The sequence below is a fragment of the Streptomyces sp. SKN60 genome (assembly GCF_026236535.1).
In the GTDB taxonomy this organism is placed as follows: domain Bacteria; phylum Actinomycetota; class Actinomycetes; order Streptomycetales; family Streptomycetaceae; genus Streptomyces.
The window spans coordinates 223,312-336,952 of sequence record NZ_JAHTMW010000005.1 but is presented as its reverse complement, the minus strand read 5'-3'; the positions used below and the strand labels follow the sequence as shown (position 1 = coordinate 336,952).

The following is a 113,641-nucleotide window of genomic DNA, read 5'->3' as shown; positions in this document are numbered from 1 at the left end:
GCCCGGGGTGACGAGGAATTCGCCTCACCCTCCCGGTGGCCCCGCTGCTCGCCCGCCGAACTGGCCATGGACGACTGCCGGCTCGCCGCGTACGACCCCGCCGTGCCCATCCGCTGGACGCGCGCCTGGTCGCTCACCCGGCAGGTGCCGATACTCGTACCCGCGATCGCCGTCCATCTGCACATGCCCTACTTCTCGGAGTCCGAGAAGTTCGTGCGCGGCATCACCACCGGCGCCGCCGTCCACTCCGACGTACGCGCCGCCGTGCTCGGCGGGCTGCAGGAGGTCATCGAGCGGGACTCCATCGCACTGACCTGGCTGCAGCGGCTGCGCCTGCCCGAACTCGTCGTGGACCCCGCCCGGCTCGACGCCGGCACTCGCGAGCTCCACCGGGTCGGGACCTCGACCGATCTACGCGTACGGATCTTCGACGCGACCACCGACTTCGGCGTCCCCGTGCTGTACGCGGTGCAGCTCGCCGACGCCGATCCGCAGCTCGCCCAGGTCGTCGCCGCCACCTGCGACGTACGCCCGGAGCAGGCACTGGGCAAGATCTACCGCGAACTGACCTCGCTGCGGGTGGCGCTGCGCGGATATCTGGCGGCATACGAGGGCCGGACTCCCGAGGACGCCGAGGTGAGCGTGGTCGGCGGCGCCGTGTTCAACGGGACGCCCGAACGGCGCCCCGTCTTCGACTTCCTCCTGGCGGGCGAGCGCGCCTCGTACGGCATCGAGGGCCTGCCGGGCCTGCCCGACGGCGCGGACCCGCTCGACACCGTCGTCTCCCGGCTCGCCGAGCGCGGCGCCGAGGTGCTCGTCGCCGACATCACCACGGACGAAGCGCGCCAGGTGGGCATGCGGGCGGTGAAGGTGCTGGTCCCCGAGGCGATGCCGGTGTCGTTCGTGCACCGCGAGCGCTTCCTCGGCACCCCGCGGCTCTACGAGGCGCCCCGGGCGATGGGGCACCCGAGCCACCCCGAGGCGGACGTCAACCCCGAGCGCCAGCCGTTCGCATGAGCCCGGGCCGGGCCCGGACCCGGCCCGGAACCTGAGCCAGGCCCGGACCCGGAACCTGAGCCGGAGCCCGAGCGGGCACGAGCAGAAGAAGGAGCAGAACAGCATGTCGCCCACCCCGCGTCCCGAGTGCCTCTACCTCGTACGCGACACCTTCGGCGAACGGCTCACGGAGCACCGCGGTGTCGCTCCGGAGCTGCGGATGTCCTTCGAGGACTTCCTGGCCGGCCCGGCACCGCGCGCGGACGTGGTCGTCCCGGTGCACTCCGGCGCGGCCCCCGAGCTGCGCGACGAGGTGGACCGGATCTGCGCGGAACGGGGCACGCCCTCGGCGGGAGTCCAGTTGCTGCCGACGAAGCTCGTCTGCGGGCCGGCCGTCGTGCCGGGCCGGACCGCCTGTCACGCGTGCCAGCGGAAGCGGGCCGCGCAGCACGCGGGCACAGCGCATCCGTACGACCTGGACGCGGCGCTCTCCGGCCTGCTGGAGGGCTTCGGGCCGCAGCACGTGGCTGTCGCCTCCGGGCTGCTCGACCTCGCCCTGGCCGAGATCGCGGCGGAGGCGACCGGCGTCGGCGGCACCGTCCGCACGTTCAGCCTCGTCACCGGAGCCGTGTCGGCCGCGGCGACGGTGGCGGTGAACCGGTGCCCTCGGTGCGGCGACCGGTTCGCCGAGGACCGGGCCACCGGCTCGGTGCCGTTCCCGGAACTGCTGCGCTGAGGGGAGACCGATCATGGTTGCCGAGATGAAGGCCGAGCAGATCGGCCGGGCCGCACGCACGGACATGCAGCTGACGGTGCCGGTCCGGCCCGCGCTGCGCCGTGGGGTGCGGCTGCGCCGCTCCGGGGACGCGGTCGTCCTCGACGGGGCGGAGCGGGCCCAGGCGTTCTCGGGCGCGTTCGCCCGGGACAGCCTCATCCCGCTGGCCGGCGCGTGCGACGGCACCCGCGGGCACGCGGATCTGGCGCGTGAACTCGGCCTCGCCGAGTCCACGGTCTACAAGTCCCTGGCCCTGCTGTGGACGGCGGGCGCGATCGAGGAGGCGCCGCCCGGCGCGGAGCCGGACGTGGCCCCCGAGTGGGCCGTCTTCCTCTCCCGCCTCGGCAACGCCACCGGCGCGAACCCGTCCTGGACGGACGCCGTCACACGGCTGACCGCCCACACGGTACGGCTGACCGGCGACCCGGCCTTGGTCGAGGCCGCCGAGCGGGCGCTGCGGGACGTGTGCCGGGTGGTGACGGGCGCCGACACGACGCCGGGCGCGACGCCGGGCGCCGAGCCCTCCTCCCCCGAACTCACCGTCTTCTTCGAGACCGTCCGGTCGGCGGCGGACCTCGCCACCGTCGAGAAGCGGTGCCGGGAGCGCGGGCGCCCGCTGCTGCGCATCCGCGCCGACGTCGGGACCGTCGTCATCGGGCCGTACGTCGATCTCGCCCTCACCCCGTGCCTGGACTGCGGCGCCCACGGCGAGGCGGAGCTGTCCGGCGACGTGCCCGCGCATCTGCGGGACCTGGTCGCCGGTCTGGCCTCGCACCATGTGACGGCCCTGGTCGCACGGGCCACGATCTCGCATCTGCCGGCCGACCGCAGTGTGATCGACCTGGCGACCCTGCGCACCGAGTACCGGCCGTCGGCCGTCCGCCCGGGGTGTCCGCGGTGCTCCTCCACCCGGGGCCCGGTCGCCCCGCAGGCCCCGGCGGGGGCGGTCTACGAGGCCTCGGTCGCGATGCCGCCCCGCGCGTTCCTGTCCCCCAAGGACCACCAGGCGCACTACTACGCGGGCAATGTGCGGCTGCAGTCCCGCTTCAAGGACTGGCCGAGCCGCCCGCACACCGCGCTGCCCGAGCCCGAGCTGTCCGCGCTCGCCGCGTCCGGGCGCCACGACCCGGCCCTCGGGCCCGTACCGCTCACCCTGGACGCCCTGGGCCTGGTCCTGAAGATCGCCTTCGGTGTCAACGACGCCGAGAGCACGCCCGAGCGCGTCAGGCGCTGGACCGCGGCGTCCGGGAACATCGGCACCAGCAGCGCGTACGTCGTGGTGCGCGACAAGCAGATCCTGCCGCCAGGCATCTACGCGTACGCCCAGGCGGACCACACCCTGGCGGCAGTGTCCGGCGAGGTGCCGCCGGGGGACGCGCCCTGCGAGCTGATCATCACCGGCGATCTCAAGAAGGTCATGACCAAGTACGGCACGTTCGGCTTCCGGCTGGTCTTCCTGGACGCCGGCTGCAACCTGGCCGCCGCCCGCGAGGTCGCACAGCACCTCGGCCTGGGCTTCGCGCCGCACACCGACTGGGACGACACCGCGCTGGCGACGGCCCTCGGCATCGACACCGCCGACGAGCCGATCGCCGCCACCGCCACGCTGGGAGGCACGGCATGAGGAGCGACCTGACATCGATGACGGCCGTGCTCGACGGCTTCGGCACGCGTACGAGCACCTCGGACGGGCGGGCGGCGGAGCGCCGGCCGGTGCCGTTCCCGGACGCGGTGCCCGTACCCGTGCCGGAGGAGCCGGCGGACGCGGACCCGATCCCGGTCCACGACCTGGAGGGCACGCTGCGGCGGCGCCGCTCCACCCTGCACTACGGGCAGGAGCCGGTCCGTACGGGCGCGATCCTGTCGCTTGTGCGCGAGGCGCTCGGCCGGGACCGCGAGGACTGGGGGCTCGACGCCGAGGCCGGTGCGCTGGAGGCCTTCGTCTTCGCCTTCCGCAGCGAGGGCCTGGCGCCCGGGCTCTACCGGGTGGCCGGCGGGGAGAGCTTCCGGCTGGCCGGTCTCGACGAGCTCGGGCCGCTCGAGAACCTCGGCGTCCAGCGCGAGTTCTCCACCGCGGCCGGCATCGTCGCGCTCTACGCCGACCTGGACCGCTCGGACAGCTGGGCCGGGGCGCACGGCTACCGGATCAGCGCGAGCCGGGTCGCGATGGTGACGTACGACCTGAGCCTGCGGATCCAGGCGCTCGGCCTCGTCGGCACGCTGTTCGGCGGGTTCATCCCGTCGTCCGTCAGCCACCTGGTGCACAGCGACGGGGTGTCGCGCCACGCGCTGCTCGCGACCACGTACGCCCATCCGGCGAGCTGAGCCCGCCCCACCTCGCCCGGCCGGGCCGGGCGGGCCGGGCGGGCATGACGAAGGGCCCGTACGACTCGCGTCGTACGGGCCCTTCGCTTCGTGCTAGGTGCCCTGTGTCAGGGCGACCGGGTCAGCCCGGATCAGCCAAGTGGAATTACTTGGTGATCTTGACGACCTGGCCGGCGCCGACGGTCCGGCCACCCTCACGGATGGCGAACTTGAGGCCCTCCTCCATGGCGACGGGCTGGATCAGCGCGACGCTCATGGAGGTGTTGTCGCCCGGCATGACCATCTCGGTGCCCTCGGGGAGGGTCACGACGCCGGTCACGTCCGTGGTACGGAAGTAGAACTGCGGGCGGTAGTTGTTGAAGAACGGGGTGTGACGGCCACCCTCGTCCTTCGACAGGATGTAGGCCTGGGCCTCGAACTCGGTGTGCGGCGTGACCGAACCGGGCTTGATGATGACCTGGCCGCGCTCGACGTCCTCGCGCTTGATGCCACGGAGGAGCAGACCGACGTTCTCACCGGCCTGGCCCTCGTCGAGCAGCTTGCGGAACATCTCGATGCCGGTGACCGTGGTGGTGGTCTTCTCGGTCTTGATGCCGATGATGTCGACGGTCTCGTTGACCTTGAGGACACCACGCTCGATACGACCGGTGACGACGGTGCCACGACCGGTGATCGTGAAGACGTCCTCGATCGGCATCAGGAACGGCTTGTCGACGTCACGCTCGGGCTGCGGGATGGACTCGTCCACGGCCTTCATGAGGCCGAGGAGCTTCTCGCCCCACTCCTTGTCGCCCTCGAGCGCCTTGAGCGCCGAGACGCGGACGACCGGCAGGTCGTCGCCCGGGAACTCGTACTCGGTGAGGAGCTCACGGACCTCGAGCTCGACGAGCTCCAGGATCTCCTCGTCGTCCACCATGTCGGCCTTGTTCAGGGCGACGACGATGTACGGAACGCCGACCTGGCGGGCCAGGAGCACGTGCTCCTTGGTCTGCGGCATCGGGCCGTCGGTGGCGGCGACCACGAGGATGGCGCCGTCCATCTGCGCGGCACCGGTGATCATGTTCTTGATGTAGTCCGCGTGACCCGGGCAGTCGACGTGGGCGTAGTGACGCTGCTCGGTCTGGTACTCGACGTGCGCGATCGAGATCGTGATACCGCGCTGGCGCTCCTCGGGAGCCTTGTCGATCTGGTCGAAGGCCGAGGCCTCGTTCAGGTCCGGGTACGCGTCGTGCAGCACCTTGGTAATGGCGGCCGTGAGGGTCGTCTTACCGTGGTCGATGTGACCGATGGTGCCGATGTTGACGTGCGGCTTAGTCCGCTCGAACTTCGCCTTCGCCACTGGGGTCCTCCTGTGGAGTGGTTCTGTACGCCTTGGTTCATCGGCGCCAGGTGATCTTTGCTGGGGTGCCGTCCGCCGGGGGTCATTCCCTTGTCGGGTCCGACCCCCGGTGGTCGGTGTCAAGCCTAAAGCGTGTGAACGCGGTGCGTTACTCGCCCTTGGCCTTCGCGATGATCTCCTCGGCGACGTTCCGCGGAACCTCGGCGTAGGAGTCGAACTGCATCGAGTAGCTTGCGCGACCCGAGGTCTTGCTGCGGAGGTCGCCGACGTAGCCGAACATCTCCGACAGGGGCACGAGGCCCTTCACGATGCGGGCACCGTGACGCTCCTCCATGGCCTGGATCTGGCCACGGCGGGAGTTGATGTCGCCGACGACCTCACCCATGTAGTCCTCGGGCGTGGTGACCTCGACGGCCATCATCGGCTCGAGGAGCACGGGCGAAGCCTTGCGCGCGGCCTCCTTGAAGGCCTGCGAGCCGGCGATCTTGAAGGCGAGCTCGGAGGAGTCGACCTCGTGGTAGGCACCGTCGTGCAGGATCACACGGACGCCGGTCATCTCGTAGCCGGCGAGGATGCCGAACTGCATGGCCTCCTGCGCACCCGCGTCGACCGAGGGGATGTACTCGCGCGGGATGCGGCCACCGGTGACCTTGTTCACGAACTCGTACGAGGCCTCGCCGCCCTCGATCGGCTCGATGCCGATCTGGACCTTGGCGAACTGACCCGTACCACCGGTCTGCTTCTTGTGCGTGTAGTCCACGCGCTCGACGGCCTTGCGGATCGTCTCGCGGTAGGCCACCTGCGGCTTGCCGACGTTGGCCTCGACCTTGAACTCACGGCGCATGCGGTCGACCAGCACCTCGAGGTGCAGCTCGCCCATACCGCCGATGATGGTCTGGCCGGTCTCCTCGTCCGAGTGGACCTGGAAGGAGGGGTCCTCCTCCGCGAGACGCTGGATGGCGACACCCAGCTTCTCCTGGTCGCCCTTGGACTTCGGCTCGATGGCGACCTGGATGACCGGGGCCGGGAAGTCCATGGACTCCAGGATGACCGGGGCCTTGTCGTCACAGAGCGTCTCACCGGTGGTGGTCTGCTTGAGACCCATCACGGCGATGATGTCGCCGGCGCCCACCGACGCGATCTCCTCACGCTTGTTCGCGTGCATGCGGTAGATCTTGCCGATGCGCTCCTTCTTGCCCTTAACGGAGTTGAGGACAGAGGAACCGGACTCGAGGCGGCCGGAGTACACGCGGACGAAGGTGAGCTTGCCCAGGTGCGGGTCGCTCATGATCTTGAACGCGAGCGCCGACAGCGGCTCTTCGTCGGACGGCTTGCGCTTGACGACCTCCTCCGGGTTGCCGACCGCGTGGCCCTCGATGGCCTCGATGTCGAGCGGGGAGGGGAGGTAGCGCACGACCGCGTCGAGCAGGGGCTGGACGCCCTTGTTCTTGAACGCGGTGCCGCAGAACACCGGGGTGACCGTGGTGTTCTCCGGGTTGCCGGACTTGAGCGTGATGCGGCGGATGGCCTCGTACAGCTGCTCCTCGGTGGGCTCGGTGCCCTCGAGGAAGAGTTCCATCATCGCGTCGTCGTTCTCCGCGACGACCTCGACCAGCTTGCCGCGGTACTCCTCGGCGAGCTCGGTGTGGGTGTCGGGGATGTCGACGACGTCGTACATCTCACCCTTGCTGGCCTCGGCGGACCAGACGAGGGCCTTCATGCGGACGAGGTCGACGACGCCCTGGAAGTCGGCCTCGGCACCGATCGGGAGCTGCATCACGATCGGGACGGCGCCGAGGCGCTCCTCGATCATGTTGACGCAGCGGAAGAACTCGGCACCGGTGCGGTCGAGCTTGTTGACGAAGCAGATGCGCGGAACGCCGTAGCGGTCCGCCTGACGCCAGACGGTCTCGGACTGCGGCTCGACGCCGGCCACGCCGTCGAACACCGTCACAGCACCGTCGAGCACGCGCAGCGAACGCTCCACCTCGACGGTGAAGTCGACGTGACCCGGCGTGTCGATGATGTTGATCGTGTGATCGACGTCCTCGAGCGGCCAGTGGCAGGTCGTCGCGGCGGACGTGATGGTGATGCCGCGCTCCTGCTCCTGCTCCATCCAGTCCATCGTGGCAGCGCCGTCGTGGACCTCACCGATCTTGTACGAGACACCGGTGTAGAACAGGATCCGCTCGGTGGTGGTCGTCTTGCCCGCGTCGATGTGGGCCATGATGCCGATGTTGCGCACCTTGGCCAGGTCAAGCGAAGTGGTAGCCATAAGGCTTCAGTCTTCTCTCGGTCTCGATGTGGGTTGCGACTACCAGCGGTAGTGCGCGAAGGCCTTGTTGGACTCGGCCATCTTGTGCGTGTCCTCGCGCTTCTTGACCGAAGCACCGAGGCCGTTCGAGGCGTCGAGGAGCTCGTTCATGAGGCGCTCGGTCATGGTCTTCTCGCGACGGGCGCGGGAGTAGCCGACCAGCCAGCGCAGCGCCAGGGTGGACGCGCGACCGGGCTTGACCTCGATCGGCACCTGGTAGGTGGCGCCACCGACACGGCGGGACTTGACCTCGAGGGACGGCTTGACGTTCTCCAGCGCGCGCTTCAGCGTGACGACCGGGTCAGCACCGGTCTTCTCGCGGAGGCCTTCCATGGCGCCGTAGACGATGCGCTCGGCGGTGGAGCGCTTGCCGTCCAGCAGGATCTTGTTGATCAGCGAGGTGACAAGAGGAGAGTTGTAGACCGGGTCGATGATGACCGGGCGCTTCGGGGCGGGGCCCTTACGAGGCATTCTTACTTCTCCTTCTTGGCGCCGTAGCGGCTGCGAGCCTGCTTGCGGTTCTTGACACCCTGGGTGTCAAGCGAACCGCGGATGATCTTGTAACGAACACCCGGCAGGTCCTTCACACGGCCACCACGCACGAGCACGATGGAGTGCTCCTGCAGGTTGTGTCCCTCACCCGGAATGTAGGCCGTGACCTCGATGCCGCTGGTCAGACGCACACGCGCGACCTTACGGAGGGCCGAGTTCGGCTTCTTCGGGGTGGTCGTGAACACACGCGTGCAGACGCCGCGGCGCTGAGGCGAACCCTCGAGTGCGGGCGTCTTGTTCTTCTCGACCTTGTCCTGCCGGCCCTTGCGGACCAGCTGCTGGATCGTAGGCACTACTTCTCCGGTTTCTGTGTGCCGTTCGGTACAACTAACCTGGAACGTCGCCGACCCACGCGGTCGGGTGTGTCGAATCGCGCGGACCCCCGCCGTGGGCGGAAAGGGGCGCTGATTGCGGTGGCCGGTCTCGGATCCAGTGCGGTTGAGGACACGCACACGACTCCGGGCACACCCCAGGCACAAGGCTTGAGCGTACCTATCGCATGGACTCCGGTCAAAACAAATGCCCACGCGCGGAGCCGCCCGGCGGTCGCGGGCGGAGCAGGAGGCGCGGGCGGCGGGTGCGGCCGGAGTCGGGGTCGGCGGGCGGGACCGCGACCGCACCCGGCCGGTTCAGTCCTGGGCGGCGCGGCGGGCCTCGCCCGCGGGCCGGGTCTCGCCGGTCTCGGGCTCGGGCTCCAGGAACTGGTGGACGACCTTGACGAAGACGTCCATCCGCTCGTCGGGGACGCCGAGCCAGCGCGCGAAGTCCTCCATGGTCGGCTGCCAGTCGCCCGGCGGCAGCAGGTCCGCCGCGAGCGGCAGCTCCTCCGGGGTCACCCGGCCGGACCGGATGAGCATGTCGCGGACGGAGACCCCGAGGAGCGGGGCGATCCTGCGCATGGTCTCCAGGTCGGGCATGCTCTGGCGCTGCAGCAGCCGGGTCACGGCCGCGCGATGGACGCCGGCCTCGTCGGCGATCCGGGACTTCCCGCCGCCGCGGGGGCTGTCGATGTCGTAGCCGCGCGCCCGCATCAGGCCCTCGACCCAGCCCGCGAACTCGTCGAGCCCTTGAGTGCTCATGTGTACCGCTCTCCCTTTTACTCCCCCACCCTTCGGGACCCTCACTTTAGCGTGCTTGCGCGCACGGAATTACGTGCTTTCGGGCGCGCAATCGTGTCGAAACGGTAAAGGGATCTCCACACAGGTAGTTGCGAGCTCGCACGCAACATGTCTATGTTGCTGAGCGCCGCACTCGTCGGCCTCACGAGTCCCAAGGGCCCCACAGGTCCCAGGGGCAGCGGGGCCCGGAACGTGGAGACCACCCTTGCACCAGCCCGACACCACCCCATGGCAGGCCGCCGCCGCGTGCGCCGGCCTCTCCCCGTCCGTCGTCTTCTCCCGGCGCGGCAAGGAGGCGGCCCCGGCCCTGCGCGCCTGCGCCGTCTGCCCCGTCAGCCGGGAGTGCGAGACCGCGGTCGCCCCCGCCGAGAGCTGGTTCGACGGCGTCTGCGCGGGCCGGCTGTGGCGCAACGGACGCCCGGTGAAGCCGCGCCGGTCCCGCCGGGGCTCGGCGGCCGAGTTCGCCACCGAGTCGCCGGCCGACGCCCTGGACACGGCCGACGCCCTGGATGCGGCCGCCGCCCTGGACACGGCCGCCGCCTCGCTCGCACCCGCGCTCGCCGGTTCCGCCGCCGGAGGCACCCGTGGCTGAGCAGTCACCCGCGGGGAACGCGGAGGACGCCGGGGACGCGACCGCCAGCGCCGACGAGCGGGTGCTGCGCGACATCGTGCTCTGGGCCGCCTCTCTCGTACGCCAGTTCCCCGAGCTCGCCGAGGAGCTCGCGCCCGGCCGCGGGGCCCCCGCCGGCAGCGCGCCGCGCGCGCCCCACGCGGGCCGGGACGAGCTGATCCGCACCGAGCGGCGCGAGGCGCTGCTCCTCGAACAGTGGCACGGGCTGGCCGTCCCCGGCCACGGCGCCGCGCCGATCCGGCTGCACATCTCCGACGCGATCCGCGACATCACCGACGGCGTGGTGGAGCTGGAGGAGGCGGTCTGCGCCCGGCTCGCCCAGCCGCGCCCGCGCCGGGCCGGCGTGGTGGAGCGGCTGCGCCGGGTCGTGGGCCTGCTCGACGAGATCGCCGCCCACCCCGTGCTCGCCCGGCACGTACGGGACGAGGTCCGCCGGATGGCCCGCCGCTGCGCCCGCACGCTCGGCGAGGCGGAGACCGTGGTCCGGGTGTCCGGCCGCTGCCCGTGGTGCGACTCGGTCTCGCTGCGCGCCTTCCCGGACCGGCGCGCGGTGCTGTGCGTGAACCCGGCCTGCGTGTGCACGGACCCGGCCTGCGGCTGCCAGGACGACCCGGCCTACCGGCACCTGTGGCCGGAGGCGGAGTGGGACGAGCTCGCGGACGCCTCCGGGGCGCGCCCCGAGGAGATCGAGGCGGCGATGGACGACACCGAGGAGACCGCATGCTGAGCGCGACCGCCCTGTCCCTCCCCCTCCCGGCCCTCATCCCGGGCCCGCTCGCCGCCGAGGAGGCGGGCGTCGCCCCGGCGACCATCCGCAAGTGGGTCCAGCTGGGCCACCTGCGCGCCGCGGGCAAGGCCGGCCGCGCCCAGCTGTTCCGCCTGGAGGACGTCTTCGCGGCGGAACGCGCGGCCCGGCGGAAGCCCCGTACGGCCTGACGCACCTCACTCACGTAGAGGGCCCCGTGTCTCACCCGAGACACGGGGCCCTTCGTCATGCCTTCAGGAAGGCGTCGAGCGAGTCGCCCATCGCGTCGACGAAGCGGTCCCGGACGTCCTGGGGCACCCGGTCGAGGGAGAGGTACGGGTTGAGGTCCTCCAGCTCGACGAGGAGCAGTTCGCCGTCGGGGGCGCGGCAGGCGTCGACGCGCTGGATGCCGTGGTCGAGGGTGTTCCAGGCGATGAAGCGGCGCGCGAAGTCGAGGTCGGCGGCCGTGGGCTCGTACGGCTCCAGGACCCAGCGCTGCTCGGGGTCGGGGGCGTGGAGGGCGTACTGGAAGCGGTCGTCCACGAAGTAGAAGGAGACCTCGTAGCGGAAGTCGATCCGCGGCTGGACGAGGAGCCCGGCGCCCTCGGTGTAGTCGAGCGCGGCGAGTTCCTCGTACGGGAGGAAGCGCAGGCCTATGGAGTCGGCGCCGGCCTTGGGCTTGACGGCGTAGCGCGCCGCCTCGGGGAGCCGGTCGAGGTCGGCGGGGCGGTCGACGGTGGGGATGACGGGGAGCCCGGCGGCGGTGAGGTCGAGCAGGTACTGCTTGCCGGCCATGTCGCCGCGCCCGTGCAGCGGGTTGTAGACGCGGGTGCCGAGCGCGCGGGCCCGGGCGCGGAAGGCGTCGTACGCCTCCTGGTAGTGCAGCACGGGCCCGCTGTTGCGGACGACGACCGCGTCGAACGGCTCCATGAGCGCGGCCGCGTCGCGCGGGTGGCAGAGCGCGAGGTCGAAGCGCTCGCGCAGCCGGGCGGTGAGGGCGATGTCCTCGTCGCAGTAGCGGCGGCCGCGGGCCGGATAGGCGAGGTCGGTGACGTAGAGGAGACGGGGACGGGCGGCGGGCGCGGCGGGGGCGGCGGACACGGGTGGCTCCTCCTCGGGTTCGGGGAGCCCAACCTATCGGGCGTCGCCCGGTCCCGGAAGAGTGTTCTCCCAGGTCAGGGCGGGTGTGCCGAACCTTCCACCGACCGGCCCGGAAATCGATCACCGAACTAGTTGCGTGCGCGCACGCTCGTCTGTCACAGTTGGTGCAGCGGCGGAGCTGTGCCCGCGAGACGGGCCGCAGCTCCGCCGTCCGGCGCCGGGCTCGTCCGCGCCCCCGCCCCTTCCCCGCGTCGAGCGCCCCGGGCGGCCCCCGTACCACCCGCACCACCCGCACCACCCGCCACCACGCCCCCGTCTCCTGAGGAGCACCGTCATGACCACTCCCCCGAGTGCGTTCCCGGACGTCGAGAAGCTGGTCGTCGACGTCCTCAAGGCCGACCCGGCGCTGGCCGGCGTCACGGTCGCCGCCCAGGCCCCCGCCGGCTTCGACGGCACGCAGAGCGCCGTCCTGGTGAACCGCCGCGGCGGCGCCTGGATCGGTGATCTGCACCTGGACAAGCCGCTGGTCGAATTCGAGGTGTACGCGGCGACGAAGCCCGCCGCGCACCTCCTCGCCAACGCCGCCCGCAAGGCGCTGCTGGACAAGATCGGCAAGCCGCTCGGCAACAGTCTCGTCCAGGACGTGGAGGAGATGGACGGGCCGCGCTGGATGCCCGACTACCTCTACCGCGGCGCCAACCGCTACCTGGTCGTCATCCAGGTCTCCCTGACCGTCAACCCGTAAGGGTCACCACGGTCGCCCGCGCCCACCGCGCGCACCCCACAGACCAGGCCTCGCCGGACCGTCCGGCGGGGCCTTTGCCGTACCCGGCCCCCGGAAGCCCTCCGGACCGGGGCGGCGCCCCCACCCCTCTCATCAAGGAGAAGACCCACCATGGCAGGAAACAACTCCGCCGAGATCCGCGTCGCCGGTACCGGCAAGCTCTACATCGGTGCCGTCGGCGCCACCGCCCCGGTCTTCGGCACCGCCGAGCCGGCCGACAGCGACTGGGGCACCGGCTGGACCAACCTGGGCTACACGACCGGTGACGGCGTCACCTTCTCCAAGAAGGACAAGCTGGAGCCCATCGACTCGTGGCAGTCGGTCTCCCCGGTGCACTACATCTACTCGGCCCGTGACCTCTCGCTGAAGTTCTCCCTGCTCCAGTTCAACGAGGACACCCTGAAGCTCTTCATGGGCGGCGGCAAGGTCGAGGCGGACGGCACGCCGGCGGACTCCTACAAGTACGAGATCTCCGAGCGTCCGTTCGCGGACGTGCGCGCCCTCGGCCTGGAGTTCACCGACGCCAAGGCCGGCGCCACCGGCAACGTCGCGGTCACGTACCGCTTCATCATCCCGCGCGGCCAGGTGACCGCCACCGACGACATCAAGCTGGCCCGCAAGGCGGCGTCCACCCTGGGCATCACCTTCACGGCCATGTCGAACGGCGCCGGCCAGCCGCTGGCCACCTTCCACATGAAGGACACCAGCTACGCGGCCTGATCCACCCCCAGGGGCGGGACGGCACACCGCCGTCCCGCCCCACCCCCTCCTCTCTTCACCCCTTCGAACACAGGAGTACGCACACCATGGCCCGTTTCGACGTCAACGCCGCTCGCGCCCAGCGACTGGAGGCCCACGGCCGCACCTGGTCCTTCGAGCTGGACGGCGAGTCCTACACGCTCCCGACCGAGCTGTCCCGCAAGACCGCCAAGGCCCTGCGCAAGCTCGACGACAACGACGTGGACGGTCTGCTCGAACTCCTGATGGGTGAGGAGCAGTACGTCCGCTTCGAGGAGCACGACCTCACGATGCAGGACATCGCCGCGATCCTGGAGGCCTACGGCAAGGAGACCGGGCTCGGCCTGGGGGAAGACTGAGCCTCGTCGAGTTCGTCGACGAACACGCCGAGGCCCTTGAGGCGGACCTGCTCCGCTACTACCGGGTCGATCTTCTCGACTGGTATCGCGGGGAGCTGTCCAGCCGGCGCCTGATGGTGCTGGTCAAGAACCTTCCGCACGACTGTGCCGTGCAGCGGGAGCTGCACGGGGAGGCGGCGGAGTGGTCTCTCTCCGATCATCTCCTCGCCGCGGCGGTGGACCATCTGGCCGTCGCCAACTGGATGTTCCAGTGCGTCAACTCCGACGAGGACGACGATCAGCCCGATTTCCCCAAGCCGGTACCGCGTCCGGGCGTCAAGGACGAGGACGAGGACGGCGAGGGGGCGGGCGGTTCCGCGGCGGACGGGGGTGCCGAGGAGGCGATCTCGCCGCTCGCGCTCGCCCGTTTCTTCGGCTGACGCCGCCGCCCCGGTGTGCCCCCGTGTCGCACCCGTGTCACCCCCCACGGCCCCCGGAAGCCCGTTCCCGTCAGGGAGCGGGCTCCGGGGGCGCTTCCTGTGCTCGCTCGGCGGCCAGCTCCTCCTCCAGGGCCCTGGCCCGCTCGGAGAGCCGGCGCCCCCGCGCGCCCGCGCGCGCGTCCTGCGCGGGCACGTTGTCGAGCGGCGGCACGATGGGCCGCCCGCCCTTGCCGCGGACGACCTTGCGGACGGGCTGGGCGTTCCGCCGGGTGCGGCCCTGGTCCGCCTCGGGCCCGGGCCCGGGCCCGGGCTCGGTGTCGGTGTCGGGATCCGGTTCCGGTACGGGCAGGGGTACGAGGTCCGGCTCCGGCCCCGCCTCCGGCCCGGGCTCGGGCTCGGACCGCTGCTCGAACAGCTCACGCTCCCGGCGTACCCGTTCCTCGGCCTGGACCACCGCGGCCGGCGGTTCGAGCAGCCGGGCGAAGGGCAGCGGGATGACCCGGGCCCCGGCCCCGTCCGGCGCGTGCGCGTCGGTACGGCGCTGGGGCCGGCGGATGCCGCGCGCGTCGCCCTGCCCCTGGGCGTACGCGTCGGCCACGCGCTTCTCGTACTCCCGCCGTATGCGCGGGAGTTCGTCGGATACGGCCTCGGCCCACCCGGCGGTGAACGCGGCGGTCTCGCGGCGGTCCACCTCGGCTCGGGGCAGCACGACCAGGTCCTCGGGGGCGTAGCCGGCGACGTGGACGAGCTCGGCGAGCCACGCGAAGAGATGAGGCAGATCCGGATGGGATTCGAGCCAGTCGATGACCCGCTCCCGCCGGTTACCGCCCGGCTCCGTGTCCATGCGTCAACACTGCCTTCCAACCCCCTGGGGTTCCCCCGCGCGCCCCTCGCGCCCCGTCGCACCCCTGACTGTGTCAGGTCCGGGGAACGCGTCCTCCAGAGTACCCGGTCGAACACCAGCCCTTATCAAGGACCAACCCCAGCGGGGACCGGGCGAGAAGACACGCCGTCAGGGGTTTGCGGCTCGACAAGCTCGAACCTACGTTCGATAATACTTCGCACACCAGTTCGACAGCCGGAAGGCAGGGCACCATGACGTCTCAGACCGGGGGAAGCCACACCGAGAGCACGCTCCACGACCGCCTCAACGCGCTGCTCCGCGGCCCCGGTCCCCTCGACAAGCGCGCACTGCTCGCCACCCTCGACGCCGAGATCGCGGCTCGCGAGTTCCACGCGTACAAGGCCGGCTGGAACGACGCCATGGCCGAGCTGAGGCACGCCTCCTAGGATCGCGACATGACCAGTACGGGATGGCGCGTCGTTCTCGGTGCGTTGGCGTGGAGCGCGTTCTTCTGGGGAGTCGCGGGGGCGGTCGACCTGGGGCTCGCCAGGACCCGAAAGGGCTACACCCTTCCCGACGGGGGCGGCTGGTACGAACTCGCCCTGCTGGCCGGCTTCATCGTCGGGTACTTCGCCGTCGGTTCGCTCACCGACCGCATCGCTCCCCGGCACATGGCCCTGATCCCCGCAGTGGCGACGGGCGTCGGCGCCGCCTCCTGCCTCGTGTTCGGGCAGCAGACCCGCCACTGGCTCTCGGCGCTGGTACTGGTGGCGATCGGCGTCGCGCTGGTAGCCACCGTGCGACTCCGGGACCGGTCCCGGGTCACCCGCCGGCATCCGGGCCGACCGGCCACCTGAGCCCGGCCCGGCCACCTTCGCGCGACGAAGCCCCTGCCTACGGACGTAGGCAGGGGCTTCGTCGTTCCGCGGCACACACCGCCCCCGCATCCGGAATCGGAGGAACACGATGGGCGACAAAGACATCGAGAATCTGCAAGGCCAGATCAACACACTACGGGCCGGGCTGAACGGCAAAGCCGACGCATCGGTCCTTGCCCACTTCGCCCTGGTCTCGGAGATCAGGGAGGCGGCCCTCGCCAAGACCACGGGTGACGCACAGGTCGCCACCCAGGCCTGGGTGGCGAAGGAGACCGAGAGCAAGTGGTGGCAGTTCTGGAAGGACCCCGAGGTCGTCGGTGCGGCCTTCGCGTTCACCATCTTCAAGTTCGAGCTCATGTCCCTCATCAACTTCGACCCGGCCATCGAGAAGTTCTTCGCCAAGCACGGCTGGGAGCGCAACCGGTTCGGCATCCTCTGGAAGCTGTCGGAACGGGAGAAGCAACGGCGTGAGCGGGAGTCCCCCGAATACGCCATCCGGCGCCTCCAGGACATGCTCGTCAGCGCGCACACGAAGATCGGGAACTCCAACAAGCGCATCGGTGTGCTGGAGAAGAAGGTCGGACGGCTGACCACCCGGAGCAACACCTCGCGCCAGCAGATCCGTCACATGGAGTCCAACCCGGCGCTGCAGGGCACGACCGACCAGGTCACGCTGCTCCAGCGCCGTGTCGATCTGCTCGCCCAGGCCCTGTCCTGACCTCCGCCCCGCGCACCATCCCCATCCAGTAGCAGAGGTGGACAGTCATGTCCCTCGTCAGTTCACTGAAGAACGCCAACGGATCCCTGAAGCAGTTCAGATCAGCCACGTCCGACGCCGACCGCGCCGCGCAGACCCTCGGTCAGCGCGCCTCGTCGGCCGGAAAGAACATCAGCGGCATCAAGGGCGCCGCCCAGGGGTCCGCCAAAGAGCTCAAGAACCTCAAGACGGCTTCCGACCAGGCCGAGCGGTCCATGGCCAAGGCCGGCCAGACCGGACAGTCCGCCGGCGGCAAGCTCGGCAAGTACGAGTCCGGCGCCGGCAAGGCCGCGAAGGGCCAGGACAAGCTCAACAAGTCCATGAAGGGCAACTTCCTGGCCCGTCTGCTCGACCTCTTCATGCCGCTCATCGAGAAGGTCGTCGAAATGGCGACCCGCTCGAAGACCATGCAGACGATCATGAAGAAGGCCTTCAGCGCCATCAAGACCGTGATCAGCTCGGTCATGAAGGCGATCGGCCCGATCATGAAGAAGGCCGGCGCCCTGATCAAGACGGTGTGGAACGGCATCAAGAAGGCCGTCTCCACCGTCGTCAAGGCGGTGGCCACCGTCATCAAGACCTACGTGAAGATCTGGAAGACGGTCATCACCACGGTCATGAACGCGATCAAGACGGTGATCCGCACCGTCTGGAACGGCATCAAGGCCGTCATCACCCCGGTGGTCAACTGGATCAAGACGGCGATCCCGAACGCCTTCCGGGCCGTCAAGGACAAGATGTCGTCCATCTGGAACGGCCTCAAGGACATCGCGTCCCGCGCCTTCGAGGGCATCAAGAGCGGCGTGTCCGGCCCGATCAACGCCGTCATCGGCCTGATCAACCGGATGATCCGCGCCGTCAACGGCGTCAAGGTCAGCGTCCCCGGCTGGGTGCCGATCGTCGGCGGCAAGACCTTCGGCGTGAACATCCCGACCATCCCGATGCTCGCCACCGGTGGTGTCGTCATGCCGCGCTCCGGCGGTGTCCCGGCGATCCTCGCCGAGGCCGGCGAGGCCGAGGCCGTCCTGCCGCTCTCCAAGCTGGACCGGCTGCTCGCCCTCACCGCCCGCCGCGCCCGCATGTCGGGGCAGCTGCAGGGCGGCCGGGGCACCGGCGCCGGACTGCACATCGAGCACTACCACGCGGCCCGGGGCAGTGACCCGCAGTCCACGGCGGACGCGCTGATGTATCTGGCGAAGGCACGCGGATGAGTGCCGCCGCACTCCACCCGCTCGCCGGGTCGGCTCCCGGATTCACCGCTCTGGCCGGTGGAGCACGGCAGGCCGCGGAGTCGGTACAGCGGGTACTGAGCGCCGTGCGGCGCGCCGCCGCCGGCGCCGACCGGCTGCGGGACGCCGCCCGCACGGCGACCGGGCCGGTGCGCACCTTCGGCCAGAACGCCGGCTCCGCCGGCACCGCCGCGGCGAAGATCAGCCGGTCCCGCGCGGCCAACGGCGTCAAGTCGTTCGGCGACAAGGCCCGCAAGGCCAAGGCGGGATTCGGCAAGCTCGCCACGGGCGTCGGCGGCGTCCTCGCCATCCTCCTGCCGCTGCTCCCCATCACCGACGTCGTCACCGGCCTGATGGGCACCTTCGGCACCGTCATGACCGTCGCCTCCGTCGCCATGACCGGCGTCAACCTCGCCATGCGCGCCAACCCGATCGGCTTCCTCGTCGGCATCCTCGTGCCCGTCGCCGCCTGGCTCATCGAGTACGCGATGCAGACCGAGACCGGCCAGAAGATCATGAAGCAGGTCTTCCAGGCCGTGCTGAAGGGCTTCCAGTCCGTCTGGAAGTTCCTGCAGCCGATCATCAAGCTCATCGGCACGGCCGTCGGGACGTACGTCAAGGCGTACCTCGCCCTGTTCAAGGCCGCGCTCAAGGGCATCGGCTCCGCGATCGACGGCATCAGGAAGATCGGCAGTGCCGTCTCCTCCGCCGCCGGCGCCATGCGCGGGATCGCGTCGCGCACCATGGGCGCGATCAAGAGCGCGGTGAAGCCGGTCCTGAGCTTCGTCACGGACAAGATCCCCGGCTTCTTCCGGCATGCGAAGGACGCCGTCGGCAAGGCGCTGCGCGGTATGGGCGACCTCATCAAGGGCGCCCTGAGCGCGGTGCTCGGCGTCGTCAAGGGCCCCGTCAACGGGCTCATCGCCTTCGCCAACTGGATCATCGACGGCCTCGACAAGCTGAGCATCAACATCCTCGGCAAGAAGTTCGGCGTCGACATCGACAAGATCCCGATGCTCGCCGAGGGCGGTGTCGTCTTCCCCGGCGCCGACTCCGCGCCGCGCATCGACCCGCTCACCGTCCTGGAGGCCCGCCGGGTCCCGGCGGTCACCGAGGCGCCGCGGCCGCCGCACCGCATCCGGGACTTCCACGAGGACCCGGGGGCCGGCCCCCGTTCGACCGCCGAGGACCTGCTGTTCCTCGCCGGCGCCCACTGCTGACACCCCGCTCGCTCCCGAAACCCCCTCAGAAGTGAGGTGACGGCCCCATGGCCGAGACCACCACCGCATATGCCGGAAACACCTTCACCGCCGACCTCGCGCCCGGCTCGCTGATCACCCAGGACGGGCAGATCCAGTGGGCCGGGCTGCTCATCGGGCCCGGTACGCCGTTCGCCGTCGACCGGACCGGGCTCCAGGGCTGGGAGGACCTGCCCGAGTACGACTCCTCCGACGCCGAGCGGCCCACCTCGCACGGCGCCTGGCCGGGCTCCCGCTACGCCAAGCCGCGCAAGGTCGGCGGCACCATCGTGCTGGCGCCGGAGTACGACGGCCTGCCCGAGGCGCTGCGCGCGCTGCGCCAGGCCCTCGCGCTGCTCGACGAGGAGCGCTGGCTCACCGTCCGGCTGCACGGCGAACTCCTCGCCGTACGCGCCCGGATCGCCCAGCGGGTCGTCCCGGCCGACCAGGGCTTCGCCACCCAGGGCAGCTCCCGGATGTCCATCCAGTGGCTGGCCTCCGACCCGCGCCGCTACGCCGTCAACGAGCAGTCCGTCTCCACCGGCGCCCCGCAGCCCGAGAGCGGGCTGACCTGGCCGCTGACCTGGCCGCTCGACTGGGGGCAGGCCACCTCCACCGGCGACGCCGTCGCCGAGAACACCGGCTCGGCGGCCACCCACCCGGTGATCGTCTTCCGCGGCCCCTGCTCGATGCCGAGCATCACGGACCGCACCAGCCGGCGCCGGCTGCGGTACGCGATCGACCTGGCCGCCGGCGACCAGCTGACCGTCGACACCGCCAACGGCACGGTGACGCTCAACAACACCGCCTCCCGCCGGCACACCGCGATGGCCGACTCCAGCCCGGAGGAGCTGTTCACGCTCGAACCCGGGCGCAGCGAGCTGTCCTTCCGCCCCGACTCGGCGGCCCCGGAGGCCGTGATGAGCGTCCACTGGCGCAGCGCCGAGTGGTGACCCGGTCCCAGCGACAGACCCAGCAGCAGACCCCGTAACTCCCGTCCCCTTCCCCTCCCCACCGAGAGGCAAGAACCATGACCGTACGGGCCGCCTGGCTCCAGTCGACGGGCCAGACCCGCGAGGACACCCGGCTCACTCTCGCCGCCCTGCTCACCCCCAGTGGCCAGAGCGAGGCGGAGACCCCGTTGCGCTCCCGCCCGGGCATCCTGCCGGGCGGCTTCGTGCTCACCGGGTCGGCGCCGATGCAGTGCACGATCGGCACCGGCCGCGCGATCGTCCAGGGCAAGGACACCAACCAGGGCGCCTATCTGGTCGCCGCCGTCACGCCCGAGACCCTGACCTTCGAGGACGGCAACGCGCAGTACGACCGGATCGACCTCATCGAACTCGTCGTCCTGGACGACCAGTACGACAAGACCGGCGTCACCGAGGCCACGATCCGCCTGGTCAAGGGCGAACCGGCGGCCGTCCCGGTCGCGCCCGCCAGCCCCGACGGCAGCGCCCTGCCGCTCTACACCGTCACGGTGAAGAAGGGCACCTCCGCCGGCACCGGCGGCATCACCTGGACCGGCACCGGCACCCAGGTGACCACCCAGCACTGGCCGGTCGTCGCGCTCGGCGGCATCCTGCCCACCAGCGGGTTCAAGGGCGCGTACACCGGCCAGTACCGCGACGCCGGCGGCATGCTGCAGCGCTGGGACGGCACCACCTGGGTCTCGTACCCGAAGGCGCTCGGCGGCGTCGCCCCCACCGGCACCGCCACCGGCGGCTACACCGGCCAGTACCGCGACACCGCCACGGGCCTGCAGCGCTGGGACGGCGCGGCCTGGCAGTACGCCGAGGGCACGGCCAAGATCCTGTTCGGCGCCACCCAGTACCTGTCCACGCAGCAGCAGAGCGTGTCGCCCAACACCTGGACCGTGATCACCCTGCCGACCGTCGAGGTCGACGACACCGGCAGCTGGAACGGCACGAACACGTACACCGTCCCGCGCACCGGCTGGTGGCGCCTCGGCGGCCATGTGACCTGGCAGAACGACGCCCAGACCGGCATGCGCGGCGCCCGCATCCTGGTCAGCGGCTCCGGCCAGCCCCGGCTGACCTGGCTCGGTCCGGCCGGCAACGGCGCCATCACCATCGGCGGCCAGGGCCTGATCCGGCTCACCGCTGGCAACACCGTCCAGCTCCAGGGCTACCAGTCGCACACCGCCGCCGTGAAGACGCTCGGCGGCTCGGGCTACGGCTGCACGCTGCACGCCGAGTGGATCAAGGCCTGACCCGCCGGCCCACCACCGCCCCCTGACCCGCCCGCCCCTCCCGTAGCCCCTCCCGTACTCCCGAACGGAGAACCCCGTGAACCTGCGCAGCAGCTGGGTCGCCGAGACCGGCCAGACCCGCGAGGACACCCGCCTCAACCAGATCGGCGCGACCACCCCCGTCAACCCCGTCCAGGTCCGCTCCGGCGTCCTGCCCGGCTCGTACGACGGCAAGTACCGGCTCTCCGGCTTCTGGACCGAGGGCACCGCCGCCATGTCGGTCACCGTCCACGAGGGCCGCGCCGTCGTCCAGGGCGACATCTCCCAGGGCGTCTACCCGGTGGCCCTCACCACCCCCGAGGTGCTCACCTTCGCCCCGGGCACCGACCAGGCCCGCATCGACCTGATCGTCATCCGGATCTACGACAGCCTCTACGACGGCCAGCTCCGCCAGGAGGCGAAGGTCGAGATCATCCAGGGCGCCCCGGGCAGCCCGGACCGTCCGGTGGTCCCGGCGCGTTCCCTCCCGCTGTACGAGGTCAACGTCCCGGCCAACGCCAGTGCCGGCACCGGCGGCATCAACTGGGCGAACGCCCTGAAGGACCTGCGCACCCCGGTCGTGTCGATCGGCGGCATCCTGCCCGTGGAGGGCGCGGTGCTGCCGGGCGGCTACCCGGGCCAGTACCAGGACACCGCCAACAACCAGCTGCAGCGCTGGGACGGCGGCGCGTGGGTGCCGTACCCGGAGGCGATCGGCGGCGTCGTCCCGGCCAGCGCCGGCAATGTGACGGGCAGTTACGTCGGCCAGTACCGCGACACCGCGGGCGGCTGGCTGCAGCGCTGGGACGGCGCGACGTGGAAGACGGCCGTGCACCCGGGGCCGTACTTCAACGACAACAGCGACTTCGGCGACACCGCGTCGAGCACGTACACCTCGACGCTCGGCGGGCGCACCACCAACCCGTTCTCCCTCACCTTCACCGCCCCGCCGTCGAAGAACGTCCTCGTCACCTTCGGCGCGCGGATCAAGTCGCGCAGCGACCTGTACGCGTTCATGGCGCTCAAGCTCACCCAGGGCAACACCCTGATCCAGGACCTCGACGACGAGTGGGCCGCGATCTGCGCGAGCGACAACTCGGTCTCGACCTCCACCACGCGACGCCTGTCCGGGCTGACCCCGGGGCTGAGCTACACGCTCACCGCCTTCTTCCGGGTCGTCGCCAACACCGCCGGCGTCAAGGGCGGGTTCGACAACACCTTCATCCGCGTCGACCCGCAGTTCTGACCGGCCGCCCACCCCTCTGAGAGGAGACACCATGGCCCTGCGCAGCGGCTGGCTCCAGCCCACCGGCCAGACCCGGGCGACCACCCGGCTCACCGCCCTCGGCGCCACCACCCCGGTCGACCCGGTCACCTCCCGCTCCGGCATCCTGCCGGGCTCGCCGAACGGCACGTACCGGGTGAGCGGCTACTCGCTGACCCCGGTCGGTCCGATGACCGCGAACCTGTCCTACGGCCGCGCCGTCGTCCAGGGCCCGGGCGCCCAGGGCGCGTACCCCGTGAGCCTCGACGCGGACCTGCCCCTCACCTTCGCCGACGGAGACGCGTTCAACCCGCGCATCGACCTGGTCCTGCTGCGCGTGTACGACGCGGAGTTCGACGGCCAGACCCGCAGCGAGGCCGCCGTCGAGATCGTCCAGGGGCAGCCGAAGGCCGTGCCCGAGCCGCCGCCGGCGCCGGCCACCTCGCTCGTCCTGTTCCGCGTCCTCGTGCCGGCCGGGACGTCCGCCGGCAGCGGCGGCATCCCGTGGACGACCTCCCTGACCGACCTGCGCACCACGCTCGTCAGCGTCGGCGGCATCCTGCCGGTCTACAACAACGGCTCCGTGCCCGGCTCGTACCCCGGCCAGTACCAGGACGCCAACAACGCGCGCCAGCTCCAGCGCTGGGACGGCACCGCCTGGGTCGCGTACCCCAGGGACGTCGGCGGCATCGCCCCCAGCGGGTCCCTCTCCACCGGCAGCTACACCGGCCAGTACCGGGACAACAACGGGGTCCTCCAGCGCTGGAACGGCACGGCCTGGGCCGACTACCAGCCGCCCGTGAAGGTGGAGAGCACCACCACCGGGGCCACCCCGCTCGCCAACTGGACCATGGTGAGCTTCGAGGCCCGACGCAGCCACGGCATCGCCACCGTCTCGGTCACCCTCACCCGCACCAGCCAGGTCGACGCCAACAGCGCGGGCAACATCAACGACGACCCGATGTGCGTGCTTCCCACCGGCTGGCGCCCGGCGATCTACGTGGAGGCGCCGGCCTGCGACGGCTTCGGGGACGGCGGCGCGTACATCTCGACCGGCGGCCAGGTCACCCTGCGCACCTGGTCCTCGAACGGCTCCCTGGTCCCCGGCCGGAACGTCCGCGTCACCGCCACCTTCGTCCTGTAAGGGAGGGCCGTCATGGCCATCGACACGCCCTACCGGGCGATCTTCTGCGATCTGCTCACCGACCAGACCCTCGACATCCTGCCCCTGCGGGACGTCTCCATCGACGACTACATCGGCAAGGCCGGCTCGCTCTCCGGCACCATCCCGATCCCCAACAAGGAGATCGCCGACCGGGTCAAGAAGGTCCGCGAGGGCCGCACCGCAGTCTATCTGGAGCGCGGCGGCGACCTGTGGTGGGGCGGCATCGTGTGGACCACCACGCTGCAGTCCAGCGGCCGCGGGGTGCTGACCCTCGGCGTCCAGGCCGCGACCTTCGACTCGTACGCGAGCCGGCGCCGCATCCGTACCGACGCCATCTCCTTCACGACCCCGACCGACCAGCTGGACATCGCGCGCCGGCTGTGGGCGGAGCTCGACCTCCAGGACGACCCGTCCGTCCCGCCGGAGGAGGGCAAGGAGCCGCGCCGCCTCGGGATCACCTTCGGCAACGAGAAGTCCCCGCCGGAGACCCCGCTGCGGACCGCCTCCTGGCGCAACGGCGACGAGACCGTCTACCTGGACGCCATCGAGCAGCTCGCCTCGCTGGAGAAGGGCTTCGAGCACCAGATCCTGGTCTACCGCGACCCCAACGACGGGCGGCGGGTCCGGCAGCTCCGGCTCGGCTCACCCAAGATCAACAACGGTGCGGCCGACCTGGTCTTCGACCGGCCCGGCTCGATCCTGTCGTACTCGTTCCCGTACGACGCGACCCGCGGCGGCACCACCGCGCTGGCCCGCGGCGCGTCCACCAACGCCAACGCGGGCACCGAGTCCCGGCCGATCTACCCCGCCAAGCAGCAGCTCGCCACCGACCTGCTCGCGGACGGCTGGCCGCTGCTCGACCTGTCCTCGGACCACAACGAGGTCACCGACACCCTCACCCTCGACTCGCTGGCCTTCCGGGAACTCGACGACGCCCGCGGCACGGTCGTGATCCCGGCGATCAGCATCCACCTCGACGGGATCGTCCCGCCGGCGCTCCTCGGTCGGTTTGCCCGCGTCCGGATCACGGACGAATGGTTCTCCGAGGGCCTCGACACCCGTTACCGCATCATCGGCGTCAAGGTCACTCCCCCGGAGCGCGGCCGACCCGACACCGCCGAGCTCTACCTTGAGGAGGCCTGATGCCCAAGCTGCCCGAGGACATCATCGACCGGCTCAACGACATGGAACGCCGGCTGAAGGCCCTGTCCACCGCGGTCAACACCCGGCCGGCCGTCAACGAGATCCGCCCGCCCGCGCAGAGCGGCAGCGTCACGATCAACCGGCCGCTGTTCCGGATCTTCGACGGCTACAGCCACGAGATCTTCGCCGACGACATCATGACCGGCGGCCTCGCCCGGCCGTGGCTGCAGCTGATGCCGCCGCTGGCGAGCGACCCGGCCAAGTGGCCGTCCACCACCAGCACCGCCTTCACCACCATCGCCCGCTGCTCCAACCCCATCTGGCAGCCGAAGCTGCGGCTCGCCGTCAACACGGCGGCCTCGTCGGGCGCGAGCGGCCAGGTGCGGGTCCTCGTCGACGGCGTCCCGTTCGGTCCCACGGCCACCGCCGGCACCACCTACGACCACACCGGTCTGCTCCCCGGCGACATGAAGACCCGCTTCGGCCAGACGATGACCATCGAGATCCAGGCCGTCGTCACCACCACCAGCGGCACGGTCTACGCCCAGCCGGCCCTCATCCACGGCATGCAGACCTGATCCCCGCTCCGAGCCCAGATCCGTACGAGGAGTACGCCATGAACATCGATCCCACCCAGCCGTGGGGCGTGGCCATCGACTACGCGGGCCGCGCCGTCGTCGCCGAGGACGGCCACACCCTCACCATCCGCGTCCACGACAACAGCCTCGGCTACACCCTGGAGCGCGACCCGGTGACCGGGCAGTACCCGCCGGTGTACGTCACCGCCGAGCTGACCGAGAAGGGCACGGCCGACGTCACGCTGCGCGGCTCCGGCCTCGTCACCGTCCTGGGCGAGGGCGGCCTGCCGGTCGTGCCCGACCCGACCGCCGTGCAGCGCGCGGTGGCCGCCGCGCTCGCCGACTTCGAGACCCGCCGCGTCGCGTACGCCGCGCTGTGCGCCGTCTGGACCCCGGCCCCGCCGGAGCCGACCGAGCCGACGGAGCCGGCCCCCGCGCCGTAAAGCCTCCCCCACCCCGTACGCCCCGCGCCGACGCCGGCCGGGGTTTTTCCATGCCCGGAAACCCGGGAACCCTGCCCGGAATCCCTGCCCGGAGGTCACAGATGGCAGCCCCCCTCTCCGCGGACCGGTTCGTCGCCGCGCTCCGCGCCGAAGGCGTCACCGTCGTCGAGCACGACGGCTGGCGCAACCACAACCGCAACCAGGTCGGCACCTGGGGCCCGGTGGTCGGCGTGATGATCCACCACACCGTCTCCAGCGGCACCGCGAACAGCGTGTCCCTCTGCTACGACGGCTACGCCGGCCTGCCCGGCCCGCTGTGCCACGGCGTCATCGCCAAGGACGGCAGCGTGCACCTGGTCGGCTCCGGCCGCGCCAACCACGCCGGCGGCGGCGACCCGTCCGTGCTGCAGGCCGTGATCAGCGAGACGTACGGGGCGCGGCCGCCGGTGCCGCGCGAGCACCAGGGCAGCGCGGGCGCCGTCGACGGCAACTCCCGCTTCTACGGCTTCGAGTGCGTCAACCTCGGCAACGGCAGCGACCCGTGGCCGGCCGCCCAGCTCGACGCCATCGAGCGGGTGTCGGCGGCGCTCTGCCGCGCCCACGGCTGGGGCGCCAAGTCCGTCATCGGCCACTCCGAGTGGTCCGACTGGAAGAACGACCCGCGCGGCTTCGGCATGCCGGGCATGCGCGACCGGGTCCAGGGCCGTCTCGGCAAGGCCCCGGCGCCCCGCCCGACCGCCCCGGCGAAGCCGGCCAAGCCGCGCTACCAGCCCTTCCCGGGCACCGCCTTCTTCAAGACCACCCCGAGCTCCCCCGTCATCACCGCGATGGGCCGCCGGCTGGTCGCCGAGGGCTGCGCCCGCTACCAGGTCGGCCCCAGCCCCCGCTGGTCCGAGGCCGACCGCCAGTCCTACGCCGCCTGGCAGCGCAAGCTCGGCTTCTCCGGCTCCGACGCCGACGGCTGGCCGGGCGCCGCCTCCTGGAACGCGCTCAAGGTCCCGTACACCGCATAACCCCGCCCCCCCACGCAAGGAGAACCACCCATGTCCGAAGCCGCCAAGCGCACGGTCCGCACCGTGCTGCAGACCGCGGTCGGGATCGCCGTCGTGCTGCCGGCGATCGTCGACGCCGCCGGGCTGCCCGAGACGCTGCCCTGGGTCGCCGGGGCGCTCGCCGTCGCCGGGGCGCTCAGCCGGGTCATGGCCGTGCCCGCCGTACAGAACCTGCTGCCCTCCTGGCTGCGCACCACCCAGGAGGCGGCGGCCGATGACCGAGTCTGATCCGAACGACCCGGTCGCCGTCGCCCTGGAACTGGAGCGGCTGCGCGGCACCCTGGAGGCCGGCTTCGCGCGGGTCGACGGCTCGCTCGCCCTGCTGGTGCAGCGCAGCGACCAGACCGACAAGCAGCTCGCCGACCACGAGGCCCGGCTCGACGCCCTGGAGCGGTCCCGCTGGCCGCTCGCCAGCATCGGCGCCCTCGCCGCGGTGGCGACCGTGGCCGTCGCCGCCTGGGAGCTGACGGCGCGCTGAGCCCCGTACCGGCAGGAACGCCGAAGGGCGGCACCCCTCGCGGGGTGCCGCCCTTCTCTGCGTTTGTCGCTACTTACTGGTTGTACGGACCGTAGTCGTAGTCCTCCAGCGGAACGGCCTGGCCGGAGCCGGTGCCGAACGGCGAGTAGTCGATGTCGTCGTAGCCGACGGCCGAGTACATCGCGGCCTTGGCCTCCTCGGTCGGCTCGACCCGGATGTTGCGGTAGCGGGACAGACCCGTACCGGCCGGGATGAGCTTACCGATGATGACGTTCTCCTTGAGGCCGATGAGGCTGTCGGACTTGGCGTTGATCGCCGCATCCGTCAGGACTCGGGTCGTCTCCTGGAAGGAGGCGGCCGACAGCCAGGACTCCGTCGCCAGCGAGGCCTTGGTGATACCCATCAGCTGCGGACGGCCGGAGGCCGGGTGGCCGCCTTCCTGCACCACACGACGGTTCTCGGTCTCGAACTTCGAGCGCTCGACGAGCTCGCCCGGCAGCAGCTCCGCGTCGCCGGACTCGATGATCGTCACACGGCGCAGCATCTGCCGGATGATGATCTCGATGTGCTTGTCGTGGATCGACACGCCCTGCGAGTTGTAGACCTTCTGGACCTCGCCGACCAGGTGGACCTGGACCGCGCGCTGGCCGAGGATGCGCAGCACGTCGTGCGGGTTGGTGGCACCCACGGTGAGCTTCTGGCCCACCTCGACGTGGTCGCCCTCGCCCACGAGCAGACGGGCACGCTTCGAGATCGGGAACGCCGTCTCGTCGGTGCCGTCGTCCGGGGTGACGACGATCTTCTTGGTCTTCTCGGTCTCCTCGATGCGGACGCGACCGGCCGCCTCGGAGATCGGGGCGACACCCTTGGGCTGACGCGCCTCGAAGAGCTCGACGACACGCGGCAGACCCTGGGTGATGTCGTCACCGGCCACACCACCGGTGTGGAAGGTACGCATCGTCAGCTGGGTACCGGGCTCACCGATGGACTGGGCGGCGATGATGCCGACCGCCTCACCGATGTCGACCAGCTTGCCGGTGGCCAGCGAGCGGCCGTAGCAGAAGGCACAGGTGCCGACGGCGGACTCACAGGTCAGGACCGAACGGGTCTTGACCTCCTCGACGCCCGCCTTGACGAGGGCGTCGATGAGCACGTCACCCAGGTCGACGTTGGCCGGCGCGATGACCTTGCCGTCCACGACGACGTCCTCGGCGAGCATCCGCGCGTACACGGAGGTCTCGACGTCGTCGGCCTTCCGCAGCACGCCGGCCTCGTCCTTGGCCGCGATCCGCAGCTTCAGACCGCGCTCGGTGCCACAGTCCTCCTCGCGGATGATGACGTCCTGCGAGACGTCCACCAGACGACGGGTCAGGTAACCCGAGTCGGCGGTACGCAGGGCGGTGTCGGCGAGACCCTTACGGGCACCGTGGGTCGAGATGAAGTACTCGAGCACGGAGAGGCCCTCACGGAACGAGGCCTTGATCGGACGCGGGATGGTCTCGTTCTTCGCGTTCGACACCAGACCACGCATACCGGCGATCTGCCGCATCTGCATCATGTTTCCTCGGGCACCCGAGTCAACCATCATGAAGATGGGGTTCGTCTTGGGGAAGTTCGCGTTCATCGCCTCGGCGACCTCGTTGGTCGCCTTGGTCCAGATCGCGATGAGCTCCTGCGTGCGCTCTTCCTTGGTGATCAGACCGCGCTCGTACTGCTTCTGGACCTTCTCGTCCTGAGCCTCGTACCCGGCGACGATCTCCTTCTTCGCCTCCGGGACGACGACGTCCGAGATGGCGACGGTGACGCCGGAACGGGTGGCCCAGAAGAAGCCGGCCGCCTTCAGGTTGTCGAGCGTCGCCGCCACGATGACCTTGGGGTAGCGCTCGGCGAGGTCGTTGACGATCTCGGAGAGCTGCTTCTTGCCGACCGAGTAGTCGACGAACGGGTAGTCCTCGGGCAGCAGCTCGTTGAAGAGCGCACGGCCCAGCGTGGTCTTCAGACGGAAGCTGTCACCCTGCTGCCACTCCGGCTCGCCCTCCTCGGCGACCGGGGGAACCCAGCCGCGCGGCGGAACGGTGCCGATCGGGAAGCGGATGTCGATCTGCGACTGCAGCGACAGCTCGCCGGCGTCGAAGGCCATGATCGCCTCGGCCGTGGAGCCGAACGCGCGGCCCTCGCCCTTGACGTTCCGCAGCTCGCCGTCGGTGGTGAGGAAGAACAGACCGAGGACCATGTCCTGGGTCGGCATCGTCACCGGGCGGCCGTCGGCCGGCTTGAGGATGTTGTTCGAGGACAGCATCAGGATGCGGGCCTCGGCCTGCGCCTCCGCGGAGAGCGGCAGGTGGACGGCCATCTGGTCACCGTCGAAGTCCGCGTTGAACGCGGTGCAGACGAGCGGGTGGATCTGGATGGCCTTGCCCTCGACCAGCTGCGGCTCGAAGGCCTGGATGCCGAGGCGGTGCAGCGTGGGCGCACGGTTCAGCAGAACCGGGTGCTCGGCGATGACCTCTTCGAGGACGTCGTACACGACCGTGCGGCCGCGCTCGACCATCCGCTTGGCCGACTTGATGTTCTGCGCGTGGTTCAGGTCGACCAGGCGCTTCATCACGAACGGCTTGAAGAGCTCCAGCGCCATGGCCTTCGGCAGACCGCACTGGTGCAGCTTGAGCTGCGGGCCGACGACGATGACGGAACGCGCCGAGTAGTCGACACGCTTGCCGAGCAGGTTCTGACGGAAACGACCCTGCTTGCCCTTCAGCATGTCGCTGAGGGACTTCAGCGGACGGTTGCCGGGACCCGTCACCGGGCGACCACGACGGCCGTTGTCGAAGAGGGCGTCGACCGCCTCCTGGAGCATCCGCTTCTCGTTGTTCACGATGATCTCGGGGGCACCGAGGTCGAGCAGACGCTTCAGACGGTTGTTGCGGTTGATCACACGGCGGTACAGGTCGTTCAGGTCGGAGGTCGCGAAGCGGCCACCGTCCAGCTGCACCATCGGACGCAGGTCCGGCGGGATGACCGGCACGCAGTCGAGAACCATGCCCTTGGGGCTGTTCGCGGTCTGCAGGAACGCGGAGACGACCTTGAGGCGCTTGAGCGCACGGGTCTTCTTCTGGCCCTTGCCGGTACGGATGATCTCGCGGAGCTTCTCGGCCTCCTCCTCGAGGTCGAAGGACTCCAGGCGCTTCTGCAGCGCCGCGGCACCCATCGAGCCGTCGAAGTACGTGCCGAAGCGGTCACGCAGCTCGCGGTAGAGCAGCTCGTCGCCCTCCAGGTCCTGGACCTTGAGGTTCTTGAAGCGGTTCCACACCTCGTCGAGGCGGTCGATCTCGCGCTGCGCGCGGTCGCGGAGCTGCTTCATCTCGCGCTCGGCGCCCTCGCGCACCTTGCGGCGCACATCGGCCTTGGCGCCCTCGGCCTCGAGCTCGGCCAGGTCGGACTCGAGCTTCTTGGCGCGGTTCTCGAGGTCGGAGTCGCGGCGGTTCTCGATCTGCTGACGCTCCACGGAGACGTGCGCCTCCAGGGAGGGCAGGTCGCGGGTGCGGCGCTCCTCGTCGACGAACGTGATCATGTACGCCGCGAAGTAGATGACCTTCTCCAGGTCCTTCGGGGCGAGGTCGAGCAGGTAGCCAAGGCGCGACGGAACGCCCTTGAAGTACCAGATGTGGGTGACGGGGGCGGCCAGCTCGATGTGGCCCATCCGCTCACGGCGCACCTTGGCGCGGGTGACCTCGACGCCACACCGCTCACAGATGATGCCCTTGAAGCGGACACGCTTGTACTTGCCGCAGTAGCACTCCCAGTCCCGGGTCGGACCGAAGATCTTCTCGCAGAAGAGTCCGTCCTTCTCGGGCTTCAGGGTGCGGTAGTTGATGGTCTCCGGCTTCTTGACCTCGCCGTGGCTCCACTGGCGGATGTCGTCAGCGGTGGCCAGACCGATCCGGAGCTCGTCGAAGAAGTTGACGTCGAGCACTATGCGTCAATCCCTCTCAGGGTTGTTAAGGCTGTGGGTCTGATTCGGGGGTCCTGGGGCCGGCCGGGGGCTCAGTGGTTCGCACCGAGCCCCCGTACCGGACTCCCGTCAGACCTCTTCGACGCTGCTCGGCTCGCGCCGGGACAGGTCGATGCCGAGCTCCTCCGCTGCGCGGAAGACGTCCTCGTCGGTGTCGCGCATCTCGATGGACATGCCGTCCGAGGACAGCACCTCCACGTTGAGGCACAGGGACTGCATCTCCTTGATGAGCACCTTGAAGGACTCGGGGATGCCGGGCTCAGGGATGTTCTCGCCCTTGACGATGGCCTCGTAGACCTTCACGCGGCCGGTCACGTCGTCGGACTTGATCGTCAGCAGCTCCTGGAGGGCGTACGCGGCGCCGTAAGCCTCCAGCGCCCACACCTCCATCTCACCGAAGCGCTGGCCACCGAACTGGGCCTTACCACCCAGCGGCTGCTGGGTGATCATCGAGTACGGGCCGGTCGACCGGGCGTGCAGCTTGTCGTCGACCAGGTGGTGGAGCTTGAGGATGTACATGTACCCGACGGAGATCGGGTCCGGGAACGGCTCGCCGGAGCGGCCGTCGAACAGGCGCGCCTTGCCGGACGGGAGCACCATGCGCTCGCCGTCGCGGTTCGGGATGGTGTGCTGCAGCAGACCCGCGAGCTCGTCCTCACGCGCACCGTCGAACACCGGGGTGGCGACGTTGGTGCCGGCGGCGACCTGGTCGGCACCGATGGCCTGCAGGCGCTGCGCCCACTCGTCGGCGAGGCCGGAGACGTCCCAGCCGCGGCTGGCGAGCCAGCCGAGGTGGATCTCCAGGACCTGTCCCGGGTTCATTCGGGACGGGACGCCGAGCGGGTTGAGGATGATGTCGACCGGGGTGCCGTCCTCGAGGAAGGGCATGTCCTCGATCGGGAGGATCTTGGAGATGACACCCTTGTTGCCGTGACGGCCGGCGAGCTTGTCACCGTCGGTGATCTTGCGCTTCTGGGCGACGTAGACGCGGACCAGCTGGTTCACGCCCGGGGGAAGCTCGTCGCCCTCCTCGCGGTCGAAGACGCGGACACCGATGATCTTGCCGGTCTCGCCGTGCGGCACCTTCAGGGAGGTGTCGCGGACCTCGCGCGCCTTCTCACCGAAGATCGCACGGAGCAGGCGCTCCTCCGGGGTCAGCTCGGTCTCGCCCTTCGGGGTGACCTTGCCGACCAGGATGTCGCCCGCCGTGACCTCGGCACCGATGCGGATGATGCCGCGCTCGTCGAGGTCGGCCAGGACCTCCTCGGAGACGTTCGGGATGTCCCGGGTGATCTCCTCGGGGCCGAGCTTGGTGTCACGGGCGTCGACCTCGTGCTCCTCGATGTGGATCGAGGAGAGGACGTCGTCCTGCACGAGGCGCTGCGACAGGATGATCGCGTCCTCGTAGTTGTGGCCCTCCCACGGCATGAACGCCACGAGCAGGTTCTTGCCGAGCGCCATCTCACCGTTCTCGGTGGCGGGGCCGTCGGCGAGGACCTGGCCCTCGATGACGCGGTCGCCCTCGTCCACGACGACCTTCTGGTTCACAGAGGTGCCCTGGTTGGAGCGGGAGAACTTGTGCAGGCGGTACGTGATGTACGTGCCGTCGTCGTTGGCCACGGTGATGTAGTCCGCGGACAGCTCCTGGACGACACCGTCCTTCTCGGCCTTGAGCACGTCGCCGGCGTCGGTGGCGCAGCGGTACTCCATGCCGGTGCCGACGAGCGGGGCCTCCGACTTAATCAGCGGAACGGCCTGACGCATCATGTTCGCGCCCATGAGGGCACGGTTGGCGTCGTCGTGCTCGAGGAAGGGGATCATGGCGGTCGCGACCGACACCATCTGGCGCGGCGAGACGTCCATGTAGTCGACCTCGGACGGCTGGACGTAGTCGACCTCGCCGCCACGCTTACGGACCAGGACGCGGGGCTCGGTGAAGCGGAGCTCCTCGTTCAGGGTCGCGTTCGCCTGGGCGATGACGAACCGGTCCTCCTCGTCGGCGGTGACGTAGTCGACCTCGTCGGTGACCTGGCCGTCGACGACCTTGCGGTACGGCGTCTCGATGAAGCCGAAGGGGTTGATCCGGCCGTACGAGGCGAGCGAACCGATCAGACCGATGTTCGGGCCTTCGGGGGTCTCGATCGGGCACATGCGTCCGTAGTGGGACGGGTGCACGTCTCGGACCTCGAAGCCGGCCCGCTCACGGGACAGACCACCCGGGCCGAGCGCGGACAGACGACGCTTGTGCGTCAGCCCGGACAGCGGGTTGTTCTGGTCCATGAACTGCGACAGCTGGCTGGTGCCGAAGAACTCCTTGATGGAGGCGACGACCGGCCGGATGTTGATCAGGGTCTGCGGCGTGATCGCCTCGACGTCCTGGGTGGTCATGCGCTCGCGGACGACGCGCTCCATACGAGCCAGACCCGTGCGGACCTGGTTCTGGATGAGCTCGCCGACGTTGCGCAGACGCCGGTTGCCGAAGTGGTCGATGTCGTCGGGCTCGACGACGATCGAGTTGCCGTTGGCGCCGACCGTCTCGGTCTCGCCGGCGTGCAGCTGCACCAGGTACTTGATGGTCGCGATGATGTCGTCGGTGGTGAGGACACCCGCGTCCAGCGGCTCGTCGGCGCCGAGCTTCTTGTTGACCTTGTAGCGGCCGACCTTCGCGAGGTCGTAGCGCTTCGGGTTGAAGTACAGGTTCTCGAGCAGCGTCTGGGCGGCCTCGCGCGTCGGCGGCTCGCCCGGACGGAGCTTGCGGTAGATGTCGAGCAGCGCGTCGTCCTGGCCCTGGGTGTGGTCCTTCTCCAGGGTGGCGCGCATGGACTCGTACTCGCCGAACTCCTGCAGGATCTGCTCGGTGCTCCAGCCGAGGGCCTTCAGGAGGACGGTCACGGACTGCTTGCGCTTGCGGTCGATACGCACGCCGACCATGTCGCGCTTGTCGATCTCCATCTCCAGCCAGGCACCCCGGGACGGGATGATCTTGGCGGAGAAGATGTCCTTGTCGGACGTCTTGTCGATGGAGGAGTCGAAGTAGACACCGGGAGAACGCACGAGCTGCGACACGACGACACGCTCGGTGCCGTTGATGACGAAGGTGCCCTTGTTGGTCATGAGCGGGAAGTCGCCCATGAAGACCGTCTGGGACTTGATCTCGCCGGTCTCGTTGTTCGTGAACTCGGCGGTCACGAAGAGCGGGGCGCCGTACGTGAAGTCACGGTCCTTGCACTCGTCGATCGAGTTCTTCGGCGGCTCGAAGCGGTGGTCGCGGAAGGTCAGCGACATCGACCCGGAGAAGTCCTCGATCGGGGAGATCTCCTCGAAGATCTCCTCCAGACCGGACTTCGTGGGGACGTCGTAGCCCGACTCGAGGGCGGCCTCGACGCGAGCCTTCCACGCGGCGTTGCCGAGCAGCCAGTCGAAGCTCTCGGTCTGGAGCGCGAGGAGGTTCGGAACCTCGAGGGGCTCCTTGATCTTTGCAAAGGAGATGCGCAGCGGGGCGGTGCTGGCACCGGTGTTCATATTGGTCGAGGCGTTGCGCGAGGCGGCCAAGAGGGGGTCCTTCCGAGGGCTCGGACTCACTGCGCGCGTACCGGTCCCTAGCGGAGCTCCTTGGAAGACGATTACCCGATTGGTCAAAAGACCAGGTCAGAGTGGGTCGACCAGCGAAGCGGTTGCGAGGGTATGCCCCTGGTGACGGGCAGGGGACAGCTAACAGGCAGCGCAAAGGGTCAGTGTAGCCACTTGGCCCACTGATGTCCAGGGCGAGTTCTTCGCGACCCTCGTTGCTCTCAACTCCGCGATGCCTCGCGCCGTCCGGCGCACCTCGATACTGCCCGTTCGGTCGTCGATCCATGCCTCGGAATCGGATCGATGTGACGACGCGTCCTGAGAATTGCGCGGTCCGTGCTGTTCGTCAAGGCCCCTGCCTCTGACCGGCGCACGGCGAAGATCACCTTACTCCGCTTCCGCAGGCCCGTACGACCGCCGCCACGCCGTCTCAGGGAACGCCGAAGGGCGACCACCCAGATGGATGATCGCCCTTCACGCTGCGAGCGTTACACGCTCAACAAACGAGTCGCTGACGCGACGAGGTGTTACTTGACCTCGACAGCGGCACCGGCGCCCTTGAGGGCCTCGGCGGCCTTGTCAGCGGCCTCCTTGTTGACCTTCTCGAGGACCGGCTTCGGGGTGCCGTCGACGAGGTCCTTGGCCTCCTTCAGACCCAGGGAGGTCAGCTCACGCACGACCTTGATGACCTGGATCTTCTTGTCGCCGGCGCCGGTGAGGATGACGTCGAACTCGTCCTTCTCCTCGGCAACCTCGGCGGCCGGGCCACCCGCGACCGGGCCGGCAACGGCGACGGCCGCGGCGGCGGTGACGTCGAACTTCTCCTCGAAGGCCTTCACGAACTCGGAGAGCTCGATGAGGGTCATGCCTTCGAACTGCTCGAGGAGCTCGTCCTGGGTGAGCTTCGCCATGATGGGCGATCCTTCCACTAATTCGGCAGGTGCCGGATGTTCATGTGAGGCGGGCGTACTGTCGGCCCGCTGTGACCCGTTCCGCCCGTATGGCGGTACGGATCAATGCGCGAGCCGAATTACTCGGCACCGCCCTGCTCGGCCTGCTTGGCGCGCAGCGCGTCCACGGTGCGGACGAGCTTCGACGGCAGAGCCTGGAAGAGCTGAGCAGCCTGAGACTGCTTGCCCTTGAAGGCGCCGGCCAGCTTGCTGAGCAGAACCTCGCGGGACTCGAGGTCCGCAAGCTTCTTGATGTCGTCGGCGGAGAGAGCCTTACCGTCAAGGACACCAGCCTTGATGATGAGGTTCGGGTTCTCCTTGGCGAAGTCACGCAGAGCCTTCGCCGACTCCACCGGGTCACCGGTGACGAAGGCGACCGCCGTCGGACCAGCGAAGTGGTCGTCGAGCGCGGTGATCCCAGCCTGGTTGGCCGCAATCTTGGTCAGCGTGTTCTTCACCACGGCGTACTGGGCGTTCTCACCGAGCGAACGACGCAGCGTCTTGAGCTGCGCCACGGTGAGACCCCGGTACTCGGTCAGCACGGCGGCGGTGGAGCTCTGGAACGCGTCCGCGAGCTCGGCCACCGATGCAGCCTTGTTGGGCGTCGGCATAGTGCGTCAGCCTCCTTCCGGGTGATGAGGACCGCTCAGAAGGGGCTGAACAAACGAAAACGCCCCGGGCGCAGGCGCACGGGGCTCAGCTCGACCGAACCGGAGTGAACCGGACCGGGAACTCTTCCACTGTCACCTGCGCGGGTCGCTCGCATCTCTCAGCGAATCCTTCGGCCACCGCACCCTTGCAGGCACAGTGACGACCAGCGGTCTTTGGCTTCCTCGGAAGAGTACGTGAAGGTGTCGAGGAAAGGCAAATCGGGCCCCGCACCTTGGAAGGTGCGGGGCCCGATGACCGCCTAGCGAGCTTCAGAAGCTCAGACCGCGGCCGGGTCCTCCTCGACGAGGAGGTTGCGGGTGCGGTTCGAGTCGACCGGAATGCCGGGGCCCATCGTGGTGGCGATGGCGGCCTTCTTGATGTAGCGACCCTTGGCGGCGGACGGCTTCAGACGGAGGATCTCCTCCAGGGCCGCCGCGTAGTTCTCCACCAGCTTGGTGTCGTCGAAGGACACCTTGCCGATGATGAAGTGCAGGTTCGAGTGCTTGTCGACGCGGAACTCGATCTTGCCGCCCTTGATGTCGTTGACAGCCTTGGCGACGTCCATGGTCACGGTGCCGGTCTTGGGGTTCGGCATGAGACCACGCGGACCGAGCACGCGGCCGAGGCGGCCGACCTTGCCCATGAGGTCCGGGGTGGCGACGACGGCGTCGAACTCGTTCAGACGCTGGCCCTTGGCGATCTCGTCGATGAGCTCGTCGGAGCCGACGATGTCGGCGCCCGCGGCAGTCGCGGCCTCGGCACGGTCACCGGTCGCGAAGACCAGGACCCGGGCGGTCTTACCGGTGCCGTGCGGAAGGTTCACGGTGCCACGGACCATCTGGTCGGCCTTGCGCGGGTCGACGCCCAGACGGAAGGCCACCTCGACGGTGCCGTCGAACTTGGTGGAGGAGGTCTCCTTGGCCAGACGCACGGCCTCGAGCGGGGCGTACAGCTTCTCCCGGTCGATCTTGGCGTCGGCAGCCCGGAGGGACTTGCTGCGCTTCACTTCTGCTCCTGGGGGTTCAGGTATGGAGTCGTGGTGCGGGCCAGCGCCGGCCCTACCACTGGGGACTGCGAAGGACTGATCAGCCCTCGACCGTGATGCCCATGGAACGGGCGGTGCCGGCGATGATCTTCGCGGCGGCGTCCAGGTCGTTGGCGTTCAGGTCGGGCATCTTGGTGGTGGCGATCTCGCGGACCTGCGCCTCGGTGATCTTGGCGACCTTGGTCTTGTGCGGCTCGCCGGAGCCCTTCTCCACGCCCGCGGCCTTGAGGATCATCTTCGCGGCCGGCGGGGTCTTCGTGATGAAGGTGAAGGAACGGTCCTCGTAGACCGTGATCTCCACCGGGATGACCCAGCCACGCTGCGACTCGGTCGCGGCGTTGTAGGCCTTGCAGAACTCCATGATGTTGACGCCGTGCTGGCCGAGCGCGGGGCCGACCGGCGGGGCCGGGTTGGCCGCACCGGCGTTGATCTGGAGCTTGATAAGCCCCGTGACCTTCTTCTTCTTGGGAGGCATAGCTCTCTCCGGGTCCTAGTGAGAGTTTTCAGCCGATCCATCCGGTCATCCGGATGGAGGCATACCGCACAACGATAACGGGTATCCTCGCGCGTCCAAAAACCGAGCAGGTCAGAGCGGCTGTGGCAGCCCCTCTGACCTGTCCGGAAACTTGATTCGTCAGTTCTTCTGGATCTGGTCGAAGCTGAGCTCGACCGGGGTCTCGCGACCGAAGATCTCGACGAGGCCCTTGACCTTCTTCGAGTCGGCGTTGATCTCGTTGATCGTGGCCTGGAGGGTGGCGAAGGGGCCGTCGGTGACGGTGACCGAGTCGCCGACCTCGAAGTCGAGCACCTGGACCTCGACCTTGCGGGCCGGAGCCGGCTTGCCCTCGGCCTCGGCGGCCTCGCGGGCGGCCTTCTCCTCGGCCTCCGGGGCGAGCATCTTGACGATCTCGTCCAGGGTCAGCGGGTACGGGTCGTAGGCGTTGCCGACGAAGCCGGTGACACCGGGGGTGTTGCGGACGACGCCCCAGGACTCGTTCGTCAGGTCCATGCGGACGAGCACGTAACCGGGCAGCTTGTTCTGCCGGACGTTCTTGCGCTCGCCGTTCTTGATCTGGACGATCTCTTCCTCGGGGACCTCGGCCTGGTAGATGAAGTCCTCGACGTTCAGCGAGACGGCGCGCTGCTCCAGGTTGGCCTTCACGCGCTTCTCGTAGCCCGCGTAGGTGTGGATCACGTACCACTCGCCGGGCAGACCGCGCAGCTCGTCGCGGAGGGCGGCGATCGGGTCGACCGGGGCGGCGGGCTCGGCCTCGACCGCGTCCTCGGCCTCGGCGGCCTCCTCGGCCTCTTCCTCGGCGGCCTCGATCTCGGCGACCTCGGTGCCGTCCTCGTCCTCGACGTCCGCGGCCTCGGCGTCGACCTCGTCGACCGCTGCGGTCTCGGTGTCGGTCTCGCCGGCCTCGGCGTCCGCAGCTTCGGCCTGCTCCTCGTCGGCCGCCTCGACGATGTCCGTCTCGTCCTCGACGGACTCGGACTCGAAGGCGTCGTTCAGGTTCGCGTCAGACACGGTGGCTGCTTCTTCCTGCGCTACAGATGGGGTGGAACAAAAAGTCAGCCGAAGACGTACTTGACTGCTTCCTGGAAGCCATAGTCAATCACGGTCACAAGACCGATCATGATGACAACGAAGACAATCACCACAGTGGTGTACGTCGTCAGCTGGCTACGAGTGGGCCAGACAACCTTGCGGAGTTCCGCGATGACCTGGCGGTAGAACAGCGCGAGACGGCCGAGAGGGCCCTTCTTTCCGCGCTTGCCGCCCTTCCGGGTCTTCTTGGACTCCGGCGCGGCATCTTCGGCATCAGGCATGTCGATGGAGCCTACGGCATCCGTCACGATGTCTCACCTGATTCCGGGTCGTGGCCGTGCCGCGCCCGGAATTGGAGCCGCACGGCGGTGCAAGGAGTACGTACATGCGCACACAACCTGGCGGTGTGTGTAGCAGGGCCGGAGGGACTTGAACCCCCAACCGCCGGTTTTGGAGACCGGTGCTCTACCAATTGAGCTACGACCCTTTGTGGCTTCCCCAACCTACCGCATCGTGAGATGTGGTCGGTGCGGGCCAACGAGCAGTGAGTGTACGTGGTCATGGGCCCCTACGTCGAACAGGAACCGCGCCGACCTGCCGCGGCACCCCTCGCGGGGCGCCGCGGACCGTGCGTACGACCGGGAATGACCGTTCCTGTCCGCTCCGTGAAACCTGTGTGCCGGGCCGGAACGGGGTCTGGGACGATGGCCGCATGAGCGCTGCTACCCCTCCCACCGAGCGCCGGGTCTCCGCCCGGATCGGTGCGATCTCCGAGTCCGCCACCCTCGCCGTCGACGCCAAGGCCAAGGCCCTCAAGGCCGCCGGGCGCCCGGTCATCGGCTTCGGCGCGGGTGAGCCCGACTTCCCGACGCCGGACTACATCGTCGAGGCGGCCGTCGAGGCCTGCAAGAACCCCAAGTACCACCGCTACACGCCGGCCGGCGGTCTGCCCGAGCTCAAGGCCGCGATCGCCGCGAAGACGCTGCGCGACTCCGGCTACGAGGTCGACGCCTCCCAGGTGCTCGTGACCAACGGCGGCAAGCAGGCCATCTACGAGGCGTTCGCCGCGATCCTCGACCCGGGCGACGAGGTCATCGTCCCCGCCCCGTACTGGACGACCTACCCGGAGTCGATCCGCCTCGCCGGCGGTGTCCCGGTGGAGGTCGTGGCCGACGAGACCACGGGCTACCGGGTGAGCGTGGAGCAGCTGGAGGCCGCGCGCACGGAGAAGACCAAGGTCGTCCTCTTCGTCTCCCCCTCCAACCCGACCGGCGCCGTCTACAGCGAGGCCGAGACCGAGGCGATCGGCCGCTGGGCCGTCGAGCACGGTCTGTGGGTCCTCACCGACGAGATCTACGAGCACCTGGTCTACGGCGGCGCGTCGGCGGTCTCCCTGCCGTCGGTCATGCCGGAGCTGCGCGACAAGTGCATCGTCGTCAACGGCGTCGCCAAGACGTACGCGATGACCGGCTGGCGCGTGGGGTGGATCATCGGCCCGAAGGACGTCGTGAAGGCCGCGACCAACCTGCAGTCGCACGCCACCTCCAACGTGAGCAACGTGGCGCAGGTCGCCGCGCTGGCCGCCGTCTCGGGCGACCTGGAGGCGGTGGCCGAGATGGGCCGCGCCTTCGACCGGCGCCGCCAGACGATCGTGCGGATGCTCAACGAGATCGAGGGCGTCCTGTGCCCGACCCCGGAGGGCGCGTTCTACGTGTACCCGTCGGTGAAGGCGCTGCTCGGCAAGGAGATCCGCAGCAAGCGCCCGCAGAGCTCGGTCGAGCTGGCGGCGCTGATCCTGGACGAGGCCGAGGTCGCGGTCGTCCCGGGCGAGGCCTTCGGCACGCCGGGCTACCTGCGTCTGTCGTACGCGCTGGGCGACGAGGACCTGGTGGAGGGCGTGTCCCGGATCCAGAAGCTGCTCGCCGAGGCCCGCGACTGATCACCCGCGGATCTCCGTATCCGGCCCCCGCTTCTTCGGAAGCGGGGGCCGTTTTTACGTTCTAGCAAGGTCCCGATCGGGGAAACGGACTGTATTCGTCCATTCGGGTGCGGCAGGATCAGCCGATGGAGCACCTTCCTCATCGCGACCTCAGCCTGCTGCCCAAGGCCCATCTGCACCTGCACTTCACGGGTTCGATGCGGCCCTCGACCCTGATCGAACTGGCCGACAAGTACGGGGTGCACCTCCCCGAGGCCCTCAAGAGCGGCACGCCGCCGAAGCTGCGGGCCACGGACGAGCGCGGCTGGTTCCGTTTCCAGCGCCTGTACGACATGGCCCGCTCGTGTCTGCGCGAGCCGGAGGACATCCAGCGCCTGGTGCGGGAGGCCGCGCAGGAGGACGTCCGGGACGGCTCGGGCTGGCTGGAGCTCCAGGTCGACCCCACCTCGTACGCGCCGCTGCTCGGCGGTCTGATCCCGGCCCTGGAGATCATCCTGGACGCGGTCGACACGGCGTCCCGGGAGACCGGGCTCGGGATGCGGGTCCTGGTCGCCGCCAACCGGATGAAGCACCCGCTCGAGGCGCGCACCCTGGCCCGGCTCGCGGTGCGCTACGCGGACCGCGGCGTGGTGGGCTTCGGGCTCTCCAACGACGAGCGGCGCGGCATGGCCCGCGACTTCGACCGGGCCTTCGCGATCGCCCGCGAGGGCGGACTGCTCGCGGCCCCGCACGGCGGCGAGCTGACCGGCCCCTCCTCCGTACGGGACTGCCTGGACGATCTGCGGGCGGCCCGGGTCGGCCACGGCGTCCGCGCGGCGGAGGACCCGCGGCTGCTGCGCAAGCTCGCCGAGCGCGGGGTGACCTGCGAGGTGTGCCCGGCGTCCAATGTGGCGCTCGGCGTCTACGACAAGCACGAGGACGTCCCCCTGCGCACCCTCTTCGAGGCCGGCGTCCCGATGGCGCTCGGCGCGGACGATCCGCTGCTCTTCGGCTCGCGGCTCGCCGCGCAGTACGAGATCGCCCGCCGGCACCACGCCTTCACGGACGCCGAGCTGGCCGAACTGGCCCGGCAGTCGGTGCGGGGCTCGGCCGCGCCGGAGGACGTGCGGCAGAAGCTGCTGTCCGGGATCGACGACTGGCTGGCGGCCCCGGTCGGCTGAGTGTCGTATCAGCTGATCCCGGCCATCAGGGTGCGGGCGATCGAGCGGGCGAAGGCGTCCAGGTCCTGCGGGGGCTTCCCGCCCGGGGTCATCTCCCAGGCGAAGGCCCGGTGGACGCAGGCGCCGAGGAGGAGGGAGGCGGCGGCGAGCGGGTCGGCGTCCGCCGCGATCCGGCCGTGCTGCTGCTCGGCGCGCAGATACTCGGCGAGGCCCTCGATCGGCATGTGGGGGCCGCGGCCGAGGCCCCGCATGATCTCCTCGTGGCGCGCCTTGAGCTGCGGCTCGGCGTAGAGGGAGGCGGCCATCGGGAACGTCTGCTCGTAGAAGAGCGCGGCACGGCGGGCGATCTCGACCAGGTTCTCCTCGACCGTGCGGCCCTTGGGATCGACGGCGAGGGTGCCGAGGAGGTCGCCGAGCCGGGGCAGCCGTTCGTTGAGGACGGTGACGAACAGCTCCTCCTTACTGGAGAAGTACTTGTAGAGCGCCGCCTCCGAGCAGCCGGCCGCCCTGGCGATCTCCTTGGTGGTGGTCCGGGCCAGGCCGGCCGTGTGCATGAGGTCGCGGGCGGCGTCGATGATCCGGGTCCGGGTCGGCTGCTGCGGCTTCTGGTCCACGACGACTCCCGAGAACGGCTTGACGAGTGAGTGGGTGCTTACCCACTCTAGAGGTGAGTGAACACTTACCCACCCCCGTCCAGAAGGGTGCGCCATGAAGCTCACCGTCTTCGGTGCCACCGGTGGCATCGGCCAGGAGATCGTCCGCCAGGCCCTCGACGCGGGCCACGAGGTGACCGCGGTGGTCCGCGACCCGGCCCGCTTCACGGTCACCGGCCCCCGGCTCACCGTCTTCCGCTCCGACCTGTCCGACCCGGCGGCCCTGCACGCCGCCGTCGACGGCCGGGACGCGGTCCTCTCCGGCCTCGGCGCCCGCAACCGCGCCGACGCGGGCACCGGCGTCGCCGCCCGGCTGACCCGCGCCGTCCTGCGCGCCATGGAGCCGACCTCGACCCGCCGTCTCGTCGTGGTCAGCGCCGCGCCCGTGGGCCCGGTCCCGGAGGGTCAGGGCGTCGCCGACAAGGCGATGCTCGCGATCATCAACTCCGTCCTCAAGGACGTCTACACCGATCTGCGCGCCATGGAGGCCGAACTCGCGGCGAGCGCGACCGACTGGACCTCCGTCCGCCCGCCCAAACTGACCGACAAGCCGCTCACCGGCCGCTACCGCCGCGTCATCGGCGGCAACCCGCCCCGCGGCCGCACCCTCGCGCGCGCCGACGTGGCGCACGCGATGCTGGCCACGGTCGACGACCCGGCGACGGTGAAGCAGGGCGTGGGCGTCGCGTACTAAGAGGAGCTAGAGCTCCACGCCCACCGTCACGGGCTCGTTGACCAGCGTGATCCCGAACGCGTCCCGGACCCCGGCGACGACCTCGCGGGCGAGCGCCAGCAGGTCCTCGGTGGTCGCCTCGCCGCGGTTGGTCAGGGCGAGCGTGTGCTTGGTGGAGATCCGGGCAGGCCCGGAGCCGTAGCCCTTGGTGAAGCCCGCCTTGTCGATCAGCCAGGCCGCGGAGGTCTTCATCCGGCCCTCCTCGCCCGCCGGGTACGCGGGCGCGGCGACGTCCGGGCCGAGCCGCTCGGCGACGCGGCCGAGGAAGTCCTCGTACTCCCCCGCCGTGAGGATCGGGTTGGTGAAGAAGGAGCCCGCCGACCACGTGTCGTGGTCCTCCGGGTCCAGGACCATGCCCTTGCCGGAGCGCAGCCGCAGCACGGTCTCCCGGGCGACGGCCAGCGGCACCCGGTCGCCGGCCTCGACCCCGAGGGCGCGCGCCGTCTCCGGGTACGCGATCGGCGCGGACATCCCGTCGGCGTCGGCGAGCTCGAAGCGGACCCGCAGCACGACATAGCGGTCGGGCTGGTCCTTGAAGACGCTGTGCCGGTACGAGAAGGCGCACTCGGCGTTGCTGAGGGTGACCGTCTCCTCGGCCCTGCGGTCGTACGCGACGACCTCGGTGATGGTGGCGGAGACGTCCTGTCCGTAGGCGCCGACGTTCTGGATCGGGGTGGCGCCGGCCGAGCCGGGGATGCCGGCCAGGCACTCGATCCCGGCGAGCCCGGCCTCGACGGTCCGCGCGACGGCGTCCGTCCAGACCTCTCCGGCGGCCAGCTCCAGGCGGGTCCCGTCGAGGGAGAAGCCCTTGGTGGCGATGTGCAGGGCGGTGCCGTCGAAACCCTTGTCGCCGATGACCAGGTTGGAGCCGCCGCCGATGATCAACAGCGGGTCCCCGGCGAGGTCGGCCTCGCGGATCGCGGCGATCACCTCGTCGTCGGTGGTCGCCGTGACGAGCCGGGCGGCGGGCCCGCCGAGCCGGAAGGTGGTCAGGGGCGCGAGGGGGGCGTCGTTGAGGAGCTGCACGGCACAAGGGTACGGGCCCCTCCCGCCGGGGAGGGGCCCGTGTCGCTCGTCACACGACGGCCGTCAGGCGAGCCGGACCACGGCCCGGCTCATCCCGAGCACCTTCTGACCGGCGGAGGTCGCGGTGAGGTCAACCCGCACCTGACCGTCGTCCAGCTTGGCCGCCACCTTGGCGGAGACCTCGATCACGGCGCCCTGGTCGTCGTTGGGGACGACGACGGGCTTGGTGAAGCGGACGCCGTACTCGACGACGGCGGCCGGGTCGCCGGCCCAGTCGGTCACGACGCGGATCGCCTCGGCCATGGTGAACATGCCGTGGGCGATGACGTCGGGCAGGCCGACCTCCTTGGCGAACTTCTCGTTCCAGTGGATCGGGTTGAAGTCACCGGAGGCGCCGGCGTACTGGACCAGCGTGGCGCGGGTCACGGGGAAGGTCTGCGCGGGCAGCTCGGTGCCGACCTCGACCTCGTCGTAGGCGATCTTCGCGGTCACGGTCAGGCCTCCTCGGGGGCGCGGGACACGAGCTTGATCCAGGCGGTCACGACGTGCTCGCCGCTCTCGTCGTGGACCTCGCCGCGGATGTCCATGATGTCGTTGCCGGCGAGCGACTTGATCGCCTCGATGGTGGTGGTCACCGTGAGGCGGTCACCGGCGCGCACCGGCCGGGTGTAGGCGAACTTCTGGTCGCCGTGCACCACGCGGCTGTAGTCCAGGCCCAGCTGCGGGTCCTCGATGACCTGGCCCGCGGCCTTGAAGGTGATCGCGAAGGGGAAGGTCGGCGGGGCGACGACATCCGGGTGGCCGAGGGCCTTGGCGGCCTCCGGGTCGGTGTACGCGGGATTGGCGTCCCCGATCGCCTCGGCGAATTCGCGGATCTTCTCGCGGCCGACCTCGTACGGCGCGGTGGGCGGATAGGTCCGGCCCACGAAGGACTGGTCGAGCGCCATGGCCTCGATACCTCCTGCTGGATCTGGTGCGATGAACGAGTTGCGATAAACGACACGAGGCCGCCCCCTGGTGGGGGCGGCCTCGTGTACGAGCCTGATTAGCGCGTCTCGCGGTGCGCGGTGTGCGAGTTGCAGCGAGGGCAGTGCTTCTTCATCTCAAGACGGTCCGGGTTGTTACGCCGGTTCTTCTTGGTGATGTAGTTCCGCTCCTTGCACTCCACGCAGGCCAGCGTGATCTTCGGGCGGACGTCGGTGGCAGCCACGTGAGTGCTCCTTGACGGACGGATGGGATGGATGAACGCATAGAAGAGTAGCCGATCGCAGGACCGACCCCACAATCGGCTACCGTGTGTAGCGGTGACCGGACTTGAACCGGTGACACAGCGATTATGAGCCGCTTGCTCTACCGACTGAGCTACACCGCTTTGATGATCCGGACCCCGCCCGAAGGCGGGATCCCTCTCACCAGAGCCCCAATACGGAATCGAACCGTAGACCTTCTCCTTACCATGGAGACGCTCTACCGACTGAGCTATTGGGGCGAGCGAGGAAGACATTACACGGTCTCCGGCCCATCCCCCAAATCCGTTTCCCGCACCCTTTCCCGCGCCCTGCGCACAGCCTCCGCGCAGCCTCCGCACAGCGCCTTCCCGGCCGCTCACCTGCCGCCTCGTAGGCCACACGAGCAGTCATCAGTACGACTATTGCGCTCCTCCTCGAAGGCGGCCCGGACCGCCCCTAGGCTCGGGCCCACGCTGCGTGATCTTGATCTTGGCGAGCCGTGTGCCCGGACCCCGAGGAGCCCGATTGTCAGCCGACAGCCAGCAGCCCCAGCCGTCGCCCGACGACCGGGCCCCGGCCACCGCCGCCGACGCCACGTCGCTGCTGCTCTCGAACGCCCGGCTCACCGACGGCCGGACCGTCGACGTACGCCTCGGCCGCGGCCGGATCGAGGCCGTCGGTACGGCCGGCAGCCTGGCCGCCGTGGGCGCCCGCGTCGACCTGGCCGGCCATCTGCTGCTCCCCGCGCCCGCCGAACCCCACGCCCACCTCGACACCGCCCTCACCGCCGACGCGGCGGGCCCCGTCTCGTACGCCCCCGACGAGGTCCAGCGGCGGGTCACCGAGGCCGCCCTGCTCCAGCTCGGGCACGGCGCCACTGCGCTGCGCGCGCACGTACGGATCGGGGACGTGCACGGCCTCGGGCCGCTGGAGGCCGCCCTGCAGGCCCGGCGCTCGCTGCGCGGGCTCGCCGAACTCACGACGGTGGCCACGCCCCGGCTGCTCACCGGCGCGGCCGGCGCCGACGGGCTCGCGATGCTGCGGGACGCGGTGAAGATGGGCGCCGGGGTGGTCGGCGGCTGCCCCGACCTGGACCCGGACCCCACCGGCTACGTGGAGGCGCTCCTGGAGGTCGCGGCCGAGCACGGCTGCCCCGTGGACCTGCACACCGACGGCGACGACCCGGCGCGCCTGGCCCGGCTCGCCGCGATGGCCGGCGGGCTGCGGCCCGGGGTGACGATCGGCCCGTGCGCGGGACTCGCCCGGCTCCCCGCCGACCAGGCCCGCCGGGCGGCGGACCAGCTGGCGGCGGCCGGCGTCACGGTGGTCGCCCTGCCCCAGGGCGGCTGCGGCGCGACCGGACCGCGCGGCACGGCCCCCGTACGGCTCCTGCGGGCGGCCGGCGTCCGGGTCGCGGCGGGCGGCGGGGCGCTGCGGGACGTGTCCAACCCGGTGGGGCGCGGCGATCCGCTGGAGATCGCCTATCTGCTCGCCTCGCTCGGCGGCCTGCCCGCCCCCGAGGCGTACGCGGCGGTCAGCGCGGACGCGCGGGCGGCGATGGGCCTGTCGGAGGTACGGGTCGAGGCGGGCTTCCCGGCCGAGCTCCTCGCGGTGCGGGGCGAGCGGCTGACGGGCGTGCTCTCCCTCGCGTACAGCCGGATCGTGGTGCACCGCGGGCGGGTGGTGGCGCGGACCAGCGCGGTGCGCGAGTACTGCGACTCGGCGGCCGCCCTCGACCTGCCGCGACAGGCCCGGCCGACGCGGCCGGATTCGGGAGGCCCGGGCGGACCCGGCGTCGTACGGTCGTGAGTATGCGCGTAGTCATCGCTGGAGGACACGGACAGATCGCCCTGCGTCTGGAGCGGCTGCTCGCCGCGGGCGGACACCATCCGGTGGGCATCATCCGCCGCCCCGAACAGGCCGAGGACCTGCGCTCGGCCGGCGCCGAACCGGTCGTCCTGGACCTGGAGTCGGCCTCCCCCGGCGAGGTCGCCGCCGTCCTGCGGGGCGCCGACGCGGCCGTCTTCGCCGCCGGCGCGGGCCCCGGCAGCGGCACCGCCCGCAAGGACACCGTCGACCGCGGCGCCGCCGTCCTCTTCGCCGACGCGGCGGAGGCGGCGGGCGTACGGCGCTTCCTCATCGTCTCGTCCATGGGCGCCGACTCCGCCCACCCGGGCGACGAGACCTTCGACGCCTACCTCCGCGCCAAGGGCGCCGCCGACGACGACATCCGCTCCCGCGCCGGCCTCGACTGGACGGTCCTGCGCCCCGGCTCCCTGACGAACGACGCGGGCACCGGCCAGGTCCGCCTGGAGGCCCGCACCGGCCGCGGCCCCGTCCCCCGCGACGACGTGGCGGCCACCCTCGCCGAACTCCTCGACACCCCGGCCACCGCCGGCCTGACCCTGGAACTGATCTCGGGCGGCACCCCGCTGTCGGTCGCGGTGAAGGACATCGCGGGCAACTGACCGCCCGAACGACCGCCCGAGCGGGCCCCGGACATGCGAGAAGGTCCCCGGTGCGAACACCGGGGACCTTCTGCATCGCGTGGCGGCGCCAGGATTCGAACCTGGGTAGGCTAAGCCGACGGATTTACAGTCCGCTCCCATTGGCCACTCGGGCACACCGCCATGGGATCGCTGCCTCGGAGCCGCTTTTCGGCTGCGCTCCCTGGCAACGACGTAAACAATACCTGATCCCTGGGGGTGCTTCGCCACCGGATTGATCACGGGTCGGCGGCGGGCCCGGTGGCTACGCTTTGCGTTGTACCGAACGCATCCGAGCAAGGAGCCTCACCTCATGGCCGACTCCAGTTTCGACATCGTCTCCAAGGTCGAGCGGCAGGAGGTCGACAACGCCCTCAACCAGGCCGCGAAGGAGATCACGCAGCGCTACGACTTCAAGGGCACCAACGCCAAGATCGAGTGGTCGGGCGAGAAGATCCTGATGCAGGCGAACGGCGAGGAGCGGGTCAAGGCGATCCTCGACATCCTGCAGTCCAAGCTGATCAAGCGGGGCATCTCGCTGAAGTCGCTGGAGGTCGAGGGCGAGCCGCAGCTGTCCGGCAAGGAGTACAAGCTCTTCGCGTCCATCCAGGAGGGCATCTCCCAGGAGAACGCGAAGAAGGTCGCCAAGGTCATCCGCGACGAGGGTCCGAAGGGCGTCAAGGCGCAGGTGCAGGGCGACGAGCTGCGGGTCAGCTCGAAGAGCCGGGACGACCTGCAGGCCATCATCGCGCTGCTCAAGGGCAAGGACTTCGACTTCGCCCTGCAGTTCGTGAACTACCGCTGACGCGAGCCGCGAACCGCCCCTCCCCGTTCGTCGGCCGGAGGGGTGGGTCGGGCCGTGCCGTGCCGGCCCGCGTTGTCAGCACCGCCGCCTAGGCTTCCCGCATGACCACGAAGCGCAGCGCGGTGCCTCGCCCGTTGGCCCGGCAGCTTTTCGTCGAGGCCGGACACCGGTGTGCGATACCGACGTGCCGCGCGACCCCTCTGGAGATCGCGCACATCGTGCCGTGGGCCCGCGTCCGCAGGCACGAGTTCCACAACATGATCGTCCTGTGCCCGAACTGCCACACCCGGTTCGACCGCGGGGACATCGACCGGCAGGCCATGTTCCGGTACAAGGAGCTGCTGCGGCTGTCGGATCCCCACCACGTGGCACCCGACGACCCTTCGCCGCGGGCCGGTCTCATCCGGGCCTATCGGCACTTCCAGACGCAGATCGACGGATGGCGGAAGTCCATCTCCGATCTGAGCGCGGCGATCGCGCTGGGCTCCACCGGCTTCCCGGTCGGCAACGTCAAGAGGTGCGCCGGAAGGGCGTCGATCGCCCGCGCGGCCACCGACAAGCTGGGCGAACTCGGGGGCGGGGGCATCGTCGAGGCGGCGGACCACGTCTTCGACTGGCACCGGCGGTGGGCCGACGACGTCGTCGATCTGAAGCTCTCCGCCTTCAACAGGAGCCGGGCCGAGTACGAGCTCTGGGCGGAGGAGAGGTTCATGAGCTTCGTCGCCCTTCACGAGGAGGTCTGCGAGTCACTGGACCTCGATCCCACGGAGCTGGACTTCTTCGAGTCCGAGAGACCCGAGCGGGATCTCCCCGAGGTCTCCCTCGGCACCCTGGGCCTGTGGCCGACGGACGCCTGACCGCACGAGCGGCGCGTGCCGTCCGGGGCCTCCGGGGCCTCCAGGGCCGCGTCCGAAAACCGCCAGCCCCTCGCCCCGGCGGCCGCGCACACTGGAAGGCATGAACAGCACTCTTTACACCTGGGCCGACGGTCCCCTCGGCACGATGCTCCTGGTGGGGCGGGTCGCCGAAGGGGGGCGGGTCGCGTTGCGGTCGGTGTCGCTGGAGGGGCAGAAGGGCGCCGTGGAGGTCCGGGAGGGCTGGGTGCACGAGCCTGCCGGCTTCGGGGAGGTCGCCGGGCAGCTCGACGCGTACTTCGCCGGGCGGCGGGACGGGTTCGACCTGGTCTTCGAGGAGGCCGGGACGGAGTTCCAGCGGAAGGTGTGGCGGGCGCTTGAGGAGATTCCGTACGGGACGACCGTGTCGTACGGGGAGATCGCGCGGCGCGTCGGGGCGGAGGGGGCCGGGGTGCGGGCCGTGGGGACCGCGATCGGGCGGAATCCGCTGCTGGTGGTGCGGCCGTGCCACCGGGTGATCGGAGCCGACGGGAGCCTGCGGGGTTACGCGGCGGGGCTGGAGCGCAAGGAGCGGTTGCTGGCGCTCGAAGGGGCCCTGGGCCCGGCCCTGGAGAGCGAGAGCGGTGGCTGAGGGGCTGTTTCCGCGGGAGCGGAGCGAGCCGGCGCCGGGGGCGGTGCACGTGCCCGGGTGGCTGCCGTTCGCGCGCCAGCGGGAACTGGTGGCGGCGTGCCGGGAGTTCGGGCGGGGGCCGCTCTCGTACGAGGCGACGGTGCTGCCCGGCGGCGGGGTGATGTCGGTGCGCTCGCTCTGCCTGGGGCGGCGCTGGGAGCCGTACCGCTACCTGGGGAAGGAGGACATCCGCGTCGAACTGCCGGACTGGCTGGTGGACTTGGGGCGCGACGCACTGGTGGAGGCGTACGGGGAACACGGCGACTTCGCGCCGGACACCGCGCTCGTCAACTTCTACGGCGACGGCGCCCGGATGGGCATGCACCAGGACCGGGAGGAGCGCTCGCCCGCCCCGGTCGTGTCGCTGAGTCTCGGCGACACGTGCGTGTTCCGGCTGGGGAACACCGAGGACCGCGGACGGCCCTACACGGACGTGGAGTTGGTGTCCGGGGACCTGTTCGTCTTCGGCGGGCCGTCGCGTTTCGCGTACCACGGGGTGCCGAAGGTGTACGCCGGGACCGCCGCCCCTGGCCTGGGGCTCAGGGGGCGGCTGAACATCACGCTGCGGGAGACGGGCCTTTGAGCCGTCTCTAACGCTCGCGCGAGTGGCCGAAAAGAATGCGGTACGCGATCAGCAGCACCAGAGAGCCGCCGATCGCCGACAGCCAGGTCGCCCCGTCGTAGAAGTCCTGCGTGATCGGGCGGTCCAGGAAGCGGGCGGAGAGCCAGCCGCCGAGGAAGGCGCCGACGACGCCGATGAGGGTCGTGCCGATCAGGCCGCCCGGGTCGCGGCCCGGGAGCAGGACCTTGGCGATGACGCCGGCGAGCAGTCCGAGAACTATCCAGCTGATGATGCTCATGCCCTTGAGGACGCCCGCTGGTCCCGGGCGGTTGCCGGACCCCCTAATGTGCGGGGCATGACACAGGAATTGCGCCGCACCCTCGGGGTGTTCGACGCCGTCGTCATCGGGCTCGGCTCGATGGTCGGCGCCGGAATCTTCGCGGCGCTCGGGCCGGCGGCCCGAGCGGCGGGCCCCGGACTGCTCCCGGCGCTCGGCGTCGCCGCCGTCGTGGCCTACTGCAACGCCATGGCCTCGGCCCGGCTCGCCGCCCGCTACCCGGCCTCCGGCGGCACCTATGTCTACGGGCGGGAGCGGCTCGGCGCGTTCTGGGGCTATCTGGCCGGCTGGGCGTTCGTCGTGGGCAAGACGGCCTCGTGCGCGGCGATGGCGCTGACGGTCGGCTCGTATCTGTGGCCGGAGCAGGCGCACGCCGTGGCCGTGGCCTCCGTCGTCCTCCTGACCGCCGTCAACTACCGCGGCATGCAGAAGTCCGCACTGCTCACCCGGATCATCGTGGCGGTCGTCCTGGCCGTCCTGGCGGCCACCGTCGCGGCGATCGCCGGGGCCGGGGAGGCCGGGCGGCTCGCGCTCGCCGGGGACGTGCCGGCCGGCGGGGTGCTGCAGGCGGCCGGGCTGCTCTTCTTCGCCTTCGCCGGGTACGCGCGGATCACCACGCTCGGCGAGGAGGTGCGCGACCCGGAGCGGACCATTCCGCGGGCCGTGCCGCTCGCCCTCGGCATCACCCTCGTCGTCTACGCGGCCGTCGCCGTGTCCGTGCTCGCCGTCCTCGGGCCGCGCGCCCTGGCCGCCTCCCCCGCCCCGCTCGCGGACGCGGCGCGGGCGGCGGGGGCCGACTGGCTGGTGCCCGTGGTCACGGTGGGCGCGGCGGTCGCCGCGCTCGGCTCGCTGCTCTCGCTGATCCTCGGGGTGTCCCGTACCACCCTCGCCATGGCCAGGGACGGGCATCTGCCGGCCACGCTCGCGGCCGTCCACCCGCGGTTCCGGGTGCCGCACCACGCGGAGCTCGCGGTCGGCGCGGTGGTGGCCGTGGTGGCGGCGACCGTGGACGTACGGGGCGCGATCGGCTTCTCGTCCTTCGGGGTCCTGGTCTACTACGCGATCGCCAACGCCTCCTCCTGGACCCTGGGCCGCCGGGACCGGCCGCTGGCCGTGCTCGGCCTGGCGGGCTGCGCGGCCCTCGCCTTCTCGCTGCCGCCGACCTCCGTGCTCGCCGGGCTCGGGGTGCTCGCGGTCGGCGTCGTGGCCCACGCCGTCAGGCGAGGACGACCCGAACCCCCGCGGACCTGAGCCGTTCGACGATCTCCTGGAAGGTCTCGGGGAGCCGCCCGGTGAGCGGCGGCACGCCCAGGCAGGCCCGGGCGATGTCGGCGTGGTGCCAGACGAGGGTGCAGCCGGTGAGCACCGCGCCGATCACCCGTGACGCTCCGCTTTCGAAGACGCGCCCGGGACCGTACACGGCTTCCCCCAGGGCACAGAGGAAGGCGTCCACGTCGACGACGTCCGTGCCGTCGAGCTCGTACGTGGCGCCGGCGGGGGTCTCCGGAGCGCCGTACGACCTGCGGGCGGCCTGGTCCAGCCACTCCTCGCGGTCCGCGCCGGTGAAGCGGCGCCAGGTGCCGGGCTCGGTGGGGCCGTCGTCCCCGAAGAACAGGTCCCAGACGGCCCGCCGCTGAGGGGGTATGAGGCCGGTGCGCGGGAAGGCCACGGTCAGGTCGACGAGGCCGTGGTACGTGGCGGAGGTGTCCCACGCGGTGACGCGGCCGGCGTCGGCCTCCGCCGCCACGGTCCCCGTCCGGTGGAGGACCTGGTAGCGGACCGGCTCGAACCCCTCCGCGCCCGCCGCGAGCGCGTCGCGCAACGCGCCGCGCGGGGAGCAGCCGAGGAAGACGACGTCGGTGTGGGTGAGCTCGGGCGGGTCGGGCGGTGAGACGCGGACGAGGTTGCCGCAGGGGACGGCGAGGGCTCCGGCGTACGAGCGGCGCGGGTCGCCGTCGGACTCGACGGTGACGACGTCGCCGCGCGCGCCGAGCACCCGTACCCCGGTGAAGAGCCACGCGTCGCCGTCGGGGGTGCGGACGTGGAGGGAGTCGCCGAGCCGGGCCGCGCCTTCGACGACGGCCTCGCTGACGGCCCGGGCGAGCTCGCCGCGCGGCTCGCAGCCGCGCAGCTCGTGCACCACGCGGGCTGCGGGGGCGGGCTCCGCGTACAGACCGTCGACGTCCTTGCAGAGGGCTACGGCGTGGAGGCCGGACACCAGCGCGTAGCGGGGTGTGTCCACCGGCGGGCCGCCGCTACCGGCCCTGGTAGCCGTACCCGTAGCCGGGGTAGGGCTGGTCGGTCGGGACGATCTCCTTGCCCAGCGGGAGCAGCGACAGCGGGATCATCTTGAAGTTGGCGATGCCCAGCGGGATGCCGATGATCGTGATGCACTGCGCGATGCCGGTGACGATGTGGCCGAGGGCCAGCCACCAGCCGGCCAGGATCAGCCACAGCACGTTGCCTATGCAGGACGGGGCGCCCGCGTCGGGGCGGTCGACGACCGTGCGGCCGAAGGGCCACAGGGCGTAGAGGGCGATGCGGAAGGCCGCGATGCCGAAGGGGATGCCGATGATCGTGATGCAGAGGATCAGGCCGGCGGCGAGATAGCCGAGGAACAGCCAGAAGCCGCTGAACACCAGCCAGATGATGTTGAGGATTGTCTTCACGGGCGGCGACCTGCCATCTGTTCGAGCCGGGCGATGCGCTCCGCCATCGGCGGGTGGGTGGAGAACATTTTGGACATCCCCTGCCCCGGGCGGAAGGGGTTCGCGATCATCATGTGGCTGGCGGTCTCGATCTTGGGCTCGGGCGGCAGCGGGAGCTGCCTGGTGCCCGCCTCCAGCTTGCGCAGGGCGCTGGCGAGGGCGAGCGGGTCGCCGGTGAGCTGGGCTCCGGAGGCGTCCGCCTCGTACTCCCGGGAGCGGGAGATGGCCAGCTGGATGACGGAGGCGGCGATCGGGCCAAGGATCATGATCAGCAGCATGCCGAGCAGTCCGGGGCCGCGGTCGTCGTCGGAGCGGCCGACCGGGATCAGCCACGCGAAGTTCACCAGGAACAGGATCACCGAGGCGAGCGCGCCGGCCACCGAGGAGATGAGGATGTCCCGGTTGTAGACGTGGCTCAGCTCGTGCCCGATGACGCCGCGCAGCTCGCGTTCGTCGAGGATCGCGAGGATGCCCTCGGTGCAGCACACGGCCGCGTTGCGCGGGTTGCGGCCGGTGGCGAAGGCGTTCGGCGCCTGGGTGGGCGAGATGTAGAGCCGTGGCATCGGCTGGCGGGCCTGGGTGGAGAGCTCGCGGACCATCCGGTAGAGCGCCGGGGCCTCGAACTCGCTCACGGGCCGGGCGCGCATGGCGCGCAGCGCCAGCTTGTCGCTGTTCCAGTACGCGTACGCGTTGGTGCCGAGCGCCACGAGGACCGCGACGATCAGGCCCGTACGCCCGAAGAAGCTGCCGATGACGATGATGAGGGCCGAGAGCCCTCCGAGGAGTACGGCGGTCCTCAGCCCGTTGTGCCGGCGGTGCACGGTACGCCCTCCAAGTGGTGCGGCAGGGGAACCCTTCTGTCCAGTGGACCCTCCCTTCCTGGTCAACGCCACGCGGGAGGTACGGGTTCCCCGGCCGCGCCGGGGCCGCGCGGGGGCCGCGCCGGGTGCGGTGTCCGCCGTACGGGTGACTAGCGCTGGGCCGGGACGGCCACCTTGTCCAGGCCGGCCTTGGCGAGGGCCTCGTCGAGCGGCTCGACCTCGCTGGTGCAGTGGCCGCAGCGGGTGGCGATGGCCGGGATCTCGGTGAAGCAGCGGGGGCAGTCGCGCTTCGCCGACTTCGGGTCGGCCGCCTCCTCCTTGGCGAACTTGGCCTGGAACTTCGCCATGGGGACGACGAAGAGGAAGTAGAGGACGACGGCGGTGATGAGGAACGCGATGGTCGCGGCGATGGCCAGGCCGTACGGGAAGACGGTCTTGCCGATGGTGAACTGCGCCTCGCTGAAGTCGCCGACGGAGCCGGTGGCGAGACCGATGAGGGGGGTGATGAACGCCTTGCTGAAGCCGGTCACGACGGCCGTGAACGCCGAGCCGACGGCCAGACCGATGGCCATCGAGACGACGTTCCCGCGAAGTATGAAGTCCTTGAAGCCGTTCAGCACGGTGGTTCCGTTCCTTGGGAGGTGGGGAGGTGGGGGGTCAGAAGAGGCTGTTCGACGCGTAGCGGAGCGCGAACTGCGGCCAGCCCGACAGCACCACGCCCGCGGCCGCCGTCAGCGCGACCGCCAGGGTGACCGGGACCGTCGCCCTCATCCGTACGACCGCCACGCCCTCCGGCCCGCGGAACAGCAGGGCCGTCCAGCGCAGGTAGTAGGCGAGGCCGATCACGACGTTGAGGCCCATGAGCACCGCGAGCCAGCCGAGGCCGGCGTCGACGGCCGCCGAGAAGACGGTCACCTTGGCGAAGAGGCCGATGATACCCGGGGGCAGTCCGGCCAGGTTCAGGAGGAAGAAGGCCATCGCCAGGGCGGCGGCGGGGCTCGCCGCGTACAGGCCGCGGTGGTCGGAGATCCGGGCGTCGGGACGCGTACGGGCGACCAGGGCGACCACCGCGAAGGCGCCGAGGTTCACCGCCGCGTACATCAGGGCGTACGCGACGGTCGAGCCGATCTGGTCGTCGCCGGAGTACGCGGCGGCGGCGATCGGCACCAGGAGGTAGCCGGCCTGGGCTACCGACGACCAGGCGAGGAGGCGGACCGCGCTCCACGCGCGCGTGGCGACCTGGCGCAGGGCGGCGACGTTGCCGACGGTCATGGTGAGCGCGGCGAGGGCGGCGAGCGCCGGGCCCCACACGTCCGCGTAGGAGGGGAAGGCGACGACGGTCACCAGGATGATCCCGGTGAAGCCGACGGCCTTGCCGACCACGGAGAGGTACGCCGCCACGGGCAGCGGGGCCCCGACATAGGTGTCGGGCACCCAGAAGTGGAAGGGGACGGCGGCCGTCTTGAAGGCGAAGCCGACGAGAGTGAGGACCACGCCCGCCTGGGCGAGGGTCTGCAGCTGGCCGGGGACGTCGCCGAGGCGCTGGGCGATCTCGGTGAGGTGGAGGGTGCCGGTGGCCGCGTAGACGAAGCTGGCGCCGAGCAGGGTCACGGCGGTGGCGGTGACGGACGACAGGAAGAACTTGAGCGCCGCCTCGCCGGACAGCCGGTCGCCGCGCCGGAGGCCGACCAGCGCGAACGCGGGCAGCGAGGCCACTTCGAGGGCGACGACGAGGGTGGCGAGGTCGCGGGAGGCGGGCAGCAGGGCGGCGCCGGCGGCGGAGGAGAGCAGCAGGAACCAGTACTCGCCGGCGGGCAGCTTCCGGCGGGCGCCGTCGGAGCCGTCGGAGCCGTCAGTGTCGTCGAGCGAGAGGAGTGCGGTGACGAGCGCGCCTCCGAGCACCAGGAACTGGATGACCAGGGTGAAGGTGTCGGCGGTGTAGCTGCACGCGCGCAGCTCGGTGGCGGCGGTGAGGCAGAAGGTGGAGCGGTCGGCGGCGCGCAGCGGGGCGAGCAGCGCGAGCGCGGCGGCAAGGCCGGCGATCGCGGTCCAGCCGAGGAGCCGCTTGCGGGCCTCGGGGACGAACAGGTCGGCGACCAGGACGACGAGCGCGACCAGGGCGGTGAGGGTGGGCGGCGCGATGGCGAGCCAGTCGACGGACTGGACGAGATCGGCGCCCTGGGCGAGCTGCACTGGCTTCACTGGTTGCCTCCCGCGAGGAGCTGCTGGACGGCCGGGTCGGTGAGGCCGAGGAGGACGGCGGGCCACAGTCCGGCGAGGACGGTGAGGGCGACGAGCGGGGTCCAGGCGGCGAACTCGTAACCCTGGACGTCGGCGATCACGGTCTCGCCGGCCGGGCGGGGGCCGCCCATGCAGACCCGGCGGACCACGACGAGGAGGTAGGCGGCGGTGAGCAGGGTGCCGAAGGCGCCGATCGCCATGAAGGTGAGGAAGGCGGGGCGGCTGAGGCCCGCGGCCGGTTCGAAGGCGCCGAACAGGGCGAGCATCTCGCCCCAGAACCCGGCGAGGCCGGGCAGGCCGAGGGAGGCGACGGCGGCGAAGGCGAGCAGGGCGCCGAGGCGGGGGGCGCGGCCGTAGAGGGCGGCACCGGTGGCCCCGGCGAGGGTGTCGAGGTCGGCGGTGCCGTAGCGGTCCTTGAGCGCGCCGACCAGGAAGAAGAGGAGGCCGGTGATGAGGCCGTGGGCGATGTTGGCGAAGAGCGCGCCGTTGACGCCGGTGGGGGTCATGGTGGCGATGCCGAGGAGGACGAAGCCCATGTGGCCGACGGAGGAGTAGGCGATGAGCCGCTTGAGGTCGCCCTTGGCGCCGGGCTTCGCGAGGGCGAGGCAGGCGAGCGATCCGTAGATGATGCCGGCGACGGCGAAGGCGGCGAGGTACGGGGCGAAGGTGTGCATGCCGTCGGGGGCGATCGGCAGCACGATGCGGACGAACCCGTACGTGCCCATCTTCAGGAGCACGCCGGCGAGGAGCACGGAGCCGACGGTCGGGGCGGCGGTGTGGGCGTCCGGGAGCCAGCTGTGCAGCGGCCACATCGGGGTCTTCACGGCGAGCCCGATCCCGATCGCGAGAACGGCGATGACCTGCACGGATGTGGTCAGTCCGCGGCCGTTGTCAGTGGCCAGTGCCACCATGTCGAACGTGCCCGCCTTGACGCCGATGAGGAGGAGGCCGAGCAGCATGACGATCGAGCCGAGCAGGGTGTAGAGGACGAACTTCCAGGCGGCTGCCCGCCTGCCCGCGCCGCCCCAGCGGGCGATGAGGAAGTACATCGGGATGAGGACCGTCTCGAAGGCCAGGAAGAACAGGACCAGATCGAGGACGGCGAAGGTCGCCAGGGTGCCGGACTCGAGGACGAGCAGCAGGGCGACGAAGGCCTTGGGGGCGGGGCCTGCCTTGGGGGCGGGGCCTGTGGTGCCCGTGGTGCCTGTGGTGCCCGTGGGGGGCTTGAAGTAGCTGTAGAGCGCGCAGAGGAAGGTCAGCAGCGCGGTCAGGAGCAGGAGGGGAAGCGAGATGCCGTCGACACCGAGGTGGATCCGCACGTCGAGTGCCTTGATCCAGGTGATGTCGGTGGTGGCCTGCATCGTCGAGGGGTGGTCGTGGTCGAAGCCGAGCGCGAGGACGATCGCGGCGATCAGGATGACGCCGGTGACGGTCACGCCGTGGCGGAGCACGGCCTGGTCGGGTGACTTCCCCTTCAGTCCGGGCGGGGCGGGCAGGAGCGCGGCGGCGGCGCCGAGGAGCGGGCCGGCGACGATCAACGCCAGAAGGAACTGCATCACGGATTCGCTGATATCGATCACGGCTCACGCTCCGGCGGCGACGTTGGCGAGGACGACGGCGACGATCGCCAGGACGACGGAGCCGGCGAGCAGCGCGCTGAGGTAGGTCTGCACGTTGCCGGTCTGGGCGCGGCGGACGAGCCAGCCGAGACCCTTGGCGGTGCTGCCCGCGCCGGTCACGTACGTGTCGACGACCTCGCGGTCGAGGAAGCGGACCAGGGAGGCGCCGGCGAGCACGGGGCGGACGAACAGGGTCCGGTAGACGGCGTCCAGGTGGAAGCCGTCGGCGGCGTGCGGGTGCAGCGGGCCGAGCAGGGCGCGGCCGGGGTCGGCGGGGTCGGTCGCCGGGTGCGGCAGGTCCAGGGCCTCCGCCTCGACCTGGCCGGCCTCGGCGTCGGGGTGGGCGACGGTGGGCGCGGCGAGGGCCCCGGCGGCCGGTGCCGGCGCGGCGCCGACCGGAACGCCCTGGACGACCGCCGGGGGCGGCGCGGTGCGGGCGACGAGGGTGCGCCGGATCGCGTAGGTGAGCGCGGCGCCGACGACGGCGAGGCCGGTGCCGAGCACGGCCGTCACCAGGGTCGGGGTCAGCGGGTGTCCGTCGAACCAGTCGTCGAGGTAGCCGGCGGTCAGTCCGAAGCCGAGCGAGGGGACGGCGAGCACCCACAGGACGGTGGTCATGGCGACCGGCTGCCGGCCGTGGTCGGGGGCCTCGGCGCCCCGGCCGCGGAAGGCGAGCAGCCACAGCCGCATCGCGTACGCGGCGGTGAGCAGCGCGGTGAGGAGTCCGGCGACGAGCACGATCCAGCCGGCGCCGGCCGGGGCGACGGTGCGGTCGCCGGTGGCGGTGTGCTCGGCGGCGACGAGGACGGCTTCCTTGGAGAAGAAGCCGGCGAAGGGCGGGATCGCGGCGAGCGCGAGCAGGCCGACGGTCATCGTCCAGTAGGCGTCCGGGATGCGCTTGGTCAGTCCGCTCATCCGGGACATGGCGGTGAGCGAGTTGGTGCCGGCGGCGTGGATGACGGCGCCGGCGGCGAGGAAGAGCAGCGCCTTGAAGGCGCCGTGCGCGAGGAGGTGGAAGACGGCGGCGCCGCGGTCGCCGACGGCGAGGGCGCCGGACATGTAGCCGAGCTGGCCGATCGTCGAGTAGGCGAGGACCCGCTTGATGTCGTCCTGGGCGAGCGCGGCGAGCGCCGAGCCGACCATGGTGACCGCGGCCATGACGGCGAGCACGGTCAGCGCGGCGCCGGAGGCGGCGAAGACGGGGAGGAGCCGGGCCACGAAGTAGATGCCGGCGGCGACCATGGTCGCCGCGTGGATGAGCGCGGAGACGGGGGTGGGGCCGGCCATCGCGTCGGGCAGCCAGGTGTGCAGCGGGAACTGCGCGGACTTGCCGGCGACGCCGGCGAGCAGCAGCAGTGCGACCAGGGTGGGGTGGTCGAGGCCGCCGGAGGCGACCGCGCCGAGCACGCCGGTGATCCGGAAGGTGCCCGCGTCGGCGGCCAGGGCGAACAGGCCGATGAGGAAGGGCACGTCGCCGAGCTTGGTGACGAGGAAGGCCTTGAGGGAGGCCGAGCGGGCCTCGGGGGTCTCCCAGTAGTGCCCGACGAGGAAGTACGAGCAGATGCCCATGACCTCCCAGCCGACCAGGAGCACCATCAGGTCGCCGGAGTAGACGACGAGCAGCATCGCGGAGGTGAAGAGGGAGACGAGCGCGGCGTACGAGGAGTAGCGCGGGTCGTGGCGCAGATAGCCGGTCGAGTAGATCTGCACGCAGGTGGCGACGACGCCGACGAGGACCGCGACGAGGGCGGCGAAGCCGTCGATGTGCAGGGCCAGGTCGATCGGTACGGAGCCGGTCGGGGTGAGCTGGGTGGCGGCGTCGATCGCCTTCCCGCCGCCGTGCCGGGCCGCGACGACGACCGCCAGGACGGCGGCGGCGAGCGTGGGCAGGACGGCGAGGGGGCGGGCGAAGCCGGGGGCGGTCCGGCCGAGGAGGAGACCGGCGGCGGCGCCGAGGAAGGGGAGGAGGGGGACGAGGACGGCGAGGGTCGTGGTGGTCACGCGGTGGCCTCGGCCTTCTCGTCGGCGGACGGCTTGTCGGCGGACGGCTCGTCGGCGGGTTCCGGTTGTTCCTTCGCGTCGCGGAGACGGTCGACGTCCGAGGTGCCGCGGTTGCGGTAGACCATCAGGACGATCGCGAGACCGATGCCGATCTCGGCGGCGGCGATGGCGATGACGAAGAGGGTGAGCGCCTGGCCGGCGTGCAGGGTGTCGCGGAGCCAGACGTCGAACGCGACCAGGTTGAGGTTGACGGCGTTGAGCATGAGCTCGACGGACATCAGGACCAGGATCGCGTTGCGGCGGGCGAGGACGCCGTACAGGCCGACGGAGAAGAGGAGCGCGGCGAGGACTGCCGGGTAGGCGAGGTGCATCAGTCCCGCTCCCCTTCCTGCTGCTTGCGGGACAGGACGATGGCGCCGACCAGGGCGGCGAGCAGCAGCACGGACAGCGCCTCGAAGGGCAGCACCCAGTGCTGGAAGAGGATCTCGCCGGTCACCTTCGTGGAGCCGAGGGCCGGCCCTTCGAGGTCGATCCAGGTGGTCCGGAAGGCGTCCACGACCACCCACACCAGCGCCGCTGCGGCGGCGACCGCCACGGCGAGGGCGACCGGCCGGTTGCCGGAGTCGGAGTCCGGGGAGCGGCCGATGGGGGCCCGGGTGAGCATGAGCCCGAAGAGGAGGAGCACGACGACGGAACCGACGTAGATCAGCACCTGCACCCAGGCGATGAACTCGGCGGTGAGGAGCAGGTACTCGACGGCGAGCCCGCCGAGCGCGACGACCAGCCACAGGGCGGCGTGCACGAGCTGCTTGGTGGTGACGGCGACGAGGGCGGCGCCGAGGGTGACGAGGCCGACGAGGAGGAAGGTGATCTCGACGCCGGTGGGCGAGAGGAAGCCGTGGCTCTGGGCGGCGGCCAGGGGCTGGGCGGCGAGGATCACTGCGGGCCCTCCTGCCCGGCCTGGGCCTCAGCGGCCGCTTGCGCGGCGGCCTTTTCCGCGGCCTTCCTCGCCGCGGCGATCTCCTTCGGCTCCTCCGCGCGCGGGTCGAGCGCGGGCGGCTCCGGCACCGTCCACATCCACTCGCGGAGCTTGTCGCGCTCGTGCGTCAGCTCGTGGATGTCGGTCTCCGCGTACTCGAACTCGGGCGACCAGAACAGCGCGTCGAAGGGGCACACCTCGATGCAGATCCCGCAGTACATGCAGAGCGAGAAGTCGATGGCGAAGCGGTCGAGGACATTGCGGCTGCGCTCGCGGCCGCCGGGGGCGGCGGCCGGCACCGTCTCCTTGTGGGAGTCGATGTAGATGCACCAGTCGGGGCACTCGCGGGCGCACAGCATGCACACCGTGCAGTTCTCCTCGAACAGCCCGATGACCCCGCGGGTGCGGGGCGGCAGCTCGGGCTGCGCGTCCGGGTACTGCGCGGTGACCGACCTGCGGGTCATCGTGCGGAGGGTGACGGCGAGGCCCTTGGCGAGGCCGGAGCCGGGAATCGGAGCCATGGTTACTGGATCGCCACCTTCACGATGCCGGTGAGCGCGATCTGCGCGAGGGCGAGCGGTACGAGGGTCGTCCAGGCCAGCTTCTGCAGCTGGTCCTCGCGCAGGCGGGGGTACGAGACCCGCAGCCAGATCACGACGAAGGCCAGGACGGCGGTCTTCAGGAGCGTCCACACCCAGCCGAGGCCGTCGGCGCCGCCGGGTCCGTGCCAGCCGCCGAGGAAGAGGACGGTGGTGAGGCCGCACAGCACGACGATGCCGGCGTACTCGGCCAGCAGGAACAGCGCGAAGCGCAGGCCGGTGTACTCGGTGTACGCGCCGAAGATGATCTCCGAGTCGGCGACCGGCATGTCGAACGGCGGGCGCTGCAGCTCGGCGAGCCCGGCGGTGAAGAACACCAGCGCGCCGACGATCTGCCAGGGCACCCACCACCACTCGAAGGCGTTCAGGATGCCGGGGAGGGAGACGGTGCCGGCCGCCATCGCGACGGACGCGGCGGCGAGCAGCATCGGCAGCTCGTACGCGAGCAGCTGCGCGGCGGTACGGAGCGCGCCGAGCAGGCTGAACTTGTTGGCCGACGCCCAGCCGGCCATCAGGCTGCCGAGCACCCCGACGCCCATCACGGCGAGCACGAAGAAGATGCCGGCGTCGACCACCCGCCCGACGGCGCCCTCGCTGGGCCCGATCGGGATCGCGACGAGCACGAGGAGGTACGGCAGGAGCGCGACGGCCGGCGCGAGCTGGAACACCCGCCGGTCGGCGTCCTTCGGTACGACGTCCTCCTTCTGCGCGAACTTCACCCCGTCCGCGACGAGCTGCGCCCACCCGTGGAACCCGCCCGCGTACATGGGCCCGAGCCGGCCCTGCATGTGCGCCATGACCTTGTGCTCGGTCTGCCCGACGACGAGCGGGAGGACGAGGAACGTGGCGAAGACGATGAGCAGCCGGAGGGCGACGTCGAGTACGTCGTTCACGCGGGGTCGCCTCCGGCGGGGTCGGTGGGGGTGGTCGGGTCGGTGGTGGGCTCACCCTCGGCGGGCGGGGCGTCGGTGCCGGGTTCGCCCTGCGCGGGCGCTTCGGGCGCTTCGGGCACCGGAGCCTGCGGCTCCTCGTCGAACGCCGGGCGGGCGTGGTGCCACGGGGCGTCCGAGCTGCGGGTACGGGGCGGGGCCGCGGGCCGCTCCGACGACGCGTCGCCGCCGGCCGCCGGCGCAGCCAGGACCTCCGGGCTCTCCGTCGCACCGGGCGCCGCAGCGTCCTGGTCGGCGGCCGACGCTGCCGAGCCGGGCTCGGCAGGTGCATCCGCGCGCTGGCTGGCGGAGCCGCCACTCGCCGTACGGCTACGGCGCGGACCCGCAGGAGCTGCTGGGGCCGCTGCCGGCTCGGCGCCGCCCTCGGCGGGCGCCACCGGCGCAGCCGGGGTCCCCGCCGTGTCGGGCGCGGCAGCGTCTCGGTCTTCGGCCGGCGCTGCCGAGTCGGGCTCGGCCGTTGCCCCAGCTCGCTGGCTCGCGGAGCCCGCGCTCGCGCTGCGGTTGCGGCGCGGACCCGCGGGAGCCGCCGGGGCCGCAGCCTCCGGGCCCGGCTCAGCTCCGCCCTCGTCGGACGCGGCAGCGTCCAGGTCTCCGGCCCGCTGGCTGGCGGAGCCGCCGCTCGCCGTACGGCTGCGGCCCGGACCGGCGGGAGCCGCGGGCGCCTCCGGCGCCGCCGGGGCGGCTTCGGTCTGCTGGCTCGCGGAGCCCTCGCCCGCTGTGCGTGCGCGGCGGGCCGGGCGGTCGGCCGTCGGGGGCTGGCTCGCCGAGCCCTCGCCCGCCGTACGGGCACGGCGCACCGGGCGCTCGGCGCGGGAGGGGGCCGGGGGGAGTTGGCCCTTGAGGGGGCCCCAGTCGTTGGGGTCGGGGACGCCCGGGGGGAGCATTTGGCGGCGCTTGGGGGCGTGGGGGTCGTGGGATTCGCCCGGTTCCTTGGCGCCGGGCCAGGCCTTGGCGACGCGGGCGGCGAGGACGAAGTCCTTGCGGAGGGGGTGGCCCTCGAAGGTGTCGGGGAGGAGGAGGTGGACCAGGTGGGGGTGGTCGGTGAAGGTGATGCCGAACATCTCGTGGGTCTCGCGCTCGTGCCAGGCCGCGCCCGCGTAGACCGCGATGGCGGACGGCAGGGACGGGGCCGCGTGCGGGACCGTCGTACGGAGAAGGAGGCGGCGTACAGAGCCCGGGCCCACCGACGCCACGTGCGCGCACACCCGGAAGCCCACGCCCGGCTCGTCGACCGCGCTCAGCCAGTCGAAGTAGGTGAGGCCCAGCTTGTCGCGGGCGATCTCCAGCGCCGCGATCCACGAGCCGACGGGCACGTCGACCGTCAGCAGGTCGTACGCCCGCTCCGCCGTCGCCTCCTCGCCGAAGACCTCGGCGACCGAGTCCGGCAGCGCCGCGTAGCTGTCCGCGAAGTTCTCGCTCATGCCTTGCCTCCCGGCGAAGGAGGGGCGACCAGCGGGCTGGTGAGCTGGGAGACGGACGGCGCCGACGCCGACGCCCCGTAACGCTCCTCCAGGCTCTCCCGCGCGATCTTCTCCTGGAGCTTGAGGATGCCCTGGAGCAGCGCCTCCGGCCGCGGCGGGCAGCCCGGCACGTACACGTCCACCGGGATGATCTGGTCCACGCCCTTGGTGACGGAGTACGAGTCCCAGTAGGGCCCGCCGCAGTTGGAGCAGGCGCCGAAGGAGATGACGTACTTCGGCTCGGGCATCTGCTCGTACAGGCGCTTGACCGCCGGCGCCATCTTGTCCGTCACCGTGCCGGAGACGATCATCAGGTCGGCCTGGCGCGGGCCCGGCGCGAAGGGGATCACGCCGAGCCGGATGAAGTCGTGGCGGGCCATCGACGCGGCGATGAACTCGATCGCGCAGCAGGCGAGGCCGAAGTTGAAGACCCACAGGCTGTAGCGGCGGCCCCAGTTCAGGACCACCTTCATGGGCTCCGGCGCCAGTCGGGCGAGCGGGCCCAGCTTGGGGGCGGGCAGGGGGGTCACAGCCATGCCAGGACGCCCTTCTTGTACGCGTAGAGCAGGCCCACGGCCAGGAAGCCGAGGAAGACGAACATCTCGACCAGCGTCGTCGCCCCGTATCCGGGCGCGGCGAAGACCGTGGCCCAGGGGAACAGGAAGATCGAGTCGACGGCGAAGATCACGTAGAGGAAGGCGTACACGTAGTAGCGGACCTGCGTGTGGGCCCAGCCCTCCCCCACCGGGTCGACGCCGCACTCGTAGGTGAGGAGCTTCTCCGGGGTCGGGACGACCGGGCGCAGCAGCCGGCCCGCGCCGAACGCGACCGCGACGAAGAGCACGCCGAGCACGGCGAGCAGTCCGACGACGGAGTACGTCTCGAAGTAGTCCGCCGCGTGAGTCGTCGCGTGGTTCGTCGCGTGGTTCGTCGCCGCGTACTCCGCCGCGACGACGGTCGGTTCCCGCACGTCCGTCCGCCCCTCGGTATCAGTGTCTTACGCACGCGAGTCTAGGCCCTGCTAAAGGGAGCGTAAGCAGGCCCTGGCAGGCCCAGGTAGGGCCCGGTAGGGATATCCCCCCTGCCGCTCCGGCCACCTCCCCCATGGCGTGCGCGGCCCTCCGACCGACACCCTTGATCCCATGAGCAGCCTCAACGACACCCCGCCGCCGCCCGCCCGCCTCGCCTACGGCCGGCACACCTGGAAGGAGGTCGCGCACCTCCTCGCCGATCTGCCGTGCGCGCTGGCCGGGTTCGTGTACGCGGTGGTGACGATCGCCCTCGGCGTGGGCCTGTCCGTCACCGTCATCGGCCTGCCGCTGCTCGCCCTCGGTCTGGCCGGGGCGCGCGGCATGGCCGGCGCGGAACGGGCCAGGGCCCGCGGCCTGCTCGGCGTGCACGTGGAGCGGCCGAGCCGGCTGCCGCACCGGGACGGGTTCCTGCCGTGGCTGTGGGCGCAGTTGAAGGACCCGGTGGCGTGGCGCAGCCAGCTGTACGGGTTCATCCGGCTGCCCTGGGGCGTGCTCACCTTCACCGTGACCCTGGTGTCGCTGATCGTTCTGTGGCCGGTGCTGCCCTTCGTGGCGCGCGGGCTCGGCAACGTCGACCGGGCGATGGTGCGCGGGCTGCTCTCCCCCTCCGACGAGTTGGAACGGCGCATCGCCGAGCTGGAGTCGGACCGGGGGGTCGTGGTCGACACCGCCGCCGCCGATCTGCGGCGCATCGAGCGCGATCTGCACGACGGCGCCCAGGCCCGGCTCGTGGCCCTCGCCATGGGGCTCGGCCTCGCCAAGGAGAAGCTGCTCGACGACCCGGAGGCCGCCGCCGCGATGGTCGACGAGGCGCACGGCGAGGTGAAGCTCGCCCTCCAGGAGCTCCGCGACCTCGCCCGGGGCATCCACCCGGCGGTCCTCACCGACCGCGGTCTCGACGCCGCGCTCTCGGCGGTCGCCGCCCGCTGCACGGTGCCGGTGAAGGTCTCCGTCGACCTGCCCGAGCGGCCCGCCGAGGCGATCGAGGGCATCGCCTACTTCACCGTCTCCGAGCTGCTGCAGAACGTCTCCAAGCACGCCCGCGCCCGGTCCGCCGCCGTCGACGTGTGGCGGACGGAGGAGCGGCTGATGCTCCAGGTACGGGACGACGGCGCCGGCGGCGCCGACCCGGCGGCCGGCAGCGGCCTCGCGGGGCTCGGCGAGCGGCTCGGCGCGGTCGACGGGGTCCTGGCCGTCGACTCCCCGGCCGGCGGGCCGACCGTCGTCACCGCCGAACTGCCGTGGCGCGACCGCGACCGCGACCGCGACCGGCCCACGGTGTCGTAGAGCGCCACGCCCGCCGGTAGGGAAAACCCCCCGCCACAGACGCCCACCTGCCTCATGGTTCCGGGCCCCTCCCACCCGCGAGGGTGGAACACGAGCGAACGCCCCGACCGCCCCCGCGTGAGAAACGGATCTCCGATGGCCACCCACCGCCTGCCCGCCGGCCTCCGCGCCCCCTTCGAAGGACGCACCTGGCGCGAGCTGGGCTACGTCCTGACCGGCTTCCCGCTGAGCATCCTCTACTTCTGTCTCGCCGTGTCCCTGGTGTCGACCGGTGCCGGGCTCCTCGTCACCTTCCTCGGCATCCCCGTCCTGGCCGGCGCGCTCGCGATGTGCCGCGGGTTCGGGGCCGTGGAGCGGGCGCGGGCGCGCGGGATGCTCGGGCTCGACGTGGCGGCGCCGGAGCCGGCCCGCGGGAAGACCGGGGGCGCGCTGTCCTGGATGGGCGCGACGCTGAAGAGCGGGGCGTCCTGGCGGCATCTGCTCTACGCGCTGCTGCACTTCCCGTGGGCGGTGTTCACGTTCTCGGTGACGGTGGCGCTGTGGTCGTGGGGCTGGAGCCTGTTCACGTATCCGCTGTGGCAGTGGGTGCTCCCGATGTACGCCGGGCAGGCCGGGCTGCAGATCTACGGCGACGAGGCGCACTCCGTCTATCTGAACTCGCCCTTCGAGATCGCCGTGACGAGCCTGGTGGGCCTGGTCTTCGTGCTGGTCGGGCCGTGGGTCCTGCGCGGCATGGTGGCGGTGGACCGGCTCATGGTGGCCGGGCTGCTCGGGCCGTCGCGGCTGGCCACCCGGGTGACCGAGCTGGAGTCGGACCGGGGCGTGGTCGTGGACACCGCCGCCGCCGACCTGCGGCGCATCGAGCGTGACCTGCACGACGGCGCGCAGGCCCGGCTGGTGGCCCTGGCCATGGATCTGGGGCTCGCGAAGGAGAAGCTGGCCGGGGATCCGCTGGCCGCTGCGGTGATGGTCGACGAGGCGCACGGCGAGGTGAAGCTCGCCCTGCAGGAGCTGCGGGATCTGGCGCGGGGCATCCACCCTGCGGTCCTCACCGACCGCGGTCTGGACGCGGCGCTCTCCGCGCTCGCCGCCCGCTCGACCGTGCCGGTGTCGGTGGAGGTGGACCTGCCGAAGCGGCCCGCCGCGGCGATCGAGGGCATCGCGTACTTCACGGTGTCCGAGCTGCTGCAGAACGTCTCCAAGCACTCCCGGGCCCGCCGGGCGTGGGTGGACGTGTGGCGGTCGCAGGAGCGGCTGATGATCCAGGTACGGGACGACGGCGTCGGCGGCGCCGACCCGGGGGCCGGCAGCGGTCTCGCCGGTCTCACCGAGCGGCTCGACGCCGTCGACGGGGTCCTCGCCGTCGACTCCCCGGCCGGCGGCCCGACCACGGTCACCGCCGAGATCCCGTGGCGCCCCTGAACCGCCGCACCGCGCCCCTGAACCGCCGTACCGCGCCCCTGGTCCGCCGTACCGCACCCCTGGTCCGCCACGCCGGCGGGACCGCCGGGCCGCTGGCCGAGTTGAACCCCGTTCCCGCCCCCTGCGTCCCTACTGCTGCGATGCTGAGCGTCGGCAGCGAGACGAACAGGGGTGTGAGGAACATGGGTGGCGCGGTGGGAGAGCGCGCGAGGGGAGTGCGCGTGGTGATCGCCGAGGACTCGGTGCTGCTGCGCGAGGGTCTGACCCGGCTCCTCACCGATCTGGGGCACGAGGTCGTGGCCGGGGTCGGGGACGGCGAGGCGCTGGTGAAGACGGTGTCCGACCTGGCGGGCGAGGGCGCGCTGCCGGACGTGGTGGTCGCCGACGTACGGATGCCGCCGACGCACACTGACGAGGGGGTACGGGCGGCGGTGCGGCTGCGGAAGGAGCATCCGGGGCTCGGGGTCCTGGTCCTGTCGCAGTACGTGGAGGAGCAGTACGCCACCGAACTGCTCGCCGGTTCGAGCACCGGGGTGGGGTATCTGCTGAAGGACCGGGTCGCCGAGGTCCGGGAGTTCGTGGACGCGGTGGTCCGGGTGGCCCGGGGCGGCACGGCCCTCGACCCGGAGGTCGTGGCGCAGCTGCTCGGCCGGAGCCGCAAGCAGGACGTTCTCGCGGGGTTGACGCCGCGCGAGCGGGAGGTCCTGGGGCTTATGGCGGAGGGGCGCACGAATTCGGCCATCGCGAAGCAGCTGGTGGTGAGCGACGGCGCGGTCGAGAAGCACATCAGCAACATCTTCCTGAAGCTGGGGCTCTCGCCGAGCGACGGGGACCACCGCCGGGTGCTCGCCGTACTGACGTATCTCAACTCCTAGCCCCCGGCAGACCGCGTCGGCCCCCGGGCCACCGGCTTCCTGGACTTCTGACACACCGTCAGCTATCCAGGGAAGGAGCCAAGGGGAGCCGGCGAGGGAAGTCGGCTCCACCCCGTCACCGGTCACACGCGGAGCGCGACCCCCGACTGGAGCGTCACTGGACCAGAGGGGTCACAGAGAGCGACAATTGGCCATATAAAGGCGTCACGGGCGTCTCGAAACGAGGTCCACGATGCGAGAAGTCCCGGGAAGGCCCACCGTGCAGTCGTAGGGTGGGCCACGGGACGACCGGGCAGCCGGCCGTCTCACGAGCCTTCTCCGCGGGTGACGTCTCGACGGAGAGAACCCTTGCCGCGAGGGAGGTCCAGTTCAGTGACCAGCCAGGTCAGCAGCGAGGCCGGTGAGGCCCTGGTCGGGGAGCAGCGCAGTGCTCCGACGACGGCCGAGCACGGCGCCGCGAAGGAAGTCCGCCGGCTCGACCGGGTGATCATCCGCTTCGCGGGTGACTCGGGTGACGGCATGCAGCTCACGGGTGACCGGTTCACCTCGGAGACCGCGTCCTTCGGGAACGACCTCTCCACGCTGCCGAACTTCCCCGCGGAGATCCGCGCCCCCGCCGGCACGCTGCCGGGCGTGTCCTCGTTCCAGCTGCACTTCGCCGACCACGACATCCTGACCCCGGGCGACGCGCCGAACGTCCTGGTCGCGATGAACCCGGCCGCGCTGAAGGCCAACATCGGGGACGTGCCGCGCGGCGGCGAGATCATCGTCAACACCGACGAGTTCGCCAAGCGCGCCATGGCCAAGGTGGGATACGAGACCTCCCCCCTGGAGGACGGCTCGCTCTCCGGCTACCACGTGCACCCGGTGCCGCTCACCACCCTCACCGTGGAGGCCCTGAAGGACTTCGGGCTCTCCCGGAAGGAGGCCGAGCGGAGCAAGAACATGTTCGCGCTCGGGCTGCTCTCCTGGATGTACCACCGGCCCACCGAGGGCACCGAGGCCTTCCTGCGGAGCAAGTTCGCGAAGAAGCCCGAGATCGCCGAGGCCAACGTGGCCGCCTTCCGGGCCGGCTGGAACTTCGGCGAGACCACCGAGGACTTCGCCGTCTCCTACGAGGTGGCCCCGGCCACCCGGGCCTTCCCCACCGGCACGTACCGCAACATCTCGGGGAACCTGGCCCTCTCGTACGGCCTGGTCGCCGCGTCCCGCCAGGCGGACCTGCCGCTCTACCTCGGCTCGTACCCGATCACCCCGGCCTCGGACATCCTGCACGAGCTGAGCAAGCACAAGAACTTCGGCGTGCGCACCTTCCAGGCCGAGGACGAGATCGCCGGCATCGGCGCCGCGCTCGGCGCGGCCTTCGGCGGCTCGCTCGCCGTGACCACCACCTCCGGCCCGGGCGTGGCGCTCAAGTCCGAGACCATCGGCCTCGCCGTCTCCCTCGAACTGCCGCTGCTCATCGTCGACATCCAGCGCGGCGGCCCGTCCACCGGTCTGCCCACCAAGACCGAGCAGGCCGACCTCCTCCAGGCCATGTACGGGCGCAACGGCGAGGCCCCGGTGCCGATCGTGGCCCCGAAGACCCCCGCCGACTGCTTCGACGCCGCACTCGACGCGGCCCGGATCGCGCTCACGTACCGCACACCCGTCCTGCTGCTCTCCGACGGCTACCTGGCCAACGGCTCCGAGCCCTGGCGGATCCCGGACCCGGACGAACTCCCGGACCTCACCACGACGTTCGCCACCGGCCCGAACCACACGCTCGCCGACGGCACCGAGGTCTTCTGGCCGTACAAGCGCGACCCGGAGACCCTGGCCCGCCCGTGGGCGCTGCCCGGCACGCCCGGCCTCGAACACCGCATCGGCGGCATCGAGAAGCAGGACGGCACCGGCAACATCTCGTACGACCCGGCCAACCACGACTTCATGGTCCGCACCCGGCAGGCCAAGATCGACGGCATCGAGGTGCCCGACATCGAGGTCGACGACCCGGACGACGCGAACACCCTGGTGCTCGGCTGGGGCTCCACCTACGGGCCGATCACCGCCGCCGTACGCCGGCTGCGCCGCGCCGGCCACCCCATCGCGCAGGCGCACCTGCGGCACCTCAACCCGTTCCCGGGCAACCTCGGGGAGGTCCTCAAGCGGTACGAGAAGGTCGTCGTCCCCGAGATGAACCTGGGCCAGCTCGCCACCCTCGTGCGGGCGAAGTACCTCGTCGACGCCCGCAACCACAACCAGGTCAACGGAATGCCGTTCAAGGCCGAGCAGCTCGCCGCGGCCCTCAAGGAGGTCATCGATGAGTGAGTCGGGATCGGAGTCGGCTGTGACCGAGTCTCTTCTGCAGCTGGTGCCGAAGTCGGAGGCCAAGCTGTCCATGAAGGACTTCAAGTCCGACCAGGAGGTCCGCTGGTGCCCCGGCTGCGGCGACTACGCCGTCCTCGCCGCCGTACAGGGCTTCATGCCGGAACTCGGCCTGGCGAAGGAGAACATCGTCTTCGTCTCCGGCATCGGCTGCTCGTCCCGCTTCCCGTACTACATGAACACCTACGGGATGCACTCCATCCACGGCCGCGCCCCGGCCATCGCCACCGGTCTCGCGACCTCGCGCCGCGACCTGTCGGTGTGGGTGGTCACCGGTGACGGCGACGCGCTGTCCATCGGCGGCAACCACCTCATCCACGCCCTGCGCCGCAACGTCAACCTGAAGATCCTGCTGTTCAACAACCGGATCTACGGCCTCACCAAGGGCCAGTACAGCCCCACTTCGGAGCTCGGCAAGATCACCAAGTCGACCCCGATGGGCTCGCTCGACGCGCCCTTCAACCCGGTGTCGCTGGCGCTCGGCGCCGAGGCCTCCTTCGTGGCCCGGACGGTCGACTCCGACCGCAAGCACCTCACCTCGGTGCTGCGCCAGGCCGCCGAGCACAACGGCACGGCGCTGGTGGAGATCTACCAGAACTGCAACATCTTCAACGACGGCGCCTTCGAGGTCCTCAAGGACAACGAGCAGGCCAAGGAGGCCGTCATCCGCCTGGAGCACGGGCAGCCGATCCGCTTCGGCGCCGAGCTCGACAAGGGCGTGGTCCGCGACCCGGCCACCGGCGACCTCCGCGTCGTGACGGTGACCCCGGAGAACGAGTCGCAGGTCCTCGTCCACGACGCCCACTCCACCTCCCCGACGACCGCCTTCGCGCTGTCCCGGCTCGCCGACCCCGACACCCTCCACCAGACCCCCATCGGGGTGTTCCGGTCGGTGGAGCGGCCGGTGTACGACACGCTGATGGCGGAGCAGCTGGAGAAGGCCGTCGAGCAGCAGGGCAAGGGCGACCTGGCGCAGCTGCTCACGGGCAAGGACACCTGGACGGTGGTGGGCTGACACCCGCCCGCGCGGCTGGTCGGTCGCGCTGGTGTCAGTCGCGCTTCGTGTCAGTCGCGCTTCGCTGCCTCGGCGTACGGGCCGAGGCAGCGGGGCTTGCCGTCGCGGATGCGCCAGAGGCTCAGCCCGTCGAGGGAGGCCTGCGCGGACTCGCCGGCCATGGCCTCGTAGGACCTGGCAACGCCCCGGTACTGCCGTTCGTCGTTCATGAACATGTTCGACATCGCCGTGCCCGGGCGCTCCGCGTTTTTCCCGGCGGCGGTACGCAGCGCCCGCCCCACCCAGAACAGGGCGTCGTACGACTCCGCCGCGAAGCGGTCGACGGGGTCCGAGGCCGCGATCCCCCAACGCTTGCGGTACGCGGCGGTGAACTCCTTCGCGGTCGGGACCGTATCGGGATCGACGTAACCCGTCCCGAAGAACCATCCCTCGGCGGCCGGGCCCGCCAAGGTGAGGAACTCCGGGCGGAGCGCGGGCTCGACGCTTCCGCAGGGGCCCCGGTAGCCCTGCTGCCGCAGGGCCTTGGCGCACAGGGCGGCCCGGCGCGGCGAGTTCCCCACGTACATCACTCCCGTCGGGGAGGTCGCAAGCGCCGCCCGGACCGCAGGGCCGAAGTCCTCGCTGTCCGCGGCGACCTGGTGCACGGTGACCGTGCCGCGGGCGGGAGGCGACTGCCGCACGGTCTGGACGACGAGCCAGCCGTACCTACCGGCGGCCCGGTCGTCGACGACCGCGGTGCGGCCCCGTTCGTGCGCGGTGAGCCAACGGCCGAAGGGCACGATCGACGCCTGGGAGTAGGACCGGGCCTCGAAGTACGTGCGCATCTCCGGTGTCTGGCCGCGGATCGTCGTCCCGGCGGGGACCGCCGCCACCACGCTGAGCACCGGCACCTTCGCGTCGACGAGCGCGTCCGCGGCGGCGACGGCCGTGTCGGCGGTCGTCGGGCCGAGTACGGCGACCAGGGCCGGCTCCTTCAGCAGGGCGCGGGCCCCGGCGGTGGCGCGCTTGGGGTCCCCGCCGTCGTCCGTCACCTTGAGCGCCAGGTCGAAGAGCCGGTCCGCGCGGGCGTTGAAGGTCTCCAGGGCGAGGCGCAGCCCGCGTTCCTGGGCGCGTCCGTCGGCCTTGTCCGGGCCGCTGAGGTCGGTGAGCAGACCGAGCGTGTACGTCGTCCTGGGCGCCCCCGATCCGCCGCCGGCGCCGCCACCCGTGCCGCCCACCGCGCCGCCCGCCGGGTCGCGGCCGAGCAGCCAGGCGGTGAGGCCGCCCGTGCCCGCGACGGCCCCGCCCGCGCCGAGGACCAGGAAGCGGCGCCGCGACGTCCCCCGCGGCTCCTCGGCGTCGAGCATCGTCGGGTCGGCGACCGGCAGGTCCAGGACCCGCGAGGAGCGCTGGGCGATCAGCGCGGGCAGGCCCGGCGGCAACCAGTCGCCCGCCGCCGGGCCCTCGTACGGGCCGAGCGCGTCCCGTACCTCGGCGGCGCTCGGCCGGTCGGCGGCGTCCTTGGCGAGACAGGCCGCGACCAGAGGCGCCAGCGGCTCGGGCAGCCCGTCGAGGTCGGGCTCCTCGTGGACGGTGCGGTAGACCACGGCGGCCACCGCGCCCGTACCGAAGGGGCGGCGGCCGGTCAGCGCGTACGCGAGGACGCAGCCGAGCGAGAAGACGTCGGCGGCCGGGCCGACCTCGTCCGCGCCGGTCACCCGGGCCTGTTCGGGGGCGAGGAAGCCGGGCGTGCCGATCATCGCGTCGGTGGCGGTGAGCGCGGTGGCGCCGCTGACCCGGGCGATGCCGAAGTCGATGAGGCGCGGTCCGTCGAGGGCGAGGAGGACGTTGCCGGGCTTGACGTCCCGGTGGACGAGCCCTGCCGCGTGCATGCCGTCGAGGGCATCGGCGAGCCGGGCGCCGAGGGCCCGCACGGTGGACTCGGGCAGGCCGCCGCCGTGCACGGCGACGGCCTCGGCGAGCGAGGGCCCGGGCACGTACTCGGTGGCCAGCCACGGCTCCAGGGCCTCCGGGTCGGCGCCCAGGACCCGGACCACCCAGCGGCCGGTGATCCGCTCGGCGGTGGCCGCCTCGCGGCGGAAACGGGCCCGGAAGGCGGGGTCGGCGGCGTGCTCGGCGCGGATCAGCTTGAGGGCGGCGAGCGCGCCGCCCGCGGACCTGGCCAGGTAGACCACGCCCATGCCGCCGGTGCCGAGCCGGCCGAGCAGCCGGTAGCCGGCGAGGACGGAAGGGTCGGCCTTCTTGAGCGGCTGCACCGTCAGCTCTTCTTGGAGGTCGCGGACTTGGTGTTGGCGGGCCCGCCGGGCGCGGGGCCGAGGTACTTGTAGGCCCCCTTCTGCACGCCGTAGAGGAAGGTGCCCACGCCGGCCAGGTCGGCGTCCTTGTCGAACGAGTAACCGCCCATCGCTCCCGTGTACTTCTGCGTCCGCAGGGCCTGCCACAGGCCCTTGCGGGTGAGCGGGCCCTTGCCGGCGCTCGTGGCGAGCCAGGTCGTGACCAGGTTGACCACGTCGAAGGACTCGCCGGTGTAGAAGGCCGGAGTGGTGCCGTATCGCTTGCGGTGGGCGTCGAGGAAGTCCTGAGTGAGCTTGCGGTCGGCGGCCTTCTGCTTCGGGTCGGCGGCCCGCTGGACGGGGTCGATGACGGGCGCGCAGACGAACCAGCCCTCGGCGGCGCTCCCGGCCTCCTTCAGGAACTGCGGCCCGAAGACGTGCTGGCCGGTGAACCGCGGCCCGGTGAAGCCGAGTTCGTTCAGGGCGCGGGCGGCGAGCACGGCCGTGGAACGGACGCCGCAGTGGATGTACGTGTCGATGCCGGCGTCGATCATCTCGCCGATGATCCGGCGGTAGTCGGTGGCCCGGCCGGGAACCACCCGGAAGTGCGGCTTGAGACCGGCCTGCCGGAAGCCGTAGCGGGCGCCGCTGACGTACTGCCAGCTGTAGTTGTCGTCGGTGCGTTCCTGGAGGACTCCCGGGTGGCGGACCTGCGGCAGCAGCGTGGTGGACCAGGCGAGGAAGGTGCCCGCCATGAAGTGGCTCGGGATGGCACGCAGCACGGTCGTGTTCTGTGGGCCGCTCCCAGCGCGCAGGGTGAGGAGGTGGTAGCCCGCCGAGGTGGTGAGGAGCGGCACCCCGGCCTCCTCGAAGGCGGGGAGCGCGGCGATGCCGGTGTCGTCGGAGGTGGGGCCGAGGACGGCGAGCACGGAGGGGTCGGAGGTGAGCCGGCGGGCGGCGGCGAAGGCGCCGGCGCGGTCGCCGCGGTCGTCGGAGACCTTGAGTTCGAGGGTGAAGGGCTTGCCCTTGTGCACGGCGTTGAACCGCTCGACGGCGAGCCGGGCGCCGCGCTCCTGGGCCCGGCCGATCTCCCGGGCGGGACCGGAGAGGTCGGCGAGGACGCCGATGGACCAGGTGGTGCGGGTCGTCGGTGCGGGATTCTTCCCGTCGGTGTCTTCGCGCTGCCTGAGCAGGGCGTACGCTCCGCCGCCCGCCGCGAGCACCGCGGCCGCACTGGCGCCGAGCAGGAGGAAGCCGCGCCGGGACGGGGCCGGGGCGGCCGGGCCCGCCGGGTCCGTGCCGGGCGCCGTCGGGTCGATGTCGGGGAGCGCCAGCATGGCCGCCGAGCGGGCGGCGATGGTGGCGACGACGGGCGCGGGCAGCCAGTCGGCGGGCGCGCCCGGGGTGTCCTCCGTGAGCCGGCCGGCGATCTCCTCGGCGGTGGGGCGCGCGGACGGTTCCTTGGCGAGGCACTGCCGTACGAGGTCGAGCAGCCCCTCCGGTACGCCCGCGAGGTCGGGTTCGTCGTGGACGGTCCGGTACAGCAGGGCGTCCAGGGCGCCGCTGCCGAAGGGCGGCCGTCCGGTGGCCGCGAAGGCGAGCAGGCAGCCGAGGGCGAAGACGTCGGCGGCGGGCCCGATGTCGGCGGCGCGGGCCTCGGCCTGCTCGGGAGCGAGGAAGCCGGGTGTGCCGACGACCATGTCGGTGGAGGTCAGCCCGGTCTCGCCGGTGGCGCGGGCGATGCCGAAGTCGATGAGCCGGGGGCCGTCGACGGCGAGCAGCACGTTTCCCGGCTTGACGTCGCGGTGCACGAGCCCGGCGGCGTGGACGGCGGCCAGTGCGCGGGCGACGGCGCCTCCGAGGATCCGTGCGCTCCGCTCGGGCAGCGGCCCGTGCGCGCGGACCGCCTCGCCGAGGGACGGTCCCGGCACGAAGGCGGTCGCCATCCACGGCTCGGGGGCGTCGGGGTCGGCGCCGGTCACGGGCACGGCCCAGGGGCTGACGACCCGGCGGGCGGCCTCGACCTCGCGGCGGAAGCGGGCCCGGAAGTCGGCCTGGTCGGCCTGGTCGGCGTGGGTGACCTTGACGGCGGCGAGCGCGCCGGTGTCGGTGCGGCCGAGGTAGACGACGCCCATGCCGCCGGCGCCGAGGCGGCCGAGGAGCCGGTAGCCGGCGAGGGCGGAGGGGTCGGCGGGGAGCAGGGGCTGGAGCGCGTCCGGATCGGGGGTCGCGTCGGAGGCCTGCCCGGGGGTCGGGGTCACGACGTGGCTCCCATCTGCTTCTTGACGCGCTCCTCCATGGTGACCTGGGCCTGGGTCAGGACGGTGACGAGGTCCTCGGTGTGGCCGGGTGCGCCCTTGACGACGGTGGCCATGGTGACTTGGCCGATGCGGACCTGGTACCAGCTGTAGCCCTGCCGCCCCTTGAAGGCGTCGTTGACGTAGAAGCCGCTCTCGTTGAGGGAGTCGCTCGCATGGGCGTTGCCGCCGACGCCGTAGGGCAGGCCGAGGGATCCGAGACCGGTGACGCGTTCGCCCTGGCGCAGCTGCTGGTCCGGGCAGCGCAGCGCCTCCTCCAGGGTCTCGGCCATCTCCCAGTCGGCGTCGGACTCGGTGCGGTGCACGGTGACGGTGGCGGCGACCCGCAGCGGGCCCTTGCCTCCGGCGGCCGGAATCTCGCTGTGCGCGGTGACGCTGGCCAGGACGGAGGGTGGCAGGGGGCCGGTCTCCCACGCGCAGTTCGCGTCGAGGACCGGCCAGGAGCCGGGGGCGCTGAGGTGGGGGCTGCGCTTGACGAAGTCGGGGCCCCAGGATTCGGGCCCGGCGACGATGGCCAGCGCCAGGCGCCGGCCCTCGGCGGCGTTCTTCGGGACGCGCTTGGGGTCCGGGGTGAAGTCGAGGGCGGTAGGGGTGGGTTGCGCGGTCGGGCTCGCGGCCGAAGGCGCTGACGTGGCTGGCGTGGCCGAAGTGGCTGGCGTGGCCGATGTCGGCGACGCGCTCGCGCTCGTACCGCCACTGCCGCCGCTGCCGTTCTTCCCGCCCTTGTCGTCGCGGTCCTCGTCGGCCGCGCAGCCGGCCAGCAGTAAGACCCCGCCCACCGCTGCCGCCCCGCAAGCGCGCAGCAGTCTTCCCCTCGCATCCACCACGATTCCCCCACGCACGGTCACAGACTCCCCGAATGGTGAGCAGATCGTACGACAGGGAGCCCCAACCGGCCCTGGTCACAACATCATTGGGACGCGGAGCGGATCGCGTCGTAACGCTCCCGGGCCTCCCCGACCTCGCCCATCCGGCGCTCGGTCCACCGGGCCAGCGCGCCGACCTGCTCGGCGGCCTCGCGGCCGAGTTCGGTGAGGCTGTAGTCGACGCGGGGCGGGATGACCGGCTGGGCGGCGCGGTGCACGAAGCCGTCGCGCTCCAGGGTCTGGAGGGTCTGGGTGAGCATCTTCTCGCTGACGCCGCCGATCTTCCGGCGCAGTTCGCTGAAGCGGTAGGAGCGGTCGAGCAGGGCGATCAGGATCAGGACGCCCCAGCGGCTGGTGACGTGCTCCAGGACGAGGCGCGAGGGGCACATCGCGTCGTTGATGTCGGGCTTCTTCTCACTGGGTCCACTTACCGGCATACCAGTACCTTACTTCAAAGTGGGTACTTACGAAAGGTTAGCGCCCGTCCTACGGTGAGTGGGTAACCAACGCCGGAGTGAAGGAAGAGACCCATGAGCATCGTCGTCACCGGAGCCACCGGAAAGCTCGGCCGCCTCGTCATCGACGCCCTCCTCGCCACCGAGCCCGCCGGGAACGTCGTGGCCGTCGTCCGCGACAAGGCGAAGGCCGCCGACCTGGCCGAGCGCGGGGTCGAGCTGCGGATCGCCGACTACTCCCGGCCCGAGACGCTGGCCGGGGCCTTCGCCGCCGGGGACCGGGTGCTGCTGATCTCCGGCAGCGAGGTCGGGCAGCGGGTGCCGCAGCACACCGCCGTGATCAGCGCCGCCAAGGCCGCCGGCGTCGCCCAGCTCGCGTACACCGGCGTCCTCGGCGGCCCGGACGCCGACTTCCGGCTCGCCGACGAGCACAAGGCGACCGAGCAGGCGGTCCTCGACTCCGGCCTGCCGTACACCTTCCTGCGCAACGGCTGGTACACGGAGAACTACACCGAGAACCTCGCGCCCGTGCTCGCCCACGGCGCCGTCGTCGCCAACGCGGGCGAGGGCCGGGTCGCCTCCGCCACCCGCGCCGACTACGCCGCCGCGGCCGCCGCCGTACTCACCGGCCCGCTCGACGAGCACCTCGGCCGGGCGTACGAGCTGAGCGGCGACGTGTCGTGGTCCTTCGCCGAGTACGCGGCCGAGGTCGCCCGGCACTCCGGCAAGGCGATCGTCCACTCCGACGTGCCCGCCGCGGCCCACCTGGAGATCCTGCTCGGCGCCGGCCTGCCGCAGCCCTTCGCCGAGATCCTGGTCGACGTCGACGCGGCCGTCGCGCGCGGCGCCCTCGCCGCCCGCGGGAACGACCTGTCCCGCCTCATCGGCCGCCCGACCACGCCGATCGCCGAGACGATCAAGGCGGCGCTGGCGGCCTCGTAACCGACCGCACAGCCCCCTCCATGATCCGTAAGGACCGTATGGCGATACGGACATGACAGCCGGCCCTGCGCGGCGCTACCTTCGACAGGACAGCGTGGCGCGGGGCAGGAGGTCTGGTGGAGACGAAGAAGAACGAGGCACGAGCGGGACTGCTCTACGGGATCGGCGCCTACGGCATGTGGGGACTGGTCCCGCTCTTCTGGCCGCTGGTCAAGCCGGCCGGCGCGGTCGAGATCCTGGCCCACCGGATGGTCTGGTCGCTCGCGGTCGTCGGCCTCGCGCTGCTCGCGCTCCGCCGCTGGGGCTGGATACGCGAGCTGGTGCGCAGCCCGCGCAAGCTCGCCCTGATCACCGTCGCCGCGACCGTGATCAGCGTCAACTGGGGCGTCTACATCTGGGCCGTCAACGACGGCCGGGTCGTCGAGGCCTCCCTCGGCTACTTCATCAACCCGCTCGTCACCATCGCCCTCGGCGTCCTCGTCCTGAAGGAGCGGCTGCGCCGGGCGCAGTGGGTGGCGGTCGGGGTCGGCTTCGCGGCCGTGGTCGTCCTCGCGGTCGGCGCCGGGCGCCCGCCGTGGGTGTCGCTCGTCCTCGCCTTCTCCTTCGCGCTGTACGGCCTGGTGAAGAAGCAGGTGAACATCGGCGGCCTGGAATCGCTCGCCGCCGAGACCGCCGTGCAGTTCCTGCCCGCGCTCGGCTATCTGCTGTGGCTGGGCAACTCCGGCTCCCTGGCCTTCGGCGCGCACGGCGCCGGGCACGCGACGCTGCTCGCCGCGACCGGCCTGGTGACCGCGATCCCGCTGATCTGCTTCGGCGCCGCCGCGATCCGCGTCCCGCTCTCCACGCTCGGCCTGCTCCAGTACCTGGCACCGGTCTTCCAGTTCCTGCTCGGCGTCGCCTACTTCCACGAGGCGATGCCGGCGGAGCGCTGGGCGGGCTTCTCGCTGGTGTGGCTGGCCCTGACGATCCTCAGCTGGGACGCCCTGCGCACGGCGCGCCGCAGCCGGGCGGTGGTGGAGGCGGCGAAGGCGGAGGCCGCTCAGGCCGCCGCACAGGCGGAGGTCGCAGCAACCGTGGAGGCCTCTCCGGAGGCGCTTTCCACCCCATCGGCGCAGCCCGGCCGCTGACCGCGCGCGAGGGCGGCGGCGGCGGTGTTACGTCGGGAGTCAAGGGGCGCGCCCCCGGGCGGGCCCGTCGCCTCTCCGAAGAGAGACCGTGCCATGACGCACCCCCTCCCCCTCGCCCTCTCGGTGGACTTCGGCCAAGGATTCACGGACGCCTGGTCGGCGATCGCCGAGTTCATCCCGAAGTTCATCGGCTTCCTCGCGATCCTGCTCATCGGCTGGTTCGTCGCGAAGCTCATCGCCCGCGTCGCGGACCGTCTGCTGCGCCGCGTCGGCTTCGAGCGGATGGCCGAACGCAGCGGTGTCGCGAACACGCTGAAGGGCTCGAAGTACGACGCCACCGGCATCATCGTCAAGATCCTCTACTACGCGATCCTGCTGATCGCCCTGCAGCTGGCCTTCGGGGTCTTCGGCCCCAACCCGGTCAGCGTCATGATCAACGGCATCGTGGCCTGGCTGCCCCGGGCGATCGTCGCCTGCGTCATCGTGGTCGTGGCGATGGCCATCGCCCGCGCCGTCCGCGACATCGTGGGCGGGGCGCTCGCCCAGATGTCGTACGGCAAGGTCGTCGCCACGGCGATCTGGGCCTTCATCGTGGCGCTCGGCGTGATCGCCGCGCTCGGCCAGGCCGGCATCGCCACCGCGATCACCGGCCCGCTGCTCACCGCCGTGCTCGCGACCATCGCGGGCGTCGTGATCGTCGGTGTCGGCGGCGGCATGATCACCCCGATGCGCTCCCGCTGGGAGCGCTGGCTCTCGACCGCCGAGACGGAGACCGCTCGCGCCAAGGACCAGATCTCGGCCTACCAGCAGGGCCGCGAGGACGCCCAGCGCGGCCTTCCCTCCGCGCAGGAGCGGCAGGGGATGCACCGGGAGGGTGGCGAGGAGCCGCCGCAGATGCGGTGAGGGCTGGGCGGGGTACGGGCCGGGGCCGACGGACTGGTCGGGGCCGACGGACTGGTCGGCCAGACCGGAGGCCGGCCGGGCCGAGGGCTGATGGGTCAGGCCGCAGCCGTACAGCGGTCCGGCTGCGGACCCACCGGCCCCGGACCGGGACCGGTCGGCCCCGGGCGGCCACCGTCTGGCCGGACGGCCGGGACGGCAATCGGCCGCCGGGCGGCAATCAGCCCCCGGACCCCGCATCCGCCGGCCCCGGCCGGCCCGGCGGCTACGCCGCCAGCAGGTCGTGCTCGCGGATCAGCCAGCAGACGGCGGTCAGCCGCAGGGTGGCGAAGTCGTGGCCGACCGGTTCGGTCCAGTCGACCTCGGTCAGCCAGTCGGTGAACCCGAGGACGTAGTCGGCGAGTTCCTCGCGGCGCACGGTGCGCGGGCGGGGGCCGCGCTGGGCGGGGATCAGGGCGTCGCACACGGCCGCCGCGTGCTGATCGACGGCGGCCACCAGCCCCGGCTCGAAGCCGAACTCCGAGAGCCGGGGCATGTACGTAGCGGCGACACCGACCAGGGGGCAGTCGGGCGAATCGTTCATTCCTTTACATTACGCGCGCGGGGGCGGATTCCGGCCGTGACCTTCGTCGCAGACCGGCCGAGCCGGCTTCACGGGCGCTGTCAGAGCCCGCCCGTATAAAGGGACGATGACCGCACTCCACTGGAAGCTCGTCATCGACGCGGCGGACCCGCACGCCCAGGCCGCGTTCTGGGCCGCCGCCCTCGCCTACCACGAGGAGGACCACAGCCCCCTCATCACCCGGCTCCTCGACGCGGGCGCGGCCCCCGCCGAGGCCACGCTCACCGTCCGGGGCCGGCTCGCCTGGCGCGACCTCGCGGCCGTACGGCACCCGGACGACCCCTTCGACCCGGACACCGACACCGGACTCGGTCACCGCATCCTCTTCCAGCGCGTGCCCGAGCCGAAGACCGTCAAGAACCGCCTCCACCTCGACCTCCACCCCCCGAAGGGCACGCGCGACGCGGAGGTCGCCCGGCTCACCGGCCTGGGCGCGAAGGTGCTGCGGGAGGTCGCGGAGCAGGGCGGTTCCTGGACGGTGATGGAGGACCCGGAGGGCAACGAGTTCTGCGTGCAGTGAGACGGGTGCGGCGGAGCCGGGACGCGGGGCGCGGACTCGCGGACCGGCCCGGCCCTGACCGTCCCCGTCCTGTCCCGGCCCCGGTCCGCCCGGGTCCGCCCCGGTCCGTCACTCGAACGACGGCCACCGCTCGGCGGCCCACTCCCGCCACCCGGCCCAGCCGGCGGGCGGCGGTCCCACGCTCCCACGCCCCTCCACCTCCGCCGCGTCGGGCTCCTGGAAGTACGCCCACCCCTGCAGGATGTCGTCCTCGGTCATCGGGAAGGTGCCCTCGGGGTCGCTCGCCCAGCGGTGGGCGATCCGGGCGCGCTGGGTCGCGGGATCGACCGGCAGGTAGATCATGCGGAAGGCCGCGCCCTCGGCCTCCGCGAGCCACCGGATCGCGGAGCGTTCGTCCCGGGACCAGCAGCCGAAGTCGACCACGACGTCGGTGCCCAGCCTCACCGCCTCCAGGGCGAGCCAGAGCATGCGCCCCTCCAGCACGTCGCGCTTACCGTCGTCCTCCGCCGCGCCGAACAGGGGCAGCATCCATTCGTCGGGCGTCAGGCGCAACGCGCCCCGCTCGTCGGCGAGTCGGCGCGCCCGGGTGGTCTTTCCGGCCCCGGGCAGGCCGACCATCAGGAAGAAGGTCGTCATCGGCCGGCCTTCGGCAGGACCTTCATCTCCACGCCCGCGATCCGGCCGAGGGAGTCGAAGGTGATGTCGGCCGTGCCGGCGCCGCCCGGGAGGTCCGCGACGATACGGGCGGGCTCGGCGCGGTACGGGGTGGCGTGGTGGTCGAGGTAGCCCTCGACGACATGGCGGGCCGAGCGGCCGATCAGGCCGGCGCCGGTGAGCAGGACGCGCGGCAGGGTGACCGGGTCGAGGGCGGGGCGCGGGACCTGGGGGTCGTCGGGCAGGAAGTAGACCTGGGTGGTGGGGCCGGCGGGCGCGCCGATGTAGCCGGGCGCCTCGGCGACGCCCATCCCGGTGAAGGCCAGCGTCTCGGCGGCCCGCCGCGGGTCCTCGAAGCCGCTCAGGTCGAGGACCTCCGCGGTGAGTTCGGGGATGCCGTGCGCCCGCCCGTACCGCTCGACCGCTCCGGCGAGCGCGGCCACCTCCCGGCCGCGAAGCCCGGGGTTGGCCCAACCCCACATCCAGGACCGGTCGTTCATGTCGTACGTCCCGAGGACGCCGACCCGCAGCTCGACCCCGCCCTGCTGGTAGCGGCAGGTCTCCAGGTCGGCCGACCACTCCCCCTCGGGAACGAAGCCCATCAGGGCCTCCAACTGGGCGGCGCCCCAGGCGGCATGGCGCTCGGCCTCGAACAGAAACGCGTCACTGAAGGAACTGAAGGAACTGAAGGAATCGACCATGCGGTCGACCCTAGGCGCTCGCTACGACGCCGCTCGCCGCACCTCGAAGTGGAAGCAGCCGTACTCCACGGCCCGTACGTGCACGAGCGCCACCGCCGGATCGGCGAACGCCTCCGCGAACGCCCGGTCGAACCCCTCGGTGGCCGCCTCCGGGATCTCGAACAGCCGCCCTCCGACGATCCGCCCGCCGGCGTCGTACCGCCGCAGGGTCCGCAGCGCGCCGGGCCGGCCGAAGGGGTACGCCCGGGGCGCCGGGTCCGGCCCGCCGCACTCCTCGGCGTGGATGAACACGGGCCCCTGCTCGTCGTACGCCCCGGGCTCGGCCCCGCTCCCGGCCGCCCACCGCCGCAGCGGCGCGTACGACACGAGCGCGATCCGCTCCCCGGCCCGCGCGGCGCGCAGACAGCAGCGCAGCGGACTCCCGGCGGCGTCGCCGTCGGCCGTGAAGGCCCGGCAGGCGCGCCCGGCGTCGTCGACGGAGCGGAGCTCGGCGAGGGCGGCGGAGGGGATGGCGAGTGCGGTGTACGTGGTGGTGGTCATGGCACCAGGGTCGTGCTGCCGCCGGCCCGCCCGCTGGCGGTATTCGGACGCGTAGCTCGCACGCTCGGGCGGCGTCACAGCCTCCGGACGACCTGCGCCTCGGCCCGTTCGACCGACGCACGCCCGTGGACGTGGACGAGCGCGAGGTGGAAGAGGGACGGGGCGACCGGCGCCCAGTGGTGGAGGCGTTCGGGGGCGAGCATGAAGCGGGTGACGTCGGCCGTGCGGAAGGGCACGTACGCGATGTGCTGGTGCTCCCAGCGGTCCGCGACGCCGCGGCTCATCCGCTCGCGCAGCCCGTCGCCGGTCAGGTCCTTCAGGCGGGCGTAGAAGTGGGCGCACCACTGGCGCCGCTCGACGTCGAGGGCGAAGGCGAGCAACTCCAGTGTGTACTCGTGAGGTTCGAGCGACAGCTCCTCCCGCATGCCGCGCCGGGCGACGGCGTGCAGGTCGGGCGCGTTGCGGCCGGCGGAGTCGATGTGGCGGGCCAGGCCCTCGTTGACGGAGGAGTTCCAGACCCCGGAGCCGACCCGTACCCGGTTGCTGCGGCGGGTGACCACGAGGAGGTGGTCGGCGGTGACGACGGCGATGTTCGCGCCGAAGCTGCACTGGAGGAAGTCGGGCGCGGTGAGGGGGTCGGCCGGGTCGAGGTAGCGGCCGCGCGGGGTGGTGCCGTCGGGCAGGCGGCGGTCGAGCTGCTGGGCGGCGAGGAAGGTGAAGTAGTCGGTGGGCCGCAGCCGCAGGTGCACCTCGGGCCGTTCGTCGAGCGCGGTACGGGACACCTCGACGGACTCGACGGCGTACCGCGGCCCGTTCCACACCGGCGCCCGCTCCCCCGCCTCGGCGACCCGCCGCTCCTCCGCCTCGATCTCGTCCCGCCACGGCGCCATCCCCTCCGGCAGCCGCACCTCGCCCTCCAGCACCTGGACGTGTACGGACTCGGGCGCGATGGCCTGGTCCCCGTCCCCCTCGACCAGCAGCGCGGAGGTGTGCAGCGGCCCGATCGCGAACGTCGACCACGCCACCGGCCCGCCCCCGCCGCTCTGCGCCCGCCGGTACGTGAAGCTCCGGACCGCCCCGGCCGACCGCCGCCGAATCCTGAACCACAGGTCCTGGGTCCACTGTTGGAAGAGCGTCGCGAAGACGACGCCGAGGATCGCGCCGACGATGCCGTTGCCGAGGTCTATGTCCACGCGGGGCAGCGTAGGTCACACGAGACACGAGATCCGGGTCCGGGGACCAGGCCCCTTGCGCTACGGAACGTTCCAGGCGGAGATGTACGGCTGCCCGTCCTCCTCGGCCAGGAAGCTGAGGCTGCCGGGGTGCGGGTGCCCGAACATCCGGCTCTCGGCGGCGTCCAGACCGAGCCAGCGCACGGTGAGCACGCGGGTGAGATGCCCGTGCGCGACGACGGCGACGTCTCCCTCGCCCGCGCGCAGGAGCGTACGGACGCGGCCCAGGACCGCGTCCACCCGCGCGGCCACCTGCTGGAGCTCCTCCCCGGGCCGCCGCGACGCCAACCTCGGCGCCAGCGCCCTGGCGGCGGCCTCCCCGGCGGCGGTCAGCGGCACGTCGGTGCGGCCGGCGTGTTGCCCCGAGAGACTCCACTCGGTCTGCCCGTGCCGGATCAGGATGAGCTCACCCATGCTCGCGCGACGCGTGGGCCACGAACCCGGCCCAGTCCCTCTTCTGATCCTGGATCACGTCTCCTTCAGAACCTGCTCGATGAGGTCCCGGGAGTCCTCGGGCGTGAGCGCGTGCGCGCGGATGATGCCGTACCTCAGTTCCAGGAGCCTGATCCTTTTGGGGTCGGTCGTCGGACGGCCCCTGAAGTCGTCGGCGTCTCCCGCCGCCGTACCGTCCGGGAACTTCAGCAGGTAGAGCGCCCCCGTCAGCCCGGGGTGTCCGGCGTACGCGGTCGGCATCACCTGGATCTCGACGTTGGGCATGTCACCCACCTCCACGAGGTGTTCCAGCTGACGTCTCATCGCTTCCGGCCCGCCGATGGGTCGCCGCAGCGTGACCTCCTCCAGCACGAAGCTGAACTCCGGCGCCGGGGCCCGTGTGAACACGGACTGCCGCCCCACCCGGTGCGCCACGTACCGCTCCAGCACCTCCGGCCGGTACACGGGCCGGTGGGTCCGCATGATCGCTCGCGCGTAGTCCTCGGTCTGCAGGAGGCCGTGCAGACAATAGGTCTGGTACGCGCAGAACTCGGCCGCACGGGCCTCCAGCTTGGCCAGGCTCCTCGGACCGCTCGGGTAGCGGACATCCAGGATGTCCTGCTTCATGGCGGCGATGATGCCGTTCGCGCCCAGCGCCTCGTCCGCCTTGTCCAGGAACTCGGGGCGGGGGATGCGATCCCCTCGCTCGATCTTGCGGACGATGTCCTCGCCGTAGCCGATCAGCCGCCCCAGCTCGACCGCCCGCAGGCGTTTCGCCTCCCGCCACCGCCTGATCTGGCGTCCCACCATGGCGACGATCGCCGCACCCGACTCGTCACCGGGGTCCAGGTCCCAGGTCGGGCCCTGGACCTCCGTGCCCTTCCTCTCGTTCGCACGCACGCGCACCCACCTCCCCGCGCCGCCCGGCCGGGACAGCCCGGGACAAGCCCGGACAGCCAACGGACAGCGGCCGTACGTAACGGCATTTCGATGGGCAGCGTAAGCACATCCCGCCACGCTGGGTGACATGAATCAGGAACCCACTCAACTCGTGGCGTCCGTACGCCAATTCGGAATCCAGCTCTCCGCGACCCCGCGCGGCGCCCGTCTCGCCCGTCTGCTCGCCGTCGAGCAGCTGCGTTCCTGGGGCCTTGACCACCTCGCCGAGCCCGCCGCCCAGATCGTCGCCGAGCTCGCCGCGAACGCCGTGACGCACGGCCGCGTGCCCGGCCGGGACTTCCGGGTCGCGCTGTTCGTGGTCGAGGCCACCCTCCGTATCGAAATCACCGACACGCGGGGTGACCGGCTACCGGTCGCGGCGGGCGGGTGCGGGCTGCGGATCGTCGAGGGGCTGGCGCGGGAGTGGGGCGTACGGCTGGGGCCCGTACCGCGGAAGACGGTGTGGGCGGAGCTGGCCCTGCCGTAAGCGGCGCCCCGTCGTAGGCGACCGCGTCGTGGACGCCCGCGTCGCGGTGACCCACGACGTAAGGGTTTTAATCCCGGGCAAATCCCTGACCCAACCCCTCCAGCCTCCCCGTCGCCCACCGTCACTCACATGGGTGACTTGGGCCAACTGGACTGGATTTGTTGCCGGTTGCCTGGCATATGCTCGCCGCGACAACTCCAGACATACGTCGGCCCCCGGCCGGGACTGGCATCCCGATCGAGGGCCTGACCAACGAGGAAGCGAACCCTTCCCGATGGCTCCCACGCACCCTAGCGCGCCCTCGCGCGCCTCCGGGCTCATTCACGTCAAAGTCCGTCTCACCACGCGCTACGTGGTGGTCGGCAACGATCTCGCCCAGCACCGCAAGCTCTCCCTGCAGGCGCGGGGACTGGCGCTCTACCTCGAGTCGCTGCCCGCCGGGGCATCCGTCGGAATCAAGGCGATCGCGGCCGAGTGCCCGAACAGCGAGCTGTCCATCGCCCGCGCCATGCGGGAGCTGGAGGCCGTGGGCTATCTGAAGCGCTTCAGGGAGCGACTGCCGGACGGGCGGTTCGTGCACCGCACGGTCTCGTACAACCGGCCGGGGGCTGAGCCGGAGCCCGTACGAAAGACGCCGCCCCGGCCCCCGTCCCCGCCGCCCGTACGACAGAAGCCCGCACCTCCGGCTCCACGCCCGGCTCCGCCGCCCCCGATCCCGCTCGCGGAACGCCACCGCGCCGCCGCGGAACTCCTCGCGGGCCTGCGCGTCCACAACTCCCGGCTGCTGCTCTCCGAGCGCGACATCGAGCGACTGGCCCCCGGGGTCACGGCCTGGCTCGACCGCGGCGTCCGCCCCGACGCCATCCGCCGCACCCTCTCCGCGAACCTCCCCGCCGACCTCGCCCACCCGGCCGGCCTCCTCACCCACCGCCTGACCGCACTCCTCCCACCCCGCCTCCCCACCGCCCCGCTGCCCTCGGCCCGTCCTGTCCCCTTCCAGACCTGCGAAACCTGCGACCGCGCCTTCCGCTCCCCCGCCCCCGGCCATTGCCGCGACTGCCGCCCGGCAGAGGCACCGGCCGCCTGAGAAAGCCCGACCGCAATGGGCGCCTCACATCCGGGACTTCAGCACGTCGACCTCGCAGCCCGGTGCGAAGGGGTCGAAGCCGTGCTCGATCAGCCAGCGAACAGCCAGCAGGCTCCGCAACGCCCACCATGCGCGGATCACGTCGAGGTCGAGGTCGATGTCGGCGTCATGGCCGTGGCCGTGGCCGTAGCCGGCGAGGACGTCGTCGAGGCGCTCCTCGTGTCCGAGCGTGAAGGTGGCGAGGTCGTACAGGGGATCGCCCTGGCCCGCCTCGGACCAGTCGATGATGCCCGTCACCTCGTCGCCTTCGACGAAGACGTGCGCGATCTGCAGGTCGCCGTGCGTGAACGCCGGACTCCACGGCCGGAGCGCGGCCTGGGCGACCCTGCGGTTACGGGTGACCAGGTCGGCCGGAAGGAGGCCCCTGGTCACGAGCAACTCGCACTCGGCGTCGAGTTCCGACGTCAGCGCGACGCTGCTCCGGCCGGCCCGGCCCGGCCAGGGAGGCGGCGGCGCTTCGTGCAGCGTGCGGATGGCGGCGCCCGCCGCGGCCCACGCCGCCGACGACCCGCTCGACGGTCCGGTCGACGCCCCGCCGAGGCGCCCGAGCGGCGCCCCCGGGAGTGCGGCGATCGCGAGCACGGGCGGCTTGCGCCACAGGACCTTCGGAGTCGGGACCGGCGCGCGGGACATCGCCTCGACCTCGACGTCGATACGCCCCTGATCGGCGTCCACCTTCAGGAACACGTCGCCGACGCGCAGGGTCGCGCGTTCGGAGTGGGCGACGACGACCTCGACCTCATCCATGGGCGCCCAGTATCCCGGTGGCGATCGCCGACGTCGCCGGAGTTATCGCCGACCGCGTCCCGCTACCTGCTCGAACGCCACCGGATCCAGTAGTCGAGCCCATCGACCCGATAGCGGGCCCCCTCAACGAACCGCAACTCGCCCACCAGCCGCCGCGCGTCGTCCGGCGCCTGGCGATGCGGGGCAAGCAGCTGCTCCAGCTCGTCGTAACGGGCGTCGATCCCGCCGTGGCCCGGATGACTCTCCGGACCGACCTCACCGGCCTCACTGCGTTCGTTCCACCTGGCGAAGATCGCCCATTGCTCGCGTTCCAGCCCCACCACGGCCTCGCTCGCGGGCCAGACCCGGTATTCATCGGCCTCGTCGGCGTGGTCGTACTCGTCGCTCCGGAAGTAGTGCGGCCTCCCGCCGATGTCGGCAAGGCCGGCGCGCGGTCCGTCGTACCAGTCCGACTCGGCGTACACCCGCTCGAAGCCGTCCGCGATCAGTTGCTGCTCATCCCAGGTCCCCGCCACGCGGGCAGGCTACCGCCGGAGGACGAGGCTCACGCCCCGCTCCTCGAAGATCTCCTGGACGAGGTCGAACAGCCGCCCGGCGTCGTGCTCTGCCCACCGCTCCCTCGCCCGCGGTCAGCACGTACGTCCAGTCCTCGCGGGCCCGTCGAGTGCTACCTTGAACGCGTTCAAGATGACTTGAACGCGTTCAATCGTGAGGGGGAAGGGCGATGGAGGAAGGTCGAAGCGTGTCCACCCGGCAGCGGGGGTGGGTCGTCGCGGGGGTCGTGGTGGCGGGGCTCACCGCCCTTCTGGGGCTGGTGACGGCGCCGCTCCTGGGCGGGTTGTTCCTGGTCACGGCGCTGGTGGCCCTCATACCGCTGCCGATGGCGGAGAGCCCGAAGATCTGCGCCCGGGTCTGCCTCGTCACCGGGCTCGGCCTGCTGGTCTGGGCGTTGGTGGGCGCCGTGATCGGCATGTTCCTGTTCGTACCGGCCGCCCTGATCCTGGTGACCGCCGCCTTCGTGGGACCCGGCAGCGGCAGCCGGCCGGGGCCCTGGTTCTCCGCGATCACGCCCCTCGTCGCCGTGGCGGCCCTCGTCCTGGGCTTCCATCAGATGAACGAGGTCGACCCGGAGAACGAACCGCCGCCCTACTTTCGCGCCACCGTGGACTCCATGGACCGCGCCCGCGACCCGCAGTTCAACCAGAGCACGGAACGGCTGTGGGACTACGGCGCCACCGATGTGCAGGTCTACGAGCGTGCCGGGCAATTGGTCGTCGACGTGAACATGCCGGAGACCTTCACTCACGGCCGCACCGAGAGCGACCTGAGGGACGAGATCGCCGACCTCCCCGGAGTCGTCCACGTCTACCGCTGCGACTTTTACGCCTGCACCGGCGAGCAGCCGTGAACGATCGCGACGACCGGTACGACGACCGCGCCTGCGAGGACGCCGTCCGGCGCGCCGACCGCGTAACCCGCTTCGCCTGGCCGGCGATCGCCACGACGACCGGGATTCTCGGCTGCGCACTGATCGCCGCCCTCGCGATCTGCACGGGCGCGGTGTTCGCGGTCGTCTACCTGTGGATGGCGGCTCTGGCGGGCTAGCCGGGCGGACGGGCTGCGGCCCGGAGAAGGACCTGTCCGCTCACGTCGTCGTCGGTAATCGGCGATCCCGCCATCTCAGGAGAGAGCTGCCGCCGTGCTCGGGGCAACACCTAGCATCGCCGCATGGCGACCTTCGTGCACCTCACCCCCGCCGTCCACGCCGCCCGCATCCGGCGCAGCGGGATCAAGGCCCAAGGGCCCGGGCCGGGGTCGAGGGCGGGGCGCGGGGTGTACATGTTTCCCGTGGTGGAGTCGTACGCGCTCACCCACCAGTGGCTGCGCGAGCTGGCCCGGCGGCCCGGGCCGCGGGGGATCGTCGCCGTGCATGTGCGGTTGCCCGACGAGGAGGAGGTGAGCGTCGGGCGGTACGGGGAGCGGGAGCCCGAGGTGACGACGGCGGCCGGGGCCGTGCGGCGGATACGGGGGCTGGAGGACGCGCGGGGGTGGGAGGTGTTTCTGCCGCGCGCGGTCGGGCGCGGGGAGGTCCGGTACGTGCGGGAGGTGCGGCAGGTCAACGGCTGGCGGTACATGCCGGACGCGCACGGCACCGCGCCCTGCCCCTGTGAGGCCTGCCAGGTGCCCGGCGGCTACAACGCGCGGCGGACGCGGGAACGGCGCGCGCTCCCGGAGTACGGGCCCGCGCCGGCGTCCCGCCTGCTCCTTGCCCGCCTCGATCGGGCCGAACTCCGTGACGACACGGCGGCGTTGTGCGAGACGCTGCGCTGGTACCGGCTCCGCAGGCGCGGCCCGGTGGCCCGGCTCGCGCGGCTCGCCGGGCATCCGGACGCGGCCGTACGGCAGGAGCTCGCCCGGGCGGTGGCGCGCTGGTCGACGCCCGGAGTGGACGCGCTGCTGAGGGAGTTGGCCGCCGACGCCGCCGACGCGGCCGTACGACAGGCCGTGGCCGAGAGCATCGCGTACCGCGACACCCCTGGCGCCGACGCGCTCCTGACCGCCCTGGCCGGCGACCCCGACCCCGGGGTCCGCGACATCGTGGTCGAGGGCCTGGTCCACCGCGAGACGCCCGAGGCGGAGGCCCTGCTGCGGGTGCTGGCCGACGACCCGGACGAGCGGGTGCGCGAGACCGTGGCTGTGCTCACCGAGGAGTAGCACGGGGCCTCAGCCCTCCAGCAGCCGCCACGCCGTCAAGGCCAGCCGCGCCCGCGTCAGGCCCGTCGGGTCCGTCAGGTCCAGGCCAAGGGCGCGGGACAGGTGGTCGAGGCGGCGCGAGACGCTGCTGTGGTGGAGGTGCAGCAGGTCGGCGGCGCGGCGCAGCGAGCCGGTGGCGCAGTAGGCGTCCAGGGTCTCCAGGTCCTCCGGGTTGTCGTTGCCGGCGAGCCGGGCCAGGGCGGCCACGTCGGGGTTGGCGCGGGCGACCGCGTCCGGGACCTCCGCGAGAAGGGCGAGGGCGCCCAACTCCGCGTAGCGCAGCACCGGTTCGCGGGCCGAGGTGAAGCGGAGCGCCGTACGCGCCCGGTGCCAGGACGCGTCGAGCGCGTCGGCCCCCGCGACGGCGAGCCCCGCCCGTACCCCCTCGGGGAATCCGTCCCGGTCCACGGCGGTGGCAAGGAGCACGCCGGTCCCCTCGCACGGCGCGGCCAGCGACGCCGCCTTCACCAGGCCGCCGGGGCAGATGCCGGACCCGACCCGGTCGAGCGGTACGGTCGCCGAGCGCACCGCGACGACGTGCAGCGGCGCCCCGGCGGCGAAGCCGAGCAGCCGGAGCGCGCGGGCCCGGGCCACCTCGTCCGTACCGGCGGCGACGGCCAGTTCGACGAGGGCCGGGTCGGCCATGGTGGTACGGGCCGGGCCGTAGCGCTCGACGGCCGCCGCGACCGCGATCGCGAGCCGGTCGAGCAGGATCTCGTCCAACTGGTGGGGTGCGCCTGCCCGTTCCAGCCACACCGAGCCGATCTCCTCCTCGTCGAGGAGGACCGGCGCCGTGGTGGAGGCGGTCTGCACCCCGGCCCCGGCCTCCGTGCCCAGCGGCGAGAACCGGATGGCCCGGCCCGAACCGTGCAGCCGGATGCCGGCGACGCACTCCGCCAGGCCCGCCGAGGCGCGCGCGAGGGCGGGAAGGTCGACGCGGCGGCGCATCAACGTGTCGTAGAACGCGACGACGCGGATCGCTCCGTCGACGTACGGATCGAGTCCGGACACGCGCAGGGCCAGTGCCTCCATGCCGGAAGGATAGAAGCCGCGGGCGGCCGGCGGGGGCGCCGATCGGTGCGCGTCCGGCCCCGGACGCGCGACGGACGGCGGCTGCCCGGCGGCCGTGGCCGCCGTGAGGATGGGCGTCATGGATCCCGAACTCGAAGCCTTCGTCCCGCTGTTCCCCGATGCCGACTTCGCCGACCCGGTCGCCGCCCGCGCCGGGTTCGGCAAGCTTGCCGCCGCCGTGCCCGCCCCGGAGACCGAGGGCCTGACGGTGGAGGACGCGACGGTGCCAGGTGGTGAGCAGCCGGGACAGCCCGACGTGCCCGTACGGATCTACCGGCCGCGCGGCGCGCGCGGCGCCGTCGTCTGGCTGCACGGCGGCGGATACGTCATGGGCGACCTCGACAGCGAGCACCCCTGGGCCACCCGGATCGCCGTCGGCTCCGGCCAGGTCGTGGTGTCGGTGGGCTACCGGCTCGCGCCGGAGCACCCGTACCCCGCCGCCCTCGACGACGCCTTCGCCGTACTGAAGTGGACGGCCCGGAACGCCGACCGGCTCGGCATCGACCCCGACCGGATCGCCGTCGGCGGGCACAGCGCGGGCGGCGGCCTGGCCGCGGCGCTCGCCCTGCGGGCGCGCGACGAGGGCGGCCCGGCGATCCGCTTCCAGCTGCTCAACCAGCCGCAGCTGGACGACCGGCAGGAGACGTGGTCGCAGCGCCATTTCACCGACACCCCGTGGATCGACCGCGCCAAGGCCGCCGCCTCCTGGCGCAGCTACCTGTGCGGTGTCGGCCGGGAGGTGCCCGGCTACGCCGCGGCCGGCCGCGTCGAGGACCTGACCGGGCTGCCCCCGGCGTACATCGCGACCGCCGAGCTCTGCCCCAACCGCGACGAGGACATCCACTACGCGCTGCGCCTGCTCCAGGCCCGCGTGCCCGTCGAGCTGCATCAGTGGCCCGGCACCTTCCACGGCTCGCAGGCGATCGTCACGGCCGATGTCTCGCAGCGCCAGAACGCCGAGCTGGGCGCGGTACTGCGCCGCGCCCTCACCGACTGAAGACCCCCAGCGAGGAGTACGACCTCATGAAACTGCGCCTTGCCCTGCTCGGGCTCGCCGCCTTCAGCCTGATGGCGAGCACCACCCCCGCCACCGCGAGCACACCCACCGCCCCCGCCCCCACCCCCGGGCTCGACCCCGCCGGGCTCCAGTCCGCCCTGGACGACCTGCACGCCGCGGGGATGCCCGGCGCGTTCGCCGAGGTACGGGACGCCGGGCGCACCTGGCGGGGCGCGGCCGGCGTCGCCGACCTGGAGAGCGGCCGGCCGGTCCGGCCCGACCTGCTGCACCGGGTCGGCAGCATCACCAAGACCTTCACCTCCGCCGCCGTCCTCCAGCAGGTCGAGCAGGGCCGGGTCCGGCTCGACGCGCCGATCGGCGACTACCTGCCCGACCTGGTGCCGGGCGAGCGCGGGCGGGCGGTCACGGTGCGGATGCTGCTCAACCACACCAGCGGCTTCACCGAGTACATCCCGTACGCGTTCCCGTCGGCCTTCCCGGCCGTCTCCGGCGCCGACGGGCCGCCCTCCTCGAAGAGCCTCGACGAGAACCGTTACACGCACTTCGAGGCGACCGACCTGATCGCGCTCGGTCTCGCGGCGCCGCAGTCCGCCGAGCCGGGTGCCCTGCCCGGCGTCTACTCGAACACCAACTACCTGCTCCTCGGGGAGCTGTTGGAGCGGGTGACGGGCGTTCCGGCGGAGGAGTACATCACCCGGAACGTCATCGAGCGGGCCGGTCTGCGGCACACCTTCTTCCCCACCGGGCCGCGCATCGAGGGGCCGCACTCGAAGATGTACGAGGCGCTGGGCGGCGTGATCGACCCGCCGCGCGACTACAGCGTCTACACCATGTCGTGGGACATGACCGGGGCCGGTCTGGTGTCCACCATGGAGGACCTGAACCGTTTCTACCGGACGCTGCTCGGCGGCCGGATCATCTCCTCGGCCTCGCTGGCGCAGATGCGGCGCACGGTGCCGGTGATCGCCCTGGACGGGTCGACGATCTCGTACGGACTGGGGCTGCAGAAGGTCGAGGTGCCGGGCTGCGGCACCTACTGGGGGAACGAGGGCACGGTGTGGGGCGCCGGGACGGTGTCGATGACGCGTGAGGACGGACGGCGCCAGATGTCCATCGCCATCAACCTCATGCGGTGGAGCCGGACTCAGCCCATCGGCGACGCGCTGTCGACGCTGAGGCTTCGGACGCTGGGCTGTTCGGTGAGCGAACAGCCCTGACCGGATTCTGCTCTTGACGGGGAGTCAAACTCTCATTGAACATTCGTCCCACAAAAGCGCAGTCGTTCGGCGCTTTTGTGGCACAGCTCCAGACAGCTCCACGCCTCGCGTCACCCACGGCGCGAGGCGCTCGCACGTTCCGTCCCATCCCCAGTTCGGAATCCGGAGCCCCCACATGAAACTCTCCGCGAGACTCTCCGCCTTGGCCGGCGCCTCGGCCCTCGTCCTCGGCGCCTTCGCGGGCGCCGTCCCGGCGAACGCCGCCCCGGCGAGCCCTGCGGCCCCGGCCGCTGTCACGCCGCCCGACATCTCGGTCACCAACGTCAAGCAGCACCTCGCCGACCTCCAGTCGATCGCCAACGCCAACGGCGGCAACCGCGCCCACGGCCGTACCGGCTACAAGGCGTCGATCGACTTCGTGAAGGCCAAGCTGGACGCGGCCGGGTACACCACCGCCCTCCAGCAGTTCTCGTACAACGGCTCCACCGGCTACAACCTCATAGCCGACTGGCCGGGCGGCGACCCCAACCAGGTCGTCATGTCCGGCTCGCACCTCGACTCGGTGACCTCCGGGCCCGGCATCAACGACAACGGCTCGGGCTCCGCCGCCATCCTGGAGAACGCGCTCGCCGTCTCCCGCGCCCAGCTCCAGCCGACGAAGCACCTGCGCTTCGCCTGGTGGGGCGCCGAGGAACTGGGCCTGGTCGGCTCGAAGTACTACGTGAACAACACGCCGTCCACCGAGCGCGCCAAGATCAAGGCGTATCTGAACTTCGACATGATCGGCTCGCCGAACCCGGGCTACTTCGTGTACGACGACGACCCGACGATCGAGCAGACCTTCAAGACGTACTACGCGGGGATCGGCATCCCGACCGAGATCGAGACCGAGGGCGACGGGCGCTCGGACCACGCGCCGTTCAAGAACGCGGGCGTCCCGGTCGGCGGTCTGTTCTCCGGCGCCGACTACACCAAGACCTCGGCGCAGGCGCAGAAGTGGGGCGGCACGGCCGGCCAGGCCTTCGACCGCTGCTACCACTCCTCGTGCGACACGTCGGCGAACATCAACGACACGGCTCTGGACCGCAATTCGGACGCCATCGCGTACGCGATCTGGAACCTGTCGAGCGGCTCCACCACTCCCCCGCCGACCGGCACGGTCTTCGAGAACACCGCCGACGTGTCCATCCCGGACGCGGGCGCCGCGGTGACCTCGTCGGTGACCGTCAGCGGCGTGTCAGGCAACGCGCCGAGCAACCTCGCCGTCGGCGTGGACATCGTCCACACGTGGATCGGCGACCTGGTCGTCGACCTGATCGCGCCGGACGGCTCGGTCTACAACCTGCACAACCGGACCGGCAGCAGCACGGACAACATCAACCAGACCTACACGGTGAACGCGTCGAGCGAGGTCGCCAACGGTGTCTGGAAGCTGCGCGTCCAGGACAAGGCCTCGGCCGACACGGGCTACATCAACAGCTTCAAGCTGACGTTCCCGTAAGAAACGCCCGGGTGGGTCGGTGACCATCGCCCCGACCCACCCGGGGTCCCAATCAGTGCTGCTCCAGGCCTACTTCGCCGAGTCGGCCGTGGCGACGAGCTTGTCGGGCGTGACCGCGCCGACGTAGACCGTGCCGTCGTCCGTCATCAGAACGTTGACGATCTTCGTCTTGAAGACGGTGCCGGAGCCGAACTTCCCGCTCACCTTGTCGCCGAGGGCGTCCAGGAAGCCCTGGACCTCCTTCGGCGCGTCGTCCGTCTTGGGCGCCGGGGCGCCGGTGTTCAGCTTGGCGACGGTGGTCCACCCCTCGCCGATGATCTGCGGCTCGCCGGCACCGCCCTTGCCCAGGCCGGGGAGGAGCCCGCCGAAGCCCTTGCCGAACTCGTCCTCGGCGTCCTTGCCGGCGTCCTTGCCGGCCTTGTCCGCCGCGCCCTCCGTCACCTTGGCGCCCTTCGGCGCCTTGAAGTCGAAGGTGTCGGCGGCCGGCTTGGCGAAGTCCACCTTGGTGAAGCCCGCGTCGACGACCGGCTTGCCGCCGCTGACGGAGTCGAGGGTGAACTTCAGCGGCGTACCGGTGGACGCGTCCACCGCGATCTTGACCGACTCGACCGTCGAGCCGGACTGCTTGGGCTTGATCACCAGCTGGTACGCGTCCCGGCCGGCCACCTTCGCCGTACCGCCGACGGTGATCGAGGTCGTGTCCCCGGCCGCCTTCAGGACCTCGTCGGCGAGCTGCTTGGGCGTGCCCGGCAGCTCCTTCTCCGGGGCCTTGCCGTGCGGGCCCTTGGGGGACTCGCCCTTCTGCGCCTTCTCGTGGAAGACCTCGTCCGACTTGCTGTCGTACGCCCAGACGTCGTCCCCGTTGTGGATCAGGCTGTACTCGTCCGAGCCGTCGAGCACCGTGAGCTTCTGCCGCTCCGGACCGTCGGCCGCGACCCGCAGCGTGTGCGAGCCCGACACCAGCTCGGCGAGCTTCGCCGACGGGTCGGCGGTCGAGGACCCGCCGGGCCCGGACGGCACGGCGGACGGGAGCAGACCGGCGACGGACGGCAGCCCCAGGTCGGTGCTGATCTTGAACGTGCCGGACAGCGTCTGCGTGTCCGAGGCGGCGATCTTCTCGATGAGCTGCTGCGCCGTGATCTCCGGCAGATCCGGGTCGCCTGACGCGGCGAGCGCCGGCACCAGGCCGATGGTCGCAGCGGCCACTCCGGCCACCGCGACCGGGACGATGTAACGACTCGCCTTGCGCTCTGCTGCCATGGTCTGCGTTCCCTCCGTGCCCTGATGGACCCTGTTTCGATGGATCCATCACACCAGGACGGCGGCCCGGAATCGTCAGCCCCCGGGATCAACCTTCCGTACCCCTCCAGGATGACCCGCCCCTAGGGCAGCCCCCCGTACGGCTGGGTATGGCAACCAGGCCAGCCCCCCTGCTCGTCGGCTGTCGCCGTAACTGCGGAGGGGGCCGCGGCCAGACAGAGGCATGACCTCGGAAGGCACGGGTTTCCACTACGTACGGCGTGAGCCCCGTCGACTCAGAGGGTGAAGGAGTCGGTGATCCGGCGGTATGGCCGCTCACCTGCCTCCGCCTGCTCACCGAGTGCTGCCACACCTCCCGTTCGCACGCAGCGGAGCGACGCCTCCTGGAAGCATGGCTGCCGTTCGAACCGCCCTGGCTGCGCTCGGGCCCCGGGCTTGCCCTCGGGCTTCCTGACGCGACCGGCGCCACGGGGGCTGGCGTGGGCGGGGGGACTTGGGTGCGGCCTTGGCCTGAGCCGCCCTGTGGGCCGGGTTACCGGACTTCTCGGGCCGTTCGGTGGCGCGTCGGCCGCTGTCTTAGCCGCCTCGGGCCTGGGCGGCAGCCTCGGCCCAGCCAGCGGTGGCCGTGGCCGAGGTGGTGGAGAACGCGGAGGCGAACCGCACGGACATCAGAGGGGGCGGGAGCGCGGCGCCGACTGGCGAGGGCGGCGATGGAGGAGGGGCTTCGACTGGAGACGGAGGGGGCGGTGAGGTACGGGCCCGCCATCAAAAGCCCAACGGCCCCACCGGAAAACAGATCCGGTGGGGCACTGGGGCTCTATGAAGACCCAGCGACGGGGCCATCTCCGGGGGAGATGCCGATCCCTATGCACCCGACCACTTTGAGCGGGTGCGGATCGAGGTAGAGACGAAAGGAGTATCCCGCTCGTTCGCGATCGTCCACCTCGGCCACAAGAAGGCCGCGTTCGCCCATTTCGTCAAGACGCGCAAGGCTTTCTACGGCCCCGACGACCGGCTTGCCACGCCGTTGCATGGTTCTCACCCTGCTCCGAAGGACACCCCGAATCCTTGGCGCCGGAACGGGGTCGAGCCAGACATTGAAATGCGCTCCAGAAAGTAGCGCATTTTTGGCCAGAATGATGACCTCGGAGTCGGACTCGAATGCGGTTAACAGTTCACTCGCGGATACTTCCTTCATCTCATCACCCCGTCACGCGCAACCAGGTCTCTCCGAAGTCGAAGCTGATCTCGTGGGCCTGGATTTCACCAACAATGAGATGCTCATCTTCGAAGAATACTTCCCACTGAGAGCCGTGGACTTGGATATTCCTCGACGGCCCGATGGCGGGATCGATGTCTGACACCCTGATGCGCATCACCACACCTTTATTAACCCAGCGTTCCCCCAGGTTCCGGGCACGGTCTACAGCAACATCGAGGTCATCCGACCACGACGTGAAGTTGCTATCTGTTTGGTCTCCACCCGAATGGTCGCGGATGCTCCGGGTACCTCCACGGGGCACCGCACGGCCTTCGGCAGCCGCGGCATAGCCAGTATGCCCCTCGGCGACACCGCGATACAGATACCCGTCGCTGTTCGATCCACAGTTGTGGACAAGGACCGGGGCGCTGTCAGCCACCACATAGTACGTGTGGAAGTCCGCCACCGTCAGGTTACGCACGCTCGCCGGCTGCGTCCACGCGCGGACCGCGGTGATCTGGACATGGGTGCCCGCGCTGGTGCGGAGCCACTGGCCGGACTTCAGGTCCTTGGCGTCGACCCACTTGCGGAGGGCCGGGACCCAGAAGGGGTGGCCGTCGGTGGCCGTGATGGGGGCCGTGCGGTCGCCCTTGGTGCCGTCCGTGTCGACGGTGATCTTGACGAGGTGCTTCTCGCCCTCGCCGATGATCGTCGCGGCGACGCCCTTCGGGGCGGTCTCGCCGGTCTTCTCGTCCGTCGAGAGGACCTGGTCCCCGGGCTTCAGGTCCTTGATCGCCTTGGTGGTGCCGTCGGCGAGGAGCACCTTCGTCTCAGGGGTGAAGCTGTTTCTGACGGGACAGCTCGGGGCGTCTCCGCCGCTGCCGTCGGCCTTCTTCGCCGCATCGGCCGCCGCGTCGTCCGCCTTCTTGGCGGCCGCCTTGGCCGCATCGGCCTCCTTCTTCCAAGCGGCCATGTCCTCGGCGTATTTCGCCATGGCCACCGCGTCGTCGTCCGCGCGGCGCAGCGTGCTCGTGGCCCAGCGGACCTCGTCTTCCCAGCGGTGGTACATCTTCCAGGCGGTCTTCAGCGCCTTGAACGCCTTCTTCGCCTTGCCGGCGAACGGCATGGCCGCGTCCAGGGCGATCGAACCGCACGCCCAGAGGTCTCCGCCGATGCAGTCCTTGATGTCGTTGAAGCCGCTCATGTCCTTGGCGACCTCGATGGCGATCTCAAGGATGATGTCCGCTTTGGACTTCTGCTTGATCACAGAGGCCCTCTTGACGTCGTCCTCGCTGACACTCGTGGTCGGCGGAGGCGGCGGGGGCGGGGTGACTCCGGGACCACGGTTGGTCTTGCCGCCGACCTCGTCGTGCGACTTCCCTTCCGTCTGGATGCGCACATTGCACGCCTCATCGGCGCAGAACGCCCGTCCCGACGGGTCCGCGAACGTGATCGGGCTGTTGTTGCCGTACGCGTACGGGTTCATCGTCTGGGACTCGGCTATGTCCATCTGCGGGTCCACCGAGATGAAGCGCCCCAGCGCCGGGTCGTACTCGCGTGCTCCGAGATGGGTCAGGCCGGTCGACTCGTCCTTGGTCCCGCCGACGTAGCCCTTCTCGGAAGGCCACATGGAAGGCGCCTGGCCACGTTCCTCACCGAACGGGGTGAACTTGCGACGCGTGACCGCCTTGGTCACCGCGTCGACGGACGTCGTGGCCGTGCCGTTTCGGTCGGACACCATGTACGAGGCCGTGATCGTGCCGCCTTGGGCGACCTTCACCATGGCGGGGCCGGCCGGGTGACCGTAGAAGCGGGTCGTCTTGAGGAGCTTGCCGTCCTTGTCGACCTTCAGCTCGGAGCCCGGCAGGTACAGGGTGGACCCGCTCGGCTCGTGCTTGATCAGGCGATTGCCGCCCGCGTCGTACACGAAGGCGGTCTCGTTCTGACCCGCGGTCACCTTCCGCAGGTGGCCCTCGATGTCCCACTCCAGGCTCTGGGTGTCACCCTGGATCGTTCGCGAGGTGGTGCTGCCTACCTCGTCGTAGCCGTAGAGCTCCTCACGGGTGCCCTGCGGGCCGGCGGTGGTGACCTTGGAGAGGCGGCTCTTCGTGGGCAGGCCCGTGGCGTAGGCGTACGACCGGGTGATGTCCTTGGCCGGGTCGCCCCCGGTGTCGTGCTTGACCTCGGTCTGACGGTTGCCGGCGGCGTCGAAGGTGTACGAGCTCCAGTACGGGTCGGGGCCACCGACCTGAGGCGCCGAGCCGGGGCCGCCCGAGCCGGGCCGACTCGCGCAGTCGTCCGTCGACGTCCACGCGTCCGACATCCGGCGCAGGTAGTCGTAGGCGAAGCACTGCACGTCGGTGGTGGTGGGAGTCGGGTTGTCGCCCGTCTTCTCGGTGATCCGGGTGACGTTGCCGACCGCGTCGTACGCGGTCGTGGTGTCGCTGATCTGCGTCGTGTCGACGGTGCCGGTCTCCTGGTGGTGCGTGGCCCGCGTGACCCGCCTGGTCTGCTCGTCGAACAGGTAGCTGGAGATCAGCTGCTTGCCCGCCGAGTCGACCCTGGTACGCACCACGTCACCGAGGGACGTGTACTCGGTCGCCGCGACGAAGGTCTTGCCCGCCACGGACATGGTGCTGACGGCATCGAGCGCGTTGTACCCGACGGAGACCCGCTCCGAGGGCAGGCCGCCGACCGTAGGGTGCGTCGTCGTGTAGGGCAGGCCGGTCCGCGCGGTGTACGTGTTGGAGTACGTGTAGGTGCCGGCGAGCCCCGTCTCGGACGCGGGGATCGTGATCGAGGTCCCCTTGGGGCGGTACTCGGCGTCGTACGCCGTGACGGCCTGGGTGTAGGCGTTGCCGTCGACGTACCGGGTGGACGCGACCGGCAGGCCGAGGGCGCCAGGCAGCGTGTCGTAGGTCTGGGACGTGAGCTTGGGACCGGTGACCGATTCCGCGTGGGTCTCGGTGAGGCGCCCCAGGTCGTCGTAGACCATGGCGACGGTCCGGGCGGGCGTGCTGCCGTCCGTCATGGACACCACTCGGTCGCCCTTGTCGTACCCGAGGGTGCTCGTGCCCTTGTCCGGGTCGGTGCTGGACTTGATCCGTCCGCGGATGTCGTACGTCCGCGTCCACTCGTTCCCGACCTGGTCGACGACCTTCTCCAGCTGCCCCTTCCGGTTGTAGTGGTACGCGATGTGGTCGTAGTCGCCGCTCGGAACGTCACCCTTGTACTGGCGCAGTTCGGTCTTGCGGCCGAGGGCGTCCACAAGGGCCATCGTCGGAGTCTCGCCCGCGGGCGGATCCACGGCCGTCCAGTCCCCGCCGTACGTGGTCGTGGTGCGCCACGTCTCGATCCCGAACTTGCGGGCGATGGTGGCGGTCGGGCGGCTCATGCCGTCGTACGCGGTCACGGTCGACGACGGAACCCCGTTGTCGACGGCCTGGAACATCACCGGCGAAGGATCACTGGCGCTGTTGAAGTAGCCGGCGTTCTCCTTCCACACCCGGCCGAGGCTGTCGTAGAACGTGTCCGTGATCGCCCGGCCGCCGCCCGCTGCCGGGTTCTGGGTCTGCCTCAGTCGGAGCGCGCCGTCGTAGAAGTCATAGCTGATCCGGTAGGTGCCGTTCTCCAGCAGGCGTTTGTTGGTGATGACGACGGGGGCTTTCTGCCCGACGGTGTACGAGAACTCGGCGTCCGGGGTCGTGGTGAGCGAGTCGCGATCGGGCGACCACACCTTCGTCATCCGCCCCAGAGGGTCGTACTGCATGACGCTCTTGCGCCCGTTGGCGTCGATCTGTGCGACGGGCAGGCCGCGCCCCGGGTCGACCTCGGTCGTCGCCGTGTGGCCGAGGGCGTTGGTGGTCACGGTCTTGGTGACGACCGAGCCCGACGCCGGCGTGTAAGCCATGTTCGTGGTCTTGCCGTACACGTCGGTCATGGACGTGGGCCGACCATATTCGTCGAAGGTCGACGAGCCGGCGGGATCGTACAGCGGCGTGGAGCCCGAGTACCCCTTCAGCGACTCCGTCCCCACGACATTGCCGACCGCGTCGTAGATGACCTTGGCATCGGAGATCACGTCGCCCGGGCGGGTGAGGGTGGTGTCGGTGCACGCCTTCGCCAGCGTCTCGGTCCGGGTCCGCTGAGATCTGAACCACTTCGTCAGGTTGTCGAGGTACTCGTATCTGACGCATGTGTCGTCGTTCGGGTCGTCGACATCACCACGGCTGGTGGTCTGGGTGACTCGGCCGGCGTTGTCGTATGTGTGCTCCACCGCGGTGCGCCGCTGGCCGCGGTTGCCCGACAGTACGGAGCGCGACGCCGTCGAGCCCAGCCCCTGGACCCAGGCTTCGAGCGGAACGGCGCCGGTCGCATCCCGGTTGCGTGAGGCTGTGGGCCCTCGGAGCCACGGTGTGTTGAGGGTGGCGGAGTGCAGGGCGCCGCCCTCTCCCTCGTAGTACACGGTCTCCCGGACCTGACCGGCGAGCAGCCGGTGGTCCGCCATCTGCCCGCCCTCGGAGTCCGTCACCTTGACGGACCGCCGTGTCCCGTCAGCCTTCCGGTCGCCGTCGAGACCGCGGAAGAAGAGCGTGTCGGTCTGCGAGCGCTCGTCCGGGGCGACGCCGACCAGGGTGCGCACCTTGGCGTACCCCCGGTAGACCGACCACGTGCGGGCCGGCTCGTTGGTCAGTTCGCTGGTGTCGTCGTACGCCCAAGCGGGCGCCCCGATGTACTGGTAGTTGGTCTCACGGGTGGGCGAGGTGCCGTTGATGTCCTCGTCACGGACCTGGTCGACCCGGTGCTTGTGGAACCAGTCGGTCGAGTAGAGCTTTTTCGTCCCCGTAGGGTCCTGCGGGTCGTTGGTCTCGTTCACCACGGGGTAGCAGCGCAGTGTGTTGTCCGCGGCCGAAGCGGGCAACTTGACGCTGCCCGGAATGCTGGAGCACTCGGTGGGCGCGTACTTGACGACGGTTCGCGCACCCGTCTCCGTCTGGATCGTCTCGATGCGCCAGCGCTTGTACGGCGGGTTGCCGTCGTCGTCGTTGTCGACACGATTGTCGAGCTGGACACCTCCGAATGTCACAGGCGGCAGCGGAAGTTCGCCACCGTTGCGGCCAGTGTGCGTGATGCTCTTCAGCCAGAGCGGGTACTCGCCGGCGATGGCTCCGTCGCCGGTGGGAAGGAAGTCCTGCTCAAGTGTCCATGTGTCGACGGGGGTCGGGACCCCGTTCTTCAGGACCCGGGTCGTGACGGTTTCCAGCCGCTTGCGGGTGAAGAAGGTGGGCGAGGTGCGGTTGGTGCACGTCTCGCCTGCCGCACAGAGCTGGTCCGCGGGCACGTCGGGCCACCGCTTGGTGACGTCGTAGGGGGCGGTCGAGGTCAACTTGGACTCGGCGCAGTCGAAGACGTTCGGCACGACGATGCAGCGTTCGGTGACCCCGAAGACGACCTCGGCCGGTGCCGGTGCGAAGAGGCTCTCGGAGCGCAGCCCGTAGGCGGCCCGGGTGAGCCAGCCGCCGCGGTCGTACCCGCGAGCCGTCGAGGTGCCCGTCGCCGTGATGTTGGAGCCGTAGTAGTTGCGTTCCTTGGTGTACCAGTAGGTCAGGGCGTTGCCACGGGGGTCGACGACATAGTCGAGATTCCAGCGGTAGGCCTGGTCGCAGACCGAGGCCGCGAAGGTGGCGGCGTGGCAGTTCTCGCCCGGGTGGTTGCCGAAGACAGGCACGGTGAAGGCCGAATTGGTCGCGGGCATTCCGCTTTTCCAGCCGGGCAGGTGATTACGGCCGAAATGGAACTCGACACCTTCGGTGTTGGTGACGACCCAGTACTCATTCTCGTTGTCCCCGTTGTCGGTGTCGGTCCGGATCTCGACCTTGGAACCGTCTTCGTTGGCCGGAATCCACTTCTTGCTGTCGTCGTCCAGGACAAGGGAGGTGGACGAGCCGTTGAGCGACAGTGTCACCATCGGCGGCCCTTGACAGAGGTCGCCGGTGGGGTGCGTGGTCGGATTGTTGAATCCGCTCTCCGGCTTACGGTCCTCTGCGCACGGCACGTAGCTGCGCTCGATGAAGTTGTCGCCCATGTCCCAGCCGTCGCCGACCCAGGAAGGCTGCTGTGAGGTTGCGAGCGTCCTGCCGTCCACCGACCCGGAGGAATAGGAGAGTCCCACCGAGGGGCCGGGGCCGCCGAGCGAAGCGGGGATCTCCATGGGGTAGGACCAGGAGAAGTCACCGGCGGAGCCACCGCCCGACCACGAGCCTGTGGGGCTGAGGGACGTCGCCTTGTACGTGCCGGTGGGACCCGAGGGTCCGGCGGTCGCGGCGAGCAGGACGCTTCCCGTCGCCTGGTCGGCGGAAGGGGCAGCGACCGTGCCCGTGAGGGTTCCGGTCGCGGCCTTGTTGACACTGGGCACGGCGACGCCGGCGCGGCATTCCGGCCTGGCCGGTGTTGTCAGCGCGCATGCCGGCAGCGCGGTGAACTGGAGGCGGGATCCCCAGGCTCCGCCGTAGGCCTGGGCGAAGGACCGGTAGTCGAGCTCCACCGACAGGGGGGTGGTCCCGCTGCCACGGTCCGTGCGCTTGACCGACAACAGGAGTCCACGCACGCCCGCCTTGCGCGCGGCGGCCTGATCATGGACGGAGACCTTGGCCGTGAGCTCCGGCGCGTCGACACCCGGCGTTCTGCTCCCCTTGGCCACCGCGGGATCGCCCACGGCAAGGCGGAGCGGAAGGGTGCCCGCCCTGACTGCAGGTCCGGCCGGAGCGGCCTTGTCCCGCTGGGCGATGGCGTCCTGCCCCCGCGTCCGTGCAGCCAGTCCTGACGTCGGCCTGGGCACGGTGACCTGCGCTGTCGCAGACTCCGGCCAGGTCACCTCAGGAGCCGTCCTGAGAGCGGCTTTCGCGCTCTTCGACACCGGAGGCGATGACCGGCGGAACGCGTTGGTGGCGGCCGGAACGTCGGTGACCTTCTGGACCTCGGGAAGGCCGCCTTGCCCCTCGGCCGCCTGAGCGACCGGGGACAAAGAGGCCCCCGAAACCAGCATTGCCAGCCCAAGTGCGAAAAGTCCCGAACGCCGAGCCGGTGAATTATGTCTTGACAGCTTTTGCGCACGCCAAAACGGCACGTTGATCCCCACCCCTGGATTAATGATCACGCGATGGGGCGCACGCTACGCACACTCGGCGGGCGCGGCAAGCGCTTCGAAAAAGGTCGACCGGACTACGTCAAGTCGTCCTGAAACCCATCGCGCTGTGTCAGAGGCTCCTGCTACAAAGCAGCCTGGACACCCAGATCGAATCCCGGTGAATGATGTCCGAGGGGGCTCCGGGATCACGGTTTCGACATCATGAATGGGGAGAGAAACCCACTGCCATGACACGTTTCAGGTCAAGAATGTCCGACCCCGGGGGGGTCATACGAAGAGGGCTCTCGGCATTCGTCGTCGTGACGATGTCCGCGGGACTTCTCTCCCTTGCACCGCCTGGGTACGCCTACGCGAGGGCGGCACCGAACAGCACACAGGGTCTCCCCGGCTCGGAGAGCGAAGCTCAGGATGTGGCGCAGGCGCACAAGACCGCCGCGCGAACCGGCAAGCCCGTGGAGATCGTCTCCCGGCGAACCGAGACCGACGAGGTCTACGCGAACCCTGACGGCACCTACCGTGTGGACCGCTCGATCGTTCCGGTCCGGGTCCGCCACGGCGGGGACCTGGTGAAGATCGACCCGGCGCTCGTCGGGCGCTCCGACGGACGGATCGCTCCCAAGGCGTCGGCCATGGACGTGTCCTTCTCGGCCGGCGGCAACGATGCCTTCGCCACGATGGTCCGTGACGGGCGCACCGTCTCCCTCACCTGGCCTCACGGCAAGCTGCCCAAACCCACGGTGAGCGGGCGGACGGCCACGTACGCCAACGTGCTGCCCGGTGTCGACCTCACGGCCACCGCGGGCAACACCGACTTCTCCCATGCCCTGGTCGTGAAGACACCCGCAGCAGCCAAGAACCCGAAGCTGCGGAGCGTCGACTTCGGGTTGCGTACGAAGGGCGCGGACGTCACGAAGGGCGCGGCGGGCGAGCTCCGCGTCAAGACCCCATCCCGCAATACCCTCTTCGTCGCTCCGCAACCCCACATGTGGGACTCCGGTGGGTCCGAGTCGGCGACACCTGTCGACCCCAAGACCCCGAAGACCGCGTTGCCCGCGAAGCGCTCGCTTCAGGACGCACTGGACGGGGCCGCGGAGGGGGCACGGCAGGCGCCTCTGGGGATGAAGATCGAGCCGGGCAAGCTCATCCTCACTCCGGACGCCGCACTGCTGAACGATCCCAAGACCGTCTACCCGGTCGTGATCGACCCGGTCTGGGCACCCGACGCATGGAAGAACGCCTGGTCGATCGCGTACCAGCACAGCGCGTACCCGAACAGCGGCGACACGGTGTACTGGAACGGCGGCACGATCTCCGACTTCGCCCGTGTCGGCTACGCCAACGACACGCAGATCGGCGGGACGGTCCGCGCCAACACCTACTTCCGCATCTCGACGGCGAACACGTGGGGCAAGCAGATCATCAAGTCGACGCTGCGCATCAAGCAGACGCACGCCGGCTCATGGTCCTGCAACTCCGGTGACATCCTGGTACGAGACATCGGGAGCAAGCTGCCGACGAACATCACCTACAACAACCAGCCGTCCTGGGGCGCTGTCGTGGACTCCTCCGGCGAGTCCTTCGGCGGCAAGAACTGCCCGGCGGACAGCGCCGGCCTCGTGGAGCTGGACGTCACGACCGCGATCACCAAGGCCGCCTCGGCCAAGTGGAGTTACTGGGCGTTCGTCCTCACCTCGCAGTCGAACACCATCGACGTCTCGTGGCGCAAGTTCGACCCCAACTCGGCACGGGTCTCCACCTACCTGAACACCCCGCCGGCCAAGCCGATCCTGAGCATCGATCCTCTGGTCCCGTGCGCTGGAGGCTCCATCGGCACCACGGATCAGATCACGCTGCGCGCGCGGGTGAAGGACGCGGACGACAACGGACTCAAGGCCGAGTTCCGCTTCGGCTCGACCACGACGGCGGGCTACACCTCGAAAATCGTCGACGTGAGCAGCGGCAGTACGGCCATGTGGCGTATCACGGCCGGTACCACTCTCAAGTCGGGCACCTACTGGTACGACGTCATCGTCAGGGACAGTGTCAGCAACAGCCCGTGGGCCGGACGCTGCCAGTTCACGTACGACTGGGAACGTCCCTCCAAGAAGCCCACGGTCTCGTCGGTGCAGTTCCCCGAGGACGAGACCAGGGCCTGCCCCACCTCGGACGGCAGCCTGTGCACGAGCCCCGCAAGGACCGAGGGGACCTTCGCACTCGATGCGAACGGCGTGGCGGACGTCATCAAGTTCGTCTGGTGGACGGATTCCGACACGAAGGAGAGGACGGTGAAAGCCACGACGACCGGCGGGTCGGCCAAGGTGACCTTCACACCTCCCCACGCCGGCCCCCAGAACCTCTACGTCCGCAGTGAGGACGCGGCGAACAACCGCTCGGACACCAAGGTGTACCAGCTCATTCCCACACGGGCCGCGGAGCGTGACCGTCTCGGCGACATGAACGGCGACACCAACGTCGACCTCGTCAACGTCGATCCCGGGACCGGACAGCTCTGGACCTATCCAGGCATTGGCGACGGCAACTTTGGTACCGGGGTCCTCGCCGACGACATCTCGTTCGCCGACGCCACCATCACCAGCGGCAGCAGCTGGGACGACGAGGACTACTACGAAGACCTTATCGCCCTGCGCCCCGCAGCAGACAATCCCGCCGTCTACGAGCTGTGGGCGCATCGCGGCGGCGGCAACAGCACGCTCGACCAGGGCGTGTCCGGTGTGCGCCGGCTGACTACCCTCGACGAGGGAAACACGGGACCCGGCGAGGAGAACTCCGCCCATTGGCGGCACGGGGCCCAGATCGTCTCCGTCTCCAGCTTCAACGACGACAACGCGGATGGAACAGTCACCGACGACGATGACCCCGACCTGCTCGTCAAGGAGGGCGCATCGCTCTGGCTCTACCTGGGCAAGCGTGGAAGCGAGTTCCTCGACGAGGTCTCCGTGAAACCGATCGCCCTTGGCAACGCCGACTGGCAGGACAGGACCGTCATGTCGCCGGGAGACCTCAACAAGGACGGGCTTCCCGAGATCTGGGCCCGCGACATGGCCACGGGCACCGTCTACCAGTACACAAGCCGAAAGGCGACCACCCCCGACCCGAACACCGGAACCCTTGCCGATCTGTCCGTCTACGGCGACCCTGCCCAGCGGCAGACCATCGGCACCGGCTTCACCGGAGCCGCCTACCCGCATCTGACCACCAGCGGCGACTTCGAGGGCGACGGAGCCCCAGACCTCTGGTCGCGCGACGGCACCGGCAAGACGCTCGAGTTCCCGGGCCGTCCGCTCACCGACGACTCAGCCTTTGGTCCGGCACGTCCCCTGTTCACCACCGGCCTGTCGTGGGCAGACTGCGAGGCCGTGCCCGCTGCCTCGGGCGGCACCGCGACGTTCCAGGTCTGTGGGCCGATCCTCGCCAAGTTCAAGGTTCTCGGCGGCACGGCGACGTTCGGAAAGCCGACGTCCGCCGTCATGGCAGTGAACGACGGCGGCCGGTACGTCAACTTCGCCAGGCCTGGCATCACCACAACCGATCGCGCCATCTCCTGGAGCAACACCACAGGCGCCTGGTCCGTCCAGGGTGGCAACTTCGCCAAGTGGGTCAGTCTCGGCCGGGAGTCTGGTCTGCTCGGCTATCCGACTGCCGACGAGCGGCCGACCAACGTCCTGAACGGATACTTCTCAACGTTCAGCAAGGCCGGCAAGGCCGGTGCCCTCTACTGGAGTTCCGGCACCGGGTCCCACGAGATCCACGGTGGCATCTACAGCCGGTACGTCACTCTGGGCGGTGTGGCCGCGTACGGCTACCCCAGCACGGACGAGATGGCCACCGCTTCCAAACCTGGTGCTTACCAGAACTTCCGCAACGGGGTCACCACGGGCGACAACGTCTCGTTCTACTGGAGCAGCACAACAGGTGCCTGGCCGGTGGGAGGGTCGATCCGCAGCCTCTGGCTGAGCTTGGACGGCCACAACGGAACTCTCGGCTTCCCGACCGCGCCTGAGTACACGGTCTTCGGCGGAAGGCGGTCGGACTTCCAGACCGCCTACATCCGCTGGAACCGGGAGAGCGGCCACGTAGCACAGCATGCCTGGGGTGACAGCACGGCAAGTCTGCGCACGGAGCTGTCCGGCGACGTCAACGGCGACGGCAAGATGGACATCATCACGGCCTATGACTATGAGAAGGCCACCACTGGCCTGTACGTGGCCAAGGCCAACGACCTCGGGGGGCACAACGATCCGCAGGAAATCTGGTCTGCTGACGCCGGTGGTTTCGACTACACAAGGGCGCAGTGGGCCGCGGGCGATTTCAACGGTGACGGACTCGATGACGTGGCAGCTTTCTACGGCTATGCGGACGGTGCTGTCGCCGTCTGGTCGTTCCTGTCCAAAGAGGCTGGACCGCCCGAGCCGGTACGCAGTGCCATGCTCCCGGCAGGTGCCTGGAACTGGTCGCTGAGCTCCGTGATGGCGGGCGATCTCAACGGAGACGGCCGTGACGACCTCGCCTTCGTCTACGACTACGGGGGCGGCCTCACGGGCATCTTCAAGGGCCTGGCCCGCACCGACGGCACCTTCGACAATCCGGTACAGGCGTTCAAGTCGAACGCCGGGGACTGGTACTCGGAGAATGCCCGGTACACCGTCGGGGACACCAACGGCGACAAGCGTGACGACGTCGTCGCCTTCTACCGCTACTCGACCGGTGCGGCAGCACTATTCACCTTCACGGCAAAGGCGGACGGCTCGCTCAATCCGGCACTGAAGTCGTGGAACGTCCCGGCGGGGTCATGGGAACGGCTCTGGCTGAAGCTGACCGCTGCCGACTTCAACATGGACGGCCGCGAGGACCTCGGTGTGCTGTACAGCTCCGACTACGAGCAACTCGAGATCCACCTGTTCCACGCCCGATCCGATGGTGGATTCGACGGATTCGTGACGCCCTATGCGAACAGGCTGGGCGCCTGGAGGTCTACGGTGTTCGAGTTGGGCAACCCCATCTCTGGCGACGTGAACGACGACAAGCGCCCCGACATCACGCTCTCACACGACAACTACGCCAATGGAGGGACACGCATTTACACCTTCGCAGGGAACGAGGACGGCACCGTCAACCGGCCGGCTCCTTCCTGGTACGCCCTGTCCGGAACCTGGTGAAACCAAGGAAGATCGCAAGCCACTCCTGGTGACCAATCGTCCTGTGGGCCGCATCCGTCAGGGTGCGGCCCTTCACCTTTACCGCGGCCCCTCGGCCGGAGGGGTCAGCCCGCCCGGTGCACCACCGCGTCGCACATCTCCTGCAGGGCGGCCTTCGCGTAGCCCTCGGGGAGCGGGGTGAGCATGGAGCGGGCCTCCTCCGCGAAGCGGACGGTGTCGCGGCGGGCCTGTTCCAGGGCGGGGTGGACGCGCAGGCGGCGGAGGGCCTCGGCGTGGCGGGCGTCGTCGGTGAGGTCGCTCTCGATCAGGGCGAGCAGCTCCAGGTCCTCCGGCCGGCCGTGGGCGGCCGCGGCGGCGCGCAGGTGGAGGACGGGCAGGGTGGGGACGCCCTCGCGGAGGTCGGTGCCGGGGGTCTTGCCGGACTCGTGGGAGTCGGAGGCGATGTCGAGGACGTCGTCGGCGAGCTGGAACGCGACGCCGAGCCGCTCCCCGTACTGGGTGAGGATGTCGACGACCGACTCGTCGGCGCCGGACATCATCGCGCCGAAGCGGCAGGAGACGGCGACGAGCGAGCCGGTCTTGCCGCCGAGCACGTCGAGGTAGTGGTCGACGTGGTCGCGGCCCTCCTGCGGGCCCGCGGTCTCCAGGATCTGGCCGGTGACGAGCCGCTCGAACGCCTCGGACTGGATGCGGACGGCCTCCGGGCCGAGGTCCGCGAGGGTGTGCGAGGCGCGGGCGAACAGGAAGTCACCCGTGAGGACGGCGAGCGAGTTGCCCCAGCGGCTGTTGGCGCTGGCGACCCCGCGCCGTACGGCCGCCTCGTCCATGACGTCGTCGTGGTAGAGCGTGGCGAGGTGGGTGAGCTCGACGACGACGGCGGAGGGCACGACGCCCGGCGCGTACGGGTCGCCGAACTGCGCGGCGAGCATCACGAGCAGCGGCCGGAACCGCTTGCCGCCGGCGAGCACCAGGTGCTGGGCGGCCTCGGTGATGAACGGCACGTCGCTCTTGGTGGCGTCGAGGAGGCCCGCCTCCACGGCGGCGAGACCGGTCTGGACATCGGCTTCGAGAGCCTGGTCCCGCACGCTGAGGCCGAACGGCCCGACGACGGTCACGAGGGGTTCTCCTGTCTGCTGACGCCTGCTGACGCTTGCCGGACCGCACGCCCGCGACGTCCCGGTGACAGGGATTGTCGATGTGTCGGTCCACTCACTCAAGCCAGCGTATCCGGTCACGTTTCGATCACCGTGGGCGCCTGCCCGTCACCCCCG

The 113,641-nt window shown here is 71.0% G+C and carries 107 protein-coding genes and 4 tRNA genes (1 of these 111 cut by a window edge); 55 read left to right on the top strand and 56 right to left on the bottom strand.

The features are described from left to right. From KV205_RS11345 to KV205_RS11330, 4 genes are all read left to right on the top strand, one after another. On the top strand, positions 1-1,017 hold the 3' portion of the coding sequence (locus KV205_RS11345; protein ID WP_265864027.1) for a YcaO-like family protein. 345 nt of this gene lie to the left of the window's left edge; only the last 1,017 of its 1,362 coding nucleotides appear in the window; the start codon falls outside the window, past its left edge; its stop codon occupies positions 1,015-1,017. Positions 1,018-1,120: 103 nt separating this feature from the next. Next, positions 1,121-1,732 (top strand): cyclodehydratase, encoded by a 612-nt coding sequence (locus tag KV205_RS11340; protein WP_265864026.1) that lies wholly within the window; start codon positions 1,121-1,123, stop codon positions 1,730-1,732. A gap of 13 nt (positions 1,733-1,745) precedes the next feature. Further along, positions 1,746-3,395 (top strand): tpaE, encoded by a 1,650-nt coding sequence (locus tag KV205_RS11335; RefSeq protein WP_265864025.1) that lies wholly within the window; start codon positions 1,746-1,748, stop codon positions 3,393-3,395. Next, entirely contained in the window at positions 3,392-4,096 is a 705-nt protein-coding gene (locus KV205_RS11330) for a tpaF (protein WP_265864024.1), read from the top strand. Before KV205_RS11335 ends, KV205_RS11330 begins: the two co-directional genes overlap by 4 nt. A gap of 145 nt (positions 4,097-4,241) precedes the next feature. Here KV205_RS11330 and tuf read toward each other — a convergent pair whose 3' ends face one another. The 5 genes from tuf to KV205_RS11305 form a co-directional block, all read right to left on the bottom strand. After that, the gene (gene tuf, locus KV205_RS11325) at positions 4,242-5,435 is read right to left on the bottom strand and encodes an elongation factor Tu (protein ID WP_265864022.1); all 1,194 of its coding nucleotides are present in this window, start codon (positions 5,433-5,435) and stop codon (positions 4,242-4,244) included. Between the two features lie 148 nt (positions 5,436-5,583). Beyond that, entirely contained in the window at positions 5,584-7,710 is a 2,127-nt protein-coding gene (gene fusA / locus KV205_RS11320) for an elongation factor G (protein WP_265864021.1), read from the bottom strand. A 39-nt stretch (positions 7,711-7,749) separates the two neighbouring features. Further along, positions 7,750-8,220 carry a 30S ribosomal protein S7 gene (rpsG, locus tag KV205_RS11315; RefSeq protein ID WP_128985143.1) on the bottom strand — a complete coding sequence of 157 codons (471 nt, stop codon included), beginning with the start codon at positions 8,218-8,220 and terminating at the stop codon, positions 7,750-7,752. A gap of 2 nt (positions 8,221-8,222) precedes the next feature. Then, positions 8,223-8,594, bottom strand: coding sequence for a 30S ribosomal protein S12 (gene rpsL / locus KV205_RS11310; protein WP_003948652.1), 372 nt, complete (start codon positions 8,592-8,594; stop codon positions 8,223-8,225). 336 nt (positions 8,595-8,930) lie between these two features. Continuing rightward, on the bottom strand, positions 8,931-9,380 hold the full coding sequence (locus tag KV205_RS11305) for a helix-turn-helix transcriptional regulator (RefSeq protein WP_265864020.1): 450 nt from the start codon (positions 9,378-9,380) through the stop codon (positions 8,931-8,933). Between the two features lie 244 nt (positions 9,381-9,624). On the opposite strand from KV205_RS11305, the gene KV205_RS11300 reads away from it, so the two are divergent. The 3 genes from KV205_RS11300 to KV205_RS11290 are packed head-to-tail and all read left to right on the top strand — an operon-like array spanning position 9,625 to position 10,986. Then, positions 9,625-10,011 (top strand): WhiB family transcriptional regulator, encoded by a 387-nt coding sequence (locus KV205_RS11300; protein ID WP_265864019.1) that lies wholly within the window; start codon positions 9,625-9,627, stop codon positions 10,009-10,011. Beyond that, positions 10,004-10,777: a hypothetical protein gene (locus KV205_RS11295; RefSeq protein ID WP_265864018.1), complete on the top strand. Its 774-nt coding sequence runs from the start codon at positions 10,004-10,006 to the stop codon at positions 10,775-10,777. Before KV205_RS11300 ends, KV205_RS11295 begins: the two co-directional genes overlap by 8 nt. After that, complete coding sequence (locus tag KV205_RS11290; protein ID WP_265864017.1) at positions 10,771-10,986, top strand: hypothetical protein; 216 nt, start codon at positions 10,771-10,773, stop codon at positions 10,984-10,986. The genes KV205_RS11295 and KV205_RS11290 overlap by 7 nt, the downstream gene beginning before the upstream one ends. Before the next feature lie 55 nt (positions 10,987-11,041). On the opposite strand, the gene KV205_RS11285 is transcribed toward KV205_RS11290, so the two are convergent. Then, positions 11,042-11,896, bottom strand: coding sequence for a hypothetical protein (locus tag KV205_RS11285; protein WP_265864016.1), 855 nt, complete (start codon positions 11,894-11,896; stop codon positions 11,042-11,044). 334 nt (positions 11,897-12,230) lie between these two features. Between KV205_RS11285 and KV205_RS11280 the strand changes: the two genes are divergently transcribed. The 4 genes from KV205_RS11280 (at position 12,231) to KV205_RS11265 (ending at position 14,196) form a co-directional block, all read left to right on the top strand. After that, entirely contained in the window at positions 12,231-12,641 is a 411-nt protein-coding gene (locus KV205_RS11280) for a hypothetical protein (protein WP_265864015.1), read from the top strand. Positions 12,642-12,791: 150 nt separating this feature from the next. Next, the gene (locus tag KV205_RS11275) at positions 12,792-13,400 is read left to right on the top strand and encodes a phage tail protein (RefSeq protein ID WP_265864014.1); all 609 of its coding nucleotides are present in this window, start codon (positions 12,792-12,794) and stop codon (positions 13,398-13,400) included. 86 nt (positions 13,401-13,486) lie between these two features. Continuing rightward, the gene (locus KV205_RS11270) at positions 13,487-13,777 is read left to right on the top strand and encodes a hypothetical protein (protein ID WP_030687847.1); all 291 of its coding nucleotides are present in this window, start codon (positions 13,487-13,489) and stop codon (positions 13,775-13,777) included. A gap of 113 nt (positions 13,778-13,890) precedes the next feature. Continuing rightward, on the top strand, positions 13,891-14,196 hold the full coding sequence (locus KV205_RS11265; RefSeq protein ID WP_265864013.1) for a hypothetical protein: 306 nt from the start codon (positions 13,891-13,893) through the stop codon (positions 14,194-14,196). Positions 14,197-14,266: 70 nt separating this feature from the next. Here the strand turns inward: KV205_RS11265 and KV205_RS11260 are convergent, their stop codons facing one another. Beyond that, the gene (locus KV205_RS11260) at positions 14,267-15,040 is read right to left on the bottom strand and encodes a hypothetical protein (RefSeq protein ID WP_265864012.1); all 774 of its coding nucleotides are present in this window, start codon (positions 15,038-15,040) and stop codon (positions 14,267-14,269) included. A gap of 251 nt (positions 15,041-15,291) precedes the next feature. Between KV205_RS11260 and KV205_RS11255 the strand changes: the two genes are divergently transcribed. From KV205_RS11255 to KV205_RS11185, 15 genes are all read left to right on the top strand, one after another. Beyond that, on the top strand, positions 15,292-15,486 hold the full coding sequence (locus KV205_RS11255) for a hypothetical protein (RefSeq protein WP_265864011.1): 195 nt from the start codon (positions 15,292-15,294) through the stop codon (positions 15,484-15,486). 9 nt (positions 15,487-15,495) lie between these two features. After that, the gene (locus tag KV205_RS11250) at positions 15,496-15,897 is read left to right on the top strand and encodes a hypothetical protein (RefSeq protein WP_265864010.1); all 402 of its coding nucleotides are present in this window, start codon (positions 15,496-15,498) and stop codon (positions 15,895-15,897) included. 109 nt (positions 15,898-16,006) lie between these two features. Next, positions 16,007-16,636, top strand: coding sequence for a hypothetical protein (locus KV205_RS11245; protein WP_265864009.1), 630 nt, complete (start codon positions 16,007-16,009; stop codon positions 16,634-16,636). Positions 16,637-16,683: 47 nt separating this feature from the next. Continuing rightward, the gene (locus tag KV205_RS11240; protein WP_265864008.1) at positions 16,684-17,886 is read left to right on the top strand and encodes a phage tail protein; all 1,203 of its coding nucleotides are present in this window, start codon (positions 16,684-16,686) and stop codon (positions 17,884-17,886) included. Further along, positions 17,883-19,124 (top strand): tape-measure protein, encoded by a 1,242-nt coding sequence (locus KV205_RS11235; RefSeq protein ID WP_265864007.1) that lies wholly within the window; start codon positions 17,883-17,885, stop codon positions 19,122-19,124. Before KV205_RS11240 ends, KV205_RS11235 begins: the two co-directional genes overlap by 4 nt. A 47-nt stretch (positions 19,125-19,171) precedes the next feature. Further along, entirely contained in the window at positions 19,172-20,095 is a 924-nt protein-coding gene (locus KV205_RS11230) for a phage tail domain-containing protein (protein ID WP_265864006.1), read from the top strand. A gap of 77 nt (positions 20,096-20,172) precedes the next feature. Continuing rightward, positions 20,173-21,375 (top strand): hypothetical protein, encoded by a 1,203-nt coding sequence (locus KV205_RS11225; protein WP_265864005.1) that lies wholly within the window; start codon positions 20,173-20,175, stop codon positions 21,373-21,375. 76 nt (positions 21,376-21,451) lie between these two features. After that, positions 21,452-22,639 (top strand): hypothetical protein, encoded by a 1,188-nt coding sequence (locus KV205_RS11220; protein WP_265864004.1) that lies wholly within the window; start codon positions 21,452-21,454, stop codon positions 22,637-22,639. A 31-nt stretch (positions 22,640-22,670) separates the two neighbouring features. Then, positions 22,671-23,801, top strand: coding sequence for a hypothetical protein (locus tag KV205_RS11215; RefSeq protein ID WP_265864003.1), 1,131 nt, complete (start codon positions 22,671-22,673; stop codon positions 23,799-23,801). 12 nt (positions 23,802-23,813) lie between these two features. After that, entirely contained in the window at positions 23,814-24,965 is a 1,152-nt protein-coding gene (locus KV205_RS11210; protein ID WP_265864002.1) for a hypothetical protein, read from the top strand. Then, complete coding sequence (locus tag KV205_RS11205) at positions 24,965-25,543, top strand: hypothetical protein (RefSeq protein ID WP_265864001.1); 579 nt, start codon at positions 24,965-24,967, stop codon at positions 25,541-25,543. Before KV205_RS11210 ends, KV205_RS11205 begins: the two co-directional genes overlap by 1 nt. 38 nt (positions 25,544-25,581) lie before the next feature. Then, positions 25,582-25,986, top strand: coding sequence for an ATP-binding protein (locus KV205_RS11200; RefSeq protein WP_265864000.1), 405 nt, complete (start codon positions 25,582-25,584; stop codon positions 25,984-25,986). Between the two features lie 101 nt (positions 25,987-26,087). Next, complete coding sequence (locus KV205_RS11195; RefSeq protein ID WP_265863999.1) at positions 26,088-26,999, top strand: peptidoglycan-binding protein; 912 nt, start codon at positions 26,088-26,090, stop codon at positions 26,997-26,999. Positions 27,000-27,029: 30 nt separating this feature from the next. Beyond that, complete coding sequence (locus KV205_RS11190; RefSeq protein ID WP_265863997.1) at positions 27,030-27,266, top strand: hypothetical protein; 237 nt, start codon at positions 27,030-27,032, stop codon at positions 27,264-27,266. Then, complete coding sequence (locus KV205_RS11185) at positions 27,253-27,516, top strand: hypothetical protein (RefSeq protein ID WP_265863996.1); 264 nt, start codon at positions 27,253-27,255, stop codon at positions 27,514-27,516. The genes KV205_RS11190 and KV205_RS11185 overlap by 14 nt, the downstream gene beginning before the upstream one ends. Positions 27,517-27,589: 73 nt before the next feature. Here KV205_RS11185 and KV205_RS11180 read toward each other — a convergent pair whose 3' ends face one another. From KV205_RS11180 to KV205_RS11140, 9 genes are all read right to left on the bottom strand, one after another. Continuing rightward, positions 27,590-31,489 carry a DNA-directed RNA polymerase subunit beta' gene (locus tag KV205_RS11180; RefSeq protein WP_265863995.1) on the bottom strand — a complete coding sequence of 1,300 codons (3,900 nt, stop codon included), beginning with the start codon at positions 31,487-31,489 and terminating at the stop codon, positions 27,590-27,592. Between the two features lie 108 nt (positions 31,490-31,597). Next, a complete protein-coding gene (rpoB, locus tag KV205_RS11175; protein WP_265863994.1) occupies positions 31,598-35,080 on the bottom strand; it encodes a DNA-directed RNA polymerase subunit beta in 3,483 nt (1,160 codons plus the stop codon). Between the two features lie 545 nt (positions 35,081-35,625). Beyond that, positions 35,626-36,009 (bottom strand): 50S ribosomal protein L7/L12, encoded by a 384-nt coding sequence (gene rplL, locus KV205_RS11170; protein ID WP_265863993.1) that lies wholly within the window; start codon positions 36,007-36,009, stop codon positions 35,626-35,628. Positions 36,010-36,128: 119 nt separating this feature from the next. Next, positions 36,129-36,659 carry a 50S ribosomal protein L10 gene (gene rplJ / locus KV205_RS11165; protein WP_265863992.1) on the bottom strand — a complete coding sequence of 177 codons (531 nt, stop codon included), beginning with the start codon at positions 36,657-36,659 and terminating at the stop codon, positions 36,129-36,131. A gap of 317 nt (positions 36,660-36,976) precedes the next feature. Further along, the gene (gene rplA / locus KV205_RS11160; protein ID WP_265863991.1) at positions 36,977-37,705 is read right to left on the bottom strand and encodes a 50S ribosomal protein L1; all 729 of its coding nucleotides are present in this window, start codon (positions 37,703-37,705) and stop codon (positions 36,977-36,979) included. 79 nt (positions 37,706-37,784) lie between these two features. Then, on the bottom strand, positions 37,785-38,219 hold the full coding sequence (rplK, locus tag KV205_RS11155; RefSeq protein WP_128980827.1) for a 50S ribosomal protein L11: 435 nt from the start codon (positions 38,217-38,219) through the stop codon (positions 37,785-37,787). A 159-nt stretch (positions 38,220-38,378) separates the two neighbouring features. Further along, positions 38,379-39,272, bottom strand: coding sequence for a transcription termination/antitermination protein NusG (gene nusG / locus KV205_RS11150; RefSeq protein WP_265863990.1), 894 nt, complete (start codon positions 39,270-39,272; stop codon positions 38,379-38,381). A 44-nt stretch (positions 39,273-39,316) separates the two neighbouring features. Next, positions 39,317-39,601, bottom strand: a complete 285-nt coding sequence (gene secE, locus KV205_RS11145; protein ID WP_265863989.1) for a preprotein translocase subunit SecE — start codon at positions 39,599-39,601, stop codon at positions 39,317-39,319. A gap of 106 nt (positions 39,602-39,707) precedes the next feature. Beyond that, a tRNA-Trp gene (locus KV205_RS11140) sits at positions 39,708-39,780 on the bottom strand. A gap of 225 nt (positions 39,781-40,005) precedes the next feature. Here KV205_RS11140 and KV205_RS11135 point away from each other — a divergent pair. Together KV205_RS11135 and KV205_RS11130 are read left to right on the top strand one after the other, a co-directional pair. Then, on the top strand, positions 40,006-41,232 hold the full coding sequence (locus tag KV205_RS11135) for a pyridoxal phosphate-dependent aminotransferase (protein WP_265863988.1): 1,227 nt from the start codon (positions 40,006-40,008) through the stop codon (positions 41,230-41,232). 125 nt (positions 41,233-41,357) lie between these two features. Next, on the top strand, positions 41,358-42,392 hold the full coding sequence (locus KV205_RS11130) for an adenosine deaminase (RefSeq protein ID WP_265863987.1): 1,035 nt from the start codon (positions 41,358-41,360) through the stop codon (positions 42,390-42,392). A gap of 8 nt (positions 42,393-42,400) precedes the next feature. Here KV205_RS11130 and KV205_RS11125 read toward each other — a convergent pair whose 3' ends face one another. Continuing rightward, positions 42,401-43,006: a TetR/AcrR family transcriptional regulator gene (locus tag KV205_RS11125; protein WP_265863986.1), complete on the bottom strand. Its 606-nt coding sequence runs from the start codon at positions 43,004-43,006 to the stop codon at positions 42,401-42,403. A gap of 94 nt (positions 43,007-43,100) precedes the next feature. Here KV205_RS11125 and KV205_RS11120 point away from each other — a divergent pair, with 94 nt between their 5' ends. Next, on the top strand, positions 43,101-43,739 hold the full coding sequence (locus KV205_RS11120; RefSeq protein WP_265863985.1) for an NAD(P)-dependent oxidoreductase: 639 nt from the start codon (positions 43,101-43,103) through the stop codon (positions 43,737-43,739). Between the two features lie 6 nt (positions 43,740-43,745). Here the strand turns inward: KV205_RS11120 and KV205_RS11115 are convergent, their stop codons facing one another. The 6 genes from KV205_RS11115 to KV205_RS11090 form a co-directional block, all read right to left on the bottom strand. Beyond that, positions 43,746-44,804: a UDP-N-acetylmuramate dehydrogenase gene (locus tag KV205_RS11115; RefSeq protein WP_265863984.1), complete on the bottom strand. Its 1,059-nt coding sequence runs from the start codon at positions 44,802-44,804 to the stop codon at positions 43,746-43,748. Between the two features lie 63 nt (positions 44,805-44,867). Further along, positions 44,868-45,296 (bottom strand): MaoC family dehydratase, encoded by a 429-nt coding sequence (locus tag KV205_RS11110; RefSeq protein ID WP_265863983.1) that lies wholly within the window; start codon positions 45,294-45,296, stop codon positions 44,868-44,870. A gap of 2 nt (positions 45,297-45,298) precedes the next feature. After that, a complete protein-coding gene (locus tag KV205_RS11105) occupies positions 45,299-45,751 on the bottom strand; it encodes a MaoC family dehydratase N-terminal domain-containing protein (RefSeq protein WP_265863982.1) in 453 nt (150 codons plus the stop codon). A gap of 98 nt (positions 45,752-45,849) precedes the next feature. Continuing rightward, entirely contained in the window at positions 45,850-46,014 is a 165-nt protein-coding gene (rpmG, locus tag KV205_RS11100) for a 50S ribosomal protein L33 (RefSeq protein WP_003956487.1), read from the bottom strand. 89 nt (positions 46,015-46,103) lie between these two features. Continuing rightward, positions 46,104-46,176: transfer RNA gene (locus tag KV205_RS11095), tRNA-Met, on the bottom strand. 44 nt (positions 46,177-46,220) lie between these two features. Beyond that, positions 46,221-46,293, bottom strand: a tRNA-Thr gene (locus KV205_RS11090). A gap of 265 nt (positions 46,294-46,558) precedes the next feature. On the opposite strand from KV205_RS11090, the gene KV205_RS11085 reads away from it, so the two are divergent. Next, positions 46,559-47,842 (top strand): amidohydrolase family protein, encoded by a 1,284-nt coding sequence (locus KV205_RS11085; protein WP_265863980.1) that lies wholly within the window; start codon positions 46,559-46,561, stop codon positions 47,840-47,842. A 2-nt stretch (positions 47,843-47,844) separates the two neighbouring features. Next, entirely contained in the window at positions 47,845-48,501 is a 657-nt protein-coding gene (locus tag KV205_RS11080) for an SDR family oxidoreductase (protein ID WP_265863979.1), read from the top strand. 80 nt (positions 48,502-48,581) lie between these two features. Here KV205_RS11080 and KV205_RS11075 read toward each other — a convergent pair. Next, positions 48,582-48,663, bottom strand: a tRNA-Tyr gene (locus KV205_RS11075). Positions 48,664-48,832: 169 nt separating this feature from the next. Here KV205_RS11075 and KV205_RS11070 point away from each other — a divergent pair. The 4 genes from KV205_RS11070 (at position 48,833) to KV205_RS11055 (ending at position 51,431) form a co-directional block, all read left to right on the top strand. Beyond that, a complete protein-coding gene (locus tag KV205_RS11070) occupies positions 48,833-49,324 on the top strand; it encodes a YajQ family cyclic di-GMP-binding protein (RefSeq protein ID WP_265863978.1) in 492 nt (163 codons plus the stop codon). 101 nt (positions 49,325-49,425) lie between these two features. Beyond that, entirely contained in the window at positions 49,426-50,181 is a 756-nt protein-coding gene (locus KV205_RS11065) for an HNH endonuclease signature motif containing protein (RefSeq protein ID WP_265863977.1), read from the top strand. A gap of 100 nt (positions 50,182-50,281) precedes the next feature. Further along, complete coding sequence (locus KV205_RS11060) at positions 50,282-50,809, top strand: methylated-DNA--[protein]-cysteine S-methyltransferase (protein ID WP_265863976.1); 528 nt, start codon at positions 50,282-50,284, stop codon at positions 50,807-50,809. Further along, positions 50,802-51,431: an alpha-ketoglutarate-dependent dioxygenase AlkB gene (locus KV205_RS11055; protein ID WP_265863975.1), complete on the top strand. Its 630-nt coding sequence runs from the start codon at positions 50,802-50,804 to the stop codon at positions 51,429-51,431. The genes KV205_RS11060 and KV205_RS11055 overlap by 8 nt, the downstream gene beginning before the upstream one ends. A 7-nt stretch (positions 51,432-51,438) precedes the next feature. On the opposite strand, the gene KV205_RS11050 is transcribed toward KV205_RS11055, so the two are convergent. Next, a complete protein-coding gene (locus KV205_RS11050; protein WP_265863974.1) occupies positions 51,439-51,708 on the bottom strand; it encodes a GlsB/YeaQ/YmgE family stress response membrane protein in 270 nt (89 codons plus the stop codon). Between the two features lie 57 nt (positions 51,709-51,765). Between KV205_RS11050 and KV205_RS11045 the strand changes: the two genes are divergently transcribed. Next, positions 51,766-52,998 carry an APC family permease gene (locus KV205_RS11045; protein ID WP_265863973.1) on the top strand — a complete coding sequence of 411 codons (1,233 nt, stop codon included), beginning with the start codon at positions 51,766-51,768 and terminating at the stop codon, positions 52,996-52,998. Here the strand turns inward: KV205_RS11045 and KV205_RS11040 are convergent. The 14 genes from KV205_RS11040 to KV205_RS10975 form a co-directional block, all read right to left on the bottom strand. Next, complete coding sequence (locus KV205_RS11040) at positions 52,964-53,989, bottom strand: hypothetical protein (protein WP_265863972.1); 1,026 nt, start codon at positions 53,987-53,989, stop codon at positions 52,964-52,966. The genes KV205_RS11045 and KV205_RS11040 overlap by 35 nt on opposite strands. A 13-nt stretch (positions 53,990-54,002) precedes the next feature. Then, positions 54,003-54,416 (bottom strand): YccF domain-containing protein, encoded by a 414-nt coding sequence (locus KV205_RS11035; RefSeq protein ID WP_265863971.1) that lies wholly within the window; start codon positions 54,414-54,416, stop codon positions 54,003-54,005. Further along, positions 54,413-55,276, bottom strand: coding sequence for a zinc metalloprotease HtpX (gene htpX, locus KV205_RS11030; RefSeq protein WP_265863970.1), 864 nt, complete (start codon positions 55,274-55,276; stop codon positions 54,413-54,415). The genes KV205_RS11035 and htpX overlap by 4 nt, the downstream gene beginning before the upstream one ends. Before the next feature lie 149 nt (positions 55,277-55,425). Next, the gene (mscL, locus tag KV205_RS11025) at positions 55,426-55,896 is read right to left on the bottom strand and encodes a large conductance mechanosensitive channel protein MscL (RefSeq protein ID WP_265863969.1); all 471 of its coding nucleotides are present in this window, start codon (positions 55,894-55,896) and stop codon (positions 55,426-55,428) included. A gap of 37 nt (positions 55,897-55,933) precedes the next feature. Continuing rightward, positions 55,934-57,478 (bottom strand): NADH-quinone oxidoreductase subunit N, encoded by a 1,545-nt coding sequence (locus tag KV205_RS11020; RefSeq protein ID WP_265863968.1) that lies wholly within the window; start codon positions 57,476-57,478, stop codon positions 55,934-55,936. Continuing rightward, complete coding sequence (locus tag KV205_RS11015; protein ID WP_265864082.1) at positions 57,475-59,073, bottom strand: NuoM family protein; 1,599 nt, start codon at positions 59,071-59,073, stop codon at positions 57,475-57,477. The genes KV205_RS11020 and KV205_RS11015 overlap by 4 nt, the downstream gene beginning before the upstream one ends. A gap of 27 nt (positions 59,074-59,100) precedes the next feature. Next, on the bottom strand, positions 59,101-61,137 hold the full coding sequence (locus tag KV205_RS11010; RefSeq protein ID WP_265863966.1) for an NADH-quinone oxidoreductase subunit L: 2,037 nt from the start codon (positions 61,135-61,137) through the stop codon (positions 59,101-59,103). Next, the gene (gene nuoK, locus KV205_RS11005; protein WP_265863964.1) at positions 61,134-61,508 is read right to left on the bottom strand and encodes an NADH-quinone oxidoreductase subunit NuoK; all 375 of its coding nucleotides are present in this window, start codon (positions 61,506-61,508) and stop codon (positions 61,134-61,136) included. The genes KV205_RS11010 and nuoK overlap by 4 nt, the downstream gene beginning before the upstream one ends. Continuing rightward, positions 61,508-62,077 (bottom strand): NADH-quinone oxidoreductase subunit J, encoded by a 570-nt coding sequence (locus KV205_RS11000; protein ID WP_265863963.1) that lies wholly within the window; start codon positions 62,075-62,077, stop codon positions 61,508-61,510. Before KV205_RS11000 ends, nuoK begins: the two co-directional genes overlap by 1 nt. Further along, positions 62,074-62,637, bottom strand: a complete 564-nt coding sequence (locus tag KV205_RS10995) for an NADH-quinone oxidoreductase subunit I (protein WP_265863962.1) — start codon at positions 62,635-62,637, stop codon at positions 62,074-62,076. Before KV205_RS10995 ends, KV205_RS11000 begins: the two co-directional genes overlap by 4 nt. Positions 62,638-62,639: 2 nt before the next feature. After that, positions 62,640-63,608 carry a complex I subunit 1 family protein gene (locus tag KV205_RS10990; protein WP_265863961.1) on the bottom strand — a complete coding sequence of 323 codons (969 nt, stop codon included), beginning with the start codon at positions 63,606-63,608 and terminating at the stop codon, positions 62,640-62,642. Continuing rightward, on the bottom strand, positions 63,605-65,086 hold the full coding sequence (locus KV205_RS10985; RefSeq protein WP_265863960.1) for an NADH-quinone oxidoreductase subunit C: 1,482 nt from the start codon (positions 65,084-65,086) through the stop codon (positions 63,605-63,607). Before KV205_RS10985 ends, KV205_RS10990 begins: the two co-directional genes overlap by 4 nt. Further along, positions 65,083-65,661: an NADH-quinone oxidoreductase subunit B gene (locus KV205_RS10980; RefSeq protein ID WP_265863959.1), complete on the bottom strand. Its 579-nt coding sequence runs from the start codon at positions 65,659-65,661 to the stop codon at positions 65,083-65,085. Before KV205_RS10980 ends, KV205_RS10985 begins: the two co-directional genes overlap by 4 nt. After that, complete coding sequence (locus KV205_RS10975) at positions 65,652-66,095, bottom strand: NADH-quinone oxidoreductase subunit A (RefSeq protein ID WP_265863958.1); 444 nt, start codon at positions 66,093-66,095, stop codon at positions 65,652-65,654. Before KV205_RS10975 ends, KV205_RS10980 begins: the two co-directional genes overlap by 10 nt. A gap of 172 nt (positions 66,096-66,267) precedes the next feature. Here KV205_RS10975 and KV205_RS10970 point away from each other — a divergent pair, with 172 nt between their 5' ends. The 5 genes from KV205_RS10970 to KV205_RS10950 all read left to right on the top strand — a co-directional run bounded on the left by KV205_RS10970 (position 66,268) and on the right by KV205_RS10950 (position 73,122). Beyond that, complete coding sequence (locus KV205_RS10970) at positions 66,268-67,443, top strand: sensor domain-containing protein (protein WP_265863957.1); 1,176 nt, start codon at positions 66,268-66,270, stop codon at positions 67,441-67,443. 135 nt (positions 67,444-67,578) lie between these two features. Beyond that, complete coding sequence (locus KV205_RS10965) at positions 67,579-68,865, top strand: sensor histidine kinase (protein WP_265863956.1); 1,287 nt, start codon at positions 67,579-67,581, stop codon at positions 68,863-68,865. Positions 68,866-69,080: 215 nt separating this feature from the next. Then, positions 69,081-69,740 (top strand): response regulator transcription factor, encoded by a 660-nt coding sequence (locus KV205_RS10960; RefSeq protein ID WP_265864081.1) that lies wholly within the window; start codon positions 69,081-69,083, stop codon positions 69,738-69,740. Between the two features lie 372 nt (positions 69,741-70,112). Beyond that, positions 70,113-72,050 (top strand): 2-oxoacid:acceptor oxidoreductase subunit alpha, encoded by a 1,938-nt coding sequence (locus KV205_RS10955; protein WP_265863955.1) that lies wholly within the window; start codon positions 70,113-70,115, stop codon positions 72,048-72,050. A gap of 70 nt (positions 72,051-72,120) precedes the next feature. Beyond that, positions 72,121-73,122 carry a 2-oxoacid:ferredoxin oxidoreductase subunit beta gene (locus KV205_RS10950; protein WP_265864080.1) on the top strand — a complete coding sequence of 334 codons (1,002 nt, stop codon included), beginning with the start codon at positions 72,121-72,123 and terminating at the stop codon, positions 73,120-73,122. A gap of 50 nt (positions 73,123-73,172) precedes the next feature. Here KV205_RS10950 and KV205_RS10945 read toward each other — a convergent pair whose 3' ends face one another. From KV205_RS10945 to KV205_RS10930, 4 genes are all read right to left on the bottom strand, one after another. Next, positions 73,173-75,377 (bottom strand): bifunctional serine/threonine-protein kinase/ABC transporter substrate-binding protein, encoded by a 2,205-nt coding sequence (locus KV205_RS10945; RefSeq protein ID WP_265863954.1) that lies wholly within the window; start codon positions 75,375-75,377, stop codon positions 73,173-73,175. A 2-nt stretch (positions 75,378-75,379) separates the two neighbouring features. Further along, the gene (locus tag KV205_RS10940) at positions 75,380-77,656 is read right to left on the bottom strand and encodes a bifunctional serine/threonine-protein kinase/ABC transporter substrate-binding protein (protein WP_265863953.1); all 2,277 of its coding nucleotides are present in this window, start codon (positions 77,654-77,656) and stop codon (positions 75,380-75,382) included. Beyond that, positions 77,653-78,492, bottom strand: coding sequence for a hypothetical protein (locus KV205_RS10935; RefSeq protein WP_265863952.1), 840 nt, complete (start codon positions 78,490-78,492; stop codon positions 77,653-77,655). Before KV205_RS10935 ends, KV205_RS10940 begins: the two co-directional genes overlap by 4 nt. Positions 78,493-78,623: 131 nt before the next feature. Beyond that, positions 78,624-79,016 carry a helix-turn-helix domain-containing protein gene (locus KV205_RS10930; protein ID WP_265863951.1) on the bottom strand — a complete coding sequence of 131 codons (393 nt, stop codon included), beginning with the start codon at positions 79,014-79,016 and terminating at the stop codon, positions 78,624-78,626. A 93-nt stretch (positions 79,017-79,109) separates the two neighbouring features. Here KV205_RS10930 and KV205_RS10925 point away from each other — a divergent pair, with 93 nt between their 5' ends. The 3 genes from KV205_RS10925 (at position 79,110) to KV205_RS10915 (ending at position 82,006) form a co-directional block, all read left to right on the top strand. Then, positions 79,110-79,976, top strand: a complete 867-nt coding sequence (locus KV205_RS10925; protein WP_265863950.1) for an NAD(P)H-binding protein — start codon at positions 79,110-79,112, stop codon at positions 79,974-79,976. A 176-nt stretch (positions 79,977-80,152) separates the two neighbouring features. Continuing rightward, entirely contained in the window at positions 80,153-81,103 is a 951-nt protein-coding gene (gene rarD / locus KV205_RS10920) for an EamA family transporter RarD (protein ID WP_374214661.1), read from the top strand. Positions 81,104-81,196: 93 nt separating this feature from the next. After that, entirely contained in the window at positions 81,197-82,006 is an 810-nt protein-coding gene (locus KV205_RS10915) for a hypothetical protein (protein WP_265863948.1), read from the top strand. Between the two features lie 262 nt (positions 82,007-82,268). On the opposite strand, the gene KV205_RS10910 is transcribed toward KV205_RS10915, so the two are convergent. Next, the gene (locus KV205_RS10910; protein ID WP_265863947.1) at positions 82,269-82,586 is read right to left on the bottom strand and encodes a DUF6401 family natural product biosynthesis protein; all 318 of its coding nucleotides are present in this window, start codon (positions 82,584-82,586) and stop codon (positions 82,269-82,271) included. Between the two features lie 106 nt (positions 82,587-82,692). Between KV205_RS10910 and KV205_RS10905 the strand changes: the two genes are divergently transcribed. After that, a complete protein-coding gene (locus KV205_RS10905; protein ID WP_265863946.1) occupies positions 82,693-83,145 on the top strand; it encodes a VOC family protein in 453 nt (150 codons plus the stop codon). A gap of 108 nt (positions 83,146-83,253) precedes the next feature. Here KV205_RS10905 and KV205_RS10900 read toward each other — a convergent pair whose 3' ends face one another. The 6 genes from KV205_RS10900 to KV205_RS10875 all read right to left on the bottom strand — a co-directional run bounded on the left by KV205_RS10900 (position 83,254) and on the right by KV205_RS10875 (position 87,604). After that, positions 83,254-83,781, bottom strand: a complete 528-nt coding sequence (locus KV205_RS10900) for an ATP-binding protein (protein WP_265863945.1) — start codon at positions 83,779-83,781, stop codon at positions 83,254-83,256. After that, positions 83,778-84,500 carry a DUF6882 domain-containing protein gene (locus KV205_RS10895; RefSeq protein WP_265863944.1) on the bottom strand — a complete coding sequence of 241 codons (723 nt, stop codon included), beginning with the start codon at positions 84,498-84,500 and terminating at the stop codon, positions 83,778-83,780. The genes KV205_RS10900 and KV205_RS10895 overlap by 4 nt, the downstream gene beginning before the upstream one ends. A 21-nt stretch (positions 84,501-84,521) precedes the next feature. Next, positions 84,522-85,040, bottom strand: a complete 519-nt coding sequence (locus tag KV205_RS10890; RefSeq protein ID WP_265863943.1) for a DUF1203 domain-containing protein — start codon at positions 85,038-85,040, stop codon at positions 84,522-84,524. Positions 85,041-85,114: 74 nt separating this feature from the next. Then, positions 85,115-86,233 (bottom strand): hypothetical protein, encoded by a 1,119-nt coding sequence (locus tag KV205_RS10885; protein ID WP_265863942.1) that lies wholly within the window; start codon positions 86,231-86,233, stop codon positions 85,115-85,117. 60 nt (positions 86,234-86,293) lie between these two features. Then, positions 86,294-86,686, bottom strand: coding sequence for a histidine phosphatase family protein (locus KV205_RS10880; protein ID WP_265863941.1), 393 nt, complete (start codon positions 86,684-86,686; stop codon positions 86,294-86,296). A gap of 54 nt (positions 86,687-86,740) precedes the next feature. Continuing rightward, positions 86,741-87,604: a helix-turn-helix transcriptional regulator gene (locus KV205_RS10875; RefSeq protein ID WP_265863940.1), complete on the bottom strand. Its 864-nt coding sequence runs from the start codon at positions 87,602-87,604 to the stop codon at positions 86,741-86,743. A 127-nt stretch (positions 87,605-87,731) separates the two neighbouring features. Between KV205_RS10875 and KV205_RS10870 the strand changes: the two genes are divergently transcribed. Together KV205_RS10870 and KV205_RS10865 are read left to right on the top strand one after the other, a co-directional pair. Beyond that, positions 87,732-88,130 carry an ATP-binding protein gene (locus tag KV205_RS10870; RefSeq protein WP_265863939.1) on the top strand — a complete coding sequence of 133 codons (399 nt, stop codon included), beginning with the start codon at positions 87,732-87,734 and terminating at the stop codon, positions 88,128-88,130. A gap of 352 nt (positions 88,131-88,482) precedes the next feature. After that, positions 88,483-89,217 carry a helix-turn-helix domain-containing protein gene (locus KV205_RS10865; RefSeq protein ID WP_308404076.1) on the top strand — a complete coding sequence of 245 codons (735 nt, stop codon included), beginning with the start codon at positions 88,483-88,485 and terminating at the stop codon, positions 89,215-89,217. 24 nt (positions 89,218-89,241) lie between these two features. On the opposite strand, the gene KV205_RS10860 is transcribed toward KV205_RS10865, so the two are convergent. Both KV205_RS10860 and KV205_RS10855 read right to left on the bottom strand, forming a co-directional pair. Further along, positions 89,242-90,024, bottom strand: a complete 783-nt coding sequence (locus KV205_RS10860) for a phosphotransferase family protein (RefSeq protein ID WP_265863937.1) — start codon at positions 90,022-90,024, stop codon at positions 89,242-89,244. A 62-nt stretch (positions 90,025-90,086) separates the two neighbouring features. Continuing rightward, positions 90,087-90,539 carry a hypothetical protein gene (locus KV205_RS10855; RefSeq protein WP_265863936.1) on the bottom strand — a complete coding sequence of 151 codons (453 nt, stop codon included), beginning with the start codon at positions 90,537-90,539 and terminating at the stop codon, positions 90,087-90,089. A 227-nt stretch (positions 90,540-90,766) separates the two neighbouring features. Here KV205_RS10855 and KV205_RS10850 point away from each other — a divergent pair, with 227 nt between their 5' ends. From KV205_RS10850 to KV205_RS10840, 3 genes are all read left to right on the top strand, one after another. After that, on the top strand, positions 90,767-91,432 hold the full coding sequence (locus tag KV205_RS10850; protein ID WP_265863935.1) for a hypothetical protein: 666 nt from the start codon (positions 90,767-90,769) through the stop codon (positions 91,430-91,432). Beyond that, positions 91,429-91,629, top strand: coding sequence for a hypothetical protein (locus KV205_RS10845; protein ID WP_265863934.1), 201 nt, complete (start codon positions 91,429-91,431; stop codon positions 91,627-91,629). The genes KV205_RS10850 and KV205_RS10845 overlap by 4 nt, the downstream gene beginning before the upstream one ends. 123 nt (positions 91,630-91,752) lie before the next feature. Then, positions 91,753-92,739: a HEAT repeat domain-containing protein gene (locus KV205_RS10840; protein WP_265863933.1), complete on the top strand. Its 987-nt coding sequence runs from the start codon at positions 91,753-91,755 to the stop codon at positions 92,737-92,739. 9 nt (positions 92,740-92,748) lie between these two features. Here the strand turns inward: KV205_RS10840 and KV205_RS10835 are convergent, their stop codons facing one another. Next, positions 92,749-93,810: a helix-turn-helix domain-containing protein gene (locus KV205_RS10835; RefSeq protein ID WP_265863932.1), complete on the bottom strand. Its 1,062-nt coding sequence runs from the start codon at positions 93,808-93,810 to the stop codon at positions 92,749-92,751. 118 nt (positions 93,811-93,928) lie between these two features. Here KV205_RS10835 and KV205_RS10830 point away from each other — a divergent pair, with 118 nt between their 5' ends. From KV205_RS10830 to KV205_RS10820, 3 genes are all read left to right on the top strand, one after another. Beyond that, positions 93,929-94,846: an alpha/beta hydrolase gene (locus tag KV205_RS10830; protein WP_265863931.1), complete on the top strand. Its 918-nt coding sequence runs from the start codon at positions 93,929-93,931 to the stop codon at positions 94,844-94,846. Positions 94,847-94,872: 26 nt separating this feature from the next. Further along, positions 94,873-96,084 carry a serine hydrolase gene (locus KV205_RS10825; RefSeq protein WP_265863930.1) on the top strand — a complete coding sequence of 404 codons (1,212 nt, stop codon included), beginning with the start codon at positions 94,873-94,875 and terminating at the stop codon, positions 96,082-96,084. Positions 96,085-96,259: 175 nt separating this feature from the next. Further along, positions 96,260-97,585, top strand: a complete 1,326-nt coding sequence (locus tag KV205_RS10820) for a M28 family metallopeptidase (RefSeq protein ID WP_265863929.1) — start codon at positions 96,260-96,262, stop codon at positions 97,583-97,585. A 69-nt stretch (positions 97,586-97,654) separates the two neighbouring features. On the opposite strand, the gene KV205_RS10815 is transcribed toward KV205_RS10820, so the two are convergent. Then, entirely contained in the window at positions 97,655-98,845 is a 1,191-nt protein-coding gene (locus KV205_RS10815; RefSeq protein WP_265863928.1) for a sigma-E factor regulatory protein RseB domain-containing protein, read from the bottom strand. Between the two features lie 889 nt (positions 98,846-99,734). Between KV205_RS10815 and KV205_RS10810 the strand changes: the two genes are divergently transcribed. Next, positions 99,735-99,965: a hypothetical protein gene (locus KV205_RS10810; RefSeq protein WP_265863927.1), complete on the top strand. Its 231-nt coding sequence runs from the start codon at positions 99,735-99,737 to the stop codon at positions 99,963-99,965. Between the two features lie 82 nt (positions 99,966-100,047). Here KV205_RS10810 and KV205_RS10805 read toward each other — a convergent pair whose 3' ends face one another. Then, entirely contained in the window at positions 100,048-107,070 is a 7,023-nt protein-coding gene (locus KV205_RS10805) for a polymorphic toxin-type HINT domain-containing protein (RefSeq protein WP_265863926.1), read from the bottom strand. A gap of 533 nt (positions 107,071-107,603) precedes the next feature. Between KV205_RS10805 and KV205_RS36290 the strand changes: the two genes are divergently transcribed. After that, positions 107,604-112,370, top strand: a complete 4,767-nt coding sequence (locus KV205_RS36290; RefSeq protein WP_265863925.1) for an FG-GAP-like repeat-containing protein — start codon at positions 107,604-107,606, stop codon at positions 112,368-112,370. A 104-nt stretch (positions 112,371-112,474) separates the two neighbouring features. Here the strand turns inward: KV205_RS36290 and KV205_RS10795 are convergent, their stop codons facing one another. Continuing rightward, on the bottom strand, positions 112,475-113,485 hold the full coding sequence (locus KV205_RS10795) for a polyprenyl synthetase family protein (protein ID WP_265863924.1): 1,011 nt from the start codon (positions 113,483-113,485) through the stop codon (positions 112,475-112,477). Positions 113,486-113,641: the final 156 nt, after the last annotated feature.

Excerpts from the sequence above, each read along its gene's own strand:
- rpsG (WP_128985143.1), bottom strand. The coding sequence starts at position 8,220 with ATGCCTCGTAAGGGCCCCGCCCCGAAGCGCCCGGTCATCATCGACCCG.
- KV205_RS11120 (WP_265863985.1), top strand. The coding sequence starts at position 43,101 with ATGAAGCTCACCGTCTTCGGTGCCACCGGTGGCATCGGCCAGGAGATC.
- fusA (WP_265864021.1), bottom strand. The coding sequence starts at position 7,710 with ATGGCTACCACTTCGCTTGACCTGGCCAAGGTGCGCAACATCGGCATC.
- KV205_RS11080 (WP_265863979.1), top strand. The coding sequence starts at position 47,845 with ATGCGCGTAGTCATCGCTGGAGGACACGGACAGATCGCCCTGCGTCTG.
- KV205_RS11335 (WP_265864025.1), top strand. The coding sequence starts at position 1,746 with ATGGTTGCCGAGATGAAGGCCGAGCAGATCGGCCGGGCCGCACGCACG.
- KV205_RS10925 (WP_265863950.1), top strand. The coding sequence starts at position 79,110 with ATGAGCATCGTCGTCACCGGAGCCACCGGAAAGCTCGGCCGCCTCGTC.
- KV205_RS11260 (WP_265864012.1), bottom strand. The coding sequence starts at position 15,040 with ATGGACACGGAGCCGGGCGGTAACCGGCGGGAGCGGGTCATCGACTGG.
- KV205_RS10985 (WP_265863960.1), bottom strand. The coding sequence starts at position 65,086 with ATGAGCGAGAACTTCGCGGACAGCTACGCGGCGCTGCCGGACTCGGTC.
- KV205_RS11135 (WP_265863988.1), top strand. The coding sequence starts at position 40,006 with ATGAGCGCTGCTACCCCTCCCACCGAGCGCCGGGTCTCCGCCCGGATC.
- KV205_RS10950 (WP_265864080.1), top strand. The coding sequence starts at position 72,121 with ATGAAGGACTTCAAGTCCGACCAGGAGGTCCGCTGGTGCCCCGGCTGC.
- KV205_RS11230 (WP_265864006.1), top strand. The coding sequence starts at position 19,172 with ATGGCCGAGACCACCACCGCATATGCCGGAAACACCTTCACCGCCGAC.
- KV205_RS10930 (WP_265863951.1), bottom strand. The coding sequence starts at position 79,016 with ATGCCGGTAAGTGGACCCAGTGAGAAGAAGCCCGACATCAACGACGCG.
- KV205_RS11215 (WP_265864003.1), top strand. The coding sequence starts at position 22,671 with ATGGCCCTGCGCAGCGGCTGGCTCCAGCCCACCGGCCAGACCCGGGCG.
- nuoK (WP_265863964.1), bottom strand. The coding sequence starts at position 61,508 with ATGCACCTCGCCTACCCGGCAGTCCTCGCCGCGCTCCTCTTCTCCGTC.
- KV205_RS10835 (WP_265863932.1), bottom strand. The coding sequence starts at position 93,810 with ATGGAGGCACTGGCCCTGCGCGTGTCCGGACTCGATCCGTACGTCGAC.
- KV205_RS11045 (WP_265863973.1), top strand. The coding sequence starts at position 51,766 with ATGACACAGGAATTGCGCCGCACCCTCGGGGTGTTCGACGCCGTCGTC.
- KV205_RS10880 (WP_265863941.1), bottom strand. The coding sequence starts at position 86,686 with ATGGGTGAGCTCATCCTGATCCGGCACGGGCAGACCGAGTGGAGTCTC.
- rplK (WP_128980827.1), bottom strand. The coding sequence starts at position 38,219 with ATGCCTCCCAAGAAGAAGAAGGTCACGGGGCTTATCAAGCTCCAGATC.
- rplJ (WP_265863992.1), bottom strand. The coding sequence starts at position 36,659 with ATGCCGACGCCCAACAAGGCTGCATCGGTGGCCGAGCTCGCGGACGCG.
- KV205_RS11105 (WP_265863982.1), bottom strand. The coding sequence starts at position 45,751 with ATGGCGCTCGACCAGTCCTTCGTGGGCCGGACCTATCCGCCCACCGCG.
- KV205_RS11060 (WP_265863976.1), top strand. The coding sequence starts at position 50,282 with ATGAACAGCACTCTTTACACCTGGGCCGACGGTCCCCTCGGCACGATG.
- KV205_RS10995 (WP_265863962.1), bottom strand. The coding sequence starts at position 62,637 with ATGGCTCCGATTCCCGGCTCCGGCCTCGCCAAGGGCCTCGCCGTCACC.
- KV205_RS11250 (WP_265864010.1), top strand. The coding sequence starts at position 15,496 with ATGACCAGTACGGGATGGCGCGTCGTTCTCGGTGCGTTGGCGTGGAGC.
- KV205_RS11070 (WP_265863978.1), top strand. The coding sequence starts at position 48,833 with ATGGCCGACTCCAGTTTCGACATCGTCTCCAAGGTCGAGCGGCAGGAG.
- rarD (WP_374214661.1), top strand. The coding sequence starts at position 80,153 with ATGTGGGGACTGGTCCCGCTCTTCTGGCCGCTGGTCAAGCCGGCCGGC.
- KV205_RS11185 (WP_265863996.1), top strand. The coding sequence starts at position 27,253 with ATGACCGAGTCTGATCCGAACGACCCGGTCGCCGTCGCCCTGGAACTG.
- KV205_RS10900 (WP_265863945.1), bottom strand. The coding sequence starts at position 83,781 with ATGACGACCTTCTTCCTGATGGTCGGCCTGCCCGGGGCCGGAAAGACC.
- KV205_RS11240 (WP_265864008.1), top strand. The coding sequence starts at position 16,684 with ATGTCCCTCGTCAGTTCACTGAAGAACGCCAACGGATCCCTGAAGCAG.
- KV205_RS10870 (WP_265863939.1), top strand. The coding sequence starts at position 87,732 with ATGAATCAGGAACCCACTCAACTCGTGGCGTCCGTACGCCAATTCGGA.
- KV205_RS10980 (WP_265863959.1), bottom strand. The coding sequence starts at position 65,661 with ATGGCTGTGACCCCCCTGCCCGCCCCCAAGCTGGGCCCGCTCGCCCGA.
- KV205_RS11330 (WP_265864024.1), top strand. The coding sequence starts at position 3,392 with ATGAGGAGCGACCTGACATCGATGACGGCCGTGCTCGACGGCTTCGGC.
- KV205_RS11255 (WP_265864011.1), top strand. The coding sequence starts at position 15,292 with ATGACGTCTCAGACCGGGGGAAGCCACACCGAGAGCACGCTCCACGAC.
- KV205_RS11200 (WP_265864000.1), top strand. The coding sequence starts at position 25,582 with ATGAACATCGATCCCACCCAGCCGTGGGGCGTGGCCATCGACTACGCG.
- rplL (WP_265863993.1), bottom strand. The coding sequence starts at position 36,009 with ATGGCGAAGCTCACCCAGGACGAGCTCCTCGAGCAGTTCGAAGGCATG.
- KV205_RS10890 (WP_265863943.1), bottom strand. The coding sequence starts at position 85,040 with ATGACCACCACCACGTACACCGCACTCGCCATCCCCTCCGCCGCCCTC.
- KV205_RS11340 (WP_265864026.1), top strand. The coding sequence starts at position 1,121 with ATGTCGCCCACCCCGCGTCCCGAGTGCCTCTACCTCGTACGCGACACC.
- KV205_RS11190 (WP_265863997.1), top strand. The coding sequence starts at position 27,030 with ATGTCCGAAGCCGCCAAGCGCACGGTCCGCACCGTGCTGCAGACCGCG.
- KV205_RS10905 (WP_265863946.1), top strand. The coding sequence starts at position 82,693 with ATGACCGCACTCCACTGGAAGCTCGTCATCGACGCGGCGGACCCGCAC.
- KV205_RS11015 (WP_265864082.1), bottom strand. The coding sequence starts at position 59,073 with ATGCAGTTCCTTCTGGCGTTGATCGTCGCCGGCCCGCTCCTCGGCGCC.
- KV205_RS11275 (WP_265864014.1), top strand. The coding sequence starts at position 12,792 with ATGGCAGGAAACAACTCCGCCGAGATCCGCGTCGCCGGTACCGGCAAG.
- KV205_RS11065 (WP_265863977.1), top strand. The coding sequence starts at position 49,426 with ATGACCACGAAGCGCAGCGCGGTGCCTCGCCCGTTGGCCCGGCAGCTT.
- KV205_RS10830 (WP_265863931.1), top strand. The coding sequence starts at position 93,929 with ATGGATCCCGAACTCGAAGCCTTCGTCCCGCTGTTCCCCGATGCCGAC.
- KV205_RS11205 (WP_265864001.1), top strand. The coding sequence starts at position 24,965 with ATGCCCAAGCTGCCCGAGGACATCATCGACCGGCTCAACGACATGGAA.
- KV205_RS11270 (WP_030687847.1), top strand. The coding sequence starts at position 13,487 with ATGGCCCGTTTCGACGTCAACGCCGCTCGCGCCCAGCGACTGGAGGCC.
- KV205_RS10820 (WP_265863929.1), top strand. The coding sequence starts at position 96,260 with ATGAAACTCTCCGCGAGACTCTCCGCCTTGGCCGGCGCCTCGGCCCTC.
- KV205_RS10965 (WP_265863956.1), top strand. The coding sequence starts at position 67,579 with ATGGCCACCCACCGCCTGCCCGCCGGCCTCCGCGCCCCCTTCGAAGGA.
- KV205_RS11130 (WP_265863987.1), top strand. The coding sequence starts at position 41,358 with ATGGAGCACCTTCCTCATCGCGACCTCAGCCTGCTGCCCAAGGCCCAT.
- KV205_RS10895 (WP_265863944.1), bottom strand. The coding sequence starts at position 84,500 with ATGGTCGATTCCTTCAGTTCCTTCAGTTCCTTCAGTGACGCGTTTCTG.
- KV205_RS11210 (WP_265864002.1), top strand. The coding sequence starts at position 23,814 with ATGGCCATCGACACGCCCTACCGGGCGATCTTCTGCGATCTGCTCACC.
- KV205_RS11195 (WP_265863999.1), top strand. The coding sequence starts at position 26,088 with ATGGCAGCCCCCCTCTCCGCGGACCGGTTCGTCGCCGCGCTCCGCGCC.
- KV205_RS10860 (WP_265863937.1), bottom strand. The coding sequence starts at position 90,024 with ATGGATGAGGTCGAGGTCGTCGTCGCCCACTCCGAACGCGCGACCCTG.
- KV205_RS10915 (WP_265863948.1), top strand. The coding sequence starts at position 81,197 with ATGACGCACCCCCTCCCCCTCGCCCTCTCGGTGGACTTCGGCCAAGGA.
- KV205_RS11290 (WP_265864017.1), top strand. The coding sequence starts at position 10,771 with ATGCTGAGCGCGACCGCCCTGTCCCTCCCCCTCCCGGCCCTCATCCCG.
- KV205_RS11235 (WP_265864007.1), top strand. The coding sequence starts at position 17,883 with ATGAGTGCCGCCGCACTCCACCCGCTCGCCGGGTCGGCTCCCGGATTC.
- KV205_RS10815 (WP_265863928.1), bottom strand. The coding sequence starts at position 98,845 with ATGGCAGCAGAGCGCAAGGCGAGTCGTTACATCGTCCCGGTCGCGGTG.
- KV205_RS11245 (WP_265864009.1), top strand. The coding sequence starts at position 16,007 with ATGGGCGACAAAGACATCGAGAATCTGCAAGGCCAGATCAACACACTA.
- KV205_RS10970 (WP_265863957.1), top strand. The coding sequence starts at position 66,268 with ATGAGCAGCCTCAACGACACCCCGCCGCCGCCCGCCCGCCTCGCCTAC.
- KV205_RS11225 (WP_265864005.1), top strand. The coding sequence starts at position 20,173 with ATGACCGTACGGGCCGCCTGGCTCCAGTCGACGGGCCAGACCCGCGAG.
- KV205_RS11265 (WP_265864013.1), top strand. The coding sequence starts at position 13,891 with ATGGTGCTGGTCAAGAACCTTCCGCACGACTGTGCCGTGCAGCGGGAG.
- KV205_RS11305 (WP_265864020.1), bottom strand. The coding sequence starts at position 9,380 with ATGAGCACTCAAGGGCTCGACGAGTTCGCGGGCTGGGTCGAGGGCCTG.
- KV205_RS10825 (WP_265863930.1), top strand. The coding sequence starts at position 94,873 with ATGAAACTGCGCCTTGCCCTGCTCGGGCTCGCCGCCTTCAGCCTGATG.
- KV205_RS10840 (WP_265863933.1), top strand. The coding sequence starts at position 91,753 with ATGGCGACCTTCGTGCACCTCACCCCCGCCGTCCACGCCGCCCGCATC.
- KV205_RS11280 (WP_265864015.1), top strand. The coding sequence starts at position 12,231 with ATGACCACTCCCCCGAGTGCGTTCCCGGACGTCGAGAAGCTGGTCGTC.
- KV205_RS11050 (WP_265863974.1), bottom strand. The coding sequence starts at position 51,708 with ATGAGCATCATCAGCTGGATAGTTCTCGGACTGCTCGCCGGCGTCATC.
- KV205_RS10910 (WP_265863947.1), bottom strand. The coding sequence starts at position 82,586 with ATGAACGATTCGCCCGACTGCCCCCTGGTCGGTGTCGCCGCTACGTAC.